Source organism: Streptomyces sp. NRRL F-525, assembly GCF_000716605.1.
Lineage (GTDB): Bacteria > Actinomycetota > Actinomycetes > Streptomycetales > Streptomycetaceae > Streptomyces.
This window is the reverse complement of sequence record NZ_JNXE01000008.1, coordinates 1-113,392: the sequence shown is the minus strand read 5'-3', so window position 1 is coordinate 113,392 and position 113,392 is coordinate 1. Positions and strand designations below refer to the sequence as shown.

General features: G+C 70.7%; 106 protein-coding genes, 1 pseudogene and 1 riboswitch (1 of these 108 cut by a window edge). Of the genes and pseudogenes, 47 read left to right on the top strand and 60 right to left on the bottom strand.

What is annotated here, in order from left to right; all coding sequences use genetic code 11:
• Window positions 1-34, top strand: partial view of a PP2C family protein-serine/threonine phosphatase gene (locus OO69_RS14380; RefSeq protein WP_033280982.1) — the final stretch only. Its footprint begins 1,130 nt before the window's first position; the window shows 34 of its 1,164 coding nt (coding positions 1,131-1,164); its start codon lies beyond the left edge, outside the window; the stop codon is at window positions 32-34.
• A gap of 65 nt (window positions 35-99) precedes the next feature.
• On the top strand, window positions 100-1,293 hold the full coding sequence (locus OO69_RS14375; protein WP_033280981.1) for a PP2C family protein-serine/threonine phosphatase: 1,194 nt from the start codon (window positions 100-102) through the stop codon (window positions 1,291-1,293).
• A 9-nt stretch (window positions 1,294-1,302) separates the two neighbouring features.
• On the opposite strand, the gene OO69_RS14370 is transcribed toward OO69_RS14375, so the two are convergent.
• From OO69_RS14370 to OO69_RS14340, 7 genes are all read right to left on the bottom strand, one after another.
• A complete protein-coding gene (locus OO69_RS14370) occupies window positions 1,303-1,791 on the bottom strand; it encodes a MarR family winged helix-turn-helix transcriptional regulator (RefSeq protein ID WP_051801006.1) in 489 nt (162 codons plus the stop codon).
• 112 nt (window positions 1,792-1,903) lie between these two features.
• A complete protein-coding gene (locus tag OO69_RS14365; protein ID WP_051801005.1) occupies window positions 1,904-2,530 on the bottom strand; it encodes an ANTAR domain-containing protein in 627 nt (208 codons plus the stop codon).
• 54 nt (window positions 2,531-2,584) lie between these two features.
• Window positions 2,585-3,034 (bottom strand): response regulator, encoded by a 450-nt coding sequence (locus OO69_RS14360; RefSeq protein ID WP_033280980.1) that lies wholly within the window; start codon window positions 3,032-3,034, stop codon window positions 2,585-2,587.
• The gene (locus tag OO69_RS14355) at window positions 3,031-4,668 is read right to left on the bottom strand and encodes a sensor histidine kinase (protein ID WP_051801004.1); all 1,638 of its coding nucleotides are present in this window, start codon (window positions 4,666-4,668) and stop codon (window positions 3,031-3,033) included. Before OO69_RS14355 ends, OO69_RS14360 begins: the two co-directional genes overlap by 4 nt.
• Before the next feature lie 86 nt (window positions 4,669-4,754).
• Window positions 4,755-5,981: a PP2C family protein-serine/threonine phosphatase gene (locus OO69_RS14350; RefSeq protein ID WP_033280979.1), complete on the bottom strand. Its 1,227-nt coding sequence runs from the start codon at window positions 5,979-5,981 to the stop codon at window positions 4,755-4,757.
• 427 nt (window positions 5,982-6,408) lie between these two features.
• Window positions 6,409-7,203 (bottom strand): SigB/SigF/SigG family RNA polymerase sigma factor, encoded by a 795-nt coding sequence (locus tag OO69_RS14345; protein WP_033281131.1) that lies wholly within the window; start codon window positions 7,201-7,203, stop codon window positions 6,409-6,411.
• Window positions 7,204-7,622: 419 nt separating this feature from the next.
• Window positions 7,623-7,982 carry a helix-turn-helix transcriptional regulator gene (locus OO69_RS14340; RefSeq protein WP_033280978.1) on the bottom strand — a complete coding sequence of 120 codons (360 nt, stop codon included), beginning with the start codon at window positions 7,980-7,982 and terminating at the stop codon, window positions 7,623-7,625.
• Window positions 7,983-8,173: 191 nt separating this feature from the next.
• On the opposite strand from OO69_RS14340, the gene OO69_RS14335 reads away from it, so the two are divergent.
• Entirely contained in the window at window positions 8,174-8,908 is a 735-nt protein-coding gene (locus OO69_RS14335; protein WP_234444436.1) for an ANTAR domain-containing protein, read from the top strand.
• 22 nt (window positions 8,909-8,930) lie between these two features.
• Here OO69_RS14335 and OO69_RS14330 read toward each other — a convergent pair whose 3' ends face one another.
• The 3 genes from OO69_RS14330 to OO69_RS14320 form a co-directional block, all read right to left on the bottom strand.
• Window positions 8,931-9,959 (bottom strand): hypothetical protein, encoded by a 1,029-nt coding sequence (locus OO69_RS14330; protein WP_033280977.1) that lies wholly within the window; start codon window positions 9,957-9,959, stop codon window positions 8,931-8,933.
• 70 nt (window positions 9,960-10,029) lie between these two features.
• Window positions 10,030-10,980, bottom strand: coding sequence for a non-homologous end-joining DNA ligase (ligD, locus tag OO69_RS14325; RefSeq protein WP_033280976.1), 951 nt, complete (start codon window positions 10,978-10,980; stop codon window positions 10,030-10,032).
• Window positions 10,980-11,327, bottom strand: coding sequence for a DUF6479 family protein (locus OO69_RS14320; RefSeq protein WP_033280975.1), 348 nt, complete (start codon window positions 11,325-11,327; stop codon window positions 10,980-10,982). The genes ligD and OO69_RS14320 overlap by 1 nt, the downstream gene beginning before the upstream one ends.
• Window positions 11,328-11,471: 144 nt before the next feature.
• On the opposite strand from OO69_RS14320, the gene OO69_RS14315 reads away from it, so the two are divergent.
• The 7 genes from OO69_RS14315 (at window position 11,472) to OO69_RS52460 (ending at window position 19,408) form a co-directional block, all read left to right on the top strand.
• A complete protein-coding gene (locus OO69_RS14315) occupies window positions 11,472-12,059 on the top strand; it encodes a carboxymuconolactone decarboxylase family protein (RefSeq protein WP_033280974.1) in 588 nt (195 codons plus the stop codon).
• Window positions 12,056-12,922 (top strand): RNA polymerase sigma-70 factor, encoded by an 867-nt coding sequence (locus OO69_RS14310; RefSeq protein WP_033280973.1) that lies wholly within the window; start codon window positions 12,056-12,058, stop codon window positions 12,920-12,922. The genes OO69_RS14315 and OO69_RS14310 overlap by 4 nt, the downstream gene beginning before the upstream one ends.
• A 190-nt stretch (window positions 12,923-13,112) precedes the next feature.
• The gene (locus OO69_RS14305) at window positions 13,113-13,970 is read left to right on the top strand and encodes a hypothetical protein (protein ID WP_158713389.1); all 858 of its coding nucleotides are present in this window, start codon (window positions 13,113-13,115) and stop codon (window positions 13,968-13,970) included.
• Window positions 13,970-16,120: a bifunctional serine/threonine-protein kinase/ABC transporter substrate-binding protein gene (locus OO69_RS14300; protein WP_033280972.1), complete on the top strand. Its 2,151-nt coding sequence runs from the start codon at window positions 13,970-13,972 to the stop codon at window positions 16,118-16,120. Before OO69_RS14305 ends, OO69_RS14300 begins: the two co-directional genes overlap by 1 nt.
• A gap of 22 nt (window positions 16,121-16,142) precedes the next feature.
• Window positions 16,143-18,320 (top strand): bifunctional serine/threonine-protein kinase/ABC transporter substrate-binding protein, encoded by a 2,178-nt coding sequence (locus tag OO69_RS14295; protein ID WP_033280971.1) that lies wholly within the window; start codon window positions 16,143-16,145, stop codon window positions 18,318-18,320.
• A 78-nt stretch (window positions 18,321-18,398) separates the two neighbouring features.
• Window positions 18,399-18,680: a MerR family transcriptional regulator gene (locus OO69_RS52465; protein ID WP_199810945.1), complete on the top strand. Its 282-nt coding sequence runs from the start codon at window positions 18,399-18,401 to the stop codon at window positions 18,678-18,680.
• A gap of 74 nt (window positions 18,681-18,754) precedes the next feature.
• Window positions 18,755-19,408, top strand: coding sequence for a hypothetical protein (locus tag OO69_RS52460; RefSeq protein ID WP_199810944.1), 654 nt, complete (start codon window positions 18,755-18,757; stop codon window positions 19,406-19,408).
• A gap of 8 nt (window positions 19,409-19,416) precedes the next feature.
• Here the strand turns inward: OO69_RS52460 and OO69_RS14285 are convergent, their stop codons facing one another.
• Genes OO69_RS14285 through OO69_RS14275 form a run of 3 tightly spaced genes read right to left on the bottom strand, consistent with a single transcriptional unit; the run spans window position 19,417 to window position 22,199 of the window.
• Window positions 19,417-20,424, bottom strand: coding sequence for an ABC transporter substrate-binding protein (locus OO69_RS14285; RefSeq protein ID WP_033280970.1), 1,008 nt, complete (start codon window positions 20,422-20,424; stop codon window positions 19,417-19,419).
• A 15-nt stretch (window positions 20,425-20,439) separates the two neighbouring features.
• Window positions 20,440-21,207 (bottom strand): ABC transporter ATP-binding protein, encoded by a 768-nt coding sequence (locus OO69_RS14280; RefSeq protein ID WP_033280969.1) that lies wholly within the window; start codon window positions 21,205-21,207, stop codon window positions 20,440-20,442.
• Window positions 21,207-22,199 carry an iron chelate uptake ABC transporter family permease subunit gene (locus OO69_RS14275; RefSeq protein WP_033281128.1) on the bottom strand — a complete coding sequence of 331 codons (993 nt, stop codon included), beginning with the start codon at window positions 22,197-22,199 and terminating at the stop codon, window positions 21,207-21,209. The genes OO69_RS14280 and OO69_RS14275 overlap by 1 nt, the downstream gene beginning before the upstream one ends.
• 226 nt (window positions 22,200-22,425) lie before the next feature.
• Window positions 22,426-22,505: riboswitch (cobalamin riboswitch) on the bottom strand.
• A 382-nt stretch (window positions 22,506-22,887) separates the two neighbouring features.
• On the opposite strand from OO69_RS14275, the gene OO69_RS14270 reads away from it, so the two are divergent.
• Complete coding sequence (locus OO69_RS14270; protein ID WP_033280968.1) at window positions 22,888-23,433, top strand: hypothetical protein; 546 nt, start codon at window positions 22,888-22,890, stop codon at window positions 23,431-23,433.
• Between the two features lie 19 nt (window positions 23,434-23,452).
• On the opposite strand, the gene OO69_RS14265 is transcribed toward OO69_RS14270, so the two are convergent.
• The 3 genes from OO69_RS14265 to OO69_RS14255 all read right to left on the bottom strand — a co-directional run bounded on the left by OO69_RS14265 (window position 23,453) and on the right by OO69_RS14255 (window position 25,944).
• Complete coding sequence (locus tag OO69_RS14265) at window positions 23,453-24,355, bottom strand: helix-turn-helix transcriptional regulator (RefSeq protein ID WP_033281127.1); 903 nt, start codon at window positions 24,353-24,355, stop codon at window positions 23,453-23,455.
• 142 nt (window positions 24,356-24,497) lie between these two features.
• Entirely contained in the window at window positions 24,498-25,424 is a 927-nt protein-coding gene (locus tag OO69_RS14260; RefSeq protein WP_033280967.1) for an alpha/beta hydrolase, read from the bottom strand.
• Window positions 25,425-25,476: 52 nt separating this feature from the next.
• Window positions 25,477-25,944, bottom strand: coding sequence for a cupin domain-containing protein (locus tag OO69_RS14255; protein WP_033280966.1), 468 nt, complete (start codon window positions 25,942-25,944; stop codon window positions 25,477-25,479).
• A 186-nt stretch (window positions 25,945-26,130) separates the two neighbouring features.
• On the opposite strand from OO69_RS14255, the gene OO69_RS14250 reads away from it, so the two are divergent.
• Complete coding sequence (locus OO69_RS14250) at window positions 26,131-26,793, top strand: TMEM175 family protein (protein WP_033280965.1); 663 nt, start codon at window positions 26,131-26,133, stop codon at window positions 26,791-26,793.
• Between the two features lie 27 nt (window positions 26,794-26,820).
• Here the strand turns inward: OO69_RS14250 and OO69_RS14245 are convergent, their stop codons facing one another.
• Window positions 26,821-28,020, bottom strand: a complete 1,200-nt coding sequence (locus OO69_RS14245) for an alpha/beta hydrolase (protein WP_234444434.1) — start codon at window positions 28,018-28,020, stop codon at window positions 26,821-26,823.
• A 63-nt stretch (window positions 28,021-28,083) separates the two neighbouring features.
• Window positions 28,084-30,768: a LuxR C-terminal-related transcriptional regulator gene (locus OO69_RS14240; protein WP_106971042.1), complete on the bottom strand. Its 2,685-nt coding sequence runs from the start codon at window positions 30,766-30,768 to the stop codon at window positions 28,084-28,086.
• Window positions 30,769-30,956: 188 nt separating this feature from the next.
• Between OO69_RS14240 and OO69_RS14235 the strand changes: the two genes are divergently transcribed.
• Window positions 30,957-31,670 (top strand): class I SAM-dependent methyltransferase, encoded by a 714-nt coding sequence (locus tag OO69_RS14235; protein ID WP_234444433.1) that lies wholly within the window; start codon window positions 30,957-30,959, stop codon window positions 31,668-31,670.
• A gap of 43 nt (window positions 31,671-31,713) precedes the next feature.
• Here OO69_RS14235 and OO69_RS14230 read toward each other — a convergent pair whose 3' ends face one another.
• From OO69_RS14230 to OO69_RS14215, 4 genes are all read right to left on the bottom strand, one after another.
• Complete coding sequence (locus OO69_RS14230; protein WP_033280963.1) at window positions 31,714-32,475, bottom strand: SDR family NAD(P)-dependent oxidoreductase; 762 nt, start codon at window positions 32,473-32,475, stop codon at window positions 31,714-31,716.
• A gap of 32 nt (window positions 32,476-32,507) precedes the next feature.
• On the bottom strand, window positions 32,508-33,563 hold the full coding sequence (locus OO69_RS14225; RefSeq protein ID WP_033280962.1) for an MBL fold metallo-hydrolase: 1,056 nt from the start codon (window positions 33,561-33,563) through the stop codon (window positions 32,508-32,510).
• 75 nt (window positions 33,564-33,638) lie between these two features.
• Complete coding sequence (locus tag OO69_RS14220) at window positions 33,639-34,319, bottom strand: SDR family NAD(P)-dependent oxidoreductase (protein WP_033280961.1); 681 nt, start codon at window positions 34,317-34,319, stop codon at window positions 33,639-33,641.
• Between the two features lie 236 nt (window positions 34,320-34,555).
• Window positions 34,556-35,218, bottom strand: coding sequence for a ScbR family autoregulator-binding transcription factor (locus tag OO69_RS14215; protein ID WP_033280960.1), 663 nt, complete (start codon window positions 35,216-35,218; stop codon window positions 34,556-34,558).
• Window positions 35,219-35,327: 109 nt separating this feature from the next.
• Here OO69_RS14215 and OO69_RS14210 point away from each other — a divergent pair, with 109 nt between their 5' ends.
• Window positions 35,328-36,293 carry a ScbA/BarX family gamma-butyrolactone biosynthesis protein gene (locus OO69_RS14210; protein ID WP_234444432.1) on the top strand — a complete coding sequence of 322 codons (966 nt, stop codon included), beginning with the start codon at window positions 35,328-35,330 and terminating at the stop codon, window positions 36,291-36,293.
• Window positions 36,294-36,632: 339 nt separating this feature from the next.
• On the opposite strand, the gene OO69_RS14205 is transcribed toward OO69_RS14210, so the two are convergent.
• Complete coding sequence (locus OO69_RS14205; RefSeq protein ID WP_033280958.1) at window positions 36,633-37,055, bottom strand: OsmC family peroxiredoxin; 423 nt, start codon at window positions 37,053-37,055, stop codon at window positions 36,633-36,635.
• A gap of 204 nt (window positions 37,056-37,259) precedes the next feature.
• Between OO69_RS14205 and OO69_RS14200 the strand changes: the two genes are divergently transcribed.
• The 4 genes from OO69_RS14200 (at window position 37,260) to OO69_RS14185 (ending at window position 42,214) form a co-directional block, all read left to right on the top strand.
• A complete protein-coding gene (locus OO69_RS14200; RefSeq protein WP_051801002.1) occupies window positions 37,260-38,672 on the top strand; it encodes a family 2B encapsulin nanocompartment shell protein in 1,413 nt (470 codons plus the stop codon).
• The gene (locus OO69_RS14195) at window positions 38,669-39,997 is read left to right on the top strand and encodes a cysteine desulfurase (protein WP_051801001.1); all 1,329 of its coding nucleotides are present in this window, start codon (window positions 38,669-38,671) and stop codon (window positions 39,995-39,997) included. Before OO69_RS14200 ends, OO69_RS14195 begins: the two co-directional genes overlap by 4 nt.
• A 35-nt stretch (window positions 39,998-40,032) precedes the next feature.
• Window positions 40,033-40,893, top strand: a complete 861-nt coding sequence (locus OO69_RS49405) for a hypothetical protein (RefSeq protein WP_158713388.1) — start codon at window positions 40,033-40,035, stop codon at window positions 40,891-40,893.
• A gap of 94 nt (window positions 40,894-40,987) precedes the next feature.
• Complete coding sequence (locus tag OO69_RS14185; protein WP_033280957.1) at window positions 40,988-42,214, top strand: hypothetical protein; 1,227 nt, start codon at window positions 40,988-40,990, stop codon at window positions 42,212-42,214.
• Here OO69_RS14185 and OO69_RS53850 read toward each other — a convergent pair.
• Complete coding sequence (locus OO69_RS53850; RefSeq protein ID WP_420707873.1) at window positions 42,126-42,587, bottom strand: hypothetical protein; 462 nt, start codon at window positions 42,585-42,587, stop codon at window positions 42,126-42,128. The two genes, OO69_RS14185 and OO69_RS53850, sit on opposite strands and share 89 nt — an antisense overlap.
• A gap of 480 nt (window positions 42,588-43,067) precedes the next feature.
• Here OO69_RS53850 and OO69_RS52970 point away from each other — a divergent pair, with 480 nt between their 5' ends.
• From OO69_RS52970 to OO69_RS14165, 5 genes are all read left to right on the top strand, one after another.
• A complete protein-coding gene (locus tag OO69_RS52970) occupies window positions 43,068-43,229 on the top strand; it encodes a hypothetical protein (protein WP_234444431.1) in 162 nt (53 codons plus the stop codon).
• The gene (locus tag OO69_RS14175; protein ID WP_033280955.1) at window positions 43,229-43,642 is read left to right on the top strand and encodes an ABC transporter transmembrane domain-containing protein; all 414 of its coding nucleotides are present in this window, start codon (window positions 43,229-43,231) and stop codon (window positions 43,640-43,642) included. The genes OO69_RS52970 and OO69_RS14175 overlap by 1 nt, the downstream gene beginning before the upstream one ends.
• A 382-nt stretch (window positions 43,643-44,024) precedes the next feature.
• Window positions 44,025-44,186 (top strand): hypothetical protein, encoded by a 162-nt coding sequence (locus OO69_RS51925; RefSeq protein ID WP_158713387.1) that lies wholly within the window; start codon window positions 44,025-44,027, stop codon window positions 44,184-44,186.
• Between the two features lie 97 nt (window positions 44,187-44,283).
• Window positions 44,284-44,589, top strand: coding sequence for a hypothetical protein (locus OO69_RS14170; protein WP_158713386.1), 306 nt, complete (start codon window positions 44,284-44,286; stop codon window positions 44,587-44,589).
• A 189-nt stretch (window positions 44,590-44,778) separates the two neighbouring features.
• Window positions 44,779-45,801, top strand: coding sequence for a DNA-directed RNA polymerase subunit alpha (locus OO69_RS14165; RefSeq protein ID WP_033280953.1), 1,023 nt, complete (start codon window positions 44,779-44,781; stop codon window positions 45,799-45,801).
• Window positions 45,802-45,934: 133 nt separating this feature from the next.
• On the opposite strand, the gene OO69_RS14160 is transcribed toward OO69_RS14165, so the two are convergent.
• The 3 genes from OO69_RS14160 to OO69_RS14150 all read right to left on the bottom strand — a co-directional run bounded on the left by OO69_RS14160 (window position 45,935) and on the right by OO69_RS14150 (window position 49,063).
• Window positions 45,935-46,510, bottom strand: coding sequence for a hypothetical protein (locus OO69_RS14160; RefSeq protein WP_234444446.1), 576 nt, complete (start codon window positions 46,508-46,510; stop codon window positions 45,935-45,937).
• A gap of 134 nt (window positions 46,511-46,644) precedes the next feature.
• Window positions 46,645-47,217 (bottom strand): RICIN domain-containing protein, encoded by a 573-nt coding sequence (locus tag OO69_RS14155; protein WP_158713385.1) that lies wholly within the window; start codon window positions 47,215-47,217, stop codon window positions 46,645-46,647.
• A 130-nt stretch (window positions 47,218-47,347) separates the two neighbouring features.
• A complete protein-coding gene (locus OO69_RS14150) occupies window positions 47,348-49,063 on the bottom strand; it encodes an IlvD/Edd family dehydratase (RefSeq protein ID WP_199810943.1) in 1,716 nt (571 codons plus the stop codon).
• Window positions 49,064-49,110: 47 nt separating this feature from the next.
• Between OO69_RS14150 and OO69_RS14145 the strand changes: the two genes are divergently transcribed.
• From OO69_RS14145 to OO69_RS14130, 4 genes and pseudogenes are all read left to right on the top strand, one after another.
• A complete protein-coding gene (locus OO69_RS14145) occupies window positions 49,111-49,935 on the top strand; it encodes an IclR family transcriptional regulator (protein ID WP_033280950.1) in 825 nt (274 codons plus the stop codon).
• Between the two features lie 49 nt (window positions 49,936-49,984).
• Window positions 49,985-51,001, top strand: a complete 1,017-nt coding sequence (locus OO69_RS14140; RefSeq protein ID WP_199810948.1) for a zinc-dependent alcohol dehydrogenase — start codon at window positions 49,985-49,987, stop codon at window positions 50,999-51,001.
• A 683-nt stretch (window positions 51,002-51,684) separates the two neighbouring features.
• Window positions 51,685-52,197 (top strand): annotated as a pseudogene (locus OO69_RS52965) (carbohydrate binding domain-containing protein); the annotation flags it as partial.
• A gap of 161 nt (window positions 52,198-52,358) precedes the next feature.
• Window positions 52,359-53,759: a glutamate decarboxylase gene (locus OO69_RS14130; protein WP_033280948.1), complete on the top strand. Its 1,401-nt coding sequence runs from the start codon at window positions 52,359-52,361 to the stop codon at window positions 53,757-53,759.
• An 88-nt stretch (window positions 53,760-53,847) separates the two neighbouring features.
• Here OO69_RS14130 and OO69_RS14125 read toward each other — a convergent pair whose 3' ends face one another.
• The 3 genes from OO69_RS14125 to OO69_RS14115 form a co-directional block, all read right to left on the bottom strand.
• Complete coding sequence (locus OO69_RS14125; RefSeq protein WP_033280947.1) at window positions 53,848-54,912, bottom strand: threonine aldolase family protein; 1,065 nt, start codon at window positions 54,910-54,912, stop codon at window positions 53,848-53,850.
• Between the two features lie 76 nt (window positions 54,913-54,988).
• A complete protein-coding gene (locus OO69_RS14120; RefSeq protein ID WP_033280946.1) occupies window positions 54,989-55,564 on the bottom strand; it encodes a helix-turn-helix domain-containing protein in 576 nt (191 codons plus the stop codon).
• On the bottom strand, window positions 55,564-56,289 hold the full coding sequence (locus OO69_RS14115; RefSeq protein ID WP_033280945.1) for a metal-dependent hydrolase: 726 nt from the start codon (window positions 56,287-56,289) through the stop codon (window positions 55,564-55,566). Before OO69_RS14115 ends, OO69_RS14120 begins: the two co-directional genes overlap by 1 nt.
• A gap of 379 nt (window positions 56,290-56,668) precedes the next feature.
• Between OO69_RS14115 and OO69_RS14110 the strand changes: the two genes are divergently transcribed.
• From OO69_RS14110 to OO69_RS14095, 4 genes are all read left to right on the top strand, one after another.
• Window positions 56,669-57,172, top strand: coding sequence for a hypothetical protein (locus tag OO69_RS14110; RefSeq protein WP_078652423.1), 504 nt, complete (start codon window positions 56,669-56,671; stop codon window positions 57,170-57,172).
• A 198-nt stretch (window positions 57,173-57,370) separates the two neighbouring features.
• Window positions 57,371-57,781: a winged helix-turn-helix transcriptional regulator gene (locus tag OO69_RS14105; protein ID WP_033280943.1), complete on the top strand. Its 411-nt coding sequence runs from the start codon at window positions 57,371-57,373 to the stop codon at window positions 57,779-57,781.
• Between the two features lie 130 nt (window positions 57,782-57,911).
• Window positions 57,912-58,835, top strand: a complete 924-nt coding sequence (locus OO69_RS14100) for a zinc-binding dehydrogenase (RefSeq protein WP_033281119.1) — start codon at window positions 57,912-57,914, stop codon at window positions 58,833-58,835.
• Window positions 58,836-58,964: 129 nt separating this feature from the next.
• The gene (locus OO69_RS14095) at window positions 58,965-59,948 is read left to right on the top strand and encodes an alpha/beta hydrolase (RefSeq protein WP_051800998.1); all 984 of its coding nucleotides are present in this window, start codon (window positions 58,965-58,967) and stop codon (window positions 59,946-59,948) included.
• 10 nt (window positions 59,949-59,958) lie between these two features.
• On the opposite strand, the gene OO69_RS14090 is transcribed toward OO69_RS14095, so the two are convergent.
• A complete protein-coding gene (locus OO69_RS14090) occupies window positions 59,959-61,086 on the bottom strand; it encodes an FAD-dependent oxidoreductase (RefSeq protein ID WP_033280942.1) in 1,128 nt (375 codons plus the stop codon).
• 106 nt (window positions 61,087-61,192) lie between these two features.
• On the opposite strand from OO69_RS14090, the gene OO69_RS14085 reads away from it, so the two are divergent.
• The 7 genes from OO69_RS14085 (at window position 61,193) to OO69_RS14055 (ending at window position 67,643) form a co-directional block, all read left to right on the top strand.
• Window positions 61,193-61,915, top strand: a complete 723-nt coding sequence (locus OO69_RS14085) for a TetR/AcrR family transcriptional regulator (protein WP_033280941.1) — start codon at window positions 61,193-61,195, stop codon at window positions 61,913-61,915.
• Window positions 61,916-62,095: 180 nt separating this feature from the next.
• On the top strand, window positions 62,096-63,307 hold the full coding sequence (locus OO69_RS14080; protein WP_051800997.1) for an extracellular solute-binding protein: 1,212 nt from the start codon (window positions 62,096-62,098) through the stop codon (window positions 63,305-63,307).
• Entirely contained in the window at window positions 63,304-64,281 is a 978-nt protein-coding gene (locus OO69_RS14075) for an ABC transporter permease (protein WP_033280940.1), read from the top strand. Before OO69_RS14080 ends, OO69_RS14075 begins: the two co-directional genes overlap by 4 nt.
• Before the next feature lie 11 nt (window positions 64,282-64,292).
• Window positions 64,293-65,099, top strand: coding sequence for an ABC transporter permease (locus tag OO69_RS14070; RefSeq protein WP_033280939.1), 807 nt, complete (start codon window positions 64,293-64,295; stop codon window positions 65,097-65,099).
• Entirely contained in the window at window positions 65,096-66,184 is a 1,089-nt protein-coding gene (locus OO69_RS14065; protein ID WP_051800996.1) for an ABC transporter ATP-binding protein, read from the top strand. Before OO69_RS14070 ends, OO69_RS14065 begins: the two co-directional genes overlap by 4 nt.
• A 33-nt stretch (window positions 66,185-66,217) precedes the next feature.
• Window positions 66,218-66,862 carry a glycerophosphodiester phosphodiesterase gene (locus tag OO69_RS48825; protein ID WP_051800995.1) on the top strand — a complete coding sequence of 215 codons (645 nt, stop codon included), beginning with the start codon at window positions 66,218-66,220 and terminating at the stop codon, window positions 66,860-66,862.
• Entirely contained in the window at window positions 66,846-67,643 is a 798-nt protein-coding gene (locus OO69_RS14055) for an inositol monophosphatase family protein (RefSeq protein WP_033280938.1), read from the top strand. The genes OO69_RS48825 and OO69_RS14055 overlap by 17 nt, the downstream gene beginning before the upstream one ends.
• 34 nt (window positions 67,644-67,677) lie before the next feature.
• On the opposite strand, the gene OO69_RS14050 is transcribed toward OO69_RS14055, so the two are convergent.
• On the bottom strand, window positions 67,678-68,091 hold the full coding sequence (locus tag OO69_RS14050; protein WP_033280937.1) for a DUF6069 family protein: 414 nt from the start codon (window positions 68,089-68,091) through the stop codon (window positions 67,678-67,680).
• Between the two features lie 269 nt (window positions 68,092-68,360).
• On the opposite strand from OO69_RS14050, the gene OO69_RS14045 reads away from it, so the two are divergent.
• A complete protein-coding gene (locus OO69_RS14045; protein ID WP_033280936.1) occupies window positions 68,361-69,254 on the top strand; it encodes a LysR family transcriptional regulator in 894 nt (297 codons plus the stop codon).
• Between the two features lie 147 nt (window positions 69,255-69,401).
• A complete protein-coding gene (locus OO69_RS14040) occupies window positions 69,402-70,583 on the top strand; it encodes an aminotransferase class V-fold PLP-dependent enzyme (protein ID WP_033280935.1) in 1,182 nt (393 codons plus the stop codon).
• Window positions 70,584-70,634: 51 nt separating this feature from the next.
• On the opposite strand, the gene OO69_RS14035 is transcribed toward OO69_RS14040, so the two are convergent.
• The 12 genes from OO69_RS14035 to OO69_RS13980 all read right to left on the bottom strand — a co-directional run bounded on the left by OO69_RS14035 (window position 70,635) and on the right by OO69_RS13980 (window position 89,617).
• Complete coding sequence (locus OO69_RS14035) at window positions 70,635-73,280, bottom strand: alpha-L-rhamnosidase (RefSeq protein ID WP_051800994.1); 2,646 nt, start codon at window positions 73,278-73,280, stop codon at window positions 70,635-70,637.
• Window positions 73,281-73,285: 5 nt separating this feature from the next.
• A complete protein-coding gene (locus OO69_RS14030; RefSeq protein ID WP_033280934.1) occupies window positions 73,286-74,848 on the bottom strand; it encodes a DUF4038 domain-containing protein in 1,563 nt (520 codons plus the stop codon).
• Window positions 74,845-77,364, bottom strand: a complete 2,520-nt coding sequence (locus tag OO69_RS14025) for a beta-glucosidase family protein (RefSeq protein ID WP_033280933.1) — start codon at window positions 77,362-77,364, stop codon at window positions 74,845-74,847. Before OO69_RS14025 ends, OO69_RS14030 begins: the two co-directional genes overlap by 4 nt.
• The gene (locus OO69_RS14020; protein WP_033280932.1) at window positions 77,361-79,541 is read right to left on the bottom strand and encodes a beta-galactosidase; all 2,181 of its coding nucleotides are present in this window, start codon (window positions 79,539-79,541) and stop codon (window positions 77,361-77,363) included. Before OO69_RS14020 ends, OO69_RS14025 begins: the two co-directional genes overlap by 4 nt.
• Before the next feature lie 60 nt (window positions 79,542-79,601).
• Entirely contained in the window at window positions 79,602-81,095 is a 1,494-nt protein-coding gene (locus tag OO69_RS14015; protein ID WP_033280931.1) for a glycoside hydrolase family 43 protein, read from the bottom strand.
• Window positions 81,092-82,024, bottom strand: coding sequence for an ATP-binding cassette domain-containing protein (locus tag OO69_RS14010; RefSeq protein ID WP_033280930.1), 933 nt, complete (start codon window positions 82,022-82,024; stop codon window positions 81,092-81,094). The genes OO69_RS14015 and OO69_RS14010 overlap by 4 nt, the downstream gene beginning before the upstream one ends.
• Window positions 82,021-83,871, bottom strand: coding sequence for a dipeptide/oligopeptide/nickel ABC transporter permease/ATP-binding protein (locus OO69_RS14005; RefSeq protein WP_033280929.1), 1,851 nt, complete (start codon window positions 83,869-83,871; stop codon window positions 82,021-82,023). Before OO69_RS14005 ends, OO69_RS14010 begins: the two co-directional genes overlap by 4 nt.
• A complete protein-coding gene (locus OO69_RS14000; RefSeq protein ID WP_033280928.1) occupies window positions 83,868-84,809 on the bottom strand; it encodes an ABC transporter permease in 942 nt (313 codons plus the stop codon). Before OO69_RS14000 ends, OO69_RS14005 begins: the two co-directional genes overlap by 4 nt.
• A 36-nt stretch (window positions 84,810-84,845) precedes the next feature.
• On the bottom strand, window positions 84,846-86,375 hold the full coding sequence (locus OO69_RS13995; RefSeq protein WP_033280927.1) for an ABC transporter substrate-binding protein: 1,530 nt from the start codon (window positions 86,373-86,375) through the stop codon (window positions 84,846-84,848).
• A gap of 385 nt (window positions 86,376-86,760) precedes the next feature.
• Complete coding sequence (locus OO69_RS13990) at window positions 86,761-87,756, bottom strand: LacI family DNA-binding transcriptional regulator (RefSeq protein WP_033280926.1); 996 nt, start codon at window positions 87,754-87,756, stop codon at window positions 86,761-86,763.
• Between the two features lie 172 nt (window positions 87,757-87,928).
• Entirely contained in the window at window positions 87,929-88,966 is a 1,038-nt protein-coding gene (locus tag OO69_RS13985; protein ID WP_158713384.1) for a hypothetical protein, read from the bottom strand.
• Window positions 88,967-89,164: 198 nt separating this feature from the next.
• Complete coding sequence (locus tag OO69_RS13980) at window positions 89,165-89,617, bottom strand: DUF6194 family protein (protein WP_033280924.1); 453 nt, start codon at window positions 89,615-89,617, stop codon at window positions 89,165-89,167.
• Between the two features lie 47 nt (window positions 89,618-89,664).
• On the opposite strand from OO69_RS13980, the gene OO69_RS13975 reads away from it, so the two are divergent.
• Complete coding sequence (locus OO69_RS13975) at window positions 89,665-90,441, top strand: MerR family transcriptional regulator (RefSeq protein WP_033281114.1); 777 nt, start codon at window positions 89,665-89,667, stop codon at window positions 90,439-90,441.
• A gap of 284 nt (window positions 90,442-90,725) precedes the next feature.
• Window positions 90,726-91,673 (top strand): chitinase, encoded by a 948-nt coding sequence (locus tag OO69_RS13970; protein ID WP_420707872.1) that lies wholly within the window; start codon window positions 90,726-90,728, stop codon window positions 91,671-91,673.
• Window positions 91,674-91,722: 49 nt separating this feature from the next.
• On the opposite strand, the gene OO69_RS13965 is transcribed toward OO69_RS13970, so the two are convergent.
• The 3 genes from OO69_RS13965 to OO69_RS13955 all read right to left on the bottom strand — a co-directional run bounded on the left by OO69_RS13965 (window position 91,723) and on the right by OO69_RS13955 (window position 94,428).
• The gene (locus OO69_RS13965; RefSeq protein ID WP_033280922.1) at window positions 91,723-92,775 is read right to left on the bottom strand and encodes an Atu2307/SP_0267 family LLM class monooxygenase; all 1,053 of its coding nucleotides are present in this window, start codon (window positions 92,773-92,775) and stop codon (window positions 91,723-91,725) included.
• Between the two features lie 28 nt (window positions 92,776-92,803).
• Window positions 92,804-93,259: a MarR family winged helix-turn-helix transcriptional regulator gene (locus OO69_RS13960; protein WP_033280921.1), complete on the bottom strand. Its 456-nt coding sequence runs from the start codon at window positions 93,257-93,259 to the stop codon at window positions 92,804-92,806.
• A gap of 71 nt (window positions 93,260-93,330) precedes the next feature.
• The gene (locus OO69_RS13955) at window positions 93,331-94,428 is read right to left on the bottom strand and encodes a PP2C family protein-serine/threonine phosphatase (RefSeq protein ID WP_033280920.1); all 1,098 of its coding nucleotides are present in this window, start codon (window positions 94,426-94,428) and stop codon (window positions 93,331-93,333) included.
• A 296-nt stretch (window positions 94,429-94,724) separates the two neighbouring features.
• Between OO69_RS13955 and OO69_RS13950 the strand changes: the two genes are divergently transcribed.
• Window positions 94,725-95,144, top strand: coding sequence for an ATP-binding protein (locus OO69_RS13950; RefSeq protein WP_234444430.1), 420 nt, complete (start codon window positions 94,725-94,727; stop codon window positions 95,142-95,144).
• 21 nt (window positions 95,145-95,165) lie between these two features.
• Here OO69_RS13950 and OO69_RS13945 read toward each other — a convergent pair whose 3' ends face one another.
• Genes OO69_RS13945 through OO69_RS13935 form a run of 3 tightly spaced genes read right to left on the bottom strand, consistent with a single transcriptional unit; the run spans window position 95,166 to window position 97,505 of the window.
• The gene (locus OO69_RS13945) at window positions 95,166-95,393 is read right to left on the bottom strand and encodes a non-oxidative hydroxyarylic acid decarboxylases subunit D (protein ID WP_033280918.1); all 228 of its coding nucleotides are present in this window, start codon (window positions 95,391-95,393) and stop codon (window positions 95,166-95,168) included.
• 55 nt (window positions 95,394-95,448) lie between these two features.
• Window positions 95,449-96,873 (bottom strand): non-oxidative hydroxyarylic acid decarboxylases subunit C, encoded by a 1,425-nt coding sequence (locus OO69_RS13940; RefSeq protein ID WP_033280917.1) that lies wholly within the window; start codon window positions 96,871-96,873, stop codon window positions 95,449-95,451.
• Between the two features lie 35 nt (window positions 96,874-96,908).
• Window positions 96,909-97,505, bottom strand: a complete 597-nt coding sequence (locus tag OO69_RS13935) for a non-oxidative hydroxyarylic acid decarboxylases subunit B (RefSeq protein WP_033280916.1) — start codon at window positions 97,503-97,505, stop codon at window positions 96,909-96,911.
• Between the two features lie 162 nt (window positions 97,506-97,667).
• On the opposite strand from OO69_RS13935, the gene OO69_RS13930 reads away from it, so the two are divergent.
• Both OO69_RS13930 and OO69_RS13925 read left to right on the top strand, forming a co-directional pair.
• Window positions 97,668-98,465, top strand: a complete 798-nt coding sequence (locus tag OO69_RS13930; protein ID WP_051800993.1) for an AraC family transcriptional regulator — start codon at window positions 97,668-97,670, stop codon at window positions 98,463-98,465.
• 25 nt (window positions 98,466-98,490) lie between these two features.
• Complete coding sequence (locus OO69_RS13925) at window positions 98,491-99,150, top strand: DUF402 domain-containing protein (protein WP_051800992.1); 660 nt, start codon at window positions 98,491-98,493, stop codon at window positions 99,148-99,150.
• On the opposite strand, the gene OO69_RS13920 is transcribed toward OO69_RS13925, so the two are convergent.
• Window positions 99,147-100,370 carry a cytochrome P450 family protein gene (locus OO69_RS13920; protein ID WP_033280913.1) on the bottom strand — a complete coding sequence of 408 codons (1,224 nt, stop codon included), beginning with the start codon at window positions 100,368-100,370 and terminating at the stop codon, window positions 99,147-99,149. The two genes, OO69_RS13925 and OO69_RS13920, sit on opposite strands and share 4 nt — an antisense overlap.
• Window positions 100,371-100,602: 232 nt before the next feature.
• The gene (locus OO69_RS13915; protein ID WP_033280912.1) at window positions 100,603-101,448 is read right to left on the bottom strand and encodes a patatin-like phospholipase family protein; all 846 of its coding nucleotides are present in this window, start codon (window positions 101,446-101,448) and stop codon (window positions 100,603-100,605) included.
• Between the two features lie 99 nt (window positions 101,449-101,547).
• Between OO69_RS13915 and OO69_RS13910 the strand changes: the two genes are divergently transcribed.
• Window positions 101,548-102,216, top strand: coding sequence for a helix-turn-helix domain-containing protein (locus tag OO69_RS13910; RefSeq protein WP_033280911.1), 669 nt, complete (start codon window positions 101,548-101,550; stop codon window positions 102,214-102,216).
• 216 nt (window positions 102,217-102,432) lie between these two features.
• Here OO69_RS13910 and OO69_RS13905 read toward each other — a convergent pair whose 3' ends face one another.
• Window positions 102,433-103,890: an MFS transporter gene (locus OO69_RS13905; protein WP_033280910.1), complete on the bottom strand. Its 1,458-nt coding sequence runs from the start codon at window positions 103,888-103,890 to the stop codon at window positions 102,433-102,435.
• 177 nt (window positions 103,891-104,067) lie between these two features.
• On the opposite strand from OO69_RS13905, the gene OO69_RS13900 reads away from it, so the two are divergent.
• Complete coding sequence (locus OO69_RS13900; protein ID WP_033280909.1) at window positions 104,068-104,523, top strand: MarR family winged helix-turn-helix transcriptional regulator; 456 nt, start codon at window positions 104,068-104,070, stop codon at window positions 104,521-104,523.
• A 59-nt stretch (window positions 104,524-104,582) separates the two neighbouring features.
• On the opposite strand, the gene OO69_RS13895 is transcribed toward OO69_RS13900, so the two are convergent.
• From OO69_RS13895 to OO69_RS13865, 7 genes are all read right to left on the bottom strand, one after another.
• On the bottom strand, window positions 104,583-105,509 hold the full coding sequence (locus tag OO69_RS13895) for a hypothetical protein (protein ID WP_033280908.1): 927 nt from the start codon (window positions 105,507-105,509) through the stop codon (window positions 104,583-104,585).
• Window positions 105,510-105,706: 197 nt separating this feature from the next.
• Window positions 105,707-107,185 (bottom strand): alpha-amylase family glycosyl hydrolase, encoded by a 1,479-nt coding sequence (locus OO69_RS13890; RefSeq protein WP_033280907.1) that lies wholly within the window; start codon window positions 107,183-107,185, stop codon window positions 105,707-105,709.
• Window positions 107,182-109,902 carry an MGH1-like glycoside hydrolase domain-containing protein gene (locus OO69_RS13885; protein WP_033280906.1) on the bottom strand — a complete coding sequence of 907 codons (2,721 nt, stop codon included), beginning with the start codon at window positions 109,900-109,902 and terminating at the stop codon, window positions 107,182-107,184. The genes OO69_RS13890 and OO69_RS13885 overlap by 4 nt, the downstream gene beginning before the upstream one ends.
• A gap of 101 nt (window positions 109,903-110,003) precedes the next feature.
• A complete protein-coding gene (locus OO69_RS13880; protein ID WP_063744440.1) occupies window positions 110,004-111,185 on the bottom strand; it encodes an MFS transporter in 1,182 nt (393 codons plus the stop codon).
• Window positions 111,186-111,296: 111 nt separating this feature from the next.
• Window positions 111,297-111,947, bottom strand: a complete 651-nt coding sequence (locus OO69_RS13875; RefSeq protein ID WP_051800991.1) for a helix-turn-helix domain-containing protein — start codon at window positions 111,945-111,947, stop codon at window positions 111,297-111,299.
• Between the two features lie 5 nt (window positions 111,948-111,952).
• Window positions 111,953-113,077, bottom strand: a complete 1,125-nt coding sequence (locus OO69_RS13870) for an FAD-dependent oxidoreductase (RefSeq protein WP_051800990.1) — start codon at window positions 113,075-113,077, stop codon at window positions 111,953-111,955.
• A partial coding sequence (locus OO69_RS13865; RefSeq protein ID WP_033280904.1) for a glutamate synthase-related protein occupies window positions 113,074-113,392 on the bottom strand: 319 nt, incomplete at its 5' end. The genes OO69_RS13865 and OO69_RS13870, both read right to left, overlap by 4 nt.

The window sequence follows — 113,392 nt, the reverse complement described above, 5'->3', positions numbered from 1 at the left end:
CTTGGTGGTGTGCCTGGACTGGCGGGGGCGATGAGGTGCGCCCTGTCGTAACCCGCACCCACCGGCGTGACGCTAGTGTGAAGACACTGAGCCGGAAGGGTGAACGCCGTGAGCACCTCTGAGTCGCTCCCGTCCGTGGAGAGCGAGTTGCGGTCGGCCCCGCCCAACGCTCTGGTGGAGACGGCCCGGCGCCTGCTGGGTGACCGCGCCGGAGCCCGGGACGTCGCCCTCCTCCTCGCCGACTACGGCCTGCGCGTGCTGCGCCCGGTCGCCCCGCTGCCGGACACCGCCGAACCCCTCTCCGCATACGACGGTCCGGCGGGACAGGCGTTCACCATGCAGACGCCCGTCGTCGAACCGGCCGAGGACGCGACGGCCACCGTGTATGTGCCCGTCACCGTGCGCGGCGACCGGCTCGGCGTCCTCTCCGCCCGCGTGCCCGCCGCCGGTGCCGACCCCGCCGGGGTGCGCGGGCTCGCCGAGTTCGCGACCGCGCTGGGCCATGAGATCGCCACGGCGGAGCGCGACACCGACCTGTACCTCCTGGCCCGCCGTACGCGACGGCTCACGCTGGCCGCCGAGATGCAGTGGCAGCTCCTGCCGGGGCGCGGCTGCGGTCGCCCGGAGTTCGTGATCGGCGCCCATCTGGAGCCCGCGTACACCGTCGGCGGCGACAACTTCGACTGGAGCACCGACGGCAGCCGGCTCACCGTGACGGTCACCGACGGCATGGGCCGCGGCATCGACGCCTCGCTGCTGACCAGCGTGACGGTGGGCGCCCTGCGCAACGCCCGCCGGGCCGGCGTGAGCCTCTCCGACCAGGCCCGGCTTGCCGACCAGGCCGTGTACGCCCAGTTCGGCGGCAAGGTGTACGCCTCGACCCTGCTGCTCCGCTTCGACCTCGCGACGGGCACCGTCCAGGCCGTCGACGCGGGCTCGCCCCGGCTCTACCGCCGCCGCGGCGACACGGTGAAGCAGATCGAACTGGAGGCACAGCTCCCGCTCGGCATGTTCGAGGAGACGGCCTACGAGGAGCAGATCTTCACCGTACGGCCCGGTGACCGGCTCGTGGCGGTGAGCACCGGCGTCCACGGGGCCCGTTCCCCGGAGGGCGCCCTGTTCGGCGAGGACGCGCTGCGCCGGGCCCTCGACGCGGCGCCGACGCAGGCCCCGCAGGAGGTCGCGCGCTCGGTGGTGGCGAGCCTGGTCGAGCACTTCGGCAGCACCGACCTGACCGCCGACGCGGCCGTGGTCTGCCTGGACTGGAACGGGCGCGGCACCGACGCGTCGTGAGGCGTGCGCTCACCCGTCCTCATCGGGCGGCGGATCCCTGAGCGTCGCGACGAACGCCCTCAGCCCCTGCTCCAGGGCCGCGCGGTCGTCCGGTTCCATCCCCCGTACGACCTCGGTCAGCGCCCGGGACCGGAGCTCGGCCACCTCGGCGAGCACATCCCAGCCGTGCGTGGTCAGGCGCAGCTGTATTTCCCTGCGGTTGTGCGGTGCGGCCTCCCTGAGCAGCAGCCCGGCCGCCTCCAGCCGGTCGCACAGCCTGCTCACCGTGGGCAGCCCGGCTTCGAGCCGTTCCGCCAGCATGGTCAGGTTCGCGCCCGGGGTGGCCTCCAGGGCGTGCAGGGCGCGCAGTTGATGCGGGGAGAGCCGGACGGACGCCTCGGCCGCCGCCGTGGTCCACAGGTCGGCCAGGCCGTCCACGGCATCGGCGATCCGGCCCGCGACGGCGCCCGTGCCATCCGCCTGCGCCGGTTTCCGGTCCGCCTCCCCGTGCGGTGCCACGCGTCCGACACCTCAGAGAAGTCGGCAGTGTGGTGATTCGCCGCTCATGGGGTTGGCCTACCCGAGATTCCTACCCCCAAGCAGCCCCGTCTCCGGGACCTTGGCCGCCCGCTCAGTCGCGGTCGGGGTACAGCACCGCCGAGATCCGCTGGTGCAGGTCGTGCTGGGGTCGGCCGGGTGCCGTGGGCGCGGCCTCGCGCACGGACTGGGCCAGCGTGCGGAGTTTGACGTTGGCGTACTGGGAGTGGCGGCGCAGGACGCGCATCGCGACGTCCGCGTCGATGCCGTAGAGGCCCATGAGCACACCGCGCGCGAGGTCGATGTCCTCCTGCGAGACGCGGGCCCGCTCGATGTCGGAGTCGGCGGTGCGCCGTGCCTCCTGCCGTACGGACTTCGTCACGTCGACGGCGAACCCGCGCAGCACGACCACCTCGCCGTCGTCTCCGGTACGGCCGTCGCCGACCAGCACGACGCTGCGTTCCTCGTCCGGTGTACCGACCACGCGGAGGTAGCAGCTGAAGGGGAGCCCGGTGGTCCTGCCGTGTTCAAGGGCGCTGTCGAGGCCGGTGTGGTCCTCGGTGTGGACGTGGCCGCGCAGCAGCTTGGCGGTGGGCGTGACGGCGTCGGGTTCGTAGCCGAGCAGGCGGAACATCTCGTCCGACCACCACCAGGTGTCCTCCGGCAGCCTGTGCAGGAACACCCCGGTGATCTCGTCGGCTCGGTCGTCCTCCGACACCATGACCCTCACCAACTCGACGCCCGGTCCATCACCTCGTACGAAAACCCTAGCGCCTCAGCCGAAGCGGTGGGGCAGCCGGACGACCTGCACGAAGAAGTCGTCGATCTGCCGGACCGCGGCGATGAACTGGTCGAGGTCGACCGGCTTGGTGACATAGGCGTTGGCGTGCAGTTTGTAGCTGCGCAGGATGTCCTCCTCGGCCGAGGAGGTCGTCAGGACGACGACGGGGATGTGCGCCAGCTCAGGGTCGGACTTGATCTTCTCCAGGACCTGGCGGCCGTCGTACTTGGGGAGGTTGAGGTCGAGGAGGATGAGGTCGGGCTGCGGGGCGTCGGTGTGGTCGCCGCGCTTGTAGAGGAAGTCGAGGGCCTCCTCGCCGTCCCGGACGACGTGGAGGGTGTTGCCGATCTTGTTGTCCTCGAAGGCTTCGCGGGTCATCAGTTCGTCGCCCGGATCGTCCTCCACGAGGAGGACGTCGATTGGGGTCGCGCCGGGGAGGGTCATGTAAGGGCCTTCTCGTCCGTGGTGGTGTCGGCGGTGGCGTCGTCAGTGCTGCCGCCGGCTTCGGTGGTCTCTTCGCCGGTGGGGAGCGTGAAGCAGAAGCTGGTGCCCTCGCCGACGCGGGATTCGATCCAGATACGGCCGCCGTGGTGCTCGACGATCTTCTTGCACAGGGCGAGTCCGATGCCCGTGCCGCCGTAGGCGTCGCGGCTGTGCAGCCGCTGGAAGATGACGAAGACCTTGTCGGTGAACTCCTCGGGGATGCCGATGCCGTTGTCGGTGACGCGCACGCGCCACATGCCGGGGCTGTCGGGGTCGGGGTCGCAGGTGACGGACACGTGCGGGGCACGGTCCGGGTGGCGGAACTTGAGGGCGTTGCCCACCAGGTTCTGCCAGAGCATGGTCAGCAGCGTCGGGTCGCCGACGATCTCGGGCAGGGTCTCGGGCCGGTCGATGCGGGCCTCCGACTCCTCGACGGCCGCCGCGAGGTTCCGCAGCGCCTTGTCCAGCGCCGGGCCGAGGCCGACCTTCTCCCGGGTGTCGTCGAGGCGTCCGACGCGGGAGAAGGTGAGCAGGTCGTTGATGAGGACCTGCATGCGTTTGGCGCCGTCGACGGCGAAGTCGATGTACTGCAGGCCGCGGTCGTCGAGCTTGTCGCCGTAGCGCTTCTCCAGGAGCTGGCAGAACGAGGCGACCTTGCGCAGCGGCTCCTGCAGGTCGTGCGAGGCGACGTAGGCGAACTGCTCCAACTCGGCGTTGGACCGGCGCAGTTCGACGGCCTGGGCGTCCAGCTCGGCGGCCTGTCGGCTGAGGATCTCCTCCTGGCCCCGGGAGGCGTCGAGTTCGGCGACGATCCGTCTGCGCATGCCCTCGACGGCTCCGGCCACCGCGGTGAGGTCGACCGGGCCGTCCCCGGTGATGCGGTGCCCGAAGTCGCCGCCCGCGACCTGTTCCGACGCCTTGCTCAGCGCTTCGAGGGGCCGGGTCACGAGCAGTCGTACGAGAACGGCGAGGGCGATGCCGGTCAGCAGGAAGGCGGCGACCATGGCGCTGAGGACGGAGTTGCGGACCGTCCGCTGGTGGGCGAGGTGGGCCCGGCCCTCCTTCACGGCTTGCGCGAGGTCTGCGTTCTGCTTGGCCCAGAGGGTGCGCAGGTGGTCGAACTCGCGCTTGCCGCTGTCCACGGTGGCCTGGTCGACGGCGCCCGGCCGGCCGGGGGTGACGGCGGCGGCGAGGGGCTCGGCGTAGTCCTGCCGCCAGGTGGCCGCCCCGCGCTCCACGGCCCGCAGATCGGCGAGCAGTTCGGGCCGGTCGTGGAGTTGTGCGCGCAGCCGCGCGGCCGAGCGGGCCTCGTCCTGCTTGCCGCCGGTGTAGGGGGTGAGGAACTGCTTGTCGGCGGCGATCGCGTAGCCGCGGATGCCGGTCTCCTGGTTGACCAGGGCGGCCTGCAGCCGGTACGCCTCGGTCTGGGAGGGCTGGACGCGCAGCAGCAGATCGTCGGTGACCCGGGCCGTCTGGCTCAGCAGGTTGGCGCCGACCGCGGTGCCGATCACCACCAGCAGCACCATGAGCGACAGCGCCAGGAAGAACCATCCCTGCACCGTCAGCCGACGCCCGATCCCTGTACCGCCTGCCATGTACCTCACCGTTCGTCTCGTTTCGACACCCTCTCGTCCCACCTGCTCGTTTCCGGCGCGGTGAATCACGTCCGGGGCAGGTGCCTTCATGTCCAGTGCAGGTGCAGCACGGCCACGTCGTCCGCCAGGCCGCCCTGCGCCTCCGCCAACCCCTCGGCGCGGGCGATGAGTTCGTCGACGAACGGCTCCGGCGCCAGTCCGGCCCGTTCCCGTGCGAGCCGGAGCAGTCCGTCCTCCCCCAGGCGCTCCGAGCCGCGCCCGACATGCCCCTCGAAGAGGCCGTCGGTGAACAGCACCACGGCCGCGTCCGTCGGTACGGCGAGTTCCTCGACGGGCCAGTCGGCGTGGCCGGGGACCACGCCCAGGGCCGGGCCGCCGGGCACCTCGACCCACTCCACGCGGCCGCCGTCCCGCATCAGCAACCCGTGGTGTCCGGCCCGCACCACGCGGGCCGTGCGGGCGCCGGGTGCGACCACCAGGCTGACGAGGGTGGCGAAGACCTCGCTCCGGGCGCGCTCGGCGACCAGGAGTTCCTCCAGGCGGGCCACCTGTTCGGCGCCCGTGACACCGCTGAGGACCAGCGTGCGCCAGGCGATGCGCAGCGCGACACCGAGGGCGGCCTCGTCGGGCCCGTGCCCGGAGACGTCACCGACCACCGCGTGGACCGTGCCGTCGACGCTCTGCACGATGTCGTAGAAGTCGCCGCCGAGCAGCGCCTGGGCGCGTCCGGGGCGGTAGCGGGCCACCGCTTCGACGCCCTCGCCGCGCAGCAGGGGGCGGGGCAGCAGTCCTCGTTCCAGGCGGGCGTTCTCCTGGGCCTGCATGCGGCTGGCCTGGAGTGCCACGGCCGCGCGCTCGGCCTGCTTGCGCTGGATCGCGTAGCGCACGGCCCGGCCGAAGAGGCCCGGCTCGACCCGGCCCTTGACCAGGTAGTCCTGTGCGCCGGCGGCGACGGCGGCCAGTCCGGTCTCCTCCTCGGCGAGGCCGGTGAGAACCACGACAGCGGCCCGCTCGGCGCCCGCGCGTACCCGGGAGAGCGCCTCGAGTCCCTGGGCGTCCGGCAGGTGCAGGTCCAGCAGGACGCAGTCCGGTACGTCGTCCGCGAGCACCTCGGCGGCCTCGGCCATCGACCGCACCCACTGCAGACGTATCTTCAGCGCGCTGTCGGCGACCAGTTCCTCCACCAGCAGCGCGTCACCGGCGTCGTCCTCGACCAGCAGGACGGCGGGCTGCCAGGCCACCCAGGTCTCCGGGCCGACCCCGTCGGCGCCCACCGACAGCAGGTCGTCGGCCCGCGGCTGTGGCACCACCATGGCCCTGCCCTCCCCACCGAACCGTCTCGCGTGACCATAGTTGCCGTCAGACAACAGTCGAGAGCATACCGGTACGCCGGGACGTCCCGTACGCACGCGCCCCGACCGTAGGCGGAGCGGCCCAACAGGCCCTGTGTTCCGCGTAGTTGAGGGTACGACGGTCACCTGGGAGCCGGCGAGGAACCCCCTTCCTCACCGGTCTGTGACCACACGGACACAGCGGGCGGACGACACCCCTCCGCCCGTCCGCGATTCCGTGCGACGCGTCGCCCAGTGGGCCGGTTGTTGTTTGAACCGGCCTCAGCCCGGTAGTCCGAAGAGGGCGGCAAGCTGCCCAATCGCTCCCGGGAGGGTTCGGCAGTGAGCCCGCCACCGGCCGCCCCAGGAGCGACATCGCGGGGCGGCCGGCCTCCCCTACCCGGCGCGGCTAGGCGGCGTCGGCCAGTACGCGTTCGCGCACCGTGGCGCAGGAGTGGGTGATCAGTCGGGAGACGTGCATCTGGGAGACGCCGAGGTGCTCCGCTATGCGGCTCTGGGTCATGCCGCGGAAGAAACGGAGGTAGAGGATGGTGCGTTCGCGTTCGGGGAGTGTCCGCAGGGCGGGCTTGACCGCCTCGCGGTCGACGACCAGGTCGAAACCGGCGTCCCACTCCCCCAGCAGGCCAACGAGCGTCATTCCCGCGTCCTCGCCCGGCGTCTCGGCGTCCAGCGAGAGCGCGGTGAAGCTGTCCAGCGCCTCCAGACCGGCCTGTACGTCCTCCTCGCTCAGCTGCGCGTACTCGGCGATCTCGGCGACGCTCGGGCGCCGGTCCGGCCCCGTCGCCGACAGGTCCCGCAGGGCGACGCGCACCCTGTTGCGGAGTTCCTGGACGCGCCGGGGCACGTGCAGGGCCCACATGTGGTCGCGGAAGTGGCGCTTGATCTCGCCGGTGACCGTCGGGACGGCGTAGCTCTCGAAGGCGTGGCCGCGGTCGGGGTCGTAGCCGTCGACGGCCTTGACGAGGCCGAGGGCCGCGACCTGGCGCAGGTCCTCGTAGGGCTCGCCCTTTCCCCGGTAGCGGCCGGCGATGCGTTCGGACATGGGGAGCCAGACGCGGACGAGTTCGTCGCGCAGGGTGTCCCGTTCGGGTCCGGCGGGCAGGTGCGAGAGGCGGGCGAAGGCGGCGGCGGTGCGGGGGGCGTCGTCGTGCGGATGGCGCTTCCGGGTGGTGACTGTGTCCATGGTGGTGCTCACAACTCCCTCAAGGGGTTGTCGAAGGACGGTCCCCATGGGAGCGGGCACGCACCGACCAGGCGGAACACACCCGCGATCCGGCATACACCGGGTCCCACGGACGTGCCTCCTGTCCGAAGCACTCACCCTGCGCCTTCCCCCGCGCCGCACCCTGAAACACATGTGCGAAGGCAATGACTCCTGGCCGCCAAATCGTGACGAAAGGTGACCAATCAGCCGGTCGAGCGAATCATGGAACGCGGAAGCGACCGGCCGAGCGCTCCTGCAAGGCCTGCCGCGTTCCGGGCGTTCGACCCGCACCGAGGAGTGGAACGACCCGGCGCTCGCGGGCGGCCCCGTGACGCCGACCGGCCCGAGCGACGCGTGAGCGATCTGCAGACGCACCACCCCCGCCCCAACCCGGCGTCTCACTCGGCGAGTTCGGAGTCCCGCCCGTCGGCCGGTGCCGTGGTCGAATGCTCGCGCCGGTCGTCGTGCTGGGCGAGGGTGGACAGCAGCGCCTCGACGGTCATCCCGGCCTCGGCCGGATGCCGCAGGATGGTGCCCGGCTGGATGCGGTAGGCATTGGTCCGCCCCTCGCGCGTGTGGGTGAGATAGCCGTCCTGCTCCAGATCGGAAATGATCTTCTGTACGGCTCTCTCGGTGAGCCTGCACCGCACGGCGATGTCACGGATTCGGGTACGGCGGTCCTCGGCGATCGCGGCCAGCACTCGGGCATGGCTGGTGAGGAACGTCCATCCTGTGTGCGTCTCGGATACTCCGTCCATGCCCCCAGCATAGGGCCAGGCATTCACGTATCCCGAGACACGAAACAAATTTCGTGTATATCTTGACGCGCTAAATGCGGCGAGCAAGACTTGACCGCGCAGAAAACAGGGCGGATGCCTCGGGAGCGGCTGCCATGCAAGAACAGGAACGTAGCGCTCCTCTCAGGAGCGGGGTGCGGACGATATGCGCGGTGTCCCCCGTGCCCACGGTGGATCACCCGTCCTCCGCGGCGGATTCCCCGTCGGGGTCCGCCTCCCTGAAGATCGTGACGGAGTCGGCCGGTGACCGGACGGTCGTCGTGGTCTCCGGGGAGATCGACATCGACTCGGAACAAGCGGTGCGGCGCGCCCTGCGGCTGGCACTCGCCCGGTCGCCCGGAGGGCTGGACCTCGACCTGGCCGGAGTCGGTTTCTGCGACTGCGCCGGACTCAACGTCCTGCTGTCCGTGCGCGCGATCGCCCTGGCGGACGGCAAGACACTCCGCGTCCGGGCCGCCGGCGCCGGGGTCGAGCGGCTCTTCGCACTCACCGGCACATCGTCCCTGTTCGGTCACGCGCCAGGGCCCGCGGCCACCGACGGGGTGGTGGCCGGCTCCTCGCACGGACATTCCCCCACGACGCACGACCTGATGGAGGAGAACGGCGTGTCCGACGAGGCCGAGGAGTTGCGCGTCGAAGTCGTGCAGCTCAAGCGCGCGATGCTGACCCGGCCGGTCATCGATCTGGCCCGCGGAGTCCTGATGGCCTCCTTCGGTCTCAGCCGCGAGGACGCCTGGAGCGTCCTGGTCGACGTCTCCCAGCGCACGAACACCAAGCTCCATCAACTGGCCGAGGAACTCGTCGACTCGGTCAACGGAGCGCCGCTGCCCGAGCAGCTGCAGCAGCGGATCTCGACGGCGGTCGCCGAGATCTCACGCCCGGCATAGGCCGCCGGGGCGCGGACATCGGCTACCCGCCTGCGGGTCTCGGCTTCGGCACCGGTGCGATCCGCAGGGCGACCGCTCCCGCCGCCTCGGTGTCGTCGCTGCGCCGTGCCATCTCCGTCCACCAGGCGCCGCCGTCCTCTATGTAGCGCAGCAGCACTCCTTCGCGGATGCCCCAGGGGCAGACGGTGACGGTCTTGATGCCGGTGAGCTTCATGACCGTGTGCCCGACCACGGCTCCGGCCAGGCTCTGCGCGGCCCGCGGTGCCGAGACACCGGGGAGCAGGGCCCGGTCGGCGGCGGCGAGGACGGCCAGCCGGTCGAGGCCCACGCGCAGGTCCGCCCGCGCCAACCGCCGTTCCACAAAGGGACCTTGACGTCCGGGAGCGGCGCCGCAGAGCCGGGCCAGCTGTTGAAAGGTGCGGGACGTGACGACGGTGGTGCGGGGCCCTTCCCAGCGGATCCGGGCGGCCACGTCCCGCAGTTGGTGCCGTACCTCGCGACGCAGCGCCTTCACCGCGCGCTCGGGCGGCGGGTCCTGGCCGTAGAGGAAGTCCCGGGTCAGCCGGCCCGCGCCGAGCGGCAGGGACGCGACGAAGTCGGGCAACCGGCCCCGCCCGAAGGCGACTTCGAAGGAACCGCCGCCGATGTCGAAGAGGGCGAGCGGTCCGGCGCGCCAGCCCATCCAGCGGCGGGCGCCGAGGAAGGTCAGCTCGCCCTCGACCTCGCCCGGCAGCGTGCACAGTCGTACGCCGGTCTCGGTGCGGACCGCGCGGAGCACGTCGAGCCGGTTCGGCGCACCGCGAACCACCGCCGTGGCGAAGGCGAGTGGGCCTGCCGCTCCCCAACTGCGGGCGGTCTCGGCGGCGGCCGCCACCGCCTGCACGAGGTGGCGAACGGAGTCCTCGGGGATCTCCCCGTACGGCTGCCCGACGCGCTCGGAGAGCCGTAGTTTCCACTTGGCGGTGTGCACGGGCAGCGGTACGCCGTCCTCCAGGTCCGCCACCACAAGCCGGACCGTGTTCGAACCCACGTCCACCACACTCATTCGCATGAACCGGTGAGTACCCCGCGAAAGTGCCGTCAGTCGTCCTGGTTGATCTTCGTTTCGAGGCGTTGGTCACTCAGCCGCGCAGGTCGTCCAGTCGCCGTCCGGCCGGGGCGAGGGAGCGCCCCCGACTCACCAGTCCCGCCCAGGGGTTGGTGCGGGCCTGGTCCACGGCGTCGGTGATGGTCCAGCGGCGGGCGTCGAGGTCTGGGTCGTCGAGCTGGTCCCAGCTGACGGGGACGGCGACCGGGGCCCCGGGTTTCGCGCGGACCGCGTAGGGGGCGACGGCGGTCTGTGCGTAGCCGTTGCGCTGGACGTCGAGGTAGAGGCGGTCACCGCGGTCCTTCTTGCGCGCGGCGGTGGTGAGTCGGCCGGGGTGCGCCTCGGCGAGGTGGTCGGCGACGTCCTTGGCGAACGCGCGTACCGCGTCGAAGTCCTGCCGTCCGTCTAGGGGCACGACCAGGTGCAGGCCGCGCGAGCCAGTGGTCATCGGCGCGGACGGCAGCCGTAGCTCGTCGAGCAACTCCCGCAGGAGCAGGGCTGCTTGGCGTACGACGGCGAAGTCGTCCCCGTCGCCTCCGTCCGCCGGGTCGAGGTCGAAGACCAGGCGGTCCGGGCGGTGGAGTGCGCCGACCCGGGACAGCCAGCGGTGCGGGGTGAGGCAGGCCTGGTCGGCGAGGTACACGAGCGTGGCAGTGTTGTCGCAGACGAGGTGCGTGACCGTGCCGCCCTCCTTGGACACCTCGACGCGTTTGATCCAGTCCGGGTAGTGCGCCGGGACGTTCTTCTGCATGAACCGGGAGCCGTCGATGCCGTCCGGGTGGCGTTCCAGCATCAGCGGGCGTCCGCGCAGGTGCGGCAGCATGAAGGGGGCGACGGCCCGGTAGTACGCGACGAGATCGCCCTTCGTGTACTCCTTGCCGTTCCCGTCGGCGGGGAACAGCACCTTGTCGGGCCGGTGGAGGGCGAGGTTATGGCGGCCCGCCCGCACGGTCCGGACGCCGGCCGTGCTCCGGGTGCCGGCCATCAGGAACCGCCGGACCCCTCGTTCCAGCGCGGGCGCTCCTGGTTCTCACTGCGCCGGCTTCCGGAGCGGTTGAGGTCGTGCGGCAGGATCCGCTCGCCGTCGGGGGTGCGCGGCATCTCGTCCGGCTCCCGCTGTTCCCGGATCTCCCCGACGGCACCGGATTCCGGCAGCCGGGGCTGCTCGTCCGGCCGCGGCGGCGCCGATTCCCGCTGCCGCACGTTGATGCCCAGCCGGACGGCCCACACCAGCAGCGCGACGATGACGAGACCACCGGCGAAGGCCACCACCAGGCCCATGGCGGCACCGGATGCGGCGAGGTCCACGTGTTCGTTCTCGGCGATCATCATGTCGGCCGGGTACCCCCGCGCGAAGGGGCCAAGCACGGTGGCCGGCCGGAGCGCCCGGCCCCGGTGTCACATCCGCGGGCCGGCCGGTGTCTTCATGGCGAACCGCCGATCAGGCACACGTACACCACATACAAGGAGGACACCGTGACACTTCGCGTTCCGAAGGCCGAGCTTCCCGCCGAGCTCCGCGAGAACATGATCAAGCAGCTCGGGGCCGTGCCCGAGCCCGTCGAGGTGCTGTGGAACCAGCCTCGGCTCGCCGAGTCCAACCAGCGGTTCTCCGCCGAGGTGGGCACGTGGGACGCGGCCGACGCGGGGCTCAAGACATTCGCGCACATGGCCGTCGCGGCCCAGGTCGGCTGCGGCTGGTGCCTCGACGTCAACTACTTCCTCGCGCTGAACCAGAACCTGGACCTGGCCAAGGCGAGCCAGGTGCCGCGCTGGCGGCAGTCGGAGGTGTTCACACCGCTGGAGCGTGACGTGCTCGCGTACGCGGAGGCCATGACGAACACTCCGCCGACCGTCACCGACGAGTTGTCGAAGAGCCTGCTCGACCGGCTCGGCCCGGCCGCGCTCGTCGAACTCACCGTGTACATCGGCTTCGCCAACATGGCGGCCCGGTGCAACACCGCGCACGGAATCACCTCGCAGGGCTACTCGGACGCGTGCGACATCCCGCTGGCCCCGCGCACGGGTAACGCCGGCGACCACGACGTAGCGTCGACGGCATGACCCAGGACCCCTTCGTCGCGCACCGCGGCCTTCTGTTCACCGTCGCCTACGAGATGCTCGGGTCGGCGGCCGACGCGGAGGACGTGCTGCAGGAGTCCTGGCTGCGGTGGGCCGACGTCGACCGGTCACAGGTGCGGGACCCGCGGTCGTACCTGATCCGGCTCGTCACCCGGCAGGCGCTCAACCGGCTGCGCACGGTGTCCCGCCGCCGTGAGGAGTACGTCGGCGAGTGGCTGCCGGAACCCCTGCTGACCAGTCCCGATGTCGCCGAGGACGTCGAGCTCGCGGAGAGCGTCTCGATCGCGATGCTGACCGTGCTGGAGACGCTCGGGCCCACCGAGCGGGCGGTGTTCGTGCTGCGCGAGGTCTTCGAGCTGCCGTACGGCGAGATCGCCGAGGTTCTCGGGAAGTCCGCGGCGGCGGTGCGGCAGGTCGCGCGGCGGGCGCGGGAGCATGTGGCGGCCCGGCGGCCGCGGGTGCGGGTGAGCCGGTCGGAGCAACAGGCCGTCGTGGAACGGTTCCTGAGCGCCCTGCGGACCGGGCAGTTGCAGGAGCTGATGGAGGTGATGGCGCCGGACGTGGTGCTGGTGACCGACGGTGGCGGGGTGGTCCCCGCCGCGCTCGCCCCGATCCACGGCGTCGAAGTGGTGGCGCCGATCCTCGCCCGCGCGCATGAGTTGGTGGCCGCGTTCGACACCACGCCCGTATGGCTCAACGGTGAACCGGCGGGCCGGATCGAGTTCGACGGCGAACCGTCCGCGATCAGTGTCGTGGTGGAGGACGGCCGGGTCACCCGGATCTACGTGGTGCGCAATCCGCGGAAGCTGACGCAGCTGGACGAGCCGACCGAACTCGTCAGGTGAGTCCGCCGCCGCTCCGAACTTACCTCTGCACAGGGTGAGTTGAGGCTCCTGGGCACTACGATCGACGCGACTGTACGCATCCTGTGCGAAGCCGGTGACAGCCGCGGCCGACGGGGAACCGTCCCGTGCCCGAGCGCATCGGTAGTGGCATGGGGTCGGCCGCGCGGCAGGCCGTAGAGGGGGCGACGTCGTGGCGTATGCCAGAGCACTGCGTGTCGGCGGGGTGGCTGCGGTCTGCGGGGGCCTGCTGCTGGGGTGCACGGGCGTTGACGGAGGTTCCGCGTCACCGCCGACGACGTCACCCGGGACGGCCCGGAGCAGTACGGCCGACTTACCGCCCACGGCGTCGGCCACCCCCGCGACGGATCCGAGCAGGGAGCCGAAGACCGCGGCGCGGGCTCGGGCGCTGGTCCAACGGGTCATCTCGGGACCGGAGTTGTTCGGGACCGGGGTGGTGCGGGCGACGCCGTACGAGAGTGACCCCACGCAGTGGGCGGTGCTGGGTGACGACTGCCTGTGGCGGCTGCGCCCGTTGCCCGACGACGCGCTGGCCACGCTGACCCGGCACTTCGAGGTACCCGCGTCCGGCGCGAAGGGGGCCGTGCGACTGTCGGCCACGGTCACCGTGCACCGCACGGCGTTGGACGCGTCGTGGGAACAGGCCAGGATGCTGGAGGAGGACCTCGACTGCACGGAGCAGACCCAGCGGCCGGGTGAACGCCTCACGGGACTGCAGTCGTTGTCGTTCGCGCGGGGCGAGGGCGGCAACACCAGCGGCGACGATCTGCTGCTGGAGACGGGACAGTGCGTCAGCGACACGCACGGCGGCCCGTACCCCTACTGGTGGCAACAGGCCGTGCTGGGTTCGGTGGTGAGCGGTACGTCCGTGTGCGGCGGGCGCGGCCGCAGCGAGCAGGAGCTCAACTCCCTTGTGGCGGAGGTGCTTCCGAGGATGCTGCTGCGGGTGCAGCAGGAGATCGGCCGCTCCGGCGGGTCGGCGTCCGGTGAGCCGAGTGCGTCCGCGTCCGGCACGAAGGGCGGGTCGTGATGGAGCGGCTGCTTCCCTCCGATCCGTCGCGGCTCGGCGGATACCGGCTGTTGGGGCGTCTGGGTGCGGGCGGCATGGGGGTGGTCTACCTCGCGCGCGGTGAAGCCGGTGACCTCGCCGCGGTGAAGGTGATCCAGCCCGAGTTCGCCCAACAGGCGGAATTCCGGGCGCGGTTCCGGCGTGAGGCGGACTCCGCGCGCGGGGTGGACAGCCCGTGGGTGGTGCCGGTGCTGGGCGCCGACACGGAGGGCCCGGCCCCGTGGCTGGCGACCGCGTTCGTGCCGGGGCCGTCGCTGGCCGAGGCGGTGGCGGAGTGCGGGCCGCTGCCGACGCGGGTGGTGCGGGTGCTGGGCAAGGTGCTGGCGCGGGCGCTGGAGGCCGTGCATCAGGCGGAGTTGGTGCACCGGGACGTCAAGCCGGGCAACGTGCTGCTCGCGCTGGACGGGCCTCGGCTGATCGACTTCGGCATCGCCCGGCCCACGGCGGCCGGGGAGACGGAGCTGACCTCGGACAGCATGGTCGTGGGCACGCCCGGTTTCCTCTCCCCGGAGCAGGCACGGGCGTTGCCGGTGGGCCCGGCGAGCGATGTGTTCTCGCTGGGCTGCGTGCTGGCGTACACGGCCACCGGGCGGCTGCCGTTCGGGAACGGCGCGGCGGACGCGCTGCTGTACCGGACCGTGCACGACGCGCCGGATCTGGACGGCGTCGAGGACGTCGAACTGCGGAACCTGCTGGAGCGCTGCCTCGCCAAGGAGCCCGAGCGACGTCCCCAACTCACCGAATTGGACACAGAGTTGGTGGAGGACGCGCCGGCCGGTTCGATCGGCTGGCTGCCGGACCCGGTGGTCCGGATGGTCGCCGACCGGTCGGCGGAGATGCTGGCGCTGCCCGGTATCGAGCCGACCGAGATCTCCGGCGAGCCGGAACCCAAACGGCCGGGCCGCCGCCGGGTTTTGGCTTTCGCGGCAGGCGGCACGGCACTGCTCGCGGCCGGTGGCGGCGCGGCGCTGTGGGCGGCCCTGCGGGACAACGACGGGAAGACACCGGCGAGTTCGGCCGCCCAACGCGCCTGGACCATCGGTGTCCAGGCCGATCTGAGCGGCCCGCTGAAGGCGGCGGGGACAGCGCAGGAGCGAGCTGCGCGACTGGCCGTGGAGCAGTTCAACGCGCGCGAGGACAAGCCGTTCCCGCTCACCCTGCGGGTGCTGGACGACCGGGGCGAACCGGCCCGGGCCCAGGCCGTGGCCCGCCAACTGACCGGCGATCGCGACGTGTTCGCCGTGCTCGGCCCCACCGGTTACGCCTCGGCGCAGAGTGCCGTGGAGGTGTACGAGAGTGCCGGGCTGCCCCTGGTGACGGTGTCCGAACTCTCGGTCTCCGCCGTCCAGTCGGCCCTGCTCGCGAAGCCGCGAAGATACTTCCGGGCCGCTCCGCTGGCCGCGTACTCCGCGTTCGCCACCGTCACCGCGCTGACCGCGCAGGGGTCTCGCCGTCCGGGGCTCCTGGTCGATCGCGCGGGCGGGATCACCGGCATGGAGTCCGTCAACGTCGTCCACAGCGCGACCGGCGCGGGCGGTGTGGCCCTGTACGCCCGGGTCGTCCCCGCGCTCGCGCCCGACGTGTCGACCGTCGTCGCCGACATGCTCGCCCACGGCGTCGACAGCTTCTACTACACCGGCACCGCCGAACGCGCCGCCCCGCTCGCCCGCGCCCTGGCCGCACGGGACTTCACCGGCCCGCGCTTCCTGGACACTCCGTCGGCCACACCCGCGTTCATCTCGGCGGCGGGCCGGGCGAGCGAGGGCTGGCAGGTCCTGGCTCCGTACATCGACCCGGGCGCGGCGGCCGTACGACCGTTCGCCACCGCGTACCGCAAGCGGTTCGGCGGTGCGCCGGGCGACTGGGCGGCGGAGGCGTACGACGTCACACGCCTCCTGGCCGACCGGCTCTCCGCCCTCGCCGGGAGGGCCAAGAAGCGTCCCAGCCGCACCCAGGTCGCCGACGCGCTCGCCAAGGCCCGGTTCAAGGGGCTGGTCACCACGTACGCGTTCGACGCCGACCATCAGCTCATCACCCGGCAGGTGCAGCACTACCAGGTCAAGGACGGACGCTTCGTCTACGCCGGCCCGGTGGGACTGTCCGCCTCCTGACACACGGCACGGGAGCAGCGGGATGCGGGCATTGCGGGCCGAGGATCCGAAGGAGCTGGGCGGGCACCGGTTGCTCGCCCGGCTCGGCGCGGGCGGCATGGGGGTGGTCTACCTCGCCCGTACCGCCGACGGTTCGCTGGTCGCCCTGAAGGTGATCCGCGCCGAGTACGCGGCCGACCTCGCGTTCCGCGCCCGCTTCCGGCGCGAGGTGCGGCTGGCCACCGGGCTCACCGGCCGCTGGGTGGTCGCGGTGACGGCAGCGGACACCGAGGCGCGTGAACCGTGGCTGGCCACGGCGTTCATCCCCGGCCCGTCGCTGGCCGAGGCGGTCGACGGACTCGGGCCGCTTCCGGCGGACACGGTCGTCACGCTCGGGGCGCAACTGGCCGAGGCAGTGGGCGAGTTGCACGCGGTGGGCCTGGTGCACCGGGACGTGAAACCCGGCAACATTCTCCTCGTCCCCGACGGCCCCCGGCTCATCGACTTCGGCATCGCCAAGGGCGCCGGTGCGACGGCGCTCACCGCTCCCGACGCGGTCGTCGGCACCCCTGGCTACCTCTCCCCCGAGCAGACCCGGAGCCGCGGCGGCGAGGTCGGTCCGGCCAGCGACCTGTTCTCGCTGGGCTGCGTGCTGGCGTACGCGGCGACCGGACGCCGCCCGTTCGGCACCGGCGAGGCGCCCGCGGTCCTGTACCGCACGGTGCACGAACCCCACGACCCCACCGGCCTGGCCCAACTCCCGGCGCCTCTAAGGGCGGTGATCGACGCCTGCCTCGCCAAGGACCCCGCGCGACGGCCGACAGCCGCAGAGGCCCACTCCGCGCTGACGGACAACGGCCCGTCCACACCGCCCGATTGGCTGCCACCCGCCGTCCTACGCCTGGTCGCCGAACGCTCGGCCCGCGCCCTCGACCCACCGTCACGCATCGCAGGACCGCCCGAAGCACCGAACTCCCCCGCAGCACAGGGGTTTTCGCGCCGTCGCATCCTCACGATCGGCGGCTCGGCAGCCGCCGTACTCGCCGCGTCCGGCACCGGCGCGGTCGTGCTGCTGGCGCGGAGGCACCCGGCCGGGAGCGGATCACACCACGACCTCCCCACCCACACCCTCGCTCTCCATGCCGACCTGACGGGCACTCAGAAGGCACTGGGAAAAGCTCAGCTGCAGGGAGCACAACTCGCGGTCGCCGCCCATAACGCCCGCAAGAACGTCAACTACCGCCTTGCGCTTGCCCCGTACGACGACGGCGGCGACGCGGCCCAAGCACGGACGACGGCCCACCGCGTACTCGCCCGACCATCCGTCATCGCGGTCATCGGCCCCAGCACGACAGCCGGTGCCCACGCCGCCGCTCCGCTCTACGCGGCCGCGTCCGTGCCGGTGGTCCTGGTGTCGGCCGCCGACGACGCGGCCGGGCTGTCGACCACGACCCTGCGCACCCTGTGCGTGACGAGGGCGTCCGACAGTTCACGCACCCTGCCGGTCCTCTACTACCTGACCAGGACCCGCCCCAGCCACCGCACGGCGGTCATCCAGGACGACGCGGCGGGCGAGACGGCCGTCGACGTCAGCAGGAACCTGGTCGAGACACCGCCGAGCGGCGGCACCACCACCGTCCACCAAGTGGCCGCCACTGCAAGCGACTTCGGCCCGGTCGTCTCCCGCGCGCTGGCCACACGTCCGCAGGCGGTTGTCTACGGCGGCACGTCACCGCGCCGCGCGGCGGCCTGCGCCCGGGCCCTGGCCACGGCCCGGTTCACGGGGGCGGTGACCGGCTTCGAGCCGGTCATGCGCGCCGACTTCCTCACGGCGGCGGGGCGGGCGGCCGAGGGGTGGGTCATCGAAGCGCCGTACACCGAAGCGCAGTCGGCCACCACCCCGGCCGCGAAGGCGTTCACCGTGGCCTACCGGGCACGGTACGGCGAACCACCCGGCCGGTGGTCCGCCGAGGCGTACGACGCCGTCGGTCTCATCGCCCGAGCCCTGGACGCGCTCGGGACCACCACCGCGATCGAGCCCGCCCAGGTTGCCGAGCGTCTCTTCCACACCACCTACGACGGGGTGGCCAAGCCGATCCGCTTCGTCCAGGGCACGACTCACGCGCTGGATCCGGAGAACACCGGGTTCCTGTATCAGGTCAGGGACGGCGCGTTCCGTTTCCTGGGTCGCTACGACCAGGTGCGCTCGGTTCAGCCGTAGGGCGAGAGGGGCTCGCCTGGCCCGCCATCCCCCAATCCCCTTGACTCTCAGGCCACTTGAGATTCCATAGTGATGGGTGTGAACGAACGGGAGCTCTACTCCATCGGGGACGTCGCCCGCCGCACAGGCCTGAGCGTGAGCGCAATCAGGTTCTACGCCGACGAGGGCGTCGTCACGCCCACCGGTCTCACCGAGGGCGGCTTCCGGCGGTACGACGTGCACGCCGTCGCCCGGCTCGAACTCGTGCGCACCCTGCGTGACTTGGGCGCCGGCCTGGACGACATCCGCCGCGTGCTGACCGCGGAGACCAGCCTGCACGACCTCGCCTCACGCATCTGCGGCTGGTCGAGGACCAGTTGAGGCAGTTCCGGGCACGCCGAGCCGTGCTCCGGGCCATCACGCGGCAGCACACCACGGCGGAGCAGGTGAGCCTGATGCACAAACTCGTGTCGATGTCCGACGACGACCGCACCCAACTCATCGACCAGTTCTGGGACTTCGTGACCGACGGTCTCGACGTGCATCCCAGTTATGCGGAACGGCTGCACAGCCTGCGCCCGCACCTGCCGGAGGACCCGTCCACCGAGCAGGTTGAGTCCTGGATCGAACTCGCGGAGTTCGTGCGGGACGAGGAGCCGCGCATGGCGCTGCGGGGCTTCTTCCACCGCACATTCGGCACCGAGCAGGGCAAGTTGATGGCCTCACCGGAAATGACGGTCCGTGTCGAGAAGCACCGGAAGCTCCTCTTGGAGGCGCGGGCCGCCCAACAGGCCGGTGTGGCGGCGGATTCGCCGGAGGCCCGCGACCTCGCCGAGCGCGTGGCCGCCGATGCGTCCGAGTTGGCCGCCGCGATGAGAGGGGGCCACGACATCGACGTCGACAAGGCGCCGCGCACCGTCACCGAGTTCGACCGGAACGGCGCGACTCCGCGGCGACCGGCCAGGACAACCGGCCTCAAGCTGCTGACCAGGTACCACTCCCTCGTGGCGACGATCAACGGCACGCCCAAGCCGGACCCGGCCTCGGACCGGGACCGGGCGGTGGCCGTCCGGGAGTGGATGGGCGCCGCCCTGCGCCAGTCGCCTTGATCCGCGCCCTAGTTGGTGTCCTTCGCCGCCGCCACCGTCCGCAGATACGCGCCGAGGCGGGCGATGGCCGACGGGTTGCGGGGGCTTTCGACGAGGTCGACGTAGTCGAGGACGAAGATGCGGTGGTGCTTGACGGCGGAGACGTTGCGCAGTGGGGCGTAGGAGAGGAGGAACTTCTTCTTCTGTTCGGCGCTCACGTCGCCGTAGTCGCAGATGACGATGACGTCGGGGTCGCGCTGGACGACGGTCTCCCAACCGACCGTGGTCCAGGAGTCGTCGACGTCGTGCATGACGTTGGTGCCGCCGGCCTCGCTGATGATCTGATCGGGGGCGGCGTAGCGGCCGGAGGTGAACGGGGAGTCCTGGCCGCTGTCGTAGAGGAAGACCTTGGGGCTCTTCGCCGGGGCCTGGGTGTGCACGGCGGTGATCTGCTTCTTGAAGTCGGCGATCAGGGTGGCCGCGCGCTTCTCGACACCGAAGAGCTTTCCGAGGTTGGTGAGGTCCGTGTAGAGGGCGCTCAGGGGCGGCATGATGCCGCGTGAGGTGTCGGTGCGGCCGTTGCGGCAGGACTCGGTGAGGACGTACGAAGGGATGCCGAGCTTCTTGAGGGCGTCGGGGGTAAAGCCACTGTCGTCACGGAAGCCGTAGTTCCAGCCAGCGAAGACGAGGTCGGCGCGGGCGTCGAGGACGTTCTCCTTGGTGAGTTGGTCCTTGGACAGCCACTTCACCTTCTGGTAGCCGTCCTTCCAGGGGACGTCGGTCAGGTCGCCCTTGTCGTCGGGCATGGCGAACCCGGCCATGCGGTTCTCCAGGCCGAGGGCGAACATCAGCTCGGTGATGCCGACGTCGTTGGTGACGACCCGCTTGGGGACGGTCTTGTACGTCACCTTCTGGCCGCAGTTGGTGAGGGTGACGCCGGAGGATATGGCGTTCTGCGGTGTGGGCTCGACCGTGGCACCGCAACCGGCGGTGGCGGTCGCGGCGAGGCAGAGGGCGGCGGCAAACAGCTTGCGCATGGGGGTGGTTGTCCTTCAGAAGGTGGGTGGGAGCAGGTCGAACAGGAGCTGGACGGCGCCGGTCTCCGGGTGCCGTACGGGGTGCGCGCGGACCCCGAACACCTCGGCGAGCAGGGCGGGTTGGAGAACCTCGTGCGGCGGGCCGGCGGCGACGATCCGGCCGCCCGCGATCACGTACAGCAGGTCGCAGTGCGCGGCGGCGAGGTTGAGGTCGTGCAGGGCCGCCAGCACGGTCAGGCCGCTGCCGCGGACCAGTGACAACACGTCCAACTGGTGGGCGATGTCGAGGTGGTTGGTCGGTTCGTCGAGGACGAGGACGCGGGGTCGTTGGGCGAGGGCGCGGGCGATCAGGACGCGTTGTTTCTCACCGCCGGACAGGGCGAGGAACCCGCGGCCGGCGAGGTGGGTGACACTGGTGCGCCGCATGGCCTCGACGCAGATCTCCCGGTCCGAGGCGGCGGTCCGGTCCCGGTGGGGCAGGCGCCCCATAGCGACCACTTCGGCGACGGTGAAGTCGAACTCGGCCGACGACTCCTGCGGCAGCGCGGCCAACCTCCGTGCGACTGCGCGTGGTTCCATGGCGTGTACGTCGTCGCCGTCGAGCCGGACCACGCCGTCGGCCGGTCGCAGCGCCCGGTACACGCACCTCAACAGGCTTGATTTCCCACTGCCGTTGGGGCCGACGAGCCCGACGAAGGCCCCGCTGTCCACGGCGAGCCGGATGTCTTCCACGAGCCGCACGGCGCCCGCGTCGACCGACAGCCCCTCGATGTCGAGCCTCATCAACTCCCCCCGAAGGCATAGCCGCCGCGCCGCATCAGCAGCAGGAACGCGGGCACTCCGACGACCGCGGTGATCACGCCGACCGGCAGTTCCGCAGGCGCCAGCAGCAGCCGGGACAGGACGTCCGCCCACACCAGGAGCACCGCTCCGGCGAGCGGGGCGACCGCGAGGACCTTGCGGTGGTCGGCGCCGACGAGCATCCGTACGAGGTGCGGCACCATCAGCCCGACGAAGCCGATGGCTCCGCTGACCGCGACCACGGTCCCGGTGACGGCGGCGGTCACGAGGAACAACTCCCGGCGCAGCCGGGCGGGTTGGACGCCGAGCGCGGCGGACGTCTCGTCCCCCATCGCGAGCGCGTTGAGCGACTCCGCGCGCCATCGCAGCCATGCCCAGCCGGCCGCCACGGTCACGGCGGCCACCGGTACCTGCGCCCAGGTCGCCCCGCCCAGGCTCCCCAGCAGCCACATCATCGCCGAGCGGGCCGCCTCGCCCCGGGCCGCGCCGAACACCATCACGGTAGTGACGGCTTCGAAGCCGTACGCCAGCGCGGTCCCCGTCAGGATCAGCCGCAGCGGCGTCAGACCGTGCGGCGAGCGGGCCACGGCGTAGACGAGAACCATGGCCGCGAGCGCCGAGGCGAAGGCCGACGCCGACAGCGCCCACACGCCCAGTCCCGCGAACGCGCCCAGCAGGATGACCGCGTTGGCGCCGACCGCGGCGCCCGAGGAGATGCCGAGCACGAACGGATCGGCGAGCGCGTTGCGGACCATGGCCTGAACGGCCACGCCGACGGCCGACAGCCCGGCCCCGACGACGGCCGCGAGGACGACCCGCGGCAGCCGGATCTCCCAGACGATGGTGTACGCGGCGGCGTCGCCGGCGTGCACGGTCCCGCCGGTGATCCCGTCCCACAGGAACCGGAACATGTCCGCCGTGCCGATCCCGGCCGCGCCGAGGCCGACGCCGCACACGAGGGAGACTCCGAGCAGGAGCAACAGCCCGAGCAGCAGAAGCGGTTGGGGTATCCGGCGGGGATCACGCCCTGGACTCTGGCCACGGCCGGAGCCGGTTCTCGGACGTCGGAGCACGATCGGCGGTCCTTCACCTGGGGCCGCCTGGTGAGCCTCGATCGAGGAGACAGCCCGCACGACCGTGCCGGCCGCTCGGTCCCCTCTCGCAGTCCACGGCGAGCAGTCAACGGGTCGCGCCACCCACGGGCGATCGGACTCACGCGACGACCGGGGTCGCCACGCACACCGTTGCGGGTCAGCGCCGGATTCTCACCGGACTTCCCCCGCGGGAGGCCTGGGGAGCGTAACAAACGCCGCGGACCGGCCCGACAGCGCCCGAACCCGCAGCTCACCGAAGTCCGCACACGCGGCGACAACCACGCCGCCGCGATCACGTGGGGCGCGCTCTGCAAGACGGTCACCGCCCTGGCCGATGTTGACCGGCGCCCGCGTCGCCTGGTCCGAGCGGGAGTACGCCCACACCGCCTCCCATCGACCCGCGTTCGAGAGCGCTCTGCACGAGCCCTCCCCCACTCACCGGAGGAATCCGGACCCCGCCACCACCCCATAGCCGTGAAACCCGACGAACCCCCGCCCTCGACCGCACCCACCATCTACTGTACGAACACGCGGAGTTACCCACCGCAGCCACCCGAGGAGGATTCCTGTGTCGTCGCCCTGCGATCCCGCGTACGCTCCCGTCGGCGATGTCGGTGCGGCGATCATGATGATCGACTCCCGGCTGAAGACCGTTCACGACGGGAAGAGTGGGACCGATCCCGAACAGCAGGCGTTGATGGACCAGTTCGTCGCGACGCTGGGGCCCAAGGGGCTCAACGACATGCTGGACGGCACCTGCACGCTGATCTACATGTTCATGACGTGGCTGCGGAAGGCTCACGAGGAGCACGAGAAGGACGTCCTCGAGTACGTGGTGCCCAGCCTCGTGGCCACGATGCGGATGATGCCCAGGAGTGTGCGCCCGGAGGCGATCCCGATGATGGCCGGGCTGGTCATCGCCGCGGGCACCGGGCTGAGCCCAAACCTGTGGCGTGCGCAGTACGGGGACTGGACCAAGGAGGAGATGACTCCGCTGGAGGCCACGGCCTTCCTGCTCGCGGAGCACATCAACCGCATCACCGACGACCAGGCCTTCGCCACCCGTCTGATCACCGATGCCCTGTCCGTCGCGGACGGGGACCAAGAGGGCTGACGGGCCGCGGCCCTCGTCCTCAACTCGGGGCGTCGCGGCCCGACATGGCGTGGGCCGGACCCCGGTCCGGCTCTACACAGGCGGCGCGCAGAGCGTCCAGTTTCTCCGCGTCCGTCGTCCCGACCGCCGCCGTGTACGTGACGATCCTGAGGTCGGTGCCCGCGGCCATCACGACGTCGAGGTCGAGGTTGATGTCCCCCACCCGGGGGTGCTCGACGGTCTTGCGGTCGCCGACGTTGGTGCGGGCGGTGCCGTTGGACCAGAGGCGGGCGAAGCGCGGGCTGTCGTCCAGCATGCGGTCGATGAAGGCGGCGAGCCGCGCGTCATGGGGATGGGCGGCCGCCGTCAGCCGCAGGTCGGCGACGAGGTCCTCCTCCTCGACCTCGTCGCCCGCCCAGGACCGCACCGGCCAGGCCGCGATCGGTTCCCGCCGTCGGCCGTCGCTGGACCGGAACATGCCCGCCACGAGGTTGAGTTCGCTCCAGCCGTACGTCCGTGGGTCACCGACCAGCTCGTTCCACATCCCGTTCCAGCTGATGAGGGTCCAGTCGGCGGCGAACACCGCGGTGGGGTTGCCGGCCAGCTGCCCCACCAGCCGGTGCACCCGCGCGGGGACGTGCCGGGACACGTTCCCGGCCGAGGGCGGCGCGAGGTGGGCGCAGCGGAACAGGTGGTCGCGCTCGGACGGTTCGAGGCGCAGCGCCCTGGCCAGTGCGGTGACGACCTGGGCCGAGGGGTTCCGGGCGCGCCCCTGTTCCAGCCGGACCACGTAGTCGACCGACAGGCCGGCCAGCCGGGCGAGCTCCTCCCGGCGCAGCCCGGGGATGCGCCGGTCGCCACCCGCCTCCAGCCCGCTGTCCCGCGGTGACACGCGCTCGCGCCACCCCCGCAGAGCGATGCCGAAGTGGTTCGTCGTAGCCATGGAGAACATTGTCGTTCAACTGGCGGACTACGAACGGACGTTCGTTATCCGACCGGCGGAGTCTTTACTCTCCGCCGGTCGGTTCCGTACTCTCCACCGGTCCGTCCTGTCGGCCTTCGCGGGACTACGACGCCGCCCGGGCCTACGCCTCCTCGCCCGGCTTGTCCGCGTCGGCGCCGTCGGCCCACCGGGCCCGGATGAAGGCTCCGGCGGCGTCGAGGGCGGCGGCGCCCTCGTCGAGCATCGCCGCGAACGCCTGGAAGACGTGCGGGACTTCGGGCCATACCTGCAGTTCGACGTGGACGTCGTGCTCGGCGGCGCGCGCGGCCAGCCGTACGGCGTCGTCCATGAGGATCTCGTACGAGCCGACCTGGATGAACAGGGGCGCCACGCCGGTCAGATCGGCGAAGACGGGGCTGACGTGCGGGGTGGTCGGGTCCGTGGTGCCGAGGTAGTCGCGGGCGCGGGTGCGCAGGCCTTCCGGGGTCAGTGAGGCGTCGACCGCCGCCTTGCTCAGCGCGCTGTCGCCGGACACGCTGAGGTCGGCCCACGGGGAGAAGACCGTGGCCGAGGAGGGCTGGGGCAGGCCCGCGTCCTTCACGGCGACGAGCGTCGCGGCGACGAGACCGCCGCCCGCGGACTCCCCGACAAAAGCGATGGCGGTACTAGGGATTCCGTCGTCGAGCAGGGCCCGGTACACGGCCAGGGCGTCGTCGACCGCCGCGGGGAACGGGTGCTCGGGGGCCAGCCGGTAGTCGACGCAGACGGCGCGGGCGCCGGTGCGCCGGGAGACCTCGGCGGCCAGACCCGCGGCGTCGGCCGCCGAGCCGATGACGTACGCGCCGCCGTGCAGATACAGCAGGACGCTCGCCGGGTCGTTCTCCGGCGTCTCGACGGTGACGACCGGTACGCCGCCCAGTTCGCCCTCGGTGGTCGAGACGTCGGGCGGCAACGGGATGGACGTCATCATGTCGTGGAAGAGGGCGCGCTGTTGGGCCACGTCCCCTCCGAGGTCGAGCGGGCCGTGCCGCAGCATCTCGTCGAGGGCCTGGCGCTGTTGCCGGGACATGGCTGTGCCTTTCGTGGTTCCGGTCGGTGCGGTAATGCGGTGGAGGTGTGGGTCAGCGCGGCGGGCCGACGATGATCTGGCCGTACATGTCGGCGGCCTCGGCCATGATGTCCCGCGAGATCTCGAAGCCCTCGGGGCGCGGGGTGGTGAGGTCACGTCCCGCGTGCCGGAACATGCCCTCGATACCGCCGGGTGTGCAGATCATCAGCAGGTCGGCGGTGTCGGAGGTGATCCGGTAGCCGTGCGGGACATTGCGCGGCAGGAAGACGATGCCGCCCTCCGACAGCTCCATCTCCTCGTCGTCGCACCACAGCAGCGCACTCCCCTTGATGAGCATGAAGACCTCGTCCTCACGGGTGTGCTTGTGGTACGGCGGTGCCTCCCCCTTGGCGACGGAGAACCGTCCCACGGTCAGCTGTCCGCCGGTGGCCGCGGCGTCGAGGAGGATGGCGAGCTCACCGCCGTCGAGCCATTCGAGTTTCTGCTGCTGCTCGGGCTGTGCGAGGTAGGCCATGGTCATGCGGCTGTCCGTTCTGCGCGATCAGCTGTCTCCGGTCGGGGCCGTGCCCTGTCCGTCCGATGATCCTCTTCTACGCGCGCCGACCGCCAGCCGTACGGGTAGGACCAGCAGTACCACTCCCCCGGCCCGGCCCTCGGTGCCGGGCGCGTCCGGGGCGTCCTCCGGCTTGTGGCATTCTCTGCTGCCATGGATGTCTCGACTGATCAAGAACTGCCGTCCGCGGGCGAGGACATGGAGGCCCGCGCGGTCTCCGGCGACCGGCTCACGTTCTTCGGTGACGCGGTGGTCGCCATCGCGCTCACGCTGCTGGCGCTGGAGCTGCCGGTACCGGAGGGAACGACCAACTCCGAGCTGTGGCACTCGGCCACGTCGCACCGCGAGAGCTACCTGGCGTTCATGATCAGTTTCGTGGTGATCGCCGCGCACTGGCGCTCCCACCACCGGGTGTTCCGCTATGTCACCGCGACCAACAGCCGGTTGACGGCCCTCACCATGTACTGGCTGCTGATGCTGGTGGTCACCCCGTTCGCGACCGACGTGATCGGCGGCGAGGGAGCGTTCCAGGCGCGGTTCGTCTTCTACGCCATCGTGCAGTTCCTCGCCTGCCTCCTCTTCATACTGATGGTCCGCGAGGTCCCCCGCGACGGCCTCCAGCGCCCCGGCACCCCGCCCGAACTCTTCACCCGGGCCATCCGCCGCCTCGGCATGGTGGCACTGGGCTTCCTGGTCTCGATCCCGGTTTCGTTCCTCACCCACTGGGCGTACCTCTGCTGGATCGTGGTCCCGCTCGTCGACTCGGTCCTCGACGGGCGCAGGGGCCGTAACGGGCAGCAGGCCACGGAGGATTGAGCCGGGTGGGAGGCCGTCGCCCGGTTCCTACGACACCGGCTTCCCAGTAGCCCTGTCCGCCAGGTCCAGCCGCGCGGACAGGAACGCTCCGGCCCTGTCGAGCGCTACGGCCGCCTCGTCGAGGAGCGGCTGATAGGCCTGGAAGACGTGCGGGACCCGAGGCGTGGCCTCCAGCGTGACCTCGACGTCCGCGGCGGCGGCCCGCTGCGCGAGGCGTACGGCGTCGTCGAGCAGGACCTCGTGGCTGCCGACCTGGATGAGCAGGGGCGGCAGCCCGGCCAGGTCCGCGAAGACCGGGCTGATCAGACCGAGCGCGGGATCCTGTCCCGCCGTGTAGTCGGTGACCCGGGGTTCGAGAAGCTCACGGCTCAGCAGCGGATCGGCCTCGTGCTTGGTGTCGATGCTCGCCCCGGCCAGGGTGAGGTCGGCGTACGGCGACATGACGTAGGCCGCGGCGGGCAGGGGCAGTCCGCGGTCACGGGCGTTGACCAGCGTGGCGACGACGAGTCCGCCGCCCGCCGACTCTCCCGCGAGGACGATGTCCGAGGCGGCGATGCCGTCGTGCAGGAGGGCTTCGTAGGTCGCGAGCGCGTCGTCCACCGCCGCCGGATACGGGTGCTCGGGGGCCAGCCGGTAGTCGACGGAGTAGACCTTGGCACTGGTCCGGCGCCCGACCTGCGAGGCCAGACCCGCGGCGCCGGCCGCGTCGCCCAGGACGTAGACCCCGCCATGGAAGTACAGGACGACGTGCCGGGGTTCGACCCCGTCGACGGTGATCGCGGCGACGGGCACACCGCCCAGCGTGGTCGACGTCATCGTCACGTCGGGGGGCGGCGCCTGCCCCGACGTCAACTCACGGAGCAGGCGCCGCTGTTCGGCGACATCACTGCCGACGGGAAGGGCCGACTGACGCAGGATCGCGTCGAGAGTGTCCTGCTGCTCGGTGCTCACGGAACGTTCTCCCTTCGGTGGAGGCTGGTCCGGTCGCACGATCGGCCGGACCGAGAGGTGGTGCGGGGGCCGGACTCTGCGTACTTCGAGGAGGTCGAGGCCGAGTGCCTCGACCTCGGCGAGAACGCCGTAGAGCGCCGAGGCGTCCGGCAGCACCCCGGTGAGCACGGTCTCGGTGCCCTGCTGCTCGGGCGCGAACGCCGGGAACGCCATCAGCAGGGTGGGACCGAGATGGCCGCAGACCCGGATCTGGTACAGGAGGGGGTCATCACCCATGGCCCCATGGTGGGGGACGGCCGGGTGACGCCGCGTCGCCGGATTCCGGTGATCGTACGGTCCTCAGCCGCGGCCGTTCGACAGGAGCCGCAGCTCACGGCCGCGCTGCACCGCCGAGGACCGGTCGCCGGCGCCGAGCTTCGCGTAGATCCGCCGGATGTGGGTGTTGACGGTGTTGAGCGAGACCGAGAGTTCGCCGGCGATCTCGGGGCGGGTGAGGTTCGTCGGCAGGTAGCGCAGGACGCGCAACTCACTCGGGCTGAGGGTCTCGGCCGGTACCGAAGGCGGCCGGTCCGGCCCGCCGGTTCCGCGCACGACGTCAAGAATGTCGGAGACCAGCGCGGCGTGCGACGTTCGCTGCGGCAGGGACTCCAGCAGTTCCCAGGCACCGGTCATCACGAACGGCAGGATCATCCGGTCCGCTTCGGCGAGGTTCAGCGCCTGCTCCACGGCCGTCCCCGCCGCGTGTTTGTCGCCGAGGTCGCGGCAGGCGAGCGCGTCCAGGAGATGGGCCTCGATCGGGGTGAGGAAGGAGTTGACGGGGGCGGTGCCGTCGAGGACCGACCGGAGTTCGCGGCGGGCACCCGCGGGGTCCTGCTCGGCGAGGCGGATCACCGCGGCCGCGGTGCGGATCTCGCCGGTGGCGGCCCGCCGTTCGTCGAGGGCGGCGAGGCCGGCCCGTGCCTGGTCGAGCATGCCGAGGCGGGCCTGGGTGGCCACCGTCCAGCCGGTCACCCGGGACCAGAGCCCGTGCTCGCCCCTCATGTGGGACTGCACCTGCTCGGCGGCGGTCAACTCGGCCAGGGTCTCCTGGAGTTGACCGCGCGCCGCCGGAAGCATCGCGGAGACCAGATGCACCAGCAGCCGGACACCGGGCTCGCCCTCGGACTGAGTGGCGCGCCGGGCACGCTCCAGCCATTGCTGCCCCTGCTCGAACTCGCCCGTGCAGATCAGCGTCCCGGCGAAGGACACCTGGGCAGGGACGATGACCGGCTCGGCGCCCCAGCCGTACCGCTCGGCCAGCGCCAGGGCCTCCTCGCAGCGGCGCCGGACCAGGGCGAACGAACGGTGGCCTGAGGCGAATCCGAGGTGGGCGAGGCAGGCCACCTCCAGATAGGGGCGGCCGATGTCGTGGGCGAGCGCGGCGCCCTCCAGAAGGTGCCGTTCGCTGTCGTCGAGCCGTAGCGACCAGGCCTCGGTGACGCCCAGGTTCAGCAGGGCGAGCGCTCGGAGGTCGCCGGCGAGCGCGACCTCGGTGGTGGACTGGCCGGTGGTCGGGGACGGCAGGGCGTCGGCCTGCTCGAACACGGCGTCGAAGTGCCCGCGCAGCCGGGCCAGCAGCAGGTCCAGGGAAGCGATCGCCAGCCGCAGCCGATGCCTGCGGTCGGGTGGGCTCGTGTCGGCGTACGACCTGGCGATGTCGAGATGTGCCTGGGCCTCGTCCAGGCGGTGCTGGTGCAGATCGGCGTTGGCGTGGACGAGGGCCAGCTCGGGGCGTTCCTCGCCGGTGCGGACCGGGAAGGCGTGCAGCAGCGCGACGACGGTTGCGGCCTGTCCGTCCAGGGTGAGGCTGACGGTGTGATCGGCGAGCAGGTGCGCCGCCTCGGCCCAGTCCCCGGCGGCCTGCAGATGCCGGACGGCGTCGGCGGCCTGGGCGTGTTCGGCGAACCAGCGCGCGGCCAGCCGGTGCAGTTCGAGGATGTTCCCGGGGAGCGTGCGGCGCAGCTCCAGCCGAAGCAGGTCGCCGAACATGTGGTGGTAGCGGAACCAGGTCCGGCCCGGATCGAGGGCGACGACGAACGCGTTGGCGTCCTCCAGGTCCAGCAGGATGCGTTCCGACCCGGTCGCGCCCGTGAGCAGGTCCGCCAGCTCGCCGTTGACCCGGTCGAGCAGCGAGGTGCGCAGCAACAGCCGCTGTACGTGCGGCGTTTGGCGCTCCAGCATCTCGGCCAGGAGGTACTCGGCGACCGTACGGTGACTGCCGGAGAACTCGGCGACGAACCGCTCGGGATCCGGATGTCCGGCCAGCGAGAGCACGGCGAGCCGCAGCCCTGCGGCCCAGCCCTCGGTGCGCTGGTGCAGCCTCTCGGCCACGGGGTCGGGCAGCACGATCTTGGTGGCGGTCAGGAGTTCGCGGGTCTCGGCCTCGGTGAAGCGGAGCTGCGCGGCGCGGATCTCGGCGAGTTCACCGGCCAGCCGCAGTTTGTGCAGGCGCAGCGACGGGTCCCGGCGGGTGGCCACGATCGCGTGGACACCCTGGGGAAGGCTGGTCAGCAGCGTGCCCAACTGCTCGACGGCCGCGGCGGATCCGAGCTCGTGGAGGTCGTCGACGACGAGGAAGAAGGGCTTCGGGGACGCGGTGATCTCGGACAGCACCTTGTCCATGACGGCACCGCCGTCGGAACCGGGTGTCACGGCCGAAGGCTCGCCCGCACCTTGGCCACCCGCCGCGGCGCGGACCGCGTCCAGCAGAGCGAGCCAGAACAACTGCCCGTCCCGCTGCCCCGGCCGTACGGACACGAACGCGATACGGCGGTCCTGGTCAGGCCGCTCGGCCCACGTGCGCAGCAACGACGTCTTCCCGCTGCCGGCGGGCGCGGAGACCAGCGTCACTTGCTTCTCTACGGCACGGTCCAGGGTGGCGACGAGGTCGCGGCGGGCGATGAGTCCGGGTCGGCCCCGGGTCGCCGAGCGGCCCGAATCCGCTGCGGCCCGTAGGTCAGGGGTCGCGCGATGTCCGTCAGCCACGCGGTCAGCGTAGCCGATGCGCATCACTGCGTAGCCGATGTCCATCACGGCATCCCGGCGGCGAACTGTCGCCTGCGCGGCGGTGCTCCTGGGCGTGGCCTGGGGGCCGTATCCAGTAAAAGGATCAAGGGGTTCGACTGCCGACCACTGATGGCGGCACGCAAACGCGTTCGCATAGCCTCGCGGACATGTCAGATGTGTTTGCGGACGTCCGTCTGCTCGGCCCGCCGGAGACCGACGGCGAGTACATCGCCCTGGGCGAGCGGGAGTTGGTGCACCTGCACGAGTACCCGCGGATCTACGCCGTGCCCGGCCTCTACGAGCATGTCGTCCAGGAGCTGCTCCAGTGCCGGTCGCCTCAGGTCTCGGCAGCGGGCTTCCTGCGCGCGGCTGAGCGCCTCGGGTCGGAGCCGGGCTCGCTGACCGTCCTCGACGTCGGCTCCGGCACGGGACTGGTCGGCGAACTCGTGCGTGACGGGGGCGTAGCCCAGGTTGTCGGGGTCGACGCGCTGCCGGCCGCGCGCGAGGCGAGTCTGCGCGACCGGCCGGGTGTCTACGCCGACTACGTGGTCGGCGACTTCGTGCACCCCGACTCACTGCGTGAGGCGCTACGGCCGTACATGCTGGGCGGGTTGGTGTCGGCAGGAGCGTTCGGCGGCACGCACGCCACACCGCGGGCGCTCGAGAACGCCCTCGCGCTGCTGCCGGCCGGCGCTCCCGTCGCCTTCACGATCGACGAGCGGTGGATGGACGCATCGGATCCGGACGGGTTCGGCGCTGCGGTCGAGCGGCTGGTGGCCGACGGTCGTCTCGTGGTGCTGGAACGGACGAGGTTCCAGCACCGCGTGACGACGAGCGGCGAGCCGATCTTCTACGAGCTCGTCGTGGGCCGGACAGGGTGAACAGGGTGAGGTGAACGGCCTTACCGGACCGGCGAGTTGACGGTCACCAGACCTTCATGCCGCCGTCGACGACGAGGTCGACACCGGTCACGTACGCGCTCTCGTCGGACGCGAGGAACAGCGCCGCGTTCGCCACGTCCTCAGGTCGGCCCACTCGGCCCAGGAGGGTCCGGCCGAGCATCTGGCGGGAGAAGTCGTCGTTCTCCAACTGCTCGCGGGTGGCCCGGCTTTCGATCAGGCCGGGTGAGATCGAGTTGACGCGGATGCCGAACTCGCCGCCCTCCATGGCCAGTTGACGGGTCATACCGATGACCGCCGCCTTGTTCGTCGTATGAGACAGGGACGGGAAGCCCTTGAAGCCGAGGGAGCCGTTCAGGGAGGCCATGTTCACCACCACGCCCTGGCTGGCCTTCAGTTGGGGCCATGCGGCGCGGGTGAGGTAGAAGACCAGGTCGACCTCGTCGCGGCGCGCGCCGTCCCAGTCCTCGTCGGTGACGTCCTCCAGCCAGTTGAAGTGGGCCCGGGCGGCGAGGTTGAACAGGACGTCGATCCGGCTGAACCGCTCCACCGCGAAGTCGACGAGCCTGGTGGATTCGGCGGGTTCGTCGAGTCGGCACGGTTGCAGCGACACCATCTCGCCGCCCTCCGCGCGCACCAACTCGACGGTCTTCTCCGCCTCTTGGACCGTCACGTCGCACCCGACGACCCGGGCGCCCTCCCGGGCGAACGCCAGGGCGGTGGCACGCCCCATGCTCCCGCCGGTACCGGTGACGACGCAGACCTTTCCGGCCAGTCGGCCTGGCATCTCAGTGCCCCTTCTGGTGTGTCGCGCGGTGATCAGGCATGGACCTGCGAGCCCTGGCCGAGGTCGAGGCGGAGCGATTCGAGGATGATGAACGTGGTGCTGGCCGTGTAGACGTCGGCGGCGGCGAGGACCCCGGTGTACTTCTTGATCACCGGGTCGGCGGCGTAGGCGACTTGAGCGGCCTGGTACTCCTTGACCGCGGCCCAGGCGTTGTCGCCGTACTTGGCGAAGTACGGCGTGGGGTCGACCGCCGTCAGCGCCTTCTTGACGTTGTCGACGATGTCGTTCACGTACCGCTGGTAGACGGCCATGTCCTGGCGGGTGCCGAGGCGTCCCATGTGGCCGCCGATGTAGTGCTTCCACGGGTACGTCATCGCCTTGGCCGGGGCGGCTATGGAGGCGGGTACGTCCTCGTTCAGGTTGAAGCTGTCGAAGGGTACCCAGCCGGGCAGGTTGACGTCGACCAGCATGAGCGTGTCGTGGTCCGGCAGGTGGATGTAGATGTTGTCGGGCGAGTGGTTGGTGCCGTGCCAGGCAAGGTCGATGCGCTCGCCGCCCACGCGCAGTGTGTAGCGGTTCTCGAACGTCACGTCGGGCAGCGGCCGGGTCGGGTCGTTGTCGCGTGCCAGCAGCCGCCTGTTCTCCGCGTGCCCGATCCGCACCACGTGCCGGCCGAACAACGACGAGGCGCCGAGGTGGTCGGCGTGGTGGTGGGAGTAGATCAGGTGGGTCACTCTGTTCGAGACGCCGTTGGCGGCGGCGATCTCGTCGATGGCCCGCTGGAGGTTGTGCCCGATGGTGGGCGGCGCGTCGAACAGCACGACACCCTCACGGGTCGTCAGGAACGCCGCCTGGTACGTGCCGTCGGTCACCCAGTACAGGTTCCGCTCGACCCGACCGACGTAGTAGCCCTGCGAGTTGACGGCGGGGCCGAGCGCGGACGACGGGATCGGCGCGTAGTCGGGCAGCGTGGGAGTGGCGGCGGACGCCTGGCCGGCGAACGCGCCGTCGGCGAGCGCGGCGACCGTGGGGACGGCCGCCAGGACCGCGCTGCGGGCGAGGAAGGATCGGCGGTTCGTCGATGACATGGGGTTCCCTTCGAGTGGGGGGTGATGTGCATGGGACGGGAATGGGAGGCGTACGGGGCGTGGGACCGGTCCGGGCTACGCGCCGTAGGCGGGCACGATCGCCCCACTGATGTCCGCGGCGAGGTCTCCGGCGAGGAACCCGATGACGTTCGCGATCGCCTCCGGCGCGACGGCGTGGGCCAGCGCCTCCGGAGGGAGCACGGCCCGGTTCTTGGCCGTGTCGAGGAGTTGCGGAGCGACGGCGTTCACGCGGATGCCGTGCGGGCGCAGTTCCAGGTCGAGGATGCGGACGAGGTGGTTGAGCGCCGCCTTGCCGAGGCTGTACGCGGCCATACCGGCGGTCGGCTCGCTCGCCGGCCGGGCGGACACGTGCACGATGGCGCCCCCACCGCGTCGGCGCATGTACGGCGCCACGGCCTGGCTCAGCCACAGCGCGGCGCCGAGGTTGACGTCCAGCATGACCCGCAGGTCGTCGGGGGTCGCGGCGAGCGCGTCTCCCGGGCGGAACGCGCCGAGGGTGTTCACCAGCACCTCGGGAGGTCCGGACTCGGTGGCGATCCGGTCGAGGACGCTCCTGGCCACGGCGGGGTCGGTCGCGTCGCCCACCTCCCGGCGGATGCCGTCGGGCAGTTGCTCCAGTGCCTTCGCCGTACGGTCGACCGCGGTCACGCTGAATCCGGCGTCCGCGAGTACTACCGCGGTGGCAAGACCCAGGCCACCGCCCGCACCGACCACCACCGCCACACGCTCACTCATGAGACCGCCTCCCTGCCTGGCGTTGCCGAGGTCCCTGCACGTCAGGTTCGCCGTAGGGCAGGTGAGCGGTCCTCACCGGATTCCGGTGATCTGTGGGAGGCAGGCGGGGCGCGGAGAGAAAGGGGAGCTGCGGCGTCTTGAACTCACGCCGCCGGTAAGGGTGTTAAGGGGTGACCGTGCACTTCGAGAGCGGCATCGCCTCGGTCAGGCGACGCCCAATCGGATCACGCGCCCTTTCATCTCACACTCGGCGCAGGCCACACCCGAGTAGTCCCCAACAACTTCCTGGCCCCTTCCAGGCACTTCGCCGGATCCGCCGGCGCCGCCTGCAGCCCCGGCAGGAGCAGCATCCACAGGTCGCTCACCGCGTCCTCGATGTTGCGGCGGTCGTCCAGCGCGTCGGAGACGGTGTGCACCCCGAAGAAGCTGGAGACGAGGACGCGGGCGGCGCGCTCGACGTCGGCGCCGGGGGCGAGTTCCCCCGCTTCCTCGGCGGCGGCCAGCATGCGGGCGGCCGCGTCGATCCATCCCACGAAGGGCCGGGGCAGGGAGACGGGGATGCTCCTGCGCTCGCTCCAGAGCCGGTTGCCGGCGCGGACGATCACGTTGTCACGGAATTCCCGGGCCACTGCGAGGCTCAGGCCCACCAGCCGGTCGAGTACCGGACCCTCCTGGGATTCCCAACGCTCCACGTATCGCGGCCATTCGGCGAAATGGGCTTCCAGGACACCCCGGGCCAGCCCTTCCTTGCTGCCGAAATGGAAATAGATCGCCCCGCTGGTGTATCCGCTCGTACGCGCCACGTCGCTGATGCTCGCACCGACGTACCCATGCTGTTCGAACAGCACGGCGGCCGTCGCCAGAACAGCCCGTCGGGTGGCTTCCGCACGTTCCTGCATATTCTCGGTCGTCCCTGTCCTGCGTGCCGGATCGTCTTTTCCGGTGAATCTAGCCGACAGGCCGCCGTTTCCCGTACCGATGCCGGAGAACCATAGCTTCTATTATTTTATGACTGAATCACCTTCTCTCGTACGGCCCGAAGCCGACCCGGAAGAGCTGACGCTGAGCTGGGACAGCTGTGTGTCCAGGACGCTCGTACACCGGAACGCGGTCGCCGAAGTCCTGCTGACCGATGCGCGAGCGCTGCCGGACGGCCGATTCCTCCTCGCGGCTCAGTGGCCGCGTTCGTACGCCACATCCGATATCACCTCCGATGCCGGTTCTGGGTCTGGTTCTGGTTCCGGCGAGCGGCACGATCCGATGCTCGCCGCCGAGACCATCCGCCAGGTCGGCCTGTACATCTGCCAGCGCTTCCTCGGCGCCCCGAGCACGAGCAGGCCCGTCATCAGAAGCGTCGGCTTCCAGCTCGACAACAGCGCGGAACCGGTGGTCGGTTACGGCGCCACCGACGTGCTGTGCCGGGCCGAGGTGCACGACGTACGCCACGTCGACGCCGTTCCTTGGCCGGTCGCGCTGAACGTGCGGATCCAATTCTCCGCCGCCGGGCGGGAGTTCGGCTCGGCCTTCGGACGCGTCCGGGTCCTGTCCGAGGAGGAGTACGAGACGTTCCGAGGCCCGAACGCCGCCGCCGACCCCGTCCCGGACAACGTGCACCTGCGCCCCTCACCCACCGAGGTGTCGGTCCCTTCCCCCGGCGACGTGATGCTCGTCCGCGACCCTTCCGGAGCGTTGCTGGTGGCACCCGCCGACCTCCGCCACCCACGCTTCTTCGATCACCCCAGCGACCACGTCCCCGGCATGGTCCTGCTGGAAGCGGCCCGCCAGGCGGCCTGCCTGGCAGGAGCCTCCCCAGGCCGACTGAACGGCTGCCACATGCAGGCCCTGCGCTTCACCGAGTGGAACGCACCCGTCCATGTCGAGTGCGCACCGGCCGGGGACGGCTGGGCCTTCCAGATCACCCAGGGCTGCGATACGACCGCGTCCGGCACGCTGTCGTTCGCGGCGAAGGGGTAACTCACCGTCAGGGTCGCGACTCCACGTTCACCCCGTTCGACAGCCCCGCGCCTTCTCACCCGTTGACGGCCCGCGATGGACGCCTGCCCGCTCGAAGGACGGGCGCCCATCGCGAGAGCCACCACGCACCGCTCCGGAACCCGTCGAACGGTGCGGGGCGCTTCTCCCTACGGCAACTTGAGCTATTCGAGGCGGAGTTGAATCGGAAGCCGGCCACGTCGGTGATCATGGCCGCCGCGACAGGCAGGTCCCCGGCAATCCCAGGACGGCGTCACCCCAACACCCGGAGCCGGCCTGCCGTTTCCCCTTCACACCGACCCCTCACGACCCCGCTCGCGATCAGACCAGCACCGTCTGCACATTCGACGGAATCGCGCTCAACGCCTTGCTGACCGGGCAGCGTTGCTCCGCGGTCGCGGCGGCCCGGCGCAGTTCCTCCTCGGTGATTCCCGGTACGGCCGCCTCGACCCTGATGGTGATGAGCGTGAATCCGGTGCCGACGCTCAGGGTCGCGTCGCATTCCGTGGTCACGCTGCTCGGCGGGGTCCCGGCCTCCGTGAGGACATGGGACAGCATCATCGTGAAGCAGGCTCCCTGAGCGGCGGCGATCAGCTCCTCGGGGGACGTCTGACGCTGGGGCGGGATCGGGCTGAGGGGGTAGCGCAGATCCGGGGAGGCCGCGCCCGAGCCGAAATTCATCCGGCCGACGCCCTCGTTCAGGGGGCCTTCCCAGTGGGTTCGGGTATTTCCGGTGATCTCCATCAAGTCTCCTGTGTGCCGTGCGAATGGCTGATGGCGCGCGAAGCGGAATCTGCGCCGAACAGTCGGACGAATAAAGGGAGTTGAGGCCTTTTCCCGTGCTCATCGTGAACATAACGATCGTTTCGGTCAAGTCCCCGAATTGATTAATTTAAGAGGCCGAGAACCGGGGAATTCAGGGTGTGAGAATTCCAGGAAGGGATCATCGTGAGTGAACGGACCGTCGACGACGGCACCCAGCCCACCACCCCGGCCGCCACCAGCCTCGGCACCCGTGCCGCCCGCTCCATCGCCACCACGACCAAGACCCCGGCGCAACTCTCGCTGACCACCCCGCGCTGGCTGCTCAAGCTCCTCCCCTGGGTAGAGGTGGAAGCCGGTACCTACCGGGTCAACCGCTGTGTCGCCTACGCCGTGGGCGACGGCCGGATCACCCTCCTTCCGGGCGCCGACGGCAGCCGGATCATGGCCGAGGACATGCGTGAACTCCTCGCCCTGCGCGACGTGATGGACCTGCGCCTGCTGGAGGAGGTCGCGGGCGCGTTCCGCACGAAGCACGTCATCGCCGGTACGACGCTGGCCGAGGCGGGCAGGCCGGCGGACGGCCTGTACGTCGTCGCGCACGGCCAGTTGGAGAAGCGCGGCACCGGGCACTACGGCGAACCGACGGTGCTCGGGATCATGGGCGAGGAGGAGTTCTTCGACGAGGAGGCGGCCCTCCGCGGCGGCGACTGGCCGTACACGGTGGTCGCCCTGACCAACAGCACCCTGCTCGTCCTGGACCCGGACCGGTTACGGCAGTTGGAGCACGACCACCCCGAACTCGCCCGCGCCTTCGGTCAGTTCAGGGACGGCGGGCAGTCCGGCGGCGCGGGCACACCGGCCGTCGCCTCGGGGCATCACGGCGAGGCGGAGCTGCCCGAGACCTTCGTGGACTACGACCCCCAGCCGCGCGAGCACGAACTCGCCGTGGCCCAGACCGTGTTGAGGATGCACTCCCGCGTCTCCGACCTCTACAACGTGCCGCTGAACCAGCACGAGGAACAACTGCGCCTGACCGTCGAGTTGATCCTGGAGCAGCAGGAGCGCGAGCTGCTGAACGACCCGGAGTTCGGGCTCCTCAGCAACGTCGCCCCCGCCTTCCGCGTCCGCTCCCGCACGGGCCCGCCGACCCCCGACGACCTCGACGAACTCCTCACCGTCGTATGGAAACAGCCCGCGTTCTTCCTCGCCCACCCACGCGCGATCGGCGCGTTCGGCCGCGAATGTACGCGCCGGGGTGTGCCCCCGGCGATCTTCGAGATGTACGGCAGCCCGTTCCTGAGCTGGCGAGGGGTCCCGCTCGTCCCCACCGACAAGATCCCGGTCGACCCGGTGGAGTCCACTTCAACCATCCTGCTGCTGCGGGTCGGTGAGGAGAACCGCGGTGTCGTGGGCCTGCGCCCGGACCGCCTTCCCCATGAACACGCCCCGGGCATCGCGGTCGAACCGATGGGCCTGGACCGGCGGGCCGTGGCCTCGCACCTCGTCAGCTCCTACTTCTCCGCCGCCGTCCTCGTCGACGACGCGATCGGCATGCTGGAGCAGGTCCAGGTTGCCCACTACCACCAGTACGCATGAGCGCGACCGACCCGAACCCGGCCGGCGCCAGGTACTGGCTGGACCAGGCCGGAACAGCCGCGTCCCGCCCGTCGGCCTTCCCCGTGCACCGTGTGCGCGCCGACTTCCCCGCCCTCTCCCGCATCGTCAACGGCCGCCCGCTCATCTGGCTCGACAGCGCCGCCACGGCCCACAAGCCCCGCCAAGTCATCGACGCCGTAAGCGAGTTCTACGCCCACCACAACTCCAACGTGCACCGGGGCGCACACACCCTCGCCCGTGAAGCCACCACCTTGCTGGAGAGCGCGCGAAGCCGGATCGCGGGTTTCATCGGCGCCGCCCGGCCCGAGGAGATCGTCTTCGTACGGGGCGCCACCGAAGGCATCAACCTGGTTGCCCAGACCTGGGGCCGCACGCGTGTCGGCGCCGGCGACGAGATCGTCCTCACCACCCTCGAACACCATGCCAACATCGTCCCCTGGCAGATGCTGTGCGCCGAGAAGGGCGCCCGGCTGCGGATCGTCCCCCTCCACGACGACGGCACCGTGGACCTCGCCGCCTACGACGCCCTCCTCGGCCCCCGCACCCGGATCGTCGCCGTCGCCCACGTCTCCAATGTGCTCGGCACCGTCCTCCCCGTCCGCGCGATGGCCGACGCCGCGCACGCGCACGGCGCGGTCGTCCTCGTCGACGGCGCCCAGGCCGTTCCCCATCTACGCGTGAAGGTAGGCGAGTTGGGCGCCGACTTCTACGTCCTGTCCGGCCACAAGCTCTTCGGCCCGACCGGAATCGGTGTCCTGTACGGCCGTTCAGAACTCCTTGAGGAGATGCCACCCTGGCAGGGCGGCGGTTCTATGATCACCTCCGTCAGCTTCGAGCACACGCAATACGCGCCGCCCCCTCAGAAGTTCGAGGCGGGCACCGGTCACATCGCCGGCGCGGTCGGGCTGGGCGCCGCCGTCGACTACCTGGAATCCATCGGCCTGGACGCGGCCCATGCCCACGAGACCGCACTCGTCGCGTACGCCCGACACCGCCTCGCCGACGACGTGCCGGGCCTGCGCCTGCTCGGCCCCTCGAACGGGGTCGGCGTCACAGCCTTCACAATCGACGGCACCGCCCCCGCCCAGATCGCCAAGACGCTGGACGCCGCCGGCATCGCAGTCCGCGCCGGCCACCACTGCGCCCAGCCTGTCCTGCGGCGCTACGGCCTCACCGCCGCCGTCCGCCCCTCCTTCGCCTTCTACAACACCCACGACGAAATCGACCAGCTCGTAAGGGAGTTGAGCCCTGGCCAGGGAGGCCGAGTGGCGACTCTCAAACACTTCCCGGAAGGCCGACCATGACATCTCCTCAACCCACTGCACCCCTGCTCATGATCATGCCGGAGCTCGTACCGGGACTCGGCCCCGTACGAAGAGCGGGCGCGGTCCTCGCGGCCGAGGGCCTTGGACCGAAGGTGCTGACGAGGAGCCGCGCCCAACGGGCAGTGGTGCGGGAGGAGTTGGCGAAACGGCTGGCGAAGCTCTGTCCGGCAGGGCCCGGGATCCGCGATCCGGACAGCCGCGCGCAGGACGACTTCTTCGGAGTGCGGCGCACCTTGTCGCAAGAACCCGCGGCGGTCGGACTCCCTTTCCTCATCGCGCACTTGGACGTGCTCGACGATGCCGAACAGTCCGGCTCCGACCTGCCGAAAGCGGAGTGGCGGGCCCTGTTCGCGGGCGCCGGCGTGCTGTTCGGCGACGGTGACGACAGCCTCGGGCCGGTGCCGGAGGTCGGGCCCACGAGCGGAGACCGGACAGCGGCACTGCGCCGGTGGCGGTGTGGCCACCGGCTGTTCTTCGTCGTGACGCAGGGGATCGTCTCGGCTCTCTCCGGGCTGGCCCGCGCCGTCAGTGAGGACGATCGGCCCACGACGTGCTCGGCGCTGTCGGCGGCGGCAGCCCTGAGTCGCGGTGCGGCGGCGGCCTTGCGGTTCACCGCGGACTTCCCGGCGGAGGCGTACGCGGACACGGTACGGCCGAGCATGATGCCGCCCGGCGTGCCACCGGGGTTCAGCGGCGTACAGGGCCCTGATCACCGGGTGTTGGTGGAGCTGTACCGCCGTATGGGGCCCGTCTTCGCCTCGCTGGATCCGGAGACGTGGCCGATCCGGGCCTTCCAGGACGCGAGGCCGAGATGTTCGCCGCGCACACGGGGGTCTGCGACCGGTTCGGCGGGAGCGCGCACCCGAGCATCCTGATGGAGGCCAACGGGCACCAGGACGCGCGGGTGACGGCAACTCACGTACTCGACGGGCTGGTTCGCAGTCGCCTCGCGCTGCTGGACGTCCGCCCGTGACGGCCGCGGGGACGTCGGTCCAGGAACTCGCCGAGACGTTCGGCACCCCGTTCTACCGCTACGACCTTCGCGAACTGGACGCCGCCCACGCGCGGTTGACGCGCGCGCTGCCCCTCCCCCACACCCTGTACTACTCGCTCAAGGCGAACCCGCACCCCCGCATCGCCGAACGGCTGCGCGCGCGGGGGTGTTGGGCGGAGGTGACCTCGGAGGCGGAGTTGGAGACGGCTCTGGCCGCCGGCTGTCCCCCGCCGCACTGCATGGTCGGTGGCCCTGGCAAGACGACCGCCCTTCTCGACTTCGCCCTGGCCCACGGCGTACGCGACTTCAGCGCCGAGTCCGACGGCGACCTCCACCGCATCGGAGCGGCGGCGGCCCGCGCCGGCACAACTGCCCATTGCCTCCTGCGGATCAACCCGGACCGGACCAGCACCCAGGCAGCACTGACGATGGCAGGCCTCGCCTCGCAGTTCGGCGTGGACTCGGCAGCGGTGCGAGCCGACCCCGGGCGCTACACACACGTACCGAACGCCCAACTCACCGGCCTGCACCTGTACATGGGCACGGGGCTGGACACGACGGACGCCCTGCTCGCCGAGTTCGAGACGGCACTGACGACAGCCGCCGCCCTCGCCGACGTGGGCCTGCCGCTGAAGCGCCTCAACCTGGGCGGCGGCTTCGGAGCGCCGTACGCCCGCGCCGCCGTACCGTCGCACTTCCCCGGCCTGCGCCCCCAACTGACCGCGCTGCTCGGCGAATACACCCCTGGTTGGACCGAAGGCAGACCAGAGATCGTCTTCGAGTCCGGCCGCTGTCTGACCGCGCCCTGCGGAACCCTGGTGTGCTCGGTCGTCGACACGAAGATCTCCAAGGGCACGGCCTACGTCGTCCTCGACGCGGGCATCAACCAGCTGGGCGGCACCGCGCGGGCCCGCCAACCACCCGTACGGATCGAGGCGTACCCGGTCACCCCGCGCCCCGGCGCCCTCACGGAGTGCCGGCTGGTCGGCCCCCTGTGCTCACCCCTGGACACCTGGCACCAAGCCCTGCCGCTCCCCCTGCCGAGCGCGGGCGACCTGTTCGCCGTCCCCAACGTCGGTGCCTACGGCCTGACCGCCGCCCTGCTCGGTTTCCTCAGCCATCAGCCAGCCGCCGAAGTCTGCGTCGACGGCGACACCGTGGTGAGCGCGACCCGTCTCCAGCTCCGCCGGAGTCCCCTGTGACGCGTCCTTGGCCTGCGCCCGTTACATCGACAGCGAGACGTCCTTCGCGTCGAGCATCCTCCGGCCAGGCCATGCGGGTGGGCGGCAGGTCGGACACCGGTACCGCGGCCACCTCGGACGGGATCCGTTCGGCGGCGCCCGAACCCGCGACGGGGACCAGGCGTCCGAGGACGACCCGGTCGAGGATCTCGTCGAGCCCGCGCGGCGGGCACTCGGGGTCGAAGTTGGCGTCCTGGCGGTGTTCGGCGACCGTCACCGTCGGGCGCCGAGCCAGTGGATGGTCGCGCGGGACCAGCGCGAAGGGTGACTCCTCGGTCAGGTCGGCGGTGCGCAGGCCGGTGAGGTCGTCGGTGCCGAGACACAGCAGCGCCACATCGGCCTTGCCGTCTCTGAGGGCGGCCGCGGTCAGCGCCAGCGCGTCGCGCTCGGCCGGCGCTCGCGGCCCGGCCGCCGGTACTGGTCCTGCACGAACCGACCACCGCGGTGGACACGGTCACGGAGGACGCGATCGCCGAGCGCGTCCGCGGGGTGAGGGTGGGCCGTACGACGTTGGTCGTCACCAACAGCCCGGCGTGGTTGACGCGTTGCGATCATGTCGTCCACATGTCCGCGATGGGTCGGCGGGGTTCGGATGCCGATCCGACACCCCCACGCCCCGGATCGACTACACCGAACACCGGTCCGACACCCGCACACCCCAGGACGACCGCAGCGCACGTCGGTCCATCTCCCGTGCCCGGCACGTCTGTTGCTCCGAGCACCGGGCCAACTCCAGCGCACCCCAACACCCCCAGGGCCACCGCACGATGACCACCGCACCCATCAACCCATCACCCCCGCGCCGGTGCTGCCGGTGGCCACGGCTCGGCAGACGCGGGCCCGGCTTCGGGACGCGCTTCAGGGCCGGTGGCTCATGCTGTGGGCCGCCGTCGCCGACCGGCGGGCCCCCGGCGCGCTGGTCGGCCCGGTGCTGCTCCTGGCGGGGGCCGCCGCGGCCGGTGCCGCGACGGGCTAGTGCGCGGCCGTGCTGTCGGCCCGGCTGGTGCACCCATCGCCGCCCGGCTGCGCGAGGACGCCGTCACCGCCGCGCTCGCCCTGCCCGTGGACGTCGTCGAGGCGGGCGGCACCGGCGACCTGGTCTCCCGGGTCTCCGGTGACGTGGACCGGGTCTCCCAGGTGGCGTCCGGAGCGCTCGGCGACTTCGTCGCGGTGGCGCTGACGGTCGCCGCGACCCTCGTCGGACTGGCCGCCCTGGACTGGCGGTTCGCGCTCGCGGCGCTCCTCACGGTGCCGCTCCAGGCGTACGCCCTGCACTGGTATCTACGGCCCTCGCAGCCGCTCTACGCGGCGGCCCGCACCGCCGACGGACGCCGCGCCTCGGCCCGGGCCGGCACGCCCGGGTGGAAGCGGCCTCGGCGTCGGCGATGACGTACGAACTGCGCGCCACGCACGCGGCAACGAGGCTCTACGGCCGGCTCAACTGCGCCGAACTCCTCGGCCTGAGCGTGGTGTTGGTCGCCGCGCCCACGGCCGCGCTGTTCTTCGTGGGGCTGTTCGACCCCGTCGACATGATACTCGGCAGCTTCGACAGTGTGCAGCGGGCAGCGGGCAGCGGGCAGCGGGCAGCGGGCAACGGCCGGCCTCGCCAGGATCGTCGGCGTCACACTCGGCGCACCCGCACCGGACGAAGGTCCGACGGGCCCGATCACCCATCCCGGTACGGCACTTGTCGTGCACGACGTCCACCACCACTACGGCACCGGCCCCGACGTGCTGCACGGGGTCAGGCAAGTCCACGCTGGCGTCCGGCGTGCCGGACGGCCGGCGCCGGATCATGCTGGTGCCCCAGGAACACCACCTGCTCCTCGGGACCGTAGCGGACAATGTCCGGCCCGCCCGCCGTGACGCCTCGCCGTCGGACCTCGCCGCCGTGGGCGCGACGGGGTGGATCGACGCACTCCGGGCGGCGTGAACACCCCGGTCGGCACCCGAGGCGTCGATCTCGCCCCGCGCCAGGTACAGCAACTCGCCCTGGCCCGCGTCCTGTTACTCGACCCGAAGTGGTCGTCATGGACGAGGCCACGGCGGAGGGCGGCAGCGACACCGCCCGGGCCCTCGACCGGGCGGCCCTCGCCGACCGCGTGGTGGTGATGGACGACGGCAGGGTCGTCGAGCGGGGGCGCCCCGACAAGCTGCGGTCTGCCGTCTGCGGGCAGGGTCTACGCCCGGCTGTGGGCGGCCGGGGAACGCGGCACCGGGGACCGGGCGCCATCGCGCCCTCCCGCCCGGCTCCGCACGCTCCCTACGACCCCGCGCTGACCGATGCGATCTTGGAGCCGCATATACTCCATGACCACGACATCAGCCGACCCTGACCTCACATCCCTGGAAACGGTTGTGGGTGGGGGCCGCGGGCGGAAGCAAACGGCCCAAAGTCTCCCCGCCGGGTCGGGGAGACGGGCGGTTCGGCCACGGCGAAGACCGTATCGCCCGTGCCGCCCCGTAGGCTTCGTGGTGTCTACGGCGTCACATAGCGGGCGCCAAACCACTGGAGGCAACACCGCATGCTGATCGCTCAGCGCCCCTCGTTGACCGAAGAGGTCGTCGACGAGTTCCGCTCCCGGTTCGTGATCGAGCCGCTGGAGCCGGGCTTCGGCTACACCCTTGGCAACTCCCTGCGCCGTACGCTCCTCTCCTCGATCCCGGGTGCGGCGGTCACGTCCATCCGCATCGACGGAGTGCTGCACGAGTTCACCACCGTGCCGGGCGTCAAGGAGGACGTCACCGACCTGATCCTCAACATCAAGCAGCTCGTCGTCAGCAGTGAGCAGGACGAGCCTGTCGTGATGTACCTGCGCAAGCAGGGTCCGGGTCTGGTCACCGCCGCCGACATCGCGCCCCCGGCCGGTGTCGAGGTGCACAACCCCGATCTCGTCCTGGCCACGCTCAACGGCAAGGGCAAGCTGGAGATGGAGCTGACCGTCGAGCGCGGTCGCGGCTACGTCTCCGCCGTGCAGAACAAGCAGGTCGGTCAGGAGATCGGGCGTATCCCGGTCGACTCGATCTACTCGCCCGTGCTCAAGGTCACGTACAAGGTCGAGGCGACCCGTGTCGAGCAGCGCACCGACTTCGACAAGCTGATCGTCGACGTCGAGACCAAGCAGGCCATGCGTCCCCGTGACGCCATGGCGTCCGCCGGTAAGACCCTGGTGGAGCTGTTCGGTCTGGCGCGTGAGCTCAACATCGACGCCGAGGGCATCGACATGGGCCCGTCCCCGACGGACGCCGCCCTTGCCGCCGATCTCGCCCTGCCGATCGAGGAGCTGGAGCTCACCGTTCGGTCGTACAACTGCCTCAAGCGCGAGGGCGTCCACTCGGTGGGCGAGCTTCTGGCGCGTTCCGAGGCCGACCTGATGGACATCCGCAACTTCGGCGCGAAGTCCATCGACGAGGTCAAGGAGAAGCTGGCCGGCATGGGCCTCGGCCTGAAGGACAGCCCTCCCGGACTGAACCTCTCCGCCGCTGCCGACACCTATGGTGCCGACGACGACGTGGACGCCGGTTTCGTGGAGACCGAGCAGTACTGATGCCGCGCTGCGCCGGCCTTGGTGACACTCCGCGGACGGGGACAGGACACCTCCACACTGTTCCCGGCCCGGAGGGACACCTCGGCCGGCTCCGCGCCGGCGCGGACCGTGGCGGGGCTTTCGAACGTCCCGCTCAGGGCTCGGGAGTCCATTCCGCCGGTGGGGGCGTACGGCTGTAGCGGGCTCCCCTGGTGCCGAAGTGCGCGAGGTGGAGCGTCTCACCGTCGATCTGGAGTTCCGCCGGCGGCGGGTTGGGGACGGACATCCTCGGGTGGGCGTAGGGGTGGCCCTCGATGAAGAGCGGCACCCGGTTGCTGTTCCGGCCGTCCGCCCAGCTCTGGGCCCGCTCGCGCGTCCACGGGTTCTGCAGGGTGCGCGGAGCGGCCGGGTCGTGCCGGTAGCCGTTGAGGCAGCGGACGAGTGCCTCGCTGTAGACACCCTTGACCCGGAAGTTCTCCAGATGCTTCGCGCGCACGACCATGGTCACGTACCGGCGGCTGTTCCCCCGGTGCCGGCCCACCGCGGGCCAGCGACCCCAGCCGGGGTCCCAGATGACGGGCGGGATCCACAGCAGGGCACCTGTGCGGAAGTGCTTCGTGCCGTGCTGGATCTCGAGGCCGGCCTCGCCGTGCGCGGTCTCCCGCGCCACGTTGGCCACCAGGCACCAGCCCAACAGGCCGTCCGGTGTCTCTTCTTCGCTGGGTTCCATGTCCTCCACGCCGAGAATTTTCCGGCACGGGACGGGGCACGGGCAAAGCGTTTGTCGGCTGAGCCGACCGGAGCCAATCGCGTTCGCCTGATCAGGCCTGCCGAACGGTGCTCGGCAGGCCTGTCGGCAACGGCCTAGCTCACGGTCCACACCTGGGCCGCGGCCGGGTGCGCGTCGTCGCAACTCCATTGCATGAGCTGGCTGCCGGTGCTGCTGACCGTGTCGAGGCACAGGCTGGTGCCCGCGTGCCTGAACTTCGCGCCGACCTTCTGGTCGACGATCGCGGCGGTCTCGACCCACTGTTCCGACGCCAGCCCGTCGCAGAGGTACTCGTCGACGGCCTCCCCTGGAACGCTGGTGCCGTTGTTGACCTCGGCGCAGTACCCGCTCGCCTGATTCACCAGGTAGTAGGTGTCCGTGGCACCGGTCGACACGAACGCCCAGTTCTGGGTGCTGGAACCGTTGCAGTTGGCCAGCTGGAGTCTGACGTTGAGTACCCCGCCCGGTGCGTCCACACATTGGGCGTAGGCCATGTTCTTGATCGTGTGATAGCTGCTCGCGGCCGCCGCGGCCGCGACGCGGGCGGAGACGCCCGGCGTCGAATCCGCGGTCGGCGCGGCGGCACTCGCCCCCGTCGCCAGCGTGACCATGCCCGCGCAGCTCACGAACGTCGCTGCCAGAACAGTGATCCTGTTTCGCATCTTCATCGTCGTGACTCCCATGACTTGTCGACCGGAACCCGATATCTCCTCGTTCGTGGACAGCGTGTTCCGCCGACAGCGCCCCGTCGCCCCCTGTTCCGCTCAGCGGACTCGCCACCGCGGTCAGGACGTCGGGTCAGTGCGATTCACGGCTTACCTCCGACCCGCTGGACCCGACGAGGAAGTCGAGGTCGGCGCCGGTGTCGGCCTGCAGCACGTGGTCCACGTAGAGCCGTTCCCAGCCGCGCTTCGGGGCGGCGAAGCCGGTGACGGTGGCCAAGTCGGGTGTCCTGCGCGCCAGTTCGGCGTCCGGTACGTCGACGTCGAGGCGGCGGGCCGCCACGTCCAGGGTGATGAAGTCGCCGGTGCGCACGAGGCCGAGCGGTCCGCCGGCCGCGGCCTCCGGCGCCACGTGCAGGACGACCGTGCCGTACGCCGTGCCGCTCATCCGGCCGTCGCAGACGCGGACCATGTCACGGACGCCCTGTTCGAGGAGCTTCTTCGGCAGGGGCATGTTCGAGACCTCGGGCATGCCGGGATACCCCTTGGGGCCGCAGCCGCGCAGGACGAGGACCGAGTCGGCGTCGACGTCGAGGTCCGGGTCGTCGACACGGGCGTGGAAGTCCTCGATGCTGTCGAAGACCACCGCCCGGCCACGGTGCCGCAGCAGGTGGGCCGAGGCCGCCGCCGGCTTGACGAGTGCCCCGGAGGGGGCGAGGTTTCCGCGCAGTACGGCGATGCCGCCCTCGGCGACGAGTGGTTCGGCGCGGGTGCGGATCACCTCGGGGTCCCAGATCGGGGCATCGGCAAGGTAGGTGACCAGGGGCTCGCCCGTGACGGTCAGCGCGTCCGGGTCGAGCAGGTCGCGGACCTCGCGCAACACGGCGAGCAGGCCTCCGGCGCGGTGGAGGTCGTCCATGAGGAAGCGGCCGGCCGGCTGGAGGTCCACGAGGACCGGCACCCGTGAGCCGATGCGGTCGAAGTCGTCGAGGGTCAGGTCGACGCCGAGCCGTCCGGCGATCGCGAGCAGGTGGACGACCGCGTTGGTCGACCCGCCGACGGCGGCCAGCGCGACGATCGCGTTGTGGAAGGACGCCTTGGAGAGGAAGGTGCTGGGTCGCCGGTCCGCCGCCACCATGTCCACCACCAGCCGGCCGGTCTCATGGGCGGCCGCCGGCAGCCGGCTGTCGACGGCGGGGGTACCCGCCACCCCGGGGACGACCGTGCCCAGGGCCTCCGCCACCACGGCCATCGTCGACGCGGTGCCCATCGTGTTGCAGTGCCCCCGGCTGCGGATCATCGACGACTCGGACCGGGCGAAGTCCTCCTGCGAGAGCGTGCCGGCCCGGACCTCCTCCGACAGCCGCCACACGTCGGTGCCGCAGCCCAGCGGCGCACCGCGGAAGGTCCCGGTCAGCATCGGTCCCCCGGGCACCACGACAGCGGGCAGGTCCACCGACGCGGCGGCCATCAGCAGCGAGGGGATCGTCTTGTCGCAGCCACCCAACAGGACAACACCGTCAAGGGGGTTGGCCCGCAGCATCTCCTCGGTGGCCATCGCCGCCATGTTCCGCCAGAGCATCGCCGTGGGCCGCACCTGGGTCTCCCCCAGCGACACCACGGGCAGGTCCAGCGGGACACCGCCCGCCTCGTACACCCCGTTGCGCACCGAGGCGGCCACCTCGTTCAGGTGCGCGTTGCAAGGGGTCAGGTCCGAGGCGGTGTTGGCGATGGCGATCTGCGGGCGTCCGGTGAAGGCGCTGTCCGGAACACCGCGTCGCATCCACGCCCGGTGGATGTAGGCGTTGCGGTCCTGGCCCTCGTACCACTGCGCACTGCGGAGACTCACCATTAGGCGCCTTCCGACAATCGACACGACGGTCTAATCTCTGGAACGCCATGGAGGATACGCAGCCGCACCACGCACCGACAGACCTCGGCGAGGAGGGCCCAACAGGGCCCGACGGCAGCCGACTTGTCGGTTCGGACCGAGTCCTCGCCGTCCTCAAGGAACTCTCCCGCTTTTCCGGCGGAGTGGGCCTCGATGAACTGACCCGCGTGATCGGCAGCCCCAAGCCGACCGTGCACCGGGCACTGGGCGCGCTGCGCCGCGCCGGTCTCGCAGCCCAGGACGACCGCGGCCGTTACGTCCTGGGCGACGAGTTCCTCCGCATGGCCTTCGCCCACCACGAGGCCCGTCCCGAACACGTCCGGCTACGACCGCTGTTGGACGCGTTGGCGGCGCGGTTCGGCGAGACCGCGCACTACGCGGTCCTGGACGGCCGCGAGGTCGTCTACCGTGCCAAGGTCGACCCGCCGGCCGGTGCCGTCCGGCTGACCTCGACCGTGGGCGGCCGCAATCCCGCGCACGCCACCGGCGTCGGAAAGCTGCTGCTGGCCCACGAGTTGGGCACCCTGGACGACGTCGAGGCCTGGATCGGCGACTCCCCGCTCGAACGCCGTACACCCCAAACCCTGTGCACCGCCGACGACTTGTACCGGGACCTGCGCACCGTTCGCGCCCGGGGCTTCGCCTGCGACGACCAGGAGAACGAGGTCGGGGTCAACTGCCTTGCCCTGCCGGTGTACGCGACCTCTCCCACGAAGCCCTCCGGTGCGGTGAGCGTCAGCGCGCTGGCCTACCGGACACCGCTGTCCGTCCTGCTCGACGCCCTCGACGAGTTCCGTGCCGCGCTCGGGCCGCTGGGCGAACCGCACCGATGAAGCCCCGCCGACCCGACGCCGGAGACCTGGAGAGCGACCCGTGCACCTGATGCGTGCCTTCGTGCTGACCGCCCCCGGACAGTACGCCGTCCATGAGGTCCCGGTACCGGTGGCCGCGCCCGGTGAGGCCGTCGTCGACGTGGAACGGGTCGGCGTGTGCGGCACCGATGTGGAGTTCTACACCGGGGCGATGGCCTACCTCCATCAGGGGCACTCCTCCTACCCGATGCGGCTCGGGCACGAGTGGTCCGGCCGGGTCGCGGCGGTGGGCGCCGGGGTCGACCGGGCGTGGGTGGGACGCCGGGTCATGGGTGACACCATGCTCGGCTGCGGTGCCTGCCGCCGCTGCCGCCGGGGGCACCAGCACGTCTGCGAAAAGCGGCAGGAGGTGGGCATACGCGGGGAGCGGGCCGGCGCCCTCGCGGAGCAACTCGCCGTACCCGTCTCGTCGTTGCACGTCCTGCCCGACTCCGTGGACGCCGTGCTGGGCGCACTGGTGGAGCCGGGCGGCAACGCCCTGCGGGCGGCACGGGCCGCCGCGGTCGGGCCCGGCGACCGGGCGCTGGTCCTGGGTCCCGGGACCATCGGGCTGCTCGTCGCGATGTTCCTGCGGGCCACGGGCGCCGAGGTGCACCTGATGGGCCGCGGCGACAACTCCCCCGCCTTCGCTCACCAGTTGGGCTTCGAGCACATGTGGACGGAGGAGTCACTCCCGGACCTGCCGTTCGACGCGATCGTCGACGCCTCCAACGCCGTCCAACTGCCGGGCATGGCACTGCGGTTGGTCGAGCCGGGCGGACGGCTCGTGTACGTCGGGCTGGCCGGTGCACCCAGCAGGATCGACACCCGCACGCTCGTGCTCAAGGACGTGACCGCAGTGGGCATCCTGTCCGCCTCCCCCGGCCTCGACGACACCATCCGCGCGTACGCCGACGGCTCCGTCGACCCGAGACCGCTGGTCGCCGCGACCGTCGGCCTGGAGGAGGTCGGGCCCGTCCTCGCCGGTTCGCGTCCGGCCGGAGCCGGGCCGGGGCCGAAGATCCATGTCGACCCGCGGTCGGGCTGAGGTTGGACTGCCTCCCCCTGGAGCCGAAGGGAGGGACGGCCCCGAGGTTCCCGCTGGCGAACGGTCCGCTGACCGCCGTTGAGTGGCCAGCCGGCCGACTGCGCTCCGTGCACAAGCAGATCGTCCAGGCAGGCCTCGGGATCAGACGTGGCCAACCGAGAGGGAGCAGGCCGGTCCCCGCGTACGAGCCGCGCGCTTCTGCCGGACCGACCCGCCCTGGAGCTTGCGGTGCACCGGCTGAACCTCCAGAGCAAGCGGTGCGTATCCATTCCGCGAGGACAGATCCGGTCCCCGCCACGGGACGGAAGGAGACCACCGTGTCCACACCTCCCGCGTCCGGCGCACCGGACGACCGCACCGCGCTGGAACCCATCCACGTGGTGCGCCCGCGCCGCACCGACGCACTGGCCCAACTGCTGGACGAGATACGCCAGGACAAGGACTACCGCACCCACACGACCGAAGTCGTACCCGTCCCGCGCACCCCGACCGGCGGCGACACAGGCGATACGGAGGAACTCCCGCCCGTCCCCGGTGGCAGGACGGAGGGATTCCCCGCGCACGGTGGCGACGTCCGGCCGCCGCGCCCCGTGGACCGCCCGCGCCTGGGGCCCGGACAGCGCCGGGCGGCCGTGGTGATCGCGGTCGCCGCGGCGGCCGTCGCCGGGTTCGGCTGCTCGCTCCTGATCCCCAGCCCCACCGAGGCCACCCCGGCCGCACCCCCGGCAAGCGCCTCGGCCGCTCCTACGTCGGCCGCCCCGAGCTCGGCCGGTGCGGCCGACGCCCTGACCAATCCCGGCTTCGAGACGGGCAGCGTCTCGCCGTGGAGTTGCGCGGGCAACCCTGGCTCGATCGTCACCTCCCCCGTCCACGCGGGCTCGAAAGCCCTTCAGGGCAAGGTGAGTTCGAGGGACACCGCGCAGTGCGAACAGACCGTCGCGGTACGGCCGGACACCACCTACTCGCTCAGCGGCTGGGTCCGCGGCTCCTACGTCTACCTGGGCGTGACCGGCGGGAAGTCGACCTGGACCAATTCCCCCTCCGCCTACAGCCCGCTGACCGTCTCCTTCACCACCGGCGCGTCCCAGACCAGCGCGACCGTCTTTGTGCACGGCTGGTACGCACAGGGCACGTACTACGCCGACGACATCACGCTGAACGGGCCAGGTCAGAGCCCCACTGGCAAGCAGGTCCAGCCCAGCGAAAAGTAATGCCCAGTATGTACAAGGGAAAATCCAGTTCATCAGTCCGCAAATCGATCACTGGATCGGTGTAATCGGCACATACGCCGCACCGCTCGGCGATCTAGCGTCGGAGTGCACGGGGCCGCACGGACCAGAAAGGCATCCACACACTCATGCCCATCCCGCATACCGACGTCATGCCCGAAGCCGAGTTCGACACCCTGACCGTCTCCCGCACCGGCGGTCTCCCGCCGGCCGCCGACCTCCTCCAGCCCGTCGACGAGCTGCCCGAGTTCGCGTCGGAGCCCGACCTGGTCTGCCGCCGCGTACGCGACGAGCTGATGCTCGACGGCAACGCGCGCCTCAACCTCGCCACCTTCGTGACGACCTGGATGGAGCCGCAGGCAAGGGAGTTGATGGCGGAGACCGCCGAGAAGAACCTCGCCGACCGCGCCGAGTACCCGCAGATCACGGCGATGGAGGAGCGCTGCGTACGGATGCTCGCCCGGCTCTGGCACGCGCCGCACGCCGAGCAGGTCCGCGGCTGCTCGACCACCGGCTCCAGCGAGGCCGCCATGCTCGGCGGGCTCGCGCTCAAGCGCCGCTGGCAGGAACGCCGCCGCGCCCAGGGCAAGGACACCTCACGCCCGAACATCGTGATGGGCGCGAACGTCCAGGTGTGCTGGAAGAAGTTCGCCAACTACTTCGAGGTGGAGCCGCGTTACGTCCCGATGGAGCCGGGCCGCTACCACCTCACCGCCGACACCCTCACCGCCTACTGCGACGACAACACCATCGGCGTGGTGACGATCCTCGGGTCGACGTTCGACGGTTCCTACGAGCCCGTCGCCGACATCTGCATGGCCCTGGACGGCTACCAGGCCGCCACCGGCACCGACATCCCCGTGCATGTCGACGGCGCGTCCGGCGCGATGGTCGCCCCGTTCCTCGACCCGGGCCTGATGTGGGACTTCCAGCTCGAACGCGTCGCCTCCATCAACACCTCGGGGCACAAGTACGGCCACGTCTTCCCCGGCCTGGGCTGGGCGCTGTGGCGCAACGCCGAAGCCCTCCCCGACGACCTGGTGTTCGAGGTCGACTACCTCGGCGGCAGCTCCCCCAGCTTCACCCTCAACTTCTCCCGCCCGGGCGCGCATGTCGTCGCGCAGTACTACAGCTTCCTCCGCTACGGCGTCGAAGGGCTGCGCAATCTGGCGTCGCAGAGCCGCACCACGGCCCGTGCGCTCGCCGCGCGCATCGAGACCATCGCGCCCTACGAGTTGATCACCGACGGCTCCGAACTCCCGGCGTTCGCCTTCCGGTTGACGCCCGGCACGCAGGGCTTCACGGTGTTCGACGTCTCCCACGCGATGCGGGCGCGCGGCTGGCATCTGCCCGCCTACAGCTTCCCCGCGCCCTGCCAGGACGTCTCCGTCCTACGCCTCGTGGTGCGCACCGGGTTCACCGCCGAACTCGCGGGCATGTTCATCGCCGACCTCACCGAGGTCACCAGGAACCTCCACGAGACCCGCCCGACGCTCGCGCCACCGCACCAGCCGCTCGTCACCGCCTGACGACACGCCCCGGCTCTCCCGGCGGCCAACTCACCCTTCCCGGCGCCGAATTGAGCGTCGGGCGGCACGCGGTCCGCGGCGACACCCCTCAGTGGGTGTGGCGGCGGACCGCGTCCAACAGGTGGTCAATGTCGTCGGCGCTGTGCGAGAACGCGGTGACGAAGCGGACGATGCCCGGCTCCCACCGGTCGTGGTAGAAGGCGTAACCCTCCGCAAGGAGTCCTTCAGTGACCGGCTGGGGCAGGCGGCAGAAGAGGATGTTGGCCTGCGGGGTGGCCAACAGCCCAGCCCCGGCAATGGACTTGAGGCCGTCGCCGAGGCGGGTGGCCATCGCGTTGGCCTGGCGGGCGTTGCGCAGCCAGAGATCGTCGGCGAGGTAGGCGTCGATCTGGGCCGTGTTGAAGCGCATCTTGGAGGCGAGCTGGCCGGCGCGCTTCGCGCGGAAGGCGAGTTCACCGGCGAGCGCCGGGTCGAAGGAGACGATGGCGTCGGCGGTCATCGCACCGTTCTTGGTGGCGCCGAAGGACAGCACGTCGACGCCGGCCCTCCACGTCATCTCGGCCGGGGTGGCGCCGAGTTGGACCAGCGCGTTGGCGAAGCGCGCCCCGTCCATGTGGACCCGCAGGCCCGCGTCCTTGGCGATGGCGGACAGTTCGCGGATCTCCTCCAGGGTGTAGACGCTGCCGCTCTCGGTGGCCTGGCTGATGCTCACCGCGGACGGCTGCACACTGTGCACGTCACCGGCCCGCCGACGCACCGCCGCCCGCAGCGCGTCGGGGTCGATCTTGCTGTCGGCGCCCCGGACGCCGACGAGCTTGGCCCCGTTGGTGAAGAACTCCGGCGCGCCGCATTCGTCGGTGTTGATGTGGCTGTCCGGGTGGGAGAGCACGCTCCCCCACGGCGGGGTGAGGGCGGCCAGGCTCAGGCCGTTCGCGGCGGACCCGGTGGAGACGGGGAAGACATCGACGTCCCGCTCGAAGATCTCGCCGAGCCTGCGGCGGGCGCTGTCGGTGAACGGGTCGTTGCCGTACGGCAGGACCTGCCCGGCGGCCGCGTCGGCGACGGCGCGGGCTATCTCCGGGGACACTCCGGCCATGTTGTCGCTGATGAAGGCGCGGCTGGAGGGCGTGGTGGCGAAGGTGGAGGTGCTCATGAGCGGGGGTTCCTCGGTCTCAAGTACTGCTGAGGTCTTGGCTGTTGATGAGGTCCTGAGCTCTGCTGACGGTGTCTCAGGTGCTGATGGGAGAGGCGAAGACGACGGTGATGTCGACCTCCTCGGCGCCGGTCCGGTAGAAGTGCGGGGCGTCTCCGGCGAACGCGAGCATGTCGCCGGGGCCCAGGTCCTGCGGGGCGTCGACGGGACCGGCGGTGACGTGCCCGGTGGCGATGAGCAGGTGCTCGATCGTGCCGGTGGCGTGCGGGACGCCGGCCAACTCAGTCTCCGGCGGGATGCGCAGCCGCCAGATCTCCAGGCTGTTGCCGCTGCTGATCCGGCGTAGCAACTCCCGGGATACTTCCCCGGGTTCGATGTCCGTGCCCGGGCGGAAGACCGGCCCGGTGTCGGCATCGCGCGCGAGCAGGTCGGCGATCGGGATGCGCAGGGCGATGGCGATCGCGTCCAGGGTGTCGATCGTGGGATTGCCGTTCCCGGCCTCCAGCTGCGACAGGGTGGCCTTGCTCAGCCCGGCCCGTCGGGCCATCTCCGCGGCGCTCATCCCGCGCTGCTGACGGCGCAGCCGGATCTTCGCGCCGACCGCGGCCGCGGTACTGCTCACCGGACGGCGGCCGGACGGCGGGGGTGTCATCAACGGCTCCGGTGGGTCGCGGTGTAGGACACGCGGATACGGCCCTTCTTGACCTTCAGTGTCGGCAGCACCACGTCGGCCAGGTCCCCGAGGCCGCGCACATGCGTGCCACCGCACGGCGCGGAGTGCAGCCCACCGAGATGCACCACGCGCTGCCCGTCGGCGAAGTACCGCACGGTGACCGTCAGTTCATCGGCGACCGCGGCCGCCACCGCCGCGCGCAGCACGGCGGTCACAGCCTCCCGCCCGTCCGGGTCGGCCAGCCGCGCGTCCGCGTCCGGCGCCTGGAACTCGATCCGGGCCTGACCGGGAAAGTGGATGCTCCCGACCATCTCCCACCCCTGCGCCCGCCCGACCGCCTCGACGAGATGCCCGGCCGTGTGCAGCGCGGCATGCAGCATGCGGGCCTGAAGATCGATCCGCGCTCGCACCGGCTCCCCCACGCCGAGGCCCGAAAGATCGCCGCCGTCAGCCGCCGTAGCCACCACCAGCCCCGACTCCCGCTCCCGGACCGGCACGATCTCCGCATCCCCCAACCACCCGCGATCGGCGGGCTGCCCCCCGCCCTGCGGATGAAACAGACAGTGCTCCACGGCCGCCCAGGGCGCCCCGTCCGTCGTCTCGCCGACCGCGATCACCCGCGTGTCGACCTGCTCCAAGTAGGTGTCGTCGAGGTAGGCGCTGATCTGCCCGCCCACTCGAGAAGCCGCGATCGAATGAACCATGCGTTCACCATACCGAACTCCGGAAGCCAAGACGAACGTATCGTTCATTTTAATCAACACATCCGTCCGCGAGGCCAGAAATCGACGAATGCCCGAGAACACCCGCCCCACGGACCCGCCCCGACATCCGACGCGTCAGGAATCACGCCAATGTCGGTACCCGGCGCCTCCCGTCCAACAAGCGCACCAACACCCCCACGCGCCCCACACGTCCGCTGCACGCAGTGCACGTACGCGACCCGAGTGATCGCTTCACACTCCCGCCGCACCGCCGCCACACGAGAAACGCATTCAGCCGATCCACCGTGGGGCCCCGCCCCGTGGGGCAGACGGCCCGCGCGCGGCGCGCCTAGCCTCCCGGCTCATGCGATCACCACGTATGAGACGCCTGGGTCTCGCCACCGTCCTCGGTCTCCTCCTCGCCGTCTTCGGACTGGCCCCGAGTGCGAGCGCGGCGGACGCCGACCTGACCTTCGCCACCGACACCGCCACCACGACGCCCGGCGGCGCGGTGAAACTCTCGATGACGCTCACCAACAACAAGACCTACGACGTCCTGTTCGTCTACCAGACGATCGAGCCCACCTGGCTGACCACCCAGCGGCCGGACCTCAAGTACAGCTTCACCGACTGCGCGCTGACCACGGACACCGGCAGCACCCCGTGCACCGGCGTCGGGCCCACCGACCTCGGCCCGGACTACGGCGCCACCATCCCGCCCGGGCAGAGCCGGACCGTGACCCTGACCCTCCAGGTCGCCGCCGACTCGGGCTGCAACGGCAACATCGGCTTCTACTCGTACTACTACTCCGAGTTCAGCGACTCGACGAACGTCAGCGGTGGCCCGGTCTACACGCCGGAGACCCGCGTCCTCTGCGCCTGACATCCGACCGGTCCGTCGCCGTCGTCCCCAAGTACGCTCCTTCGCCCCGCCGGTCGCCCGACCGGCGGGGCGAAGCGCATCGCTCGTTTGCAAAGACGAATGACGCGAACCACATAAATAGGGCGAACTCCAGGCGGGTTACGATCGATTGGTAAGTAGGCACTCTTGAGTGCGTTGCGCTCCTGGCGGGAGAACCAGATGGCCACCAAGCAGAAGCAGGCACGCCCGGTCGAGCCGGGCACGTACGAGGCGTACATGCACGACTGCCCCGCGGTGGCCCTGCTCTCGACGATCAGCAACCGGTGGGTCAGCCTCACGATGTGCACCCTCGGGTCCTACGGCGGGCCGATGCGGTACAGCCACATCAGCCGCGAGATCCCGGGCGTCAGCCAGAAGATGCTCACCCAGACGCTGCGCATGCTCGAACGCGACGGCATGGTGAACCGGACGGTCACGCCGACCGTGCCGGTGCGCGTCGACTACGAATTGACCCCGCTCGGGCAGGGCCTGTACGGCCTGCTGTCCCAAGTGCGCGACTGGGCCGCCGAGAAGACCGACGAGGTCGACGAGGCGCGCGGACGCTACGACGCCCGGCAGACCGACCAGTGACGGCGGGCGACAGACGACAGCCCGGCCCACCCGGCGGGCCGTAACGCACCTTAAAGTGCCTACTTACTAATCGATCGTTACCCGCCTAGCGTTTGTGGTGTTCGGATACGCAAACGGAATGGCGGACGTCATGCGCGCTGTAGTCGTCAAGAAGATCGGTGGACCCGAGGCCGTCGAGGTCGTGGAGGTCCCCCTCCCGGAGCCGGGCCCCTTCGAGATCCGCGTCAAGGTCGCGGCCGCCGCGCTCAATCCCGCCGACGCCGCTGTGTGGGGCGGGTTCTTCGGTCCGATGGACGACGTCGAATACACAGGGCTCGGCCTGGACGCCGCCGGGACGATCGACGCGGTCGGTACGGGTGTCCTCCTCGATGTCGGAACGCCGGTCATCGTGTTCCACTCCCCAGTACTGCGCCCCACCAAGGCCCAGGCCGAGTACCTGGTGACCGACCTGAACTCCATCGCCCCCGCCCCCGAGGGCATGGACCTGACGCTCGCGGCGACGATCCCCCTCAACGCGATGACCGCCTCGATGGCCCTGGACCACCTCCCGCTGCGCCCTCGCGGCACTCTGCTCATCACGGGCGCCGCCGGGGCCGTGGGCGGCTACGCCGTCGAGTTGGCGCGGACGCGGGGCGTGCGGATCGTCGCGCAGGGGCGGCCCGAGGACGAGGAGTTCCTGCGCGAGCGCGGCGCCACCTGGTTCGTGTCGCGGGACGAGCAACTGAGCGACGCGGTACGCCGGTTCATGCCGGACGGCGTGGACGGCGTCCTCGACGCGGCGGCCCTGGGCGCACCCGCACTGGCGGCCGTCCGCGACGGCGGCACCTTCGTGAGCGTGCGGGTCGACGTACTGCCGACGCCGGAGCGGGGCGTGACCGTACACAACACCATGGCAGGCCCCGAACCCACCCGCCTCGCCCACCTCTCCGCCCTCGCCGAAGTCGGCGTCCTCACGCCGCGCGTGGCCCAGACCTACCCCCTGTCCCAAGCACCCGAAGCCCACGCCCAACTCGCCCGGGGCGGCCGGCGCGGCCGGATCGTCCTGGTGCCGTAGCCCCGGGACCGCCCTGCGACAACGGAAGGAGCCGGTCACCTTCGACGCGGCGACAGCTTCCTCCGCGGAAGTGGAGGAAGCTTCTCCATGTCCATTGACGTTTTTTTACGACGGTGACAGGATCGCTACATGGAACCTGAGATGCCGTCCGTTCCCAAGCTCCCCGTGCCTGCGGCCAGCACCATCGCCCCGCCGGACCTCGCCGACAGCACCTTGCTGGATGTCGGCGCGAGTCCGCAGATGGCCCTTGGCACGGTCGAGATCGAAAGCCACCCGGACGTCACGTTCAGCAGCGTGGGACTGCCCAACGGGGAGTCGCGCGATCTGAAAGCCGACATTCTTCGGCCGGCGACGGGAGACCGGCTTCCGCTGGTCCTCTTCCTTCCCGGTGGTGCGTTCCTGCGCTGCAACAAGGCGATGGCGTTCGACGTGCGTCGTCACGTCGCCGAATCGGGCTTTGTCGTCGCCAGTGTCGAATACCGCGTCGCGCCGGACGGTGGCACCTACCTGGATTCCATCCACGATGTACGAGCCGCCTTCTCCCATCTGCGGCAGCACGCGGACGACTTCGGTATCGACCCGCGTGCGGTCGCCCTCTGGGGAGAGTCAGCCGGTGGTCATGTGGCGGCACTGACGGGTGTCACGAATGACTCATCAACAGGCCCCGTGCAAGCCGTGGTTGACGCCTTCGGCACCTCCCTGCTCTCGGCGATCGCCGACGACTTCGACGAGGCGGCGCGACTCCACTACGAGCGCACGGCCACGCATTTCTCGGCCTACGTCGGCAAGGCGGGCGCGCTGTTCTCGGACATCCCCGAGGCGGTGAGCGCCGCGGATCCCGCGACCTGTGTGACGGCTTCGGCGCCGCCCTTCCTTCTCCTCCACGGCAGTGACGACATGCTCGTCTCCTCCTCCCAAACGCAGCACGTGCACCAGGCTCTTCTCGCCGCCGGCGCGGACAGCACGCGCTATGTCGTGGCCGGGGCAAATCACGGAGACTTCGGAGTCCTCCCGGATTCGGACGCCGCCCTTGCCTGGTCGTCCGCGACCGTCATGGACATCATCACCGCGTTCCTGCACCGCCATCTCGACAGCGCCGACCTGCCGAAGTGAGCGAATTCCCTCAGCGGGTCTGCTCGCCTCCCGCGAACATGTCGAGCAGGCTCCGCGGCGCGTTGTCACCGAAGAGCGCCTCGTTGAGGTCGGCGCCGTCGACCGCAGCCGCGGCGCTGCGGGGGAAGAGGAGCCGCTCGTATGCGGCGAGCGCGGCTTCGGGGTCGTCGGGGTGGGCGGCGAGGGCCTTGCCGAGTTCGGCGCCGTCGTACATGGCCAGGTTGGCACCTTCGCCGTTCGGGGCCGAGAGGTGGGCCGCGTCGCCGAGCAGGGTCACGCCGGGCACGCGGTCCCAGCGGTGCGAGATGGGGAGCGCGTAGAGGGGTCGTAGGACCAGCGGGGTGTCGCTGTCGGTGATCAGGGCGGTGAGTTCGGGGGCCCAGCCGTCGAATTCCCGCGTGATCCGCTGGGCCGCCGTGGCGGAATCGGTGAAGTCGATGCCGGCGAACCAGTCCCGCGGCCTGGACAGCGCCACGTAGGTGTGGAGGGTGCCGCCGCTCTCGCGGTGTGCCTGGATGCCCTTGCCCGGCGCGAGCGCGAACAAGGACCCGCCGCCGACCGCTTTCGCGACCGCGGGGTGGCGGTTGTCGGCGTCGTACAGGTAGGTCTCGACGTACGACTTTCCGGTGTATTCGGGTGCCGCGTCGGACAGCAGCGGCCGGACCCGTGACCATGCGCCGTCCGCGCCGACCAGCACGCTGGTGATGGCAGTGGTGCCGTCGGCGAAGGTCACCTCGTGGCGGCCCTCGCCGAGCGCGCGGACGGCGGTGACCTTGTGTCCCCACCGGACGGTGCCGGCCGGGAGCGAGTCGAGGAGGATCCGGCGCAGTTCGCCGCGCAGCACCTCGGGGCGTCCCCGCGCGCTGTCGTCGTCGAACAGGACGGTCCCGTCCGGGGCGAGGACCCGTGTCGCCTCGCGGCCCTCCAGTACGAGGCCGCGGAACTCCTCGGTCAGGCCTGCCGCGGCGAGGGCCGGCTGGCCGTTGTCCTCGTGGATGTCGAGCATCCCGCCCTGGGCACGCGCGGTCGGGGCGGGCTCGCCCTCGTAGACCGTGGCCGGGATGCCGTGGACGTGCAGGACGCGGGCGAGCGTGAGGCCGCCGAGTCCGGCGCCGATGATCGTGATGTGGGTGTTCATGGTGATCCTCCTTCGGGATCCGGACGGCCGTCCGGTGATCCGGCCGACCTCTCTGGAATGTCGTTCCATTGTTGGAACGGCGCTCCAGATATGTCAAGATGGCCGCATGGCAGCGCGGAGTGGCAGGTCACAGCGGCGTACGGAGGCTCTCTCCCGTGAGCGCATCGTCGAGGCCGCCGTCGAGCTGCTCGACGCGGTCGGCGAGGACGGGCTGACGTTCCGGACGCTGACCGAGCGCCTGGCCACCGGGCCCGGGGCGATCTACTGGCATGTGGCGAACAAGGGCGAGCTGCTCGGCGCCGCCACCGACGCCGTCGTCGCCGCGGCCCTGGCCGTCGAGCCCGCCGGGTCCCCGGACACGCCGCAGGACGGGATCCGCGCCGTCGCGCTCGGGCTGTTCGAGGCGATCGAGGAACACCCGTGGCTCGCCACACAGCTCGCGACGCAGATCTCCCACAGTCCGTGGGGGCCGGTGGCGCCGCGGCTCTTCGAGAACATCGGCCGGCAGGTCCGCGCGCTGGGTGTGCCCGAGGCCGGTTGGTTCACCTCGACCTCGGCGTTGATGCACTACATCCTCGGCGCTGCCGGGCAGAACGCCGCGAACACCGCCAGCGCCAGCGCCAGCGCCAGCACGCTTGGACCCGACGTTGACCGCGCCCGGTTCCTCGACGCCGTATCGACGGCCTGGGAGGAACTCGACCCCGACGACTACCCGTTCACCCGGGCCGTGGCCAGCCAGGTGCGCGGGCACGACGACCGCGAGCAGTTCCTCGCCGGCATCGATCTCGTCCTCGCGGGCGTCACCACTCTCCACCCGATGAACGGTTAGATCTACCGACAGCCTCGGCCATCACCCCCCAGGGCACGGTCGTCACGCCGCCCGCCGAAGTGTCGCCCTGAAAAAAGTCCTCGTTCATCCGGTTGTTCCCGAACCCCACCGGCACCCCTGCCTATCGTGCGCCGGAACAGAGCGTTCCGCCCCCGAACCAGAATGCCCGGAGCAACCACCATGCCCAGCCGGACCCTTGGCCGTTCCCTCGCCGCCTCACCTCAGTCCAAGCGACTCCCCAGGTCCGCCCGGAGCGCCGCCGCGCTGCTGTGCGCCGCCACCCTCACCATGGCCGCCTCCGCCTGCTCCTCGTCGTCCTCCTCGTCCGCGTCAGTCGGCGGAGCCGCCGCCCACCACCTCACCGCCTACGTCAGCGGTGACACGAACATCCAGAAGTTGTGGGAGGACATCGTTGTCCCGGCCTTCGAGAAGGCCAATCCCGGTTACCAGGTCAAGGTCGTCTTCTCCGCGCACGGCACCGCCGACGCGACCACGCTCGCCAAGCTCCAGGCCGCCGCGAAGACCGGCCGCGACCCCGGTTACGACCTCATGGAGTCGTCCGTCACCCTCAACGCGGCCACCGCCGGTCTGCTCACCAAGGTGTCGGCGAAGAACGTGCCGGGCCTCAAGGACGTCGACTCCGCCCTGCTCGGCCCGGTGGCCAACTCGGCTGTCCCGTACCGCGGTTCATCGGTCGTGCTGGCGTACGACGCGACGAAGGTGAAGACGCCGCCGAAGACGTACGACAGCCTGATCTCCTGGATCAAGGCCAACCCGGGCAAGTTCGCGTACAACAGCCCGGCCACCGGCGGCTCCGGGGGTTCGTTCGTCGAGACGACGCTCGACCGGCACCTCGACGCGAAGACGCTGAAGACCTTCCAGGACGGCTACGACGCCTCCCTCGAGTCCAAGTGGGAACCCGGGTTCAAGGAGTTGAAGGCCCTGAACAAGGACGTCTACGGCAAGGGCGTCTACCCCAACGGCAATCAGGCCGTGCTCGACCTGCTCGCCAAGGGGCAGATCGAGCTGGCCCCGGTCTGGTCGGACCAGTACCTGTCGGGCATCCAGAACCACACCCTGAACTCCGGCATCAAGTTCACCCAGATATCGGACCCGACGTTCACCGGCGGCGCCTCCTACCTCGGCATCCTCAAGGCGAGCAAGAAGCAGCAAGCCGCCCTGAAGCTGGCCGACTTCTTCCTCCAGGCGCAGCAACAGGACGCGATTGTCAAGCAGTTGGGCGCCTACCCGGTCATCCCGGCGAGCAAGCTGCCCGCGGCGACGGCCGCCCGGTTCAACGGCGTCGACGTCGGCAACCTGCGCGCCGGCTACTCCGGCCAGACAAGCAGCGACATGAACAACCTGTGGCAGCAGAAGGTGCCCGGTCAGTGAGCGGGACGAGTACTACGGGTACTACGGCGGGGGCGGCGGACGGTGCGAGTGCGCGCCGCCGCCGTTCCCCGGACGGGGCCAGAACCGGAGCCGTCGGCACCCTCATGGTGCTGCCGCCCCTCCTTGTGGTCGCCCTCTTCGTCGGCATCCCGGTGATCTCCGGAGTCCTGTACACCCTCGGCCACTTCGGCGGCCTGAACTCCGTCATCGCCTCCATCGGTCTGCACCAGCACCCGGCCGACCACTGGTGGGGCACCCTCGGCGCCTACCGCGAGGTCCTCACCAGCGACACCTTCCTGCGCAGCCTGACCGTCACCGTCGAGGTGACGCTGGTGAGCGTGGTGGCCGTCTTCGCGCTCGGGCTCGCCGTGGCGCTGTACGCCCGGCTGTCCGGCGGCCGAACCGCCCGCCTGGTCACCGCACTTGCGGTGACTCCGCTCTTCCTGCCCGCGGTCATCGGCTCGTACGCGATCCTGACCTTCTACGCCGGTGACGGCGCCCTCACCACCATGGCGCACGCGCTGGGCTGGTCCTCCGCGCCTCGGCTGAGCTACACGACCTGGGGCGTGATCGTCGGCCAGGTGTGGACCAACCTCCCTTTCGCCGTACTGGTGTTGACCTCGGGACTGGCCGCCGTACCGGACGCGCTGATCGAGGCCGCCCGTGACGCCGGGGCGCGCCCCGCGCAGGTCGTGCTGCGTGTCCTGTTGCCGATGACAAGTGTGCCCGCGGTCATCACGGCCACGTTCACGACCATCGCGGTGCTCGGCAGTTTCACCGTGCCGTATCTGGTCGGACCGACCGCGCCGACCATGCTCGGGGTCCAACTCGCCAACGCCTTCCAGTCGTTCAACCAGCCCCAGCAGTCCCTGGTGATGGCCGTCGTCGTCTTCGCGCTCGCCTCGGTGGTGGGCGTGGCGTACGTCCGGTCCAACGTCCGCGAGGCCCGGCGCGCCGCGTCGGTGACGCGGTGAAGGGGCAGCACATGACCGTCGTCCGTCGCGCGGGCGGTGCCGTACTGGCCGCGCTGCTCGCCCTGTTCATCCTCGGCCCGTTGCTGTGGCTGCTCCCCCACGCCTTCGCCGACACCTGGCGCTACCCCGATCTGCTCCCGCGGGGCTGGACCCTGCGCTGGTGGTCGACGGTCGCCGACAATCCGGACCTGGTGGCGGCGGTGCGCTGGAGCTTCGTGTTCGCACCGGTGGTGACGCTGCTCTCGGCGGTGATCTGCCTGCCCGCCGCGTACGCCTTCGCCCGCCGCGACTTCCCCGGGCGCCGGTTCTTCCTGGTGGCGCTGTTCTCCGTCAACGCGTTCCCGAAGATCGGGCTGTACGCGGCGATGGCCTCCCTCTTCTACACCCTGAACCTGATGACGACGTTCTGGGGCGTGGTCGTCGTGCAGCTGCTGGGCACGGTCGTCTTCATGACCTGGCTGCCCGCGGCGGCGTTCGCCGCGGTGCCGCGCAGTCTGGAGGAGGCCGCCCGGGACGCGGGCGCCGGTCCGCTGACCGTCTTCTGGCGGGTCACCCTGCCGCTCGCCCGCCCCGGCATCCTGGTGGCGCTGATCATGTCCTTCCTGGCCGCGTTCGACGAGGCCCAGGGCACCCTGCTGGTCGGCGCGCCCACGTACACCACCATGCCCACCGCGATGTACAGCATGGTCACCAACTACCCCGAGGGTGTCGCCGCGGTCTTCTCCCTCCTGCTGTCCGTGCCGTCCGTCCTGCTGATGCTCGGCGTACGGCGGCACATCATGGGCGGCCATCTCGCGGAAGGGTTCCAACTGCGGTGACCAGCACCACCGTTCACACGGCCACCGCCGGACTCGTACTGTCCGGCCTCACCAAGACCCTCGGCGGCAGAACGGTCGTCTCCGGCCTTGACCTGCACGTCGAACCCGGCGAGATGGTCTGCCTGTTGGGACCCTCGGGCTGCGGCAAGACCACGACCCTGCGGATGGCGGCCGGGTTCCTGACCCCGGACTCCGGCCGGGTCGAGATCGGCGGCACGGACTACGCCGCCGTACCGCCCGAGCGCCGCCCCACCGCGATGGTGTTCCAGAACTACGCCCTGTGGCCGCACATGACGGTCCGCCAGAACATCGGCTTCGGCCTGAAGATGCACAAGGTGCCGCGCGCCGAGGCCGACCGCCGGGTCGCCGAGGCGCTGGAACTGGTCGGCCTCACCCACCACGCCGACAGCCGCCCGGCGCACATCTCGGGCGGCGAACAGCAACGCACCGCGCTGGCACGGGCGTTGGCCCTGCGCCCCCAACTCCTCCTGCTGGACGAGCCGTTGTCCAACCTGGACGCCAAGCTCCGCGAACGGGTCCGCGAGGAGATCCGGGACATCCAGCAACGCCTCGGCATCACCACCCTGTTCGTCACCCACGACCAGGACGAGGCGCTCAGCATCGCCGACCGCATCGCGGTGATGAACGGCGGCCGCATCGAGCAGTACGCGTCCCCGGACGACCTGTACCGCACCCCGGCCACGCTGTTCACCGCCGAGTTCGTCGGCAGCCTCAACCGTCTCGACGACGCCTTCGCCGCGCCAGGCACGGTACGGCTCGGCCACGTCACCCTGCCGTGCGCGGAGTTGACCGGCCCGGCGGGATCGGGCCTGACGGTCGGCATCCGCCCGGAGGAGGTCCGCCTCGACGGCACCTCCGAAGGCGCCGCCGCCCGGGTCGAGAAGGTGCTCCCCCGCGGCCACTTCACCGAGGTGGTCGTGGAGTTGGAGGGCGGCCCGCGTCTGCGCTCGTACGTCTCCGGCGCTACGGCCCCGGCGCGCGGCGAGGTCGTAAGGGTGCGGGTCGGCCAGGCCCTGTCGTACGCGACCGCCCCAGCCGTAGAAGCAGAAGCGGAGGCGGCATGAGGGCGGGACGTCCGCTGGCTGTGGCGCACCGGGGTGACCCCCCGGGCCGCGGTGGAGAACACCCTGGAGGCCGTGCGGCTGGCGGCGGGCGCGGGTGCCTCGGCGATCGAGGTGGATCTGCGCCGCACGGCGGACGGGGTCGTCGTACTGCATCATGACGACGACCTGCGGCGTCTGTGGGGGCGTCCGGAGTCGGTCGCGGCCCTGACGCTGGCCGAGTTGCGGGACATCGCTCCGGCCGTCCCGACCTTGCGTGAGGCGCTGGAAGCCGCCGCCGACGGGGTGCCGCTGCTCCTGGACACCGGGGACCCGGTGGTCGCGGCGGCGGCACACGCGGAACTCGGGCGTCTCGGAGCGGTCGCCCTGTTCTGCGGCGCGGCGGAGGCGATGGCGGCGGTGCGGGCACGGGACGAGCGGATCACGCTGTTCCTCAGTTGGTACGGCGAACTTCCGCCGCCCGAGGGTGTGTTGGCGGCCGTACGCCCGCAGTATTTCAATCCCGAGCACCGGTTCCTGAGCGAGGAGTCGGTGGCGTACTGGCATGCGCGGGACGTGCTGGTGAGCTGCTGGACGGTGGACGACGCGGACCGGCGCGGCGAACTGCTCGCCTGGGGTGTGGACGCGATCATTAGCAACGACCTGAACGGGGTGGTGAAGAGCTGTGCCGAACGGACATGACCTGGACGGTGCTCTGCGGGTGGCCGTGGAGTTGGCCGAGTGGGCGACGGAGGCGATCCGCAGCGGGAACCGGGGAGGTGCGGGGCCGGTCCGGGAAAAGGCGAGCCCGGCCGACATCGTCACCGACACGGACGAGGCGGTGGAACGGCACGTACGGGCGGTGCTGCGGCGGGAGTTCCCCGACTGGGGCATCGACGGCGAGGAGTACGGCGCGGAGGACGGGACGTCGGACGACGCACCGCACTGGGTGATCGACCCCGTGGACGGAACCACCAACTACGCCCACGGGCTTGGCTGGTGCTCCTTCTCCCTGGGCCTCGCGGAGCCGGACGGCTCCCCGCTGCTGGGCCTGGTGGCGGACCCGTGGCGGGGCGAGGTCTTCACGGCGGTGCGGGGAAAGGGCGCGCACCTGAACGGCACGTCGATCCACGCGGCAGATCACACCACGCTCACGGGCCATGTGTTCCTGACGGAGTGGGCGGCGCACGCGCACTGGCCGGGCCTGGACGCGCTGCTCGCGAAACTGGCCGACCGGCACTGCACGGCACGCGTCATGGGTTCGACCGCGCTGTCGTTGGTCCAGGTGGCGGCGGGCCGCGCGACGGCAGCCGCGATCGGCGAGTTCCACCCGGTGGACGGCCTGCCCGCCCTGCTCATCGCGACCGAGGCGGGTGCGGTGGCGATGCCTCAACTCCCTTCCTATGGCGAGCCGTTGCTGCTCGTGGCACCGGAGGCGGCGGCGGAGGCCGGGGAGTTGTGGCGTTCGACGGTCAAGGCCTAGCCGATCGACGGGTGGTCACCCGCCGCCGGTGCCCCTACGCCAGGGGCATCACCTTGCGGTAGGTGACCACCGCGGCCGCCGCGACCGCCACGTGCATCAGGAGCAGCGCCCCGACACCGGTGGCGCCCCCGTCGCCGTAGAGCAGGAAGTCGGGGACGAAGGACACCACGACGAGGGTCGGTACCAGCCAACGCACCAGCGCCTGGGGGTCCTTCGAGACCTTGCGCAGGATGGCCCAGCCGAGGGCGCCGGCGACTATTCCGACCGTCGTCAGGAAGATGTACGACGGTGCCTTCAGGGGCTGGAAGTCGTCGGGCGCACCGGCGGCCAGGGCGAGTTGGGCGATCACGGTGTCGGCCGCGGCGGCGACCACGATCGCGGCGAGGACACCTCCCGCGACGACGAGCGGGCCACGGCGGACGGCGACGGCATCAGAGGCAAGTGACATGACAACTCCAGGGAGGGAGATTCCGGGCGGAGCCCAAGGCACCCCGAGACGGATCGGATCGTTTGAACTCTCAAACGATAGTCTGACTGAGTCCGTTTGAAACTTCAAGCGCGCCCGCCCGGTGGTACCCGTCACGGCACTCCCGGTGTCCAGGTCGATCATGTCCGTGGGTGAACGCACGCCGCCCGGCTCGCGGGGCGGGGCCGGGATCCGTCATCGTTCAGTGAAGTGAACCGCAATGGCAGTGGCATGGGGACGGAGTGACGGGCATGTACAACCTGCGCCGCCTGGAGGTGCTGCGGGAGCTGAAGTACCGCGGCACGCTGGCCGCCGTCGCGACGGCGATGTCGTACAGCCCCTCGGCCGTCTCCCAGCAGCTGACCCTCCTGGAGTCGGAGGTCGGCGCACCGCTGCTGGAGCGGGAGGGGCGCGGGGTCCGGCTGACACCGCAGGCCGAGATCCTCGTCGCCCGCACGGAGAAGGCCCTACGGGAACTGGAGCGCGCCGAGACGGAGATCGCGGCCTCGCTGCGGGAGGTGTCCGGGACGCTCAGGGTCGCCGCCTTCCAGACCGCGATGCTCGCGCTGCTGCCCGCCGCGCTGACCTGGCTGCGCGAGCACCATCCCCGGGTGCGGGTGGAGGCCACGCAGGCCGAGCCGGACACCTCGCTACCCGGGCTGCTCACCCGGGATTTCGACCTCGTGATCGACGAGACGTTCCCCGGCCACCCGCGACCGGCCCGCGCCTCGGAGGTCGAGCACCATCACCTGTACGAGGACGCCATGCGGCTCGCCACCCCCACACCCGTGGCGTCCGTGGCCGAACTGGCCAAGCACCCCTGGGTGATGGAGCCCGCCGGCACCCCCGCCCGCGCATGGGCGACCTCCGTGTGCCACGCGGCGGGCTTCGAGCCGGACGTCGCCTTTGTCTCCGCGGACATGCTGGCCCACGCACGGCTGGTCGAGCAGGGGCATGCGGTGGCCTTCCTGCCCGACATGCTGTGGTTCGACCGCACGCCCCGGCTGGCGCTCGACACCTCCGCCGTCCACGTCCGCACCGTGCTCGCGACTGTGCGCGCCGGTGCCGGGGAGCATCCCCTGGTCCGGACGTTCCTGGCCGCGCTCGGGCACGCGATCGGCAGGCTGCCCGCGCGCACGGAGTGACCGCTCCAGAAGCCTCCAGACGCTTCCAGCCCGCTCCATTCATCATTTTTCCTGGCCTTTCACATCCAGAAACATTCACTTTACTGAATGGGCGCGAGTTGAGAACGTGAAGGAACGGGTTCTTCGGACAGATGGGAAGCAGAGGACATGGACATCGACGCGCTCCGCCAGGACACCCCGGGCACCGCGAACCGGGTGCACCTCAACAACGCGGGAGCCGGTCTGCTCTCTCGTCGGACGCTCAGGGCCATGACCTCCCACCTGGAGCTGGAGGCGGCGATCGGCGGTTACGAAGCCGCAGGCCAGGAGCGCGACCGTATCGACGCCACCCACGCGAACATCGCCCGGCTGGTGGGCGGGCAGGCGGACGAGATCGCGCTGTTCGACAACTCCACCCACGCCTGGAACGCCGCCTTCTACTCCATGACGTTCAAGCCCGGCGACCGCATCCTCACCGGCCGGGACGAGTACGGCAGCAGTGTGCTCGCCTATCTGCAGACCGCCCGGCGCCACGGAGCCGAGGTCGTCGTCGTACCGGACGACGAGTACGGACAGCTCGACACCGCGGCCCTGGCCGGCCTGATCGACGAGCGCACCAAGCTCGTCGGCGTCACCCACATCCCCACCAGCGGCGGCCTGGTCAACCCGGCGGCGGAGATCGGCCGGATCACCCGCGCGGCCGGCGTCCCCTTCCTGCTGGACGCCACCCAGTCCGTGGGGCAGTTCCCCGTCGACGTCACCGAGATCGGCTGCGACCTGCTCACCGCGACCGGCCGCAAGTTCCTGCGGGGCCCGCGCGGCACGGGCTTCCTGTGGGTGCGTCCCGAGGCGCTGGAGTACCTGGACCCGTACGTCACCGAGATCGAGGCGGCGACCTGGGACGGCGAGCGCGGCTTCACCTGGCACGACGGCGCGCGGCGCTTCGAGACGTGGGAGGTGAGCTACTCCAACGTCCTCGGCCTGAGCGAGGCCGTCCAACAGGCCCTGGAACTCGGCATGGACGAGATCGGCCGACGCGCCGTCGCCCTGGGCGCGTATCTGCGTGACCGCCTCGACGCGCTGCCCGGAGTCACCACCTACGACCTCGGCCGCGACCGGTGCGCCATCGTCACCGCGAAGGTCGACGCCGTCCCGACGGCCGATGTCGCGGCGGCGCTCGCGAAGCAGGGGATCAACGTCTCCACGACCGTGGCCGAACACTCCCAGTTCGACACCGAGAACCGAGGTGTCCACCCCTTGGTCCGGCTGTCCCCGCACTACTACAACACCGAGGCCGAACTGGACCAGACCGTCGAGGCCGTCGCCGAGTTGGCCCGCACCGCGGGCTGAGGTACCGGTCATGATTCTCAAGGACGTTGACCTGTCCGACCGAGTTTCACGTCACGGGTACCCGATCGCGGTCGGCGGCCAGGCCGGGGCGGCGTAGGGACGCCGGAAGGTGTGGCGTCCCGAGCCGGCCTCGAACGGGGCGCTGCCGTCCGGCAGTTGGACCTCGGCGTGCGTGTTCGCGGGGACCAGCGCCTCTACGACGATGACGTCTCCCTCGATGCGCCAGCCCGCCTCGGCCCTGCCGTACGGGGTTTCGTGGGCCGCCTTCGCCCAGGTCAGGTCGCCGCCCGGGACCGGGGCGACGCGCAGTCGCCGCCAGCCGGGTGCGGCGGCGGCGAGACCCGCGACCGTACGGTGCAACCAGTCGGCGACGGCGCCGAGGGCGTAGTGATTGAAGGAAGTCATCTCGCCGGGGTTGACCGTGCCGTCGGGCAGCATCGAGTCCCAGCGCTCCCACACGGTGGTGGCGCCCATGGTCACCGGGTAGAGCCAGGACGGGCACTCCTTCTCCAGGAGCATGCGGTAGGCGAGTTGGGGCTCTCCCGCCGCGCACAGGGCGTCGCAGACGAGCGGCGTGCCCGTGAAACCGGTGGAGATACGGAAAGACGCGCGGCGCACGATCTGCGCCAACCGCTCGGCAGCGCCGCGCCGTTGACGTTCCGTCGGCAAAAGTCCGAAGGCGAGGGCCAGGGCGTACGCGGTCTGGGTGTCCGAGGACAGCCAGCCGTCCGGCGTGACGAACCGGTCGGTGAAGCGTTCACGTACGGCCTGGGCGTGCGCACGGAAACGGACGGCATCCTCCTTGCCGTCCAACTGCCCGCCGGCGTCCAGGAGTTCGGCGACCTCAGCGAGAACCTCGGCGGAGTGGATGACGTACGCGTTGGCCACGAGGTCGCCGTCGGTCCGCGCATCTCCCGGGCGGTCCGGCGGGGCCTGCGGGTCGAGCCAGTCCCCGAGTTGGAAGTCCTGGCGCCACAGTCCGTCGCCCTCGGCGGTGAGCCGGATCGTGGCGTCGACCCAGGCGCGCATGCTCGGGTACTGGGTGCGGAGCAGCTCCAGGTCACCGAACCGCTGGTACAGGGTCCACGGCAGGAGTACCGCGACATCGGCCCACACCGCCTGGGCGCCCGCGTCCTGGAAGGCGGCCGGCAGTACATCGGGGACGACGAGGGGCGGCACTCCGTCCGGTCGCGCCAACTGCTCCGCCGCCAGGTCGCGGAGCCAGCCGGTCAGCATGCCGGAGCAGTCGTGGAGGAAGGTCGCGGTGGGCGCGAAGACCTGGATGTCGCCGGTCCAGCCCATGCGTTCGTCGCGCTGCGGGCAGTCCGTGGGGACGTCGAGGAAGTTGCCGCGCATGCCCTGCACGACGTTCTCGTGCAGCCGGTTCACGAGGGGCTCGGAGCACTCGAACCAGCCGGTGCGGGCCATGTCCGTGTGGAGTACGACCGCCTCGACGTCGGCGGGGTCGAGGGGGCCGGGCCAGTTCCCGAGCTCGGCGTATCTGAAGCCGTGGAAGGTGAAGCGGGGTTCGTAGGTCTCGACCCGCTCGCTCTCTCCGCGCAGGACGTACGTGTCCGTGGCGGCGGCGAACCGCAAGGGGCGGGTGCTCAGTTCACCTTGCTCCAGGACTTCCGCGTGGCGCAGGGTGATCTCGTGGCCGGCGGGGCCCGACACTCGGATGCGCAGTCGGCCGACCAGGTTCTGTCCGAAGTCCAGGACGGCCTTCCCCGAGGGTGTCGTGATGACCTCGACCGGGGCGACGGTCTGGGTGCGTCGCACGGGCGGACCCGTCGGTGCCACCAGCTCGGCGCCAACGGGAGGCAATTCGCGGACTTCGGTCCAGCCGGACACCTCGTGTCCCGGCGCGGACCAGCCCGGCCGCTCCCGCCGCGCGTCGTACGCCTCACCGTCGTAGATCTCCGAACGCAGCACGGGGCCGGTCGTCGTACGCCAGTGTTCGTCGGTGCGGACCGTCCGGGTCGTGCCGTCGGCGTACGCGATCTCCAACTGAGCCAGGAGCGCGCGGTGTTCGCCGTAGATGTCGCGGCGGCCGCCGTGGAAGCCGAGGCGCCCGGTGTACCAACCCTCGCCGAGCAAGGCCCCGATGACGTTCTCGCCGGTTCGCAGCAACGGCGTCACGTCGAACGTCTGGTAGCGCAGGCGGTGTTGGTAGGAGGTCCAGCCCGGGGCCATGACCTCGTCGCCCACACGCTCGCCGTTGATCTCGGCCGTGTAGACGCCGTACGCGGTGATGTACAGCCGGGCGGAGGCGACAGGGCCGGCGAGAGTGAAGTCGCGGCGGAGCAGTGCTGCCGGGAGCGGTTCGTCGGTGGGGGCGTCGAGGTCCGGGGTGATGGGGCGGGCTGTCCAGTCGGCCGCGTCCAGGAGTCCGGTCTCGGCGTACGCGTGCTCCGACCAAGGCGACGGCTCGTCCTCGCCCCAGACGCGTACACGTACGCCGACGCGTTCACGGGAGCCGAGGTGCGGCCCCGGCCAGGGGACGAGGACGGACTCGGTGGACTCCACGCGTCCGGTGTCGGCGAGGACCGTGCCGTCGGCGGCGGTGATCTCCACTTGGTGGGCGACCTGGTGCCAGTCCGGGGTGTCTGTGACCGTGCGCCAGCTGAGGCGGGGAGTGGATTCGCCGATGCCCAGGGGTTCGCGGTGGTGCTCGAAGGTGGGTGGTGTGACATGCACGGGGATCAACTCCGGCTCGGGTCATGGCAGATGTACACCCTCGGCGCACCGCCTTCGTCGGGGATGGGTTCTCCGGGGGTGGCGCGCACGCCCTCGCGGACGGTCTCGCCGGTGCGGGGGTCGACCACCCGGTACGGGAGCGGGACGTTCTCCGGGTCGGTGATGAACAGCGGGCCGCCCTCCTCCGCGTAGCAGAGGTACAGCACGCCGGGGACGGACAGGCCCCGGGGCGCCAGGGCGGAGCGCCAGTCGGGCCGCATGTCCGTCAGGGGAAGGCCGTTGAGGATCCGGGAGATCAGCCCGACGTGGCGCGAGCCCTCGAAGTCCAGTGCCTCGCGCCAGCCGGCGTCCTCGGCCAGGAAGAACTCCTCGTGCCCTGGTTCGGCGGGGTGCAACCGCCACTGCCACAGGCTCGCCGCGCCGTAGACCACGCCCATCGTGCCGCCGGCGCAGAGGTTACTCCAGGCCTCGTGTCCCTGCCACCAGCCCGCGGCGCGGCCGGGACGGCCGGTGTTCTCGTACGTCGGCTCGGCGTTGGCAACCGCTTTGGCGGGGGTGTTGCGCCACATGTCGGCGACGCGTTCCTGGACGTGCCCGCCCATGTGGCCGGTCTGGCACCACTGGAAGTGCAGCCAACTCTCGCTCTGGTGCGCCGAGTTGCGGGCGTGCGGCCGGTAGTGGATGCCGCAGGGCTGGTTGTAGTCGTCCCAGCGGGCGACCTCCGCGCCGCCCGCCGCGATCTGCGGTTCGTGGCCCTCGCCGTCGGCGCCGACCAGGTAGACGACGGGACCGGCGCCGTAACGAGCCACCAGATAACGGCAGTAGCGCGCGTACTCCTGCGGCGGGACCACCGGACCCGCCACCCGCAGGCCCTTCCAGCCGAACCCGTGGAAGAGCGGCTGGAGTACGGGGACGATCCCGTGGTCGCGGAGGATCCCCAACAGCCGGTCCACGTACTGGAAGTACGCCGGGTTCAGGACGGTGATGTGCCCGGTGGGCAGGTCCTCGAAGCCGACGTCGAACCCTTCGTCCACGGTGCGGTCACGCGGCCCGCGTGCGTCCATGTCGGGCTGGACGCTCATCAGCAGGGCCGCGTTGAAGCCCTTGGCGCGCCGGTCGGCGGCGTACTCCGCGACCTGCTCCTCGGTGGCCCGCCAGGGCAGGGCCCAGGCGGTGTCGCCGACCAGCAGCGAGGGCGTCCCGTCGGCGTGCACCAGGCTGCGTCCGCCGGGTGACATCCGCCAAAAGCCGTGCCGGTGAGAGGAGTTGGTGTCGTCCGCTGTCGGGCGTACGACGAGTGTTCCGCCCTGCCCGGACAGCCCTTCGTCGGCGACGGAGCTGCCGCTGCGCCAGGTCCAGCCGCCGTCCGAGTGCGGCGACGCGAACCGGATCCTCCAACTCCGGCCGCCGTCCCAGAAGGCGGGACGGCGCAGGACCGTCCCGGACTCGTGGGTGAACTCGGCCCATACGTCGACGTCGGTGTAAGGGTTCGCGTAGTCACGCGTCCCGGTCAGGCCGATCTCCGTCTCCCGCCAGGGGGCGACCTCCTGCTGTGTGCCGGTCGTCACTGGCCTACGGCGATGTCGGCGGCCAGCGGCAGGTTCGTCGAGGACGGGCCCGCCTGCAGGGTGAACGTCCCCTGCTCGACCGCCCAACCGCCCGCCTCGGTGTCCCAGTGCTCGAACGCCCGGGCGTCCACGGTGACCGTCGCGACGACCTCCTCTCCGGGCCCCGCCTCGACCGCGGCGAACCCGGCGAGCCAGCGGAGCGGGCGCTCGACGGCACCGCCCGGGCGGCCGGCGTAGAGCTGCACGACCTCCTTGCCGTGCCGGGTGCCGGTGTTGCGTATCCGTATTTCTACGGTCGGATCGGCGTCGGCTGCCACCTCGCCGGGGGCGTCGAGCGAGACGAACTCCCAAGTGGTGTAGCCGAGTCCGTGGCCGAAGGCGTAGCGGGGCGGCTGGTATCCGGTGCGGCCGTCGCCCCGGTAGCCGATGAACAGGCCCTCGTCGTAGGCGAGTACGCCGTCGGTCGGCTCGGTGGTGGGCAGCCCCTGTTCGGATGCGGGCCAGACCGTGGGCAGTCGGCCGCCCGGTTCCGCGACGCCCAGCAGGACGTCGGCGAGCGCGTTGCCGAACTCCTGCCCGGGGAACCAGGCGAGGAGCACCGCCGCCACCTCCTCGGACCACGGAAGCAGCACCGGGGCACCGGAGTTGACCACCACGACGGTACGCCGGTTGGCCTCGGCGACCCGTCGGACGAGTTCGTCCTGTCGGCCGGGCAGGGCCAGACTGTCGCGGTCGAAGCCCTCGCTCTCGACCTCCTCGGTGGTGCCGACCACGACCACGGCGACGTCTGCCTCGCGGGCGAGTGCCACGGCCCGCTCGATCTCCTCGTCGTCGCTGCCGTGCGGCGGCTGGAGGTTGAGCTGGAACATGGTGACCGCGTCACCCAGGGCCTCGTCCGACGAGACGATGTCGTGCGTGAGCACGATCGCGATCTCCTCGTCCTCCGCCAGATCGACGGAGTGGAGACGCTGCGGCGGGGTCATCAGACCCTCCACCAGGTCGGCGCCCGGCGGGAGTTGAAGACCGACGTCGAACACCTCGGCCCCCGCGACGGACAGCCGGAAGCGCCCGATGCCCGAGCCGCCGACGGCGTACGGGCCGGCGTCGGTCGCGCGGATCACGGTGCGCACCTCCACCCGGGCGACCTGACCGGTGGGGACGTCAGGACCGTAGGAGCCCATCCAGGTGTAGGCGCTCCCGGAGCGGCGTTCGGTGCCGAGCAGGGTTCCGTCCTCGGAGAGGAAGCTCACCTCCACGCCCTCGCCGGAGCCGTCGGGGTGGCGGAGGTAGGCAAGTGCCGCTGCGGGCACGCGAGTTTGCGGGGTGACGCCGACGCCGTGGGTGACCTCGACGCCGTCGCCCAGGGCGGCGCGGATGCCGTCGAGGGGCGAGACGGTGTAGGGCGGGAAGACAGTGGCGCTGCCTCCGCCGAGGGTTCGGGCCACGGCGGCGTTGGGGCCGAGGACGGCGACCCGGTTCAACGTGGCACGGTCCAGGGGAAGTTGGGCGTTCTCGTTGCGGGCCAGTACGAATCCGGCGGCGGCGGTCTCGCGCAGGCGGGCCGCCACGGACGCGGCGTCTTGATGGGCCGGGCGGGCGGTGGCGGGTATGTCGCTCAGCGCGCCGACCCGGGCGGCGAGGCGCAGCAGTCGTAGCACCTTGTCGTCGACGAGCGACTCGTCGACCTTGCCCTTGCGTACGGCGGCGACCAGCGCGTCGCCCCACGGGCCGATCGGGCCGGGCATCACCAGGTCGAGGGCGGCGCGGGCGGACGGCTCGGTGGTGCGGGCGGCGAACCAGTCCGACATCACCAGTCCGTCGAAGTCCCAGTCGTCGTGCAGCACTTGGCGCAGCAGCGGGCTCTCGGTCATCGGGCGTCCGTTGACGCCGTTGTAGGCGGCCATCACGGCCCAGACCCGGCCCTCGCCGACGATCCGCTCGAACGGCGCCAAGTACAGCTCACGCAGGGCGCGTTCACCGATCCGCGCGTCGAGCGTCATGCGCTGGGTCTCCGAGTCGTTGCCGACGAAGTGCTTGACCGTGGCCGCGACACCGCCGCCCTGGACACCTCGGACGTAGGCGACACCGATGCGGGCGGTGAGCAGCGGGTCCTCGCTGAAGCACTCGAAGTGCCGTCCGCCGTAAGGGGTTCGGTGCAGGTTCACGGTGGGAGCGAGGAGGACGTCCACGCCCTTGGCGCGCGCCTCGTGGGCGAGGAGCCCGCCGAGTCCTTCGACCAGCGACTCGTCCCACGTTGCGGCCAGTGCGGTGGGCGAGGGCACGTTGGCTGAGGGGCTGCGCTCGTCCCACAGCTCGCCGCGGACTCCGGCGGGTCCGTCCGACACGACCAACCGGCGTAGGCCGACAGCGGGTTCGGGGTGGAGGGACCAGAAGTCGGCGCCGGTCAGCAGCCTCACCTTCTGCTCCAGGGTGAGCGCGCCGAGGCGCCTGGCGAGCTCGGCCTCGTCGGCGGCGGAGGGGGTGGAGGGGGCGTCGGTGGTGGGCTGCCGGGTCACGGCGTCCTCCTCGGTGAAGGTGAAAGTGACGGTGACGGTGACGGTGACGGTGAAGTGGGGTCGCCGTCGCGCTCGATGAGCAACCGGACATCCCAGGGCCCGAGTTCGAGCGCGGTTCCGGCGGCGAGGGGCTCATCGGTGAACAGGTCGCGGACGTCTCCCGGCAGGCGGTAACCGACCGGATCCCAGGCCCAGTTGTGGACGAAGCGCAGGACGGCGCCGTCGGCGGTGGTGGCCGACGTACAGGTGACGGACGCGGGCCGGTCCTCGCGCCAGGCGTCGGAGGGGAGCGAGACCGAGGTGACCCAGTCGGCGAGGCTGCGCGAGAGTTCGCGGTCCGGGACGGTACCGACGTACGTCACGCGGCCGTCGCCGTACTCGTGCGTGGTGACGGCGGCGAACTGACCCAGGTGCGGATGGTCGTACCCGGCCAGGACAGTGGCGCCCTCCGCGATCAGTCCATCGGCCCAGGCGGTCGCATGCCCGTGCAGAGCGGGGCCGTTGATGTCCCCCTGGGTGATCGTGACCGGGGTCAGCACATTGGTGAACTCCTGATAGCGCGCGCCCACGGCAGCGCGCAGCGCTCCGGGCATGACCGTGTGCCGGGCGACGGCCTCCTCGTCGGCGTAGCCGGTGCGCGGGGTGAGCACGAGATGACCGCCGGCTTCGGCGTACCGGCGCAGCAGGTCGAGTGTCGCGTCGTCCGCGATGTACAGCGCCGGGACGACCAGCACCGGCCATCGGTCCACCAACTCCTCCGGACTGGAGGGAAGTTGCTCCGGGGAAACGATGTCGACGGACAATCCGGCGTCGAACAGCCCCCGGTAGAAGGCGGCGACGATCCGGTCGTAGGACTGCGGATCGCCGAACCAGGCGGGGGTGTTGCCCCTGAGCGGCCCCATGAACTCCATGGCCCAGCGGCTGTCGGCGGACAGCAGCATCGCCACGTCGCTGCGGGGACGCAGGCCCTCGATCGTGCTGCCGGCCTGCCTGAACTCCCCGGCTATCGCGGACAGTTCGTCGTACGTCCGGCCGGGTTCCAGACTGTGGCCGAGGATGCCGCCCCAATAGGTCTCGGCGCCGTAGTGCAGGGAGTGCCAGTGCCAGTACTCGATCATCCTGGCACCGCGCGCGACCATGCTCCACACGGCCTGGCGGGCCTGGCCGCGGTAGAGGGGGAAGTTGTCGGCGGAGCCGCCGATCGAGGTGGCGTTGGTCTCCATGACGAGGAAGGGTTCCTGGCGGATGCCGCGTGCCATGTCGTTCTGGAGGTAGAGCCAGGCGGGTCCTGACCAGGCGACGAAGAACGGATACAGGCCGCCCTCCGGCTCGTCGGGACCCGGCAGGGCCAGCCCGTCCTGGGTGGCGTAGTAGATGTTGGCCCCGGCGATGTCGAGGGGCCGGCCGATCGTCGAGATGTCCAGGCCCTGTTGGCCGAGGGCCACGCAGGTGGTGACGAACTGGTGCTCAGGCACGAGTCCGCGGACCAATTCGGCGTGCCACGTGATGTATTCCTGCGTCAGCCGCGATTGATAGCGGCGCCAGGCGAGGTCGTACGACGGGGTGGAGTTGCCGTCGGGGGTCCACAGGTCCGCCCAGTCCTGCAGACGGTGGGACCAATAGGTCAGCCCCCAGCGGCGGTTGAGGGTCTCGACGTCGCCGTAGCGGTCGCGGAGGTGGTCGAGGAAGCCCTGGAACACCGAGTCGTTGTGGAAGAGCCGTAGCCCGGGTTCGTTGTCGACCTGCCAGCCGATGACCGCCGGGTGGTCGGCGTAGCGCGCCACGATCTTGCGGACCAGCCGCTCGGCGAGATGCCGGAAGGCGGGGTGCGAGTAGTCCGCGTCCTGCCGCATGCCGTACGGGATGGGCTGGCCGGTGCCTGAACGGGCCGCCGTTTCCGGGTACTTGCGGCGCAGCCAGGGCGGGACGGCGTAGGTCGGGGTGCCGATGATCGCCTTGATGCCGCGCTCGTGGGCGGCATCAAGTACCGGTTGCAGCCAGTCGAGTTCGAACTTGCCCTCGCGGGGTTCCCAGGTCGACCAGACGGACTCGCCGACCCGGATGACGCTGAACCCGGCCTCGGCCATGAGATCGAGGTCCTGCGTGAGCCGCTCGTACGGCTGGTACTCGGTGTAGTACGCGGCTCCGAAGAGCATGCGTGGGGAGGAAGTGCCCATACGGTGCTGGTGACTTTCTCTCTCGGGTGCCGGTCGGCTGTCGTGGACGGGGCGGAGGCGTCAGTCCTCGCCCCGGTACCTGAACTGGTCGAAGGCGACGGTCCCTTCAACGGCGAACATGCCGACGACCCGGCCGGTGAAGGACGCGGCGGTCTCGGCCGAGACGTAACGGCCGTCCAGTACGGCGAGTTCGACCGGTCCTGTGTCGGTGCCGGTTTCGACGGACAGCCTGACTGTGTCCGGGCCGAGGGCGTCGAGTCCCATGCCCCTGACCGGCTCGGTCTCGATCCGCACGGTCACCGGCCCCTGCGGAATCGCCTGCTCCCAGGTCTGGCAGAGTCCGCCCACCCGGGCCCGGGCACGCGCGACACCGGCCCCCACCTCGATGTCGTAGTGATGGCGTTCGTCGATCCGCAGGCTCAGCCCGCCGACTCCCCCGGCGCTGTCCACCCGGACCGAGAAGGCGGCCGCCTGGTGCTGCTGGCGGCGGCCGACGAACCGTGGCCGCGGGTCGTCCATGGTGGAGCCGTCTCCCTGCACGACGAGGTGGCCCGGGCGTTCGCCGAGTGAGGACCAGTCGGCGGCCGGTGTCCGTATGGAGAGCCACTCCGGGCCGAGTTGGGCGCCGGTGAAGTCGACGCGGTGCTCAACTGGTGCGGTGGGCGGGGTGAGTTCGACCGGCTGCACCACCGGCCAGCCGTCAACCCATTCCAGCGTCGTGCTGAACGTCTCCCGGCCCATGGGAGAGAACGCCCTCGTCAGACCGCCGGGCCGCATCCCCAGCAAGAAGAGCGCCCAGCCGCCGTCGGGAGTGCGGACGAGGTCGGCGTGGCCGGTGTTCTGGACCGGGCGGGCCGTACTGCGGGCGCTGAGCACCGGGTTGGCCGGGCAGCCCTCGAAGGGGCCGTCGGGGCGGGTGCCGCGGGCGATGCTCACGGAGTGCCCGCGCTCGGTGCCGCCCTCGGCGATCAGGAGGTACCAGGTGCCGTCGATCTCGTAGAGGTGCGGCGCCTCGGGGAACATCAGGCCCGTGCCCGACCACAACGACCGGGGTTCTTCGAGGGCTTGGCCGGTTTCGAGGTCCATGCGGACCTGCTGGATGCCGAGGTGTTCGCCGGCGTGGTCGCCGTCGAGTTGGAGTCCCGAGTAGGTGACGAAGCAGGTTCCGTCGGTGTCCCACGCGAGGTCCGGGTCGATGCCGGGCACGCCCTGCATGACGATGCCGTCGGACCAGGGGCCCTCGGCCTGTTCGGCGGTGAAGATGAGACTGCCGCGGCCCATCGCGTCGGTGACGACCAGCCAGAAGCGGCCGTCGTGGAAACGGATGGTGGGCGCCCATGCGCCGCCGAGCGTGGGGACCTTCTCCACCGCCAACTGCCCCGGCCTGGTTACCACGTTGCCGATCTGCTCCCACCGCACCAGGTCGCGGCTGTGGAACAGCGGTACGCCGGGGAGGTACTCGAAGCTGGAACAGGCGAGGTAGTAGTCGTCGCCGACGCGGGTGATGCTGGGGTCCGGGTGGAAGCCGGGGAGGACGGGGTTGGGCAGGGTCATGCTCGGTCTCCCGACGTCGAGGCGGTGGTGGATGCGGGCGTGGAGGCGCCCGGGGACGCTGCTGTGGCCTCGGCCAACCGGCGCCGTTCGGCCCGGCGTTCCGCCTGCCGTCCAGGGTCCGGCACCGGGGCGGCGAGCAACAGGCGCTGCGTGTAGGGGTGTTGGGGTGCGGTGGTGACGGTGGCCGCGTCCCCGGTCTCGATGATCTCTCCGCCGCGCATGACCGCCACCCGGTGGCTGATGTGCCGGACGACGGACAGGTCGTGGGTGACGAAGAGGTAGGCGACGCCGGTGCGTTCCTGGATCTCGACGAACAGGTCGAGTACCCGCGCCTGGGTCGACAGGTCCAGCGCGCTGACCGGTTCGTCACAGACGATGACCTTCGGGTCGCGGGACAACGCCCTTGCGATGGCGATGCGTTGGCGCTGTCCGCCGGAGAACTCCCGCGGCAGCCGCTCCCCCGCGTCGGCGGGCAGCCTTACGTGGTCGAGCAGGTCCCGCACCCGCTTCTCGGCCGCCGCCCGAGGCGTTCCCGCGACGCGCAGCGGTTCGCTGAGGATGTCGTTCACGGTCATCGCCGGGTTGAGGGAGGTGTACGGGTCCTGGAACACCACCTGGATGTCGCTGCTCAGCGCCCGGCGTTCCTTCGCGCCCAGCCCCGAGATGACCTTGCCGTCATAGCGGACAGTGCCGGAGGCGATCGGGGCCAGTCCGAGGACGGCCCGGCCCAGCGTGGTCTTGCCCGATCCCGACTCGCCGACCAGTCCGAGGGTCTCGCCGGCGCCGATGGTGATCGACACGCCCTTGAGCACCCGGAACGGCGGCCTGCGCCAGCCTTTCGTCGGGTACTCCACGACCAACTCGTCAGCCACCAGCAGGGGTTCGGCCGGGAATTCCTTCTTCAATGTCCCGTTGATGGTCCCGGTCATGCCGGACCCTCCTGACGTCCGGTGTTCGTGACCCCTGCAGCGCCCGCCGACACGGTGCGGCTCAGGCTCAGCGCCGACCGCGGTTCGGCGTCCTCCAACGTGGAGGCCAGGAGCATGCGGGTGTACGGATGCTGCGGATCCGCGAACAACTGGGCCACGGGCGCGGACTCCACGACGGCGCCGGTCTGCATCACCGTCACGCGGTCGCAGAGGTCGGCCACCACTCCGAAGTCGTGGGTCACCAGGATCAGGCCCATGTTCCGCTCGCGCTGCAGGGATCGCATCAGGTCGAGGACCTCCGCCTGCACGGTCACGTCGAGGGCGGTGGTCGGTTCGTCGGCGATCAGCAGGTCCGGTTCGCAGGACACGGCGCCGGCGATGAGCACGCGCTGCGCCATGCCGCCGGAGATCTGGTGCGGATAGGCGCGGAAGACCCGTTCGGGGTCGGAGATGCCGACCCGTTCCAGCAGGCCGAGCGTCTTCGCCTTCGCCTCGGTGGCCGACAGCCCCAGGTGCCGGCGTACCGGTTCGACGAGTTGGGCGCCGATGCGGAAGGAGGGGTCGAGGTTGGACATCGGTTCCTGCGGGACGTATGCGATCCGGTGGCCGCGGTAGCGGTTCATCGCGGTGCGGCCGAGTCGTCCCAGTTCCGTGCCGTCGAACTCCAGGCGGGCGGTGGTGACTTGGGCCTCCCGTGGCAGCAACCCGAGCACCGCGAAAGCGGTTTGGCTCTTGCCCGAGCCCGACTCCCCCACCAGTCCTAGGACTTCGCCCCGGCGGACTGTCAGGGAGACACCGTCGACGACCGTCTTCTCGCCCTGGGCCGTCGGATAGGAGACCGTCAGTCCTTCGAGGACGAACAGGGCGTCGTCCGTCTCCCCGGCTCCGGCGATGACGGGCGGTGCCTTCTTGTCCGCGACCGGCCAACGGGCCGTAGCGCCACGCGACTTCTTCCGCCCGCCCGTCGCGCTCCCGTCCAGCGCGTCCCGCAAGGCGTTGCCCAACAGGCCGAACGCGGCGACCGTCACCGCGAGTGCCACGCCGGGCCAGACCATCAACTCCGGCTTGGTGTAGATGTTTCCGAAGGCGTCGTTCAGCATGGAGCCCCAGCTCGCCTGGGTCGCCGAGCCGAGGCCGAGGAACTCCAGACCGGACTGGATGACGATGCCGAGGCCGAGCATCTGGGCGGCCTGGATGATGGTCGGCGCCTGCACGACGGGCAGGATGTGCCGGCGGATGATCCGGGCGTCCGTCAGGCCGGACACCCGTGCCGCGTCGACGTACAGCTCCTCGCGTACGGAGATCACCGAGGCGCGGATCAGCCGGAAGACGCCCGGTGACATCAGCACGCCGAAGACCGCCATGGCGAGGTACGTGTTCTGGCCCACCGCGGACATCACGACGAGGAGCACGATGATCGCCGGTACGGCCATCAGCAGGTTGGACACCCAACTGCTCACCGCATCGAACCACTTGCGGTAGTACCCGGCCACCAGACCGGCCGGGACACCGATCACCACGGCGACGGCGACGGCGAGCAGGGCGCCGAGCAGGCTGGTGCGGCCGCCGTAGAGGAGTCGGGCCAGGACGTCGCGGCCGACGCCGTCCCCGCCCAGCGGGTGGGTGCCGCTGGGCGGGGCGAGGCCGTCGGTCAGTGAGGTGTGGGCCGGGTCCTGGCTGGTCAGGAGCGGTGCGAACAGGCTGGCCAGGGAGATGACCGCGAGGAGCACCAGGCAGGTCACGGCCACCGGGTCGCGCAGCAGTCGGCGCAGGAGGCCGGCCCGTCCCTGCGCTGCGACGGCCGTGTCTACCGTGCCCGCCGGCTCTTCGGACTGGGGAAGCGTCATCCGACACGCACCTTCGGGTTGAGCCAGCCGTATGCCAGGTCCATCAGGATGTTGACCACCACGACGAGGGCGACCATGACCACGACGACGCCCATGACCACCGGGGTGTCGCCCTGCGAACCGGCGCTCGTCGCCTGGCTGCCGATGCCGTTGAGGCCGAAGACCTTCTCGACGACCACCGCGCCGCCGACCAGGCCGATGAACTGCAGGGCCAGCACGGTCAGCGCGGCCGGGGCGGCGTTGCGCAGGGCGTGCCGGAACAGCAGGCTCCGCTCGCTGATGCCCCGGCTGCGGAGGGTGCGTACGTAGTCGGCGCGCAGGACGTCGACCATGGAGCCGCGCACCTGTTGGGCGGTGGCGGCGATCGCTCCGACGGAGAGCGACAGCGCGGGCAGGGTGATCGACCGGAGCCACCCGCCCGCCGAGTCGGCCAGCGGCACGTAACCGGTCGCGGGCAGCCAGCCCAGGTCGACGCCGATCACGACGGCGAAGACCAGGGCGACCAGGAAGCTGGGTACGGCGAACCCCAACACCGCGAGCAGTTGCACCAGTTGGTCCAGGGCGCCCCGGCGGACGGCGGCGGCCACGCCCAGCACCGTGCTCAGTACGGCCGACACCAGGAGCGCGGCCAGCACGATCGACAGGGTGACCGGCAGCTTGTTCTCGAGCGAGCTCGTCACGGACTCGCCGCTGAACCACGAGCTGCCGAGGTTGCCGTGCACCGCGTCCGCGAGCCAGTGGCCGTAGCGGACCACGAAGGGCTGGTCCAGGCCGAGTTCGGCGGATTTGGCGGTCACCTGCTGCTGGGTGGCGGTCTGCCCGACGATCTGGCGGACCGGGTCGGAGCCGGTGAGGCCCATCAGCGCGAAGGTCGTGGTCGCGATGACCAGGACCAGGACCAGCCCGGCGGCGATGCGCCGGACCAGGAAAACGATCATCTGTCTCTCCCTGACCGTGTGCGTCGGCGGGCCGGGTCAGCCGGCGGGCTTGAAGTTGTAGATCGGCGGGACGGCGGCGAACGTCTGCGGGGTGAAGGTGACGTTCTTGGTCGTGGCGTAGGTGTTCTCGACCGAGTCCCAGGGCGCGTTCCACGCCTGGTCGACGAGGTAGGTGTTGAGCTGCTTGAACAGCGCGTCCTGGGCGGCACCGGTCGCGGACTGCGCCTTGGTGATGAGGTCGGTGACCTTCGGGTCGGAGCTGTGCAGCGGGTTCCACAGCGCGCTCTTCGCGACCTCGATCTGGATGGTGTCCCAGGGCCGGAAGGAGGCCAACGTCATGTACGACAGCGGGTACTTGCCCGCGAGGAGGGCGCTGATGAACTGCGTGACCGGGATCTTGTCGACCTTGACCTTGATCCCGATGTCCTCCAACTGCTGGACCATGGCGGCCTGTTGGTCGGGGAAGACCGACGACACGTCCGGGACGGTGACCGAGAAGCCGTTCGGGTAGCCCGCCTCGGCGAGCAACTGCTTGGCCTTCGCGGGGTCGTAGGAGTACGTGGAGTCGAGCGAGCTGTCGAAGGCCGAGCCGCCCGGGTTGAAGATCTGCGTCGTCGCCTTGCCCAGTCCCTGCTTGGCCGTCTTGACGATCGTGGAGCGGTCGAAGGCGTAGTTCAGGGCCTGGCGGACCCGGACGTCGCCGAGCGCCTTGACGATCTTCCCTTCGCGGTCCCAGATGTAGACGCCCTCGACGTCACCGGAGGTGTACTTGGTGACGGTCAGCCCGCTGCTCTTGGCCGGCGCGACGTTCTTGGCGCTGGCCAGCAGCGCGCCGTTGACCTGGCCCGAGCGCAGCGCGTTGAGGACGGCGGTCGGGTCGGTGAGCGGCTTGAGCACGATCTTGTCGAAGGGGAAGGCGGCCTTGTTCCAGTAGCCCTGGTTGCGCACGAAGGTGTACGTACTGCCGTCCGTGGTCGCGGACTTGTCGAGGGTGTACGGCCCCGAGCCCACCGGGGTGGTCTTGATCGTGCCGGCGGCGATGGCCTTGGGGCTGGCCATCATCCCGGCCACGTTGCCGAGGTTCGGGACGAGGGAGGGGTCGGGCGCCGAGAGCCTGATCGCGACGGTGGTGGCGCTCACGACGTCGACGCCGGTGATGCCCTTGAGCTGGCCCGCGGCCTCGCTGGTGCCCTTCTCGGTGTGCAGCAGGTTGGTCTTGACGGCAGTCGCGTCCAGGGCGGTGCCGTCGGTGAACTTGACGCCGGTGCGCAAGGTCAGCGTGAGGACCGTGCGGGCCGCGTTGTACGACCACTTGGTGGCCAGGTTGGGCTTCACCTCGGCCGTCGGGGACAGCCGGAGCAGCGAGTCGTATACGGGCTGGTAGTACTGCGCGTTGTTGCCGAGACCGGCGTCGGCCAGATCCCACGGCTGGGCCGCGACCAGGGGGGCAAGGGTGAGGGTGCCGCCGGTGGCCGCCTTGCCCGAACCGGATCCCGATCCCGAGCCGCACGCGGCCGCGGACAACATCAGGACAGCCGATACGGCGGTCAGCGCGATTCTTCGCATGGGTGCTCCGCTGGTGAGTGGTTGACCGGACGGCATCGCACGGCGAGCCGCCCTCAAGGGCCTCGGAGGGAGTGGGAAACCAGGTCCTGACGCGGCCTGGACCGTTCTTGGCGGTCAGCCGTTCCTGGCAGAAGGGGGCTATATGTCCACCGTTTTTCGGTGGGTCCGAAATCAGCCACTGATACGTACAAGTGAAACGTATGCGTAACGTAGCCCCGCGCTTGGCGGACCACAAGAGCCGTGCAACAGCTTTTCGGAAAGGGGGAATCCGGACGAACGGCCACGGACGGCGGAGCCGTGGCACGCGAGGAACCGGAGTCATGACACACGCGGAGACCGCCTCCGCCGGAATCGGTCGAAGACGCCCTGATCAGACCGGCCGGGGTCAGGCGGACTCGCGGACCACCAGCGTCAGCGGGGTCACTTGGGGTGCAGGTGGCTGGGACTGGCCGGTCACGCCGCTGACGATCATGCGGGCGATACGGCCCACGGCGACGTCGAGGTTGTTGTCGATCGTCGTGAGCGGCGGTACCGCGAAGGGCGCCAACTTGTCGTTGTCGACGCCGATCACGGCCAGGTCGCCGGGGGCGGCGAGGCCCACCCGGCGCATCCCAGCGAGGAGGGCGAAAGCCGTCTCGTCGTTGTAGGCGCACACGCCCGTGACGGCGGGCGCGGCCGCGTGCCACTGCTCGGCCGCCGCCGCGGCCGCCGAGATGTCGAGGGGTACGTCCAGTACGACGGGGGGCTCAAGTCCGCGCTCGGCGCAGGCGGTACGGGCGCCGTCGAGCCGCAGGTCCAGGAAGTCCCGGAGCCGGGGGTCCCCGGGAGCGGCGTAGCCGATGCGCGTGTGTCCCGTCGCCGCGAGCCGCTCGACCTGCATGGTGCCGATCAGGGTCTGGGGGACGGTCAGGACGCCCGGGGCGACCGCGGGGCCCATCCCGGCGCTGACCACATGGATGCCGGCCGCGCGCATGCTGGCCACGTCGTCGGCGCCGACGTCGAAGGCCGTCATCACGGCCGCCGGCATCAGCTCACGCCACAGCGACTTGAGGGGGGCGTGCCGCTCTCGCCGGGTGACGAGGTTCAGGCCGTGCCGTTCCAGTTCGTCGCCGAGCAGTTCGACCAGGGCGGTCAGGGTGCCGCCGACGGGAACGTCCGGGAGGAACAGCAGCACCAGGTCACTGCGGCCCAGGCGCAGGGCGCGTGCGGCGGCCGACGGTTCGTAGCCCAGCTTCGCCACCGCGTCGAGTACCTTGCGGCGGGTCTGGTCGGAGATCTTCTGGTGCGACACGTCGTTCAGCACATAACTGACCGTGGTCTGCGAGACCCCCGCCTCCTTGGCGACGTCGGTCGCCGTCACGCGGCCGGTCCTGCGCGCCATGGGAGTCTCCTGGGGAAGGTCTCGGGCAGTCCTGATTGCGGAGGGATCGCTGGGCGTCGACTGAGCAGCGGACTCCACTGAATCGTAACAGTGGGCATGCGCGATGTCCGATACCCCGGACACCCCGGACCGTGAAAATCCGGTGCGCGCCACCCTCCGGCCGACGCCGTCCTCACGTGCTGTTGTCGATGCTCCAGGCCCACATCTTGCCCGTGGCGATGCGCTTGAGGAGCGTGTTGAAGTCGGCCTTGACGGCTGCCGGGGTCTTCTCCGGCGGGAACAGGGGCTTGATCGGCTGACGCTCCAGGGGCAGGTCCTGGGAGAGGCGGGCCTTGTAGGCGTTGTAGACCGCCGCGATGTCCTTGCGGATCGACTCGCCCTCGCCGTTGCCCAGGAGCGGCATGCCGCGCATACGGTTGTCGTTCGTCGCGGCGATCGACGCGACGTCCATGAGGAAGCAGTCGATCAGGTCGGTGACGTCCTGCTCCCGGGCACCGTCCTCCTTGTTGTGCACGTCCCGCAGCAACAGGTCCGCCATCTCCAGGGTGACGTCGCGGTACACGGTGTACCGCGGGCTCCCGGGGATGACGCCGAGCACGTGGTCGGCCTGCTGGGCGGTGCCGGAGTTCATCGACGCGAACCCGTCGGGAACGTCCTTCCCCTCAAGTCCCGGCACCGGGTACGGCATGCCCCGGAAGTTCTCCTCCTCCTCGGTCATGTTGGGAGCGGCCTGCGCCATCGGATGCATCCCGAACTCATGGCACAGCATGCCCACGATGTAGCCGATGTCGTAGTTCTCCAGGTAGTAGGAGGCCAGCGTGACGAAGACGCCCTCGGCCCCCTTGTCGACCACGTTCGCCGGCGTCTCCGTCGTCCGCTTCTCCAGCGTGATCCGGCACGTCCGGTCGCCCAGAAAGGACGTGACCTTGCTGTTGGAGGCCAGGAGTTCCAGAATCCGCGTGGCCTTCCCCTGCGATTCCGGGTACTTGAGGGACACATTGGTGAACGAGATGTTCCCGTGCGACAGCTTGCTCCGCTGAACCACCGCCCGCTGCACGGCCGGAGCGGGATCGGCCGCCCGCCCGGCCCAGGAGTGGCCCCCTTCGCCGAGCATCCGCACGACCCCGGCGTTGCCCGCCTTGCCCTGGAGCGACAGCAACTCGCGTGAAGGCGTAGCGGTGTTGACGGTATTGGCTGCGGGGGCGCTCACCGAGGTACGCCGGGCTGCGGCATCCTTCGGGCGGACTTCGTCTCGGGCGTGCACGTGCTCACTTCCTGGTCTGACATCGCGATCATCGCTGTCTAACTGCGGGCCGGATGCCCCCACCAGGTCCTTTGGGGCAATGATTCCCGCCGGAGTTCCACTCCAACTGCCCGTAGGGGCACGGAGGTTCACGGGGGGGAGGGTTCAGGGGGTGCGCCGCGCGAACCTGGCACGGGCGTCGTCATGCGCGCCGCGCAACAGCTGCACGACCAACTCCCCTGTCTTCTCACCGGGGTTGACGACGCAGATCCAGCCGAGCGCTCCGTACACCGGATGCGGCAGCACGGTGTCGGTGAGGGTGTAGTCGTCGGGCAGGTAGAGACGGCGCGGCTCCCCCGTGAGTTCGCGGAACGCCGTACGGCCGACGTGGATGTTCACGCGCCAACGCTCCGCAGGGTCAAGGCCGGACGAGGTGTCGGCGGGGTAGTTCTTGGTGACGACGGTGCCGTACGGCTGAACGTTACGCGGCAGTTGGCCCTCGGGGGCGTAGTAGAAGAAGGCGTCTCCCCAGGCGAGTTCGGGAAAGTCGCCGCCCGGTTCCGGTACGAGCACGAGCGCGCCGGTGAAGTCTCGGACGGTCGCGATGATCTGTTCCATACTCATGGTTCAAGCATGACCTTCAAGTGCCTATGTGGGGTTGGACGATGAGTGAGCCGGAGAGCGGTCCGCGACGGGCGCCGCTCAGGACCGCCGAGGTCGCGCGGGAGTCGGGGTACTCGGTGCAACAGGTGCGGGACCTGGAGCGGCTGGGTGTCATTCCTCCGGCGGCCCGGTCGAGCAACGGATACCGCTCCTACGCACCGCTGCACGTCCACGCCCTTCGCGCCTATCGAGGCCTCGCGGGTGCCGTAGGCCCTGTCGTAGCACGGCAGTTGCTCGCGGAGCTGCGCACGGGCACGATCACGGAAGCGGCCTCGGCGATCAACGAGGTCCATGTGCGGCTCGCACAGGAACGCGAGGAGGCCCTGCTCGCCCGACAGGCGTTGCGCGCGATCCAGGCCGAGGCGGACACACCGGAGTTCGAGCAAGACGCCGAGCGGGATAGCGACGCGATGACGATCACCGAACTCTCCAGAGCACTCGGCGTGCGCCCTTCGACCCTGCGCTTCTGGGAACAGGAGGGACTCGTCACCCCCGAGCGGGTGACCTCCCTCCAGGCCCGGCGCTACGACGTCTCCGCCATCCGGACGGCCCGCATCGTCGCGGCCCTCCGCAACACCGGTTACGGCATTCCGGCGGTGCGCGAGATCGTGGGGTCCCTGCATCGACTCGACGGCGCGGAGGAGGCCCAGCGCGTCCTGGCCGCACGCCTCGACCAGATCGCGCAACGGACCGTAGGACTGCTCCGAGTTGGGACGGACCTGGCGACCGTCGTCACCCATCCTCAACGTAGCCCTCGAACTCACCGACAAGCCCGGTGACCGTGGATCCACCGGACAGCCCCGGCCCCGGACACCCGCACCGAATTCCCGCACCGGCACGGTCAGTTCACCGTCAAGAGCCTTGACAGGGGATTGGTCTAGTCCAAATATGGTCGCTGTTCGTCCCGGTCAGGGGCGGCTTCTCTCCTCTCAGCATGGGAGCGTCAATGAGACGACCTGGGCCTCTTCGCGCGTCGCTGTCCTGCGCGGCCGTAACCGCCTTGTCCGCGGGGCTTGTCGGGCTCGGCGGGGGTGACGCGAGTGCGACGCACCGCGTGCCGCCCATGCCGGACCATGTGGCCGCGCCGTACTTCGAGGCGTGGACCGGTGAGAGTCCGGCGGCGCTCGCCGCCGCGTCCGGGAACAAGTACCTCACGATGGCCTTCCTGCAGACCGAGGCGGCCGGTTCGTGCACGGCGTACTGGAACGGTCTGCCCGCCCAGCCGATCTCCAAGTCGACCTTCGGCGAGGACATCGCCACGATCCAGGCGCGCGGCGGCAACGTCATCCCGTCGTTCGGCGGCTACAGCGCGGACACCACCAACACCGAACTGGCCGACAGCTGCACCGATGTCGACGCCATCGCCAAGGTCTACGAGAGCCTGGTCACGACCTACGGGGTGAGCCGGATCGACCTCGACATCGAGGCCGACTCCATCAACAACACGGCCGGTATCGACCGCCGCAACAAGGCGATCGCGAAGGTGCAGCGCTGGGCCCAACGCACCGGCCGCAGCGTGGAGTTCTCCTACACGCTGCCGACGACGACCACCGGTCTCGCGCCCAACGGCGTCGCCCTGCTGCAGAACGCGGTCGACAACGGCGCGCGCGTGGACGTCGTCAACATCATGACGTTCGACTACTACGACGGCGCCACCCACGACATGGCGGAGGACACCAAGACCGCCGCGACCGGCCTGCACTCCCAACTCGCCGCGCTCTACCCGAAGAAGAACCCGGCGAAGCTGTGGAAGACGATCGGCGTCACCGAGATGCCCGGCATCGACGACTTCGGTCCGGCGGAGACCTTCACCACGCAGAACGCGGTTACGGTGAAGAAGTGGGCCGTCGCCCGGGGCATCAACACCCTCTCGTTCTGGGCACTTCAGCGCGACAACGGCAATTGCGTGGGCACCGGGGGCGCCAACAACTGCTCCGGGATCGCGCAGGACACCTGGTACTTCAGCCACACCTTCAAGTCGTTCACGCGCGACTTCGGCTATCACCACTAGCGGTTCGGCGGACTGCGTGTCGCCGCCTCCCCCGGGCGGCGGCATCGCGTCAGTCCTGCATCATCTCGCGCACCAGGGGCGCGACCTTCGTGCCGTAGAGCTCGATGTTGGTCATGAGGGCGTCGTGGGGCATGCCGGTGATGCCGTACTTCAGGTTGAAGCGGGTCGCGTCGAGGGTCTTCAGGGTGGTCGCGATCTTGCGGGCCACGGTCTCGGGCGATCCGACGTGCAGGGCGCCGCCGGGGCCGACGTCCCGCATGAGGCTCTCGCGGGTCGGGGTGCGGAAGCCGCGTTCGCGCGCCACGCTGGCGATCAGCTGCTGGAAGGCCGGCACGAACTCCTCCACCGCCTGTTCGTCGGTGGCGGCGACATGGCCGGGCGCGTGCACACCGATGGGTCGCGCGGGGTGACCGAACTCCGTCAGTGCCCGCCGGAACAGTTCGGAGAACGGGGCGAAGCGGGCCACGTCGCCGCCGATGATCGCCAGCATCAGGGAGAACCCGTACTGGGCGGTGCGGACGACCGACTGGGGGCTGCCGCCGACGCCGATCCAGGTGGGGATCGAGCCCGTCTCGCTGTGCGGGTAGACGGAGACGCCGTCGAGGGCGGCACGGGTGTTTCCGGACCAGGTGACGGGCTTCTCCTTGAGCAGTTCGGCGAAGAGGGCGACCTTCTCCTCGAAGAGCTCCTCGTAGTCGTTCAGGTCGTAGCCGAAGAGCGGGAACGACTCGGTGCTCGATCCTCTGCCGAGGATGACTTCGGCGCGGCCCGCGGAGACGCCGTCGAGGGTGGCGTAGCGCTGGAAGACGCGGACGGGGTCGTCCGAACTGATCACGGTCACGGCCGAGTTGAGGTGGATGCGCTCGGTGCGCGCGGCGATGGCCGCGAGGACGACGTCGGCGGCCGACAGGGGCATCGCCTCGGTGTGGTGCTCGCCGATGCCGAAGTGGTCGACGCCGACCTGGTCGGCGAGGACGCCTTCCTCGACGAGGCGGCGGATGGCCTGGCCGTGGGTCAGCGGCTTGCCCGCGGTGTCGTTCGTGACGTCACCGAAGGTGTCCAGGCCGAGCGTGATGTCGAAGGGGGTGGTCGGGGTGCTCATCTCATGCTCCTTGGGTCTGCTCGGTGGGTCAGGTGGCGATACGGCGCATCACGCCGAGGAGCCGGGTCAGGTCGGCGGCGTCGACGTGGTCGAGGACATGGCGCCGGACGCTGGACAGATGGGCGGGCCAGGCCTCCTGGAGGCGGGCGAGGCCCTGGTCGGTGAGGACGGCGTTCCAGCCGCGGGCGTCCTCGACGCACCGCTCCCGGCCGACCAGTCGCTGGGTCTCCAGGCGGGTGACGATGCGGGTCATGCCGCTCAGCGAGAGGTTGCAGACGTTCGCCAGCTCGCTCATGCGCATGCGCCGGTCGGCGGCCTCGGAGAGGTGCATGAGGGTCGTGTACTCGGTCAGCGGCAGACGCTGCTCGCGCATCATGTCGGCGTCTACGGCCCGGGGCAGCACCAGCATCACCCGGGCGAGTTCGCGCACCAGCTCCTCCTCGTGCGGGCTCATGGGGCGCAGTGGCTGCTCGGGCGTGGTCATGCCACCAGTTTACTTGATTGACGAAACAAGCAAGTGGGCCGAAGGCTGCGGCCGCCTCTGACCTCCCGTGTTCACCGGACGGGCGGCTCGTCCCCCGTCGTATCCGCATGGCCGTGGTAGCGCAGCAGGAGCATCGCCGCGTCGTCGTGGAGCGGGCCCGCCGTGTGCCGGACCAGGTCCTCGCGCAGGGAGTCCAGCGCGCTCTGCGCGTCGGGCTCCTTCAGCAGATGCGCCCGCTCGCCCAGCGGATAGAACGTGCCGTGGCCGTCGCGGGCCTCGGTGACGCCGTCGGTGTACAGCAGCAGTTGCTCACCCGGCGCGAAGCGCACGGAGAACGGCTTCGGGCTCTCGCTGCCCTGCGCGCCGCCCAGGCCGAGCGGCGGGGCGTAGGAGGGCGGGACGGGGAAGTCGGCGGTGCCGTTGCGCCGTACGACCATCGGGGGCGGGTGGCCGTAGTTGAGGAAGAGCACCTCGTGGTCCGTGCCGATCTCGGCGAGGACGGCCGTCACGAACTTCTCGTCGGACAGCACCCGGGAGACGCTGCGCTCCAAGCGTTCGCCGAGTCCGACGAGGTCGGGTTCGTCGTGCGCGGCCTCGCGGAACGCGCCGAGCACCACGGCGGCCGTCTCCACGGCGGCCAGGCCCTTGCCCTGCACATCGCCGACGATGACCCGCACGCCGTGCGGGGAGGCGACCACCTCGTACAGGTCGCCGCCGATACGGGCCTCCGCGACGGCCGAGGTGTACGACACCGCCGCCTGGAGAGGTCCGGCGGTCAACGGCACGGGCCGTAGCAGAACCCGCTGCGCGACCTCCGCGATGGAGCGCACGCTGGCGAGTTCGGCCTCGCGGCGGCCGCGCATCACGGCAGCGGCGATGCCCGCGCCGGTCACGCCCACCACCGACACCATCGCCAGGAAGCCCCGGCGCTCCTGGAACAGGCCGTCGTAGAGCCCGAGTCCGACGCACAGGGCGAGGGCCGCCGCGCCGAACCACGCGGTACGGCGCCAGCCGCCGACCAGGCCGGCGAAGGCCGGGCCGAGGGAGGCCAACGGGAGGAAGCCGAGGCCCGGCCCGGTGACGAGGTCGCCGACCGCGACCACCGCCATCACCGCGGCGGGCAGCCAGGTCAGCACCGAGAGACTGCGCTGCGGCTTCGCTGCGGCCATGGTCCACTCCAAGGGCGTCGCGGCTTTCGAGGGCCGCCTTCCGCAGGGGCCCCTCCCCCACCTTTGGACATCGCAAGGCTGCCAGGCAATCCCCTCGACGTGCCCGGCGCTTTACCCAATTGAGTCCGAGAACGGACATTTCCTGATCGGCGACAACCAACTGGCGCCGCCTGGTTGCCGATCACGGACTCCGGGCAAGTGAAGTGTGTAGGACCGGCCGCGCAAGATCTGCGGCGGCCCCGGTGCGGTGGCGCCGCGGGGATACCGGGTTGTCCTAGGAGGGGAAGTGATTCGCCATGCGTACGCATCGGCGTACCCATAGGCGTTCCGTACGCGTGGAGTACCTGCTGCCCGACGAGGCCGCGTCGGCCGGTCAGGCACGGAAACTGACCTCGGAGTTCCTCGCGCGTTCCCGCCATCAGCTGGCCCGGGTGGACGCGGAGCAGATCGACGACGCCACGCTGATCGTGTCCGAACTCGTCGCCAACGCGACCGAGCACGGCCGCGGCGAGTGCCGACTGCGTCTCCAACTGTCCGACGAGCGTGTCACGGTCGAGGTCTACGACGACAACCCGACCCCGCCGCGCGTGCGGCCGATGACGGCCGAGGGCGAGAGCGGACGCGGCCTGGCCATGGTCCGCTGCCTGGCCCACCGCCTCGACGTCACCCCGCTCACCGGGGGCGGCAAGCGGGTGCGGGCGATCCTGGCCATCTGACCCGGCCTCGCGCGGGGTCGCTCAGCGGACGACCAGCGGCGGTACTACGGGTACCTCCGGGGCCGCGTCGATGTCGGCCTGCGTCATCCGGAACTCGACGGGGTACGCCTCGCGCCGGGTGCGGCGGTCGGGTTCGGTGGTGCGCCACATGTAGAGGCAGCGGGCGCATTGGAGTACGTCCCATACGCCGGGGACCGGCGAGGTGGTCACGGTGTCGACCGTGTCGTGGGCGCAGCGGGGGCAGATCATGACGGGTGACTCCTGAGGTCGGGTCGGGTCGGTGCGCTGGGCGTTCAGCGGGCTTTCAGCGGGCGGCGATGAGGGCGCGCAGCCGGTCCGCCCACTCCGGGGTCTCGGGGAGGTCCCGTACGGGTGTGTCGAAGTGGCCCCTGTTGTCCGGTGCGACCGGGGTCGTGGCGTCGATGATCATCTTGCAGGTGATTCCCGGGGTGTTGGCGGCCGGTGCCAGCGCCATGACCGAGAGGTTGGGGACGATGATCACGTCGTCCTGGGGGTTCACCTTCGCGGACATCGCCCACATCACCTGGGGCAGGTCGAACGGGTCGACGTCCTCGTCAACGACGATGACCTGCGTGACGTAGCCGAGGCCGTGCGGTGTCGTCATCGCGCGCATGCCGACCGCCTTGGCGAAGCCGCCGTAGCGCTTCTTCGTCGAGACGATCACCGCGAGGCCGTGGGTGTACATGGCGTTGACGGCCTGCACCTCGGGGAATTCGGCGCGGAGTTGCTTGAGGAGGGGGACACAGGTGTTGGGGCCGACGAGGTAGTCGACCTCGGTCCACGGCATGCCGAGGTAGAGGGACTCGAAGACCGGGTCGGTGCGGTAGGAGACGCGGTCGATACGGATCGTCGGCATGCGTCGGCCGCCGGAGTAGTGGCCGGTGAACTCGCCGAAGGGGCCCTCGATCTGGCGCTTGCGGCTCTCGACCACGCCCTCGATGACGACCTCTGACCCCCAGGGCACGTCGAAGCCGGTGAGGGGCGCGGTGGCGATGGGGGCGGGGGCTCCGCGCAGGGCGCCGGCCATCTCGTACTCGGACTGGTCGTAGCCCATCGGCATGCCGGCGACGATCGTGATGACGGGGTCGTTGCCGAGGGTGATCGCGATGGGCAGGTCTTCGCCCAACTCCTCTGCTGCGTGCAGGTGTTGGGCGACGTCGTGCATGGGGACGGGCTGGAAGGCGAGGCGGTCGCGGCCGGTGACCTCGATGCGGTACGTGCCGACGTTCTGCTTGCCGAAGTGGTCCGGGTCGCGCGGGTCGCGGGAGACCACGGCGGCCTTGTCGAGGTAGAAGCCGCCGTCGCCGTCGTTGAGCCGGAACAGCGGGAGGACCTTGAACAGGTCGAGGTCGGCGCCCTGTTGGATGTTCTCGCGCCAGGGCGCGTCCTCGCGGCGTTCCGGTGTGACCGGGAAGGCGTCCCAGCGGCGGGCGAACTCCTCGACCTGTTCGCGCACGGAGGTGTCCGGGGGCAGTCCGAGGGCGAGAGCGTGGTTGCGCCAGGAGCCGTGGACGTTCATCGCGATCCGGGCGTCCGTGAAGCCCTTGACGTTGTCGAAGTAGAGGGCGGGGGCGCCTTCGCCGATGCGTCCGGCCGCGTTGGCGGCTGCGGCCAAGTCCGGTTCGGGGAGGACCTGTTCGGTGATCCGCAGCAGCTGGTTCTCCTTGTCCAGGGTGTCCAGGAAGCTGCGGAGGTCGTCGTAGGGCATGCGTGGGCTCCGTACGTCGTGTGTGGGGTGGTGGCTCAGGCGGCGGGGTGGATGCGGGCGTCGCGGGCGGGTCGCATGCCTTCCCAGCGCTTGGTGGCGGGGGCGGGCAGGTCGAGCTGGTCGAGGACGCGGGAGGTGATGTGGGTGACGATGTCGTCGACCGAGGCGGGGTGGTTGTAGAAGGCGGGCATCGGCGGCACGATCCGGACGCCCTTGCGCGCGAGGTCGAGCATGTTCTCCAGGTGGATCTCGCTCAGGGGTGTCTCGCGCGGTACGAGGACCAGCGGGCGGCGCTCCTTCAGCACGACATCCGCGGCCCGTCCGATCAGTCCGTCGGCGTAGCCGGTGCGGATGCCGGCCAGGGTCTTCATGGAGCAGGGCACGATCACCATGCCGTCGGTGCGGAACGACCCGGAGGCGATGGTGGCCCCCTGGTCCTCGGGGCCGTGGACGACATCGGCCAGCTCGGCGATCTCGCGGGCGGTGCGTCCCGTCTCCAGCTCGACCGTGGTCCGGGCCCAGCGGCTGAGGACGAGATGGGTCTCCACGTCGGGCAGCTCGGCGAGCTGCTCCAGCAGCCGGACACCGAGGACGGCTCCGGTCGCTCCGGTCATCCCCACGATCAGTCGCACGTCGCCAGCTCCTTGCCCAGTTCGGTCTCTGCGCTTTCGACCGTAGGAGCGGTTCGGTGTCCGACAAGGGTAGGCTCGGGACTCACCATGGGAAAAAGCGGTCAGCATCGACCCGAGATCACGGACGTGTCGTACCGTCCGTCACTCAGCGCGCCCATCGGTATGGACATCGTGGGATTCACCGAGCTGCTGGCGCGCGGTGAGCGTCGCGGCATCGACCTGTCGGCGCCGCAGCGGCCGGACTTCCACCACCTGATCCATGTCACCGAGGGCACGCTGCGCCACCGGGTGGACTTCACGGACTGCGTAGTGGAGGAGGGCGGCTGGCTGTGGGTGAGCTCGGGGCAGGTGCACCAGTACGTCCCCGCCGACCTGACGACGACCCGGGGCACGATCGTCATCTGGCAGCCCGGTTTCGTCCTGGCCGATCCGCCCTTCGACCAGTCACCCCTGCTCCCGACGGGCCCGCACGCGCGATCGACAAGCCTGACGCTTCGTCACCTCACGCACGAATACGCCGACTTGACCTCGCTCCCCCTCGACGCCCACCTCCAGACGCTCCGGGTGCTCCTCTCCGTCCTGCTGCTCCGCCTCTCCCACGTGCGTCCGGACCCGGTGTCGTCCGCTCCGGCCGACGACACGTTCCGCCGCTACAGCGCCGCCCTGGAACGCGACTTCCGGACCAGTCACCAAGTCGCCGACTACGCCGCCGCGTTGGGCTACAGCCCGCGCACCCTCACCCGGGCGACCCTCGCGGCGACCGGCACGACCGCCAAGCAGTACCTGGACGCCCGCATCCTCCTGGAGGCCAAGCGCCTCCTCGTCCACACCGACGCGACGGCGGCGGACGTCTCCCGCACGCTCGGCTTCGGCGAGCCGACCGACTTCGCGAAGTTCTTCCGCAAGCGGGAGGGTCGTACGCCGTTGGAGTTCCGGGCGGTGGCACGCGGGCAGAGATGAGTCACCCGAGCAACTGGAGGTGGGTATGCGGGAGTTCCAGCCGGGTAAGACCGCCGTACGGCGTGATGTGTTCCGGGGGAAGGTGTGGAGTGCCCATGCGCTCCGGGTCGTCGAGGACACCGCCGAGGCGCTGGTCCTGGGGTGCCGACCGGGCGCGGAGTCGTTGGCCCCGACGACCTGGATCGAGTCACTCCTCACCGGCGACGAGACCGCCCGCCTGCGCGCCCTGCCGAACCTGGCCGACGGCAACTGGCAGCTCGGCCACTGGACTTGGCGGGACACAGCCCATCTCCAGTGGGTGCCGCCCGACAGGTGGTTCAGCGTCAACGCGTTCTTCGACGCGGCGGGCGACGGTCAACTGACGCGCTGGTACGTCAACTTCCAGCATCCGATGCGCCGCACACCCATCGGCTTCGACACCTTCGACCTGCTGCTGGACCTGGTGGTCGCGCCCGATCTGTCGCGGTGGGACTGGAAGGACGAGGACGAGTACGCCCACGGCCGCCGGTTGGGGGTGGTGAGCGAGGCCGATCACCTGGCGGTGGAGCAGGCTCGCGAGGAAGTGGTAGCGATGATCGAGGGAAGCGATGGACCGTTCGCCGCGGAACGGGGGTTGGGGACATGGCGTTACGAGCCTCACTGGCCGGATCCCCAACTGCCCACCGACGCCCTGGACTTGACCTAGTCGACACCGCCCGGATCTCCCGACGGGCCGATACGCACCGGCAGTTCACTCAAGCCCCGGAGCAGTGTGCTCGTCCGCCACGTCAGTGTCGCGGGGTCGGCGGCGAGGGCGAGGTCCGGGCAGTGGTGCAGGAGGAGGCGTACGGCGATGGTCGCCTCGGTACGGGCCAGGGGTGCTCCCAGGCAGTGGTGGAGGCCGTGGCCGAAAGCGAGGTGTCCGGGGCCTCGACGCCGTAGGTGGAAGCGGTCGGGCTCGGGGAAGTGGAGGGGATCGCGGGAGGCCGCGGCCAGGGAGATCTGCACCGCGTCCCCGGCCGGGATACGGGTACCGGCGAGGTCCAGGGACTCGGCCGCGAAACGGAACGCGGTGGCGTGGACCGGCGAGTAGTGCCGCAGCGCCTCCTCCACTGCGGCACCGGCCAAGTCCGGTTCGGAACGCAGCAGTTCGAGTTGATCAGGGTGCGTGAGCAGGGCGTGGACGGTCGCGGAGATCAGATTGACGGTCGTCTCGTGCCCGGCGACGAGCAGGAGGAAGGCCATGCCGAGGAGTTCCTCGGAGGTGAGGGGCGACTCGGCGGCGGGTTCGCGGGCTGCGGCGACCAGATCACTGAGCAGGTCGACCTGTTGCGTACCGCGCTTCTGATGGATCAACTCGGTCAGGTAGCCGCCCAGGGCGGTGGCAGCGGAGGCACCCGTCTCGGGCGAGGCGGGCATGACTAGCTCGTTCGACCAGGCGTGGAACACCGTACGGTCAGCGGCGGGCACCCCGAACAGATCGCAGATCACCGTGACGGGGAGCGGCAGGGCGTACCGGCTCACCAGGTCCACCGTCCCCCGCGCCAGCAGTTCGGCAAGCAGATCGGCGCCGATCTCCATGATCCGCGGCCGGAGTGCGGCGATCCGCGCGGGCGTGAAGTGACCCGCGACCAGCCGCCGTAGACGCGTGTGGTCCGGCGGATCGGTCTGCAGCATGTTGCGGCCGAGGGCGTGGCCGCCGTCGTCCTGCCAGGTCGAGGAGTGCCGGATGTCGTTGCGCAGCCGCGGGTCGGTGAGCGCGGCACGGGCCGCGTCCCGGGTGACGACCAGCCAGGTCTCACCACTGCCCGGCACCAGGACCCGGTGCACGGGGCCGCGCTCACGCAGGGCGGCGTAGACGAGGTGGGGGTCTGCGGTGAGGTCGAGGCCGTCGGGGGTCAGGTCCTGGAGGGTTGGTGCCGGCATGGCACTCCTTTCGGGGGTCACCGGGGGCGTGTGGGCGGGGTCGGTACGGCACGTGACATGGCCCGCCTGTCGACCGGCCCGTTGGAATGCGGGGCCTTGCCGTTACAGGCTGTCGCCACATACGACGTGCACCCCGCGTGCCGAGAAGGCCGTCGCCTGGACGAGGCCGACTCGAACGGCCACCGCACGGCAAGCATCGGCAGATCGATACCGTCCGCTGGCGGCCGGACAGTCACCCACCCCCGCGCCACACGGCATGCACCCCGTCCGCCAGAGCCATCGCCTGCGCGTAACCAGCCCGGGCGGCCGCCGGGCGGCGGGCGTCGGCGGTCAGGTCGCGGCCCATCGCGCGTCGGGACTCGCGATCCGGGGTCAGGAGGGTGATCTCGGCTCCCTGGGCGGTGAGTTGGGCCGCCTGCTGGTGGGCGCTGGGGTGTGGGCCGACCGCACGCGGGATCGGTGCGACGGCCAGGATGTGGGGATGGTCGGCGGCCAGGTGGAGGTTGGCGGTCGTGCGGCTGCCGCCGTCGATCCAGCGGCGGCCCGCAACCGTGACGGGCGGCGAGACAAGCGGGACGGCGCAGCTCGCGGCGACCGCTTCGACGAGGGGGACCTTCGAGTCGGCGTCGAACGTCTCCAGGGACCCTGTCGAGGCGTCGACGGCCGCGATGCGCAGGGCGCGGTCGGGCCAGTCCCGTGCGCCGCGCAGCAACGTGCCGATCGCGTCGAGGAGTTCGGACTCGGGTCCGGTGCGGGCGGCGAGGGCGGCGCGGCCGAGCCGTCGTACAGAGCGCTGCGGATCTCTGGATCCCAGTGCCGCCCACAGGAAGCGCATCGTCTGGGCCGTGGTGACCCGCAACTCCACCTTGTCGGCGCGGGTCACCTGACGTTCGTACGACTCCCCCGGCGCCTCACCGGCCGCGAGCCGGGCGCCGAAGATCGCACCCGCGGAGGTGCCGATGATCACGTCGGCTCGGTCGAGGTCGACACTGGCTTCCGCCAACCCCGCGAGCACGCCCGTCATCCACGCCCCGCCGACGGGCCCGCCACCGCCCAGGACCAGTGCCGTGCCATGCATGACGCCACCCCCTCGTCGTCGAAGTGGGGACTACTCCCCACTTGATGGATCGACGATAGCATCAGTACCGGGGACCACTCCCCACCAGCTCGGAGGACGATGATGACGGGCCCGAACGACACGACGGCACCTGGTCGACGGCGCGATGCGCGGCGCAACCGGGAGCTGCTGATCGAGGCCGCCCACGCCGTCTTCACCGAGCAGGGGCTGCACGCGCCGATCGACGTGATCGCCCGTCGCGCGGGCATCGGCAACGCCACGCTGTACCGGCACTTCCCCACCCGTGCCGCGCTGGTGGACGCGGTGTTCCGCGACCTGCTCACCGACACGATGACCGTGGGCGAGCAGGCGCGCGACGCCGAGGACGCGTGGGCCGGGCTCACCGGTTATCTGGAGACCGTCTTCGCAGGTCTGGCCGCCGACCGCGGCACCAACGACCTGATGACCACCCACCTCGACGGCGTCGCATCGCTCCAGGCCGTGCACGCGCACAACCGCCAGACCGTGGAACTGTTGCTCAGCCGCGGCCGCGACCAGGGCACGATCCGTGCGGACGTCACCCCGGAGGACGTCCTGTTCGCCCTCGCCGCCCTGGGCCGCACCGTCCCGTCCCTCACGGAGGCCGCCGGCCCCGACGCCTGGCGCCGCCCCCTCGCGCTCCTCCTCGACGGCCTGCGCGCCACCCCCGCTACGACCCCGCTCCCCTCCCCCGCCCTCACCGCGGCACAACTCAACGACGCGCTGCAGGGCCTCGGGCCGCGTAACTGACGTGCCTATGACGTGAGTTCACGGCCGCAGACCGGTCTACGGCCGTGCGCGGACCGCAGTTGGCCCCAATCCGGCATCCCCGTCCGACCATCTCGCCGCAAGGGGCCTTGCCCACCGGGGAGTTGACGCCGAACAGCACGCTGCCCGGCGTAGAAGACCGATCCCTCGGTCCTCCATCGCCGGGCAGCAGAACCCCGTACGTTCAGCCCACCGAGGTCAGGACTCGACCCCGGCGTCCTCCAGTTCGCTGACCGCCTCGGCCTTCTCCTCGGCCGGTGCGGCTGCCCGTACCGCCGGGATCGCCGCCGCGACCAGGGCCGCCAGCAGGGCGACGCCGCCGCCGATGATGAGGCCCGTGCGGAAGCCGTCCTCCGAGGTGAAGGTGTAGCCGCCTGCCGTGGTGGTCATCTGAGCGAGGACCACGCCGATCACCGCGGCGCCGATCGAGGTTCCGAGGGAGCGCATCAGGGTGTTGAAGCCGTTCGCCGCGGCGGTCTCGGAGAGCGGGACCGAGCTCATGATGAGGGCGGGCATCGCGCCGTAGGCGAGGCCGACGCCGCTGTTGATGACGATGCAGACGACCATGAGGCCCCAGGCGGAGCTCATCAGGCCCATCGACAGGGCGTAGCCGGCGGTGATGACCAGGACGCCGCTGATCAGGGTGAACTTGGGGCCGCGGGCGTTGGTGAGCTTTCCGCCGAGCGGGGAGACGATCATCATCATGATGCCCCCGGGCGCCATCCAGAGGCCGGACGCGAGCATCGACTGGCCCAGGCCGTAGCCGGTGGCCTCGGGGAACTGGAGCAGCTGCGGGACGACCAGCATGCTCGAGTACATGCCGACGCCGACGAAGACCGAGGCGATGTTGGTGATCAGGACCCGGGGGCGGGCCGTCGTACGGAGGTCGATCAGCGGGTCGCTGGTCCGCAGCTCCCAGATGCCCCAGGCCAGGAAAGCCACGATCGCGACGGTGAACAGGCCAAGCACGGTGGCCGAACCCCAGCCCCAGTCGGCGCCCTTGGAGATGCCGAGGAGCAGGCAGACGAGGCCGACGGCGAGCCCGAGGGCGCCGGGGGCGTCGAACCGCTGTCCCTTGGCGGCGGCCGGTACGTCCGGGATCAGGAACCAGATCAGCACGGCGACGACCGCGGCGAGAGCGGCCGAACCCCAGAACAGGGCACGCCAGTTGGCGTACTGCGCGACGGCCGCGGCGATCGGCAGGCCGAGGCCGCCGCCGATGCCCATGGAGGCGCTGACGAGAGCGATGGAGGGACTCAGCCTCTCCTGCGGTACGACGTCCCGCAGCAGGGCGATGCCCAGCGGGACCATGCCCATGCCCATGCCCTGCAGACCGCGGCCGACGATCATCGGAACCACGGACGAGGAGAGCGCGCAAACCACCGAGCCCACCATCAGCGGGACGGAGCAGGCGAGCAGCATGCGGCGCTTGCCCAGCAGGTCACCGAGGCGGCCGACGACCGGCACGCAGACCGCGGCCACCAGCAGCGTGGCGGTGATCACCCACGCGGCGTTCGAGGACGAGGTGTGCAGCATCTCCGGCAGATCGGCGATGAGCGGGGTGACCAGCGTCTGCATGATCGCCGCGGTGGTGCCGGCGAAGGCGAGCGTGGCGATCACGCCGCCTGCGCGGGCTGAGGGCTGGGGGGCGTCCATGACGGGACTCCTCGGCATGTCTGTTCAGTCGGGAAGTGAAGGAATATGCATCGTACACATCGTATGTATCAGCCATGTGATGGGGATGATGCATAACGTCGTGCGAGGATGGGCCGGGCCGCCCCGGAGCGCAGGACACGGCGGCGGCATCGGCAGGAAGCAGGAGGCAGCGGACCGATGGACAGGCGCACGCGCGAGGTCGAGTACGAGCAGATGCTTCTCAGCCGGCACGGGCTGCTCGCGCAGAAGGGCGGGCGCCGCAAGGACGGCGTCCTGGAGCGCAGCGCCTACATCCTGTTGAGCCGGATCCGCGTCCAAGGACCCATGTCCATCGGCGAGTTGAGCGACGCCTTCGGTCTCGACACGTCCACCCTCAACCGGCAGACGGCGGCCGCCATGCGGTCCGGTCTTGTGGAGCGCATCCCCGATCCGCAGGGCGGTATGGCCCGCAAGTTCCGCATCACGGACCTGGGCGCGCGGATGCTCGACGAGGAACGCGAGGGTCTCGTCCAGTCCCTGGACCAGATCATGGACGACTGGTCGGACGAGGACATCGACGCCTTCGCGGCTTTTCTACGACGCTTCAACACCGACATCGAACGGATCGGCGGGCGTCCCTGGCCACGGCCGTGAGCCCCGCCCCGTGACAACGCACGGGACGGGGCGGTCAGTTCACGCCGGGCGTGGCTGTGTCAGGAGGAGCGGCGGGCGCGGCCGGCCGCGTAGACCCCGCCGGCACCCAGGGCGATCACCAGGGCGGCGCCGCCCGCTATGAGGCCGACCGGCGCGTTCGAACCGGTCTCCGCCAGCGGCTGGTTGCCACCGTTCGGCGTCGCCTTCGGGCTGGGCGAGGGCGACGACTTCAGCGGCGGAACGTGCGCGGAGGTGGGAGGCGTCGTCGACGGCTTGGGGCTGGCCGGCGGGGTCGACTCCTCGGCGGGAGGCGTGCTGTCGGCCGGGGTCGACGGCGTCGCGGGCGGCGCCGAGGCCGGCTGCGTCGGCGTCGGGGTGGGCGAGTCCGGGGTGCTCGGGGTGCACTCCTTGTCGCCGCCGTTCCAGGCCGCGATGAGGTGGTACGGCGTCATGATGTTGTCGGGCTCGTACGGCAGAGGGCCGTGGCCCTCGCCCGTACCGCCGTCGTACGTGACGTCGTCGCCGTACAGGTCGATCTGGCCGTAGCAGTCGGGCGACTTGACCTTCAGCTGCTGATAGGTCTGCTGGGCGTCGCTCGCGCCGGCGACGTCCTTGGAGGTGAGGTAGACCGTGGCCTTGTCGACCATGGTCTGGTGGCCGGAGTTGTACCAGTTGGGGCCCTCGGCGGTGTACTCGGCGAGGGAGACGGGGTACTTGCAGCTGTCCCCGACGCTCTGGTCGGGAGCCAGCCGGACCTCGACCGTGCCGGGGATGGTGTCCCACTGGAGGAAACCGCCCTGCGAGGTCCAGTCCGCGCCGACAACGTTTCCATCGGCTCCGACGATGCGGTACTGCACGGTGGCGGACTGGCACGCGGCGGCGTCGGTGGCGCTCGCCGGGCCGGCCGCGAGCACGGGCGCGGCGGCGGCGATGAACGCGGTGGCCGCGAGGGCGGACAGGGATTGGAGGTGGTGCGAACGTGACAAAGTGAGCCTCGACGATGGTTAAAAGGTGTGGGAGGTGGCAGAACGAGCGGCGGGCGCACGAAAGGAAACGATCGAGGGCGTGCGCGACCGGACCGCTCGCAGGTGCTCCGCTCAGCTAAGGCACAGCGAAGCAAGCTGAATTCTTGTCACCTTTCACAACTCCCGTCAATCCTTCATCAGTTGGTCACAGGTCAAGATCAGGGCATCACCGCGAGTAGATGCCAGCGCAGGCCCTCCAACTCGACGTAGAGACCGGGGTCGACCAGTTCGTCGCCCTCGCGATCGTAGGTCAAGTCGGCGAGCAGCTCGGTGAGTTGGCGGGAGCCGCCGCGCAGGTCGGTCCACGGGAGGCGGACCCGCCCCTGGGCGGGCTGTTCGGAGAGGTTGACGACGACGAGGTGGCGTCCGGAATCCGTTGTCCAGGACCAGGCGATCAGGTTCTCGTGGGTGGGGTTGTCCGGCCAGCCCGTGCAGTCGAGCAGCTGCCACTCCCCTCCCCTGCGCATACCGGAGGAACCGACGGCGGCGAGCAACTGGTGCTGGAACGCAAGGAGTTCCTTGTCGACGGGCTCCTCCGGCCGACGGGAGAGGAAGACCGGCGGGCGCACCCGTCGCCCCTCGAACTGCCCCTCGTGCCAGAGCGTCGCGCCCGGCAGGGTGGCGATGGTGACGGCCGCCACCCGTTCCCGCTCGGGCGACAGCGTGGCGGCGGCCCGGGGTTCGTCGTGGTTCTCCAGGAAGCGGACCAACCCGCGCTGGTAGCGGACATCGGCCCGCAGATGACCGCGCACCGATTCCGCACCCTCGTGCAGCAGCCGGTCGTAGAGCCGCTTGTCGTAGCAGTGGTCGAACCCCTGTTGCTGCAGGGCCCATTCGAGGTCCCAGTACGCCTCGGCGACGAAGAGGAAGTCGGGGTGACGCTCGCGCACCTTGGGGATCGTGTACGGCCAGAAGTCCTCGGCCGGTGCCGTGCCGGCCCGTTCGCCCCAGGTCTTCGCGAAGACGTCGGTCATCAGCAGCATGGCCATGTCGCAGCGGACGCCGTCGGCCTGGTCGGCGATCGAGGCGAGGGTGTCGACGGCGGCCATGCGCAACTCATCGCTGAAGGCGTTGAGTTGGACGACGTCGGGCCAGGGCGCGAAGTACGGGTCGCGGCCTCGGGCGAACACCTTGCCACCGGCTTCGAGGAAGGCGGCGGGGTCCCGGGACAGGTCGTCCTGGGTGCCCTGGACGAGGCAGCCGGGGCGTTCGGTCAGCCAGGGGTGGTCGGGGGCCACGTGGTTGGGGACGTAGTCGAGGATCAACCGGACGCCACGCGCGGCCAGTTGGGCGCGGGCCTCCGCCAGCCCCTCCGGGCCGCCGAGGGATGCGTCCACGACGTAGTTCCGGACGCAGTACGGCGATCCGGCCACGTCCTCCGGGCGCAGGTCGGGCAGCGCGGCCCGGAACGACGCCTGGAGCGAGGCGTCGCGCAGCGCGATCTCCAGTCCGGCCGGGCTGCGTTCCCACACGCCCATCAGCCAGACGGCGTCGATGCCAGGGAGGGCGACCTCGTCCCAGGCGGGCGCGGGCACCTCGCCGAGGGTGACGGTACGGCCGTAGCGGGTGCTCAGCTCCCCCAGCCAGATCAGGGTGTTGATCTCGTAGATCACCGGGTGCTCGGGCCAGGCGGTCATGACAGGGGCTCCTCTCGGTCGCCGGTCGGGCGGAGGCTCTCGCGGCCCCGGGTCGACCACTCCTGGTCTCCCAGGGTGTGGAAGAGGGTGGCGGTGACCGCGGACAGGCCGGTCCAGCCGGTCTGGTGGGAGGCGCCGAGGCCGGCGCCGTTGTCGCCGTGGAAGTACTCGTAGAAGAGGATCAGGTCCTTCCAGTGCGGGTCCTTGGCGAACTTGGCCTGGGCGCCGTGCACCGGCCGGTGTCCGTCGGCGTCGCTGAGGAAGGTGGCGGTGAGCCGGTCGGAGATCTCGCGGGCGACCTCGTAGAGGGTGAGCTGTCTGCCCGATCCGGTGGGGCACTCGACGGTGAACTCGGCGCCGTGGAAGGCGTGCAGGTTGAGCAGGGCGCGGATCAGCAGCAGATTGACCGGGAACCACACGGGGCCACGCCAGTTGGAGTTGCCGCCGAACATCCCGGAGTCGGACTCGGCGGGCAGATAGCCGACGCCGTACGACTCGCCGTGCACCTCGAAGGTGTACGGGTGCTCGGCGTGGAAGCGGGACAGGGAGCGGATGCCGTGCGGGCCGAGGAACTCGCCCTCGTCGAGCATCCGGGACAGGATGCGCCGCAGCCGGTCCTCGCCGAACAGGGCGAACAGATAGCGGCCGTCGGCGTTCGGGCCCAGCGCCTCGTGCGAGGAGATGGTGGCCTCCACGGCCGGATGACGTTCGAGGAACTCCCTTGCTCCCGCGACCAGTTCGGGGAAGCGCTGGTCCGCCCAGCCGCCGACCAGGCTGGTCGCCGCGAGCGGGATCAGGCCGACGAGCGAGCGCACCTTGAGCCGGGTCGCCGTGCCGTCGGGCAGCCGCAGCACGTCGTAGAAGAAGCCGTCCTCCTCGTCCCACAGGCTCGCGTTGTCGGCGCCGATGCGGTTCATGGCGACGGCGATCCACGCGAAGTGCTCGAACAGGGACTGTGCCTGCTCGATGTAGACGGGGTTGTCGACGGCCAGCTCTATGGCGATCTCCAGGAGGTTCTGGCAGTACAGCGCCATCCACGCGGTGCCGTCCGCCTGGTCCAGGTGGCCGCCGGTGGGGAGCGGGGCGCTGCGGTCGAAGACGCCGATGTTGTCGAGGCCCAGGAAGCCGCCCTGGAAGACGTTGTTGCCGTCGGTGTCCTTGCGGTTGAGCCACCAGCTGAAGTTCTTCATCAGCTTCTGGAAGGCGTTCTCCAGGAAGGCGCGGTCGGCCTTGCCGGTGCGGTGCTTCTCCAGCTCGTAGAGGAACAGGGTGGCCCAGGCGTGCACCGGCGGGTTGACGTCGCCGAAGTTCCATTCGTACGCCGGGATCTGGCCGTTGGGATGGAGGTAGAGGCGGCGCAGCAGCAGGTCCAACTGGCCCTTGGCGAAGGTGAGATCGACCATCGACAGGGCGACGGTGTGGAAGGCGAGGTCCCAGGCCGCGAACCACGGGTACTCCCAGGTGTCCGGCATCGACATGATCTCGTCGTTGACCATGTGGTACCAGTTGCTGTTCCGCACCCGGGGGTCGGAGGCGAGCGGGTCGACACCGTGCTCGGAGAGCCAGCGCTCGACGTCGAGGTAGTAGTACTGCTTGCTCCACAGCATCCCGGACAACGCCTGCCGGACCAGGCGCCGTTCGTCGGCCGAGGTGTCAGGGGTGGTGATGCCGTCGTAGAACTCGTCGGCCTCGGCGCGGCGTTGGGTCATGACCGTGTCGAAGTCGCCAGTCCAGTCGGGCAGTTCGGCGGCGGTGAGGCGCAGGCGGACGGTGGCACTCTCGCCGGCCGGGATGGTGAGCACGTGGTGGACGGCGGCCTTGGTGCCAGTCCGTTCGGGGTTGACGGCTCCGGTCTCGCCTCCGACGACGTAGCGGTCGATGCCGTCCTTGACGTACGGGGAGGAGTTCGAACTGCCGAAGATCTTCTCGTTGTTGGTGTCGTTCTCGGTGAACAGGGTCTCCGCGCCCGCGTCGCAGTACAGCCAGCGCTGACCCAACTCCTCGTGATCTGCTCGGAGTTGGCCGCCGGGTTCCTGGTGAATGGACGGTACGGCGGTGCCACCGGCCCAGGACCAGGTGTGCCGGAACCACAGGGTCGGCAACAGGTGCAGGGGGGCCTCGTCGGGGCCGCGGTTGTGCGCGGTGATCTCGATCAGCAGGTCCTCGGGGCCCGCCTTCGCGTACTCGACGAACACGTCGAAGTAGCGGTCCTCGTCGAAGATGCCGGTGTCGAGGAGTTCGTACTCGAAGTCGCCGCGCCCACGGGCCTGGTTGGTGGCCTTGAGGTCCTCGTACGGGTACTCCGACTGCGGGTATTTGTAGAGGTACTTCATGTACGAGTGCGTGGGCGTGCTGTCGAGGTAGAAGTAGTACTCCTTGACGTCCTCGCCGTGGTTTCCCTCGGAGTTGGTGAGGCCGAACATCCGCTCCTTGAGGATCGGGTCGCGGCCGTTCCACAGCGCGAGCGCGAAGCACAGCCGCTGCTTGTCGTCGCTCACGCCCGCGATGCCGTCCTCGCCCCAGCGGTAGGCGCGGGAGCGGGCCTGGTCGTGGGTGAAGTAGGACCAGGCGTCGCCGCTGTGGCTGTAGTCCTCCCGTACGGTCCCCCACTGGCGCTCGCTCAGATAGGGGCCCCAACGGCGCCAGGGCACCCCGGAATCGTCGGCCTCGGCCAGCCGTCGCCGCTCGGCATCCGACGTGTCACCGCTCGTCCCCATCGTGTGTCCTCCTCGTGGCCCGGCACCTTCCCCAAGACTCCGGTGTCTTGCGCGCGACGGCAACGGATACCGGGCCGATCATGCGGATGGTCCCCTCTCGTTCATCTCCGGGTCCGGGCGGAGTGCGCGAGGACCGCGGTGATCGCCAACAGCAACGCCGCTGCCGCCGCGACCGGCGCCACCAGGAACGCGCCCGCGCTGCCGTGCCTGTCGGCGAGGTACCCGGCCACTGACTGCCCGGTCGCGGTGCCGAGGGGGCCGCCCGCGCACAGGATCGTCAGAGCGACGGTCGCCCGGTCGGTGGGCGCGAGGCGTTCGGTGAGGGCGTAGAGGCTGATCAGGTACGGGGCGACGGTGACTCCGGCGACGGCCATGGCGGCGGGGAGTACGTGCCCCCGCTCCCCGGCGACCAGGGTCAGCGTGCCCAGCAGCAGTGTCGCCGCGAAGGTCACGTACCGGCGGCGGAGGCCGAAATGCGCGGGGAGCCAGGCGCAGGCGGCGCCTGCCATCGCGCTGCCGATGCCGAAGACGGCGTAGAGGAGTCCGGCGCTGCCCGGGTGACCGCTCTCGTTCGAGTAGGCGGTGACGCCGGTCTGTACGGCGCCGAATACCGTGCCCACCGCGGCCATGGCGAGGAACATCGCGGCAAGTGGCAGTCGGGGCAAGGGAGTTCGCGCGGCGCGTGTGCTCTGCCGGTGCTCACTGCTCCCCTGGGTCAGGGACAGGGTGAAGGGCAGGGTGGCCAGGAGGAGCAGGGCGATGGCGGCCAGGGTCGGGGCGGTCGGGCCGAGGGCGGTGAGGAGTCCCACGAGCGCGGGTCCGGCGACGAAACTGATCTCGTCGGCGGTCGCCTCGTACGAGAAGGCGGTCGGCATGAGGTCGGGCCGGGCGCGGGCGTGCAGCAGGCGTGACCAGTGGACCCGGATCAGGGGGCCGACCGGGGGTTGGGTGAGTCCGGACAGGGCGGCGGCCGTCAGCATGCTCGCGCGGCCGGTGTGGCTCGCCGCGACGAGGGCGGTCAGGGCGGCGGCGTTGGCGAGTGCGGTGACCGTCCCGACGAGGCGGTGGCCGTGGCGGTCGGCCAGTGACCCGGCGATGGGGGCGCCGAGCGCGTTCGCGATGCCCTGGGCCGCCGCGGCGAGTCCGGCGAAGGCGTAACTGTCGGAGGCGGCCTGGACGAGGACGAGCGTCGCGAGCGACGAGGTGGCATAGGGCAGGCGGGCCAGGAAGCCCAGCGGGAAGAAGGCCGCGCCGGGCACACGCAGCAGGGATCGGTACGCCATCGGCGTCTCCAATGAGCACGTCGGAGAGACGCGCTACCCAGCCACCGGCGCGTTGACGATCCCGTTTCTGTCGCGCAGCCTAGCGAGCGGACCGGTCCGTCACCAGAGCGGTCAGTCCCCTCCGTGGTCGCCGTAGGCGGTGACGGACAGGAAACGGACGGGGAGCTCGACCAGTTCCTGGGGACCGTGCGCGCCCTCGCCGTCGAGTTGGAGGGCGTCGCCGGGGCGCATCGTGTAGGCCGCCTCTCCATGGCCGTAGACCATGACACCTTCGAGCATGAACAGCAGCTCGGTGCCGGGGTGTTGGAAGAGGGGAAAGACCTCGCTGGACTCGGTGAGGGTGACCAGGACGGCTTCCATGCGTTTGTGGGGGCCGCGCAGGGCACCGAGGAGTTCGTAGAGGTGGCCGACCCGGCTGCCGCGGCGGATGATCTGGGCGCCGTGGCCTGCGGGGACGTAGACGGCCTCGCGCTCGGTGTCGACGCCTCGGAAGAGGGCCGTGACGGGGACGTTGAGGCCGGTGGCGAGGCGGCCGAGCGTGGTGAGGCTGCACGAGGTGTGCGCGTTCTCGATCTTGGAGAGCATCGCTTTCGAGATGCCGACCCGGGCCGCCATCTCCGCCACGGACAGCCCGGCCGCGATCCGGTAGCGACGCACCTGGCGGGCGATCGCGGTCTCCAAGTCCACTGGCCCGTCAGCCTGTTCGGGGGTGATCTCCCGGTCGGGCAGCGCGGGTGCCTGGTCGTGGTGGTCGGTGCCCATGGCGGTCATTCTGCCTGATGGGCCGTGGTCCGCCGGGACTTGCCGAGCGCGAAGCGTGGATGCGGCTCGGCGCGGCCCAGGGCGAGGTCGGCGGCCATCGCGCCGATGAGCGGGGTGAACTTGGCGCCGTGGCCCGAGCACGGAGAGACGACGACGAAGGGGCCGGTGCGGTCGAGCACGAAGTCCTCGTCGGGGGTGGTGGTGTAGAGGCAGCTCGCTTCGGCGACGGGTGTGGGGTCCAGGCCCGGGAGCGTGCATTCCACCCACGCGGTCACCTTGTCGCGCGAGGCCGGATCGACAATGCCGGTGCGGGTGTCCGCAGTTGTGGGCGTGCCCTCGTCGTGCTGGGCGACCTTGAACGCCGGGAGCGGTCCGCCGTCGCTGCCGGACGGAAGGCCGTAGAGGCTCAGCTCGTCCTTGTGGACGAAGACGGGCCAGGTGGCCGTCTCCGGGTCGCGGCGGCGGAAGTGGAAGACCTGCTGCTGGGTCACCCGAAGGGGCGGCAGAGGCCCGGGAATGCCTAGTGGGACGGCGAGTTGAGGCAGCCAGGCGCCGGACGCGACCACGACTGTGTCGGCTACGAGGGTGTGGTCCTGTGTGCGTAGATCTACGCGGGCGTCGTCGCGGATCTCCGCGCCGGTGACGCGGGTGCCGGTGAGGACGCGGGCGCCCACTTCGGCGGCCCGCCGTACCGCGGCGGCCACCGTCGCGTCGGCGTCGACCGTGCCCGCGTCCGGGTGATGCAGCACGGGACCGTCGAAGCGGAACTGCGGCCAGCGGTCCGCCGCTTGGGCCGCGGTGAGCAGTTCGTGCGGTACGGCGGCTGCGGCGAGGATGCCGGCGATGCCCTTGGGGTCACGGCCCGCGCCGAAATCCAATCCCCCGGTGAGGCGCAGCAGTTGGGCGCCTGTGTCGTGCTCCAGTTCCTGCCAGAGTTCGCGGGCCTCGCCGGTCAGGCGGACGTAGAGGGGGTCGGCGTAGGCGCGGCGGTAGATGCGTGAACTGCCGTGGGAGCTGCCGGACTTGTGGCCGATCTCGTACGCCTCGACGAGGGTGACCTCATGACCCTGCCGGGCGAGTTGCCAGGCCGTGGCCGCGCCCATCAGGCCTGCTCCTACGACGGCGATCACAGGGCGGCTCCGGAGGTGCCGGGGATCCAGTCGGTGCCGGCGAGGGGGACGCGGGCCATGGCGGCGGACTCGATGGTGAGGGCGACCAGGTCCTCGGGTTCCAGGTGGTGGAGGTGGGCCTTGCCGCAGGCGCGGGCGAGGGTCTGGGCCTCCATGGTGAGGACGCGGAGGTAGTTGGCGAGTCGGCGTCCGCCTTCGACCGGGTCGAGGCGGGCAGCGAGTTCCTCGTCCTGGGTGGAGATGCCGGCCGGGTCGCGGCCGTCCTGGAAGTCGTCGAAGTAGCCTGCGGCTGAGCCGAGTTGGCGGTACTCGGCG

Bases quoted from the DNA above. Each gene is read 5' to 3' on its own strand.
- OO69_RS14365 (WP_051801005.1), bottom strand. From the start codon at position 2,530: ATGGTGTCGGAGGACGACCGAGCCGACGAGATCACCGGGGTGTTCCTG.
- OO69_RS14360 (WP_033280980.1), bottom strand. From the start codon at position 3,034: ATGACCCTCCCCGGCGCGACCCCAATCGACGTCCTCCTCGTGGAGGAC.
- OO69_RS14355 (WP_051801004.1), bottom strand. From the start codon at position 4,668: ATGGCAGGCGGTACAGGGATCGGGCGTCGGCTGACGGTGCAGGGATGG.
- OO69_RS14350 (WP_033280979.1), bottom strand. From the start codon at position 5,981: ATGGTGGTGCCACAGCCGCGGGCCGACGACCTGCTGTCGGTGGGCGCC.
- OO69_RS14345 (WP_033281131.1), bottom strand. From the start codon at position 7,203: ATGGACACAGTCACCACCCGGAAGCGCCATCCGCACGACGACGCCCCC.
- OO69_RS14340 (WP_033280978.1), bottom strand. From the start codon at position 7,982: ATGGACGGAGTATCCGAGACGCACACAGGATGGACGTTCCTCACCAGC.
- OO69_RS14330 (WP_033280977.1), bottom strand. From the start codon at position 9,959: ATGCGAATGAGTGTGGTGGACGTGGGTTCGAACACGGTCCGGCTTGTG.
- ligD (WP_033280976.1), bottom strand. From the start codon at position 10,980: ATGGCCGGCACCCGGAGCACGGCCGGCGTCCGGACCGTGCGGGCGGGC.
- OO69_RS14320 (WP_033280975.1), bottom strand. From the start codon at position 11,327: ATGATGATCGCCGAGAACGAACACGTGGACCTCGCCGCATCCGGTGCC.
- OO69_RS14310 (WP_033280973.1), top strand. From the start codon at position 12,056: ATGACCCAGGACCCCTTCGTCGCGCACCGCGGCCTTCTGTTCACCGTC.
- OO69_RS14300 (WP_033280972.1), top strand. From the start codon at position 13,970: ATGGAGCGGCTGCTTCCCTCCGATCCGTCGCGGCTCGGCGGATACCGG.
- OO69_RS14295 (WP_033280971.1), top strand. From the start codon at position 16,143: ATGCGGGCATTGCGGGCCGAGGATCCGAAGGAGCTGGGCGGGCACCGG.
- OO69_RS52460 (WP_199810944.1), top strand. From the start codon at position 18,755: ATGCACAAACTCGTGTCGATGTCCGACGACGACCGCACCCAACTCATC.
- OO69_RS14285 (WP_033280970.1), bottom strand. From the start codon at position 20,424: ATGCGCAAGCTGTTTGCCGCCGCCCTCTGCCTCGCCGCGACCGCCACC.
- OO69_RS14280 (WP_033280969.1), bottom strand. From the start codon at position 21,207: ATGAGGCTCGACATCGAGGGGCTGTCGGTCGACGCGGGCGCCGTGCGG.
- OO69_RS14265 (WP_033281127.1), bottom strand. From the start codon at position 24,355: ATGGCTACGACGAACCACTTCGGCATCGCTCTGCGGGGGTGGCGCGAG.
- OO69_RS14260 (WP_033280967.1), bottom strand. From the start codon at position 25,424: ATGTCCCGGCAACAGCGCCAGGCCCTCGACGAGATGCTGCGGCACGGC.
- OO69_RS14255 (WP_033280966.1), bottom strand. From the start codon at position 25,944: ATGACCATGGCCTACCTCGCACAGCCCGAGCAGCAGCAGAAACTCGAA.
- OO69_RS14250 (WP_033280965.1), top strand. From the start codon at position 26,131: ATGGATGTCTCGACTGATCAAGAACTGCCGTCCGCGGGCGAGGACATG.
- OO69_RS14245 (WP_234444434.1), bottom strand. From the start codon at position 28,020: ATGGGTGATGACCCCCTCCTGTACCAGATCCGGGTCTGCGGCCATCTC.
- OO69_RS14235 (WP_234444433.1), top strand. From the start codon at position 30,957: ATGTCAGATGTGTTTGCGGACGTCCGTCTGCTCGGCCCGCCGGAGACC.
- OO69_RS14230 (WP_033280963.1), bottom strand. From the start codon at position 32,475: ATGCCAGGCCGACTGGCCGGAAAGGTCTGCGTCGTCACCGGTACCGGC.
- OO69_RS14225 (WP_033280962.1), bottom strand. From the start codon at position 33,563: ATGTCATCGACGAACCGCCGATCCTTCCTCGCCCGCAGCGCGGTCCTG.
- OO69_RS14220 (WP_033280961.1), bottom strand. From the start codon at position 34,319: ATGAGTGAGCGTGTGGCGGTGGTGGTCGGTGCGGGCGGTGGCCTGGGT.
- OO69_RS14215 (WP_033280960.1), bottom strand. From the start codon at position 35,218: ATGCAGGAACGTGCGGAAGCCACCCGACGGGCTGTTCTGGCGACGGCC.
- OO69_RS14210 (WP_234444432.1), top strand. From the start codon at position 35,328: ATGACTGAATCACCTTCTCTCGTACGGCCCGAAGCCGACCCGGAAGAG.
- OO69_RS14205 (WP_033280958.1), bottom strand. From the start codon at position 37,055: ATGGAGATCACCGGAAATACCCGAACCCACTGGGAAGGCCCCCTGAAC.
- OO69_RS14195 (WP_051801001.1), top strand. From the start codon at position 38,669: ATGAGCGCGACCGACCCGAACCCGGCCGGCGCCAGGTACTGGCTGGAC.
- OO69_RS49405 (WP_158713388.1), top strand. From the start codon at position 40,033: ATGCCGGAGCTCGTACCGGGACTCGGCCCCGTACGAAGAGCGGGCGCG.
- OO69_RS14170 (WP_158713386.1), top strand. From the start codon at position 44,284: ATGGACGAGGCCACGGCGGAGGGCGGCAGCGACACCGCCCGGGCCCTC.
- OO69_RS14165 (WP_033280953.1), top strand. From the start codon at position 44,779: ATGCTGATCGCTCAGCGCCCCTCGTTGACCGAAGAGGTCGTCGACGAG.
- OO69_RS14160 (WP_234444446.1), bottom strand. From the start codon at position 46,510: ATGGAACCCAGCGAAGAAGAGACACCGGACGGCCTGTTGGGCTGGTGC.
- OO69_RS14155 (WP_158713385.1), bottom strand. From the start codon at position 47,217: ATGAAGATGCGAAACAGGATCACTGTTCTGGCAGCGACGTTCGTGAGC.
- OO69_RS14150 (WP_199810943.1), bottom strand. From the start codon at position 49,063: ATGGTGAGTCTCCGCAGTGCGCAGTGGTACGAGGGCCAGGACCGCAAC.
- OO69_RS14145 (WP_033280950.1), top strand. From the start codon at position 49,111: ATGGAGGATACGCAGCCGCACCACGCACCGACAGACCTCGGCGAGGAG.
- OO69_RS14140 (WP_199810948.1), top strand. From the start codon at position 49,985: ATGCGTGCCTTCGTGCTGACCGCCCCCGGACAGTACGCCGTCCATGAG.
- OO69_RS14130 (WP_033280948.1), top strand. From the start codon at position 52,359: ATGCCCATCCCGCATACCGACGTCATGCCCGAAGCCGAGTTCGACACC.
- OO69_RS14125 (WP_033280947.1), bottom strand. From the start codon at position 54,912: ATGAGCACCTCCACCTTCGCCACCACGCCCTCCAGCCGCGCCTTCATC.
- OO69_RS14120 (WP_033280946.1), bottom strand. From the start codon at position 55,564: ATGACACCCCCGCCGTCCGGCCGCCGTCCGGTGAGCAGTACCGCGGCC.
- OO69_RS14115 (WP_033280945.1), bottom strand. From the start codon at position 56,289: ATGGTTCATTCGATCGCGGCTTCTCGAGTGGGCGGGCAGATCAGCGCC.
- OO69_RS14110 (WP_078652423.1), top strand. From the start codon at position 56,669: ATGAGACGCCTGGGTCTCGCCACCGTCCTCGGTCTCCTCCTCGCCGTC.
- OO69_RS14105 (WP_033280943.1), top strand. From the start codon at position 57,371: ATGGCCACCAAGCAGAAGCAGGCACGCCCGGTCGAGCCGGGCACGTAC.
- OO69_RS14100 (WP_033281119.1), top strand. From the start codon at position 57,912: ATGCGCGCTGTAGTCGTCAAGAAGATCGGTGGACCCGAGGCCGTCGAG.
- OO69_RS14095 (WP_051800998.1), top strand. From the start codon at position 58,965: ATGGAACCTGAGATGCCGTCCGTTCCCAAGCTCCCCGTGCCTGCGGCC.
- OO69_RS14090 (WP_033280942.1), bottom strand. From the start codon at position 61,086: ATGAACACCCACATCACGATCATCGGCGCCGGACTCGGCGGCCTCACG.
- OO69_RS14085 (WP_033280941.1), top strand. From the start codon at position 61,193: ATGGCAGCGCGGAGTGGCAGGTCACAGCGGCGTACGGAGGCTCTCTCC.
- OO69_RS14080 (WP_051800997.1), top strand. From the start codon at position 62,096: ATGCCCAGCCGGACCCTTGGCCGTTCCCTCGCCGCCTCACCTCAGTCC.
- OO69_RS14070 (WP_033280939.1), top strand. From the start codon at position 64,293: ATGACCGTCGTCCGTCGCGCGGGCGGTGCCGTACTGGCCGCGCTGCTC.
- OO69_RS14050 (WP_033280937.1), bottom strand. From the start codon at position 68,091: ATGTCACTTGCCTCTGATGCCGTCGCCGTCCGCCGTGGCCCGCTCGTC.
- OO69_RS14045 (WP_033280936.1), top strand. From the start codon at position 68,361: ATGTACAACCTGCGCCGCCTGGAGGTGCTGCGGGAGCTGAAGTACCGC.
- OO69_RS14040 (WP_033280935.1), top strand. From the start codon at position 69,402: ATGGACATCGACGCGCTCCGCCAGGACACCCCGGGCACCGCGAACCGG.
- OO69_RS14020 (WP_033280932.1), bottom strand. From the start codon at position 79,541: ATGGGCACTTCCTCCCCACGCATGCTCTTCGGAGCCGCGTACTACACC.
- OO69_RS14015 (WP_033280931.1), bottom strand. From the start codon at position 81,095: ATGACCCTGCCCAACCCCGTCCTCCCCGGCTTCCACCCGGACCCCAGC.
- OO69_RS14010 (WP_033280930.1), bottom strand. From the start codon at position 82,024: ATGACCGGGACCATCAACGGGACATTGAAGAAGGAATTCCCGGCCGAA.
- OO69_RS14005 (WP_033280929.1), bottom strand. From the start codon at position 83,871: ATGACGCTTCCCCAGTCCGAAGAGCCGGCGGGCACGGTAGACACGGCC.
- OO69_RS14000 (WP_033280928.1), bottom strand. From the start codon at position 84,809: ATGATCGTTTTCCTGGTCCGGCGCATCGCCGCCGGGCTGGTCCTGGTC.
- OO69_RS13995 (WP_033280927.1), bottom strand. From the start codon at position 86,375: ATGCGAAGAATCGCGCTGACCGCCGTATCGGCTGTCCTGATGTTGTCC.
- OO69_RS13990 (WP_033280926.1), bottom strand. From the start codon at position 87,756: ATGGCGCGCAGGACCGGCCGCGTGACGGCGACCGACGTCGCCAAGGAG.
- OO69_RS13980 (WP_033280924.1), bottom strand. From the start codon at position 89,617: ATGGAACAGATCATCGCGACCGTCCGAGACTTCACCGGCGCGCTCGTG.
- OO69_RS13975 (WP_033281114.1), top strand. From the start codon at position 89,665: ATGAGTGAGCCGGAGAGCGGTCCGCGACGGGCGCCGCTCAGGACCGCC.
- OO69_RS13970 (WP_420707872.1), top strand. From the start codon at position 90,726: ATGCCGGACCATGTGGCCGCGCCGTACTTCGAGGCGTGGACCGGTGAG.
- OO69_RS13965 (WP_033280922.1), bottom strand. From the start codon at position 92,775: ATGAGCACCCCGACCACCCCCTTCGACATCACGCTCGGCCTGGACACC.
- OO69_RS13960 (WP_033280921.1), bottom strand. From the start codon at position 93,259: ATGACCACGCCCGAGCAGCCACTGCGCCCCATGAGCCCGCACGAGGAG.
- OO69_RS13955 (WP_033280920.1), bottom strand. From the start codon at position 94,428: ATGGCCGCAGCGAAGCCGCAGCGCAGTCTCTCGGTGCTGACCTGGCTG.
- OO69_RS13950 (WP_234444430.1), top strand. From the start codon at position 94,725: ATGCGTACGCATCGGCGTACCCATAGGCGTTCCGTACGCGTGGAGTAC.
- OO69_RS13945 (WP_033280918.1), bottom strand. From the start codon at position 95,393: ATGATCTGCCCCCGCTGCGCCCACGACACGGTCGACACCGTGACCACC.
- OO69_RS13940 (WP_033280917.1), bottom strand. From the start codon at position 96,873: ATGCCCTACGACGACCTCCGCAGCTTCCTGGACACCCTGGACAAGGAG.
- OO69_RS13930 (WP_051800993.1), top strand. From the start codon at position 97,668: ATGGACATCGTGGGATTCACCGAGCTGCTGGCGCGCGGTGAGCGTCGC.
- OO69_RS13925 (WP_051800992.1), top strand. From the start codon at position 98,491: ATGCGGGAGTTCCAGCCGGGTAAGACCGCCGTACGGCGTGATGTGTTC.
- OO69_RS13920 (WP_033280913.1), bottom strand. From the start codon at position 100,370: ATGCCGGCACCAACCCTCCAGGACCTGACCCCCGACGGCCTCGACCTC.
- OO69_RS13915 (WP_033280912.1), bottom strand. From the start codon at position 101,448: ATGCATGGCACGGCACTGGTCCTGGGCGGTGGCGGGCCCGTCGGCGGG.
- OO69_RS13910 (WP_033280911.1), top strand. From the start codon at position 101,548: ATGATGACGGGCCCGAACGACACGACGGCACCTGGTCGACGGCGCGAT.
- OO69_RS13905 (WP_033280910.1), bottom strand. From the start codon at position 103,890: ATGGACGCCCCCCAGCCCTCAGCCCGCGCAGGCGGCGTGATCGCCACG.
- OO69_RS13900 (WP_033280909.1), top strand. From the start codon at position 104,068: ATGGACAGGCGCACGCGCGAGGTCGAGTACGAGCAGATGCTTCTCAGC.
- OO69_RS13890 (WP_033280907.1), bottom strand. From the start codon at position 107,185: ATGACCGCCTGGCCCGAGCACCCGGTGATCTACGAGATCAACACCCTG.
- OO69_RS13885 (WP_033280906.1), bottom strand. From the start codon at position 109,902: ATGGGGACGAGCGGTGACACGTCGGATGCCGAGCGGCGACGGCTGGCC.
- OO69_RS13880 (WP_063744440.1), bottom strand. From the start codon at position 111,185: ATGGCGTACCGATCCCTGCTGCGTGTGCCCGGCGCGGCCTTCTTCCCG.
- OO69_RS13875 (WP_051800991.1), bottom strand. From the start codon at position 111,947: ATGGGCACCGACCACCACGACCAGGCACCCGCGCTGCCCGACCGGGAG.